The sequence below is a fragment of the Chryseobacterium joostei genome (assembly GCF_003815775.1).
Classification (GTDB): Bacteria; Bacteroidota; Bacteroidia; order Flavobacteriales; family Weeksellaceae; genus Chryseobacterium; species Chryseobacterium joostei.
This window is the reverse complement of sequence record NZ_CP033926.1, coordinates 1,614,798-1,730,140: the sequence shown is the minus strand read 5'-3', so window position 1 is coordinate 1,730,140 and position 115,343 is coordinate 1,614,798. Positions and strand designations below refer to the sequence as shown.

Below are 115,343 nucleotides of genomic sequence, written 5' to 3'. Positions count from 1 at the left end.
CGTAGAGCTTAAACTTCCAGGAGTATCAGGTGGAGCAGGAGGTCCGGAAGTACACCAAGTGCTTTATGGTTCTGCAAACCTTAGTGTACCTATTTACAGCGGCGGAAGAATCAAGTATGGTATTCAGTCCGCAAAATATCTGGTAGAAGCTTCAAAATTAAGTACGGAGAATGACAAGATTGCCATTGCTTACAATGTAGCTCAGGCTTACAATAATTTGTTTAAAGCCAACCAGGCTATTAAGGTTTTTGAAGAAAATCTTATTGCTTCACAAAAGAGAGATGAAACTTTCCTTAAAATGGAGAACAACGGATTAATAGCCAGAAACGACAGGTTAAAGGCAAATCTCCAAACTTCAAACATTGAACTTCAATTATTGGAAGCCAAGAATAATTATAATATTGCCAACATCAATATTGACCTGTTATTAGGACTTCCTGAAACTACAGAAATTGATGTAGACCAAAATTATATTGAAGAAGGTTCTGAGGTAAAACCTGTTGACTTTTATGTGAATGAAGCCAGAGAAAATCGTAAGGATCTACAGGCTTTGGCACAACAAAGAAAGGCAGCAGAATTGGGAACAAAGTCTGCAAAGGCAGAGAATCTTCCATCCCTGGCATTTACAGGAGGATATGTGGCAGCAGATATTCCTAAGTTTCTTACGATTTACAATGCGGTGAATGTAGGAGTTGGGATTTCTTATAATCTGTCTAATATCTGGAAAGAAAATTCATCATTAAAGCAATCTCAAGCCAGAGAAAAGCAATTAGCAGCTACAGATGAATTATTGAATGATAACATTAAACTTGATGTAAACAGAGAATATCAAAATACAGATTATTCTAAAAAGAAAATTGCTGTTTTTGAAAAATCTGCTGAACAGGCTAATGAAAACTTCAGAATCACAAAAAATAAATATGATAACGGTCTTGCCACCATGACAGAATTATTGGATGCAGACGCAGCTCAGATTTCAGCAAATGTAGGAGTTATCAATGCAAAAGCAGATGCAGCATTAGCCTACAGAAAACTATTACAGACTACAGGAACTTTAACAATTAAATAAACTTAAGAACGATACCAACAATGGAAAATAATGATAAACAAGTGGCTGAACCTAAAAAGAAAAAAAGTTTAGTCTTTCCAATAATTTTGGCGGTTGTTTTAATCGGTGGAGGAATCTACGGTTATAGAGCATACACTTACGGACAATATCACGAAGAGACTGATGATGCTCAAATTGCTTCAAATATGTCTCCTGTTATTTCTAAAATTTCAGGATATATAACCGAAGTTAAAGTAAAAGATAATCAATTTGTAAAGAAAGGGGATACCTTGGTTATTTTAGATAGCAGAGATCAGAAAATGGCTCTTGAACAAGCCCAGGCAGCATTGTCTACAGCGAAAAGCAATATCTCAAATGCAGAAGCTTCTACCACTGCAACTTCAAAAAATATCAGTTCTTCTGAGGCAGCAGTAGTAACTGCTAATGCACAGATAGAAGCAGCAAAAGTAAATGTTTGGAAAACCTCTCAGGATTTGAAAAGATATGCCAATCTTGTGAAGGATCACTCCATTACAGAGCAGCAATATGAGCAGGCTTTAGCTGCAAAACAAACAGCAGATAAGCAATTACAGGTTTTAGTTGACCAAAGAAACCAAATTGCTCAGCAAACTAATATCGCATCATCTCAAACAGCTGCCAGCTCTCAACAAATCAGTGTTGCAGGTTCTGTGGCTAAACAAAGAGAAGTAGATGTTGAAAATGCAAAATTAAACTTATCATATACTGTAATATTGGCTTCTGAAGATGGATTTGTTGGCAAAGTTCCTATTCAGGCCGGACAATATTTACAAGCAGGATCACAGTTGTTTTCTTTAGTTAAAAATGATCAGAAATGGGTGGTTGCCAACTTCAAAGAAACTCAGGTTCATAAAATGGTAGAGGGACAAAAAGTGAAAGTTGAAATTGATGCTTTTCCTGATAAAGAATTTGAAGGAGTTGTAAGTTCATTTTCTCCGGCTACAGGTTCTACATTCTCTATTCTTCCTCCGGATAATGCAAGTGGTAACTTTGTGAAAGTAGTGCAAAGACTTCCTGTTAAGATTGATTTTGTAAAATTGGATCCTAGCATTGCCAAAAAACTAAGAACAGGGATGAACGTGAAAGCAGAGGTTTCACTGAAATAGTACTTCATGTATTGAGGTAAAATGATCTTATGAATGATTTGAAATGAATGGTTTTAGCCAACGTTTAAATCATCAATACATTTTACATTGTACGTTTTACAAAATTTTCACATCAATACATTGTACAAAAAATTATGCAAGATTCATTAGTAGAATATGGAGCCCGAAGAGTGATTATTACAATCACAGCGATTCTTTGTGCTTTGCTGGAAATTGTGGATTCCACGATTGTGAACGTTGCCTTGAACGAGATGAAAGGTAACCTGGGCTCTACACTTTCCGAAGTGGGATGGGTAATTACGGCGTATGCCATTGGTAACGTAATTATTGTGCCAATGACAAGCTGGCTTTCCCAACAGTTTGGACGACGAAATTACTTTGCAGCCTCTATTATCATTTTTACCGTATTTTCATTCTTATGTGGTAATGCAGATAATATTTGGGAACTGGTATTTTTCAGATTGTGTCAGGGGATTGGAGGTGGAGCCTTATTGGTAACATCGCAGACCATCATCACGGAATCATACCCGGTTGAAAAAAGAAGTATGGCTCAGGCTATTTATGGTTTGGGAGTAATTATTGGTCCTACATTAGGCCCGCCATTAGGAGGTTATATTGTAGATAATTTTAGCTGGCCTTATATTTTCTATATTAATATCCCTATCGGGATTGCAGCCACTTTAATGACACTACAGTTTATAAAAAGTCCGAAATATGCTGAGAAGCGTAAAGCCTCAGATGTAGACTGGTTAGGAATTGCTTTACTGGCTGTAACGGTTGGTTCATTACAGTTTATTTTGGAAAGAGGACATGAAGAAGACTGGTTTGAAAGTGGAATGATCATCACATTTACGGCGACAGCAGTATTAGGATTTATATTATTCCTTTGGCGAGAGCTTACCTTCAAATATCCGATTGTAGAGCTTAGAGTTTTGAAGAACGGGAACTTACGAATCGGAACGGCGATGTCCTTTGTATTAGGATTTGGTCTGTACGGGTCAACATTCATTGTTCCTTTATATACCCAGAGTATTTTGGGATGGACGGCTTTAGAGTCGGGGGCATTGATGATTCCGGCTGCATTGACGACCGCCTTTATGATGCCTATTATTGGTAGGTTGCTTTCGAAAGGAGTGAAACAGCAGATTCTTGTTTCTTTAGGATTATTTACATTCTTTGTTTATAGCTTCTGGGGGTACAAAATTCTGACTCCAGATACCAGTAAAGAAGCATTCTTCTGGATGTTGATGGTAAGGGGAGCAGGATTAGGGTTGTTATTTATTCCGATCACATCATTATCATTAAGTACGCTAAAAGGTCAGGAAATTGGTCAGGGAGCTGCATTTACAGGGATGATGAGACAGTTGGGGGGATCTTTCGGGATCGCTGCAATTACAACATTTATCGCAAATGCCAGCCAAAAATACAGAGTCAATTTGATTTCTCATTTGGATTCCAATGACTTTGATGTTCAGCAGAGATTAAGTGCGTTAAAGGCAAGTTTCATGGCTAAAGGGATGACTCCCGATGCGGCAATGAATGCTGCTTATAAAATGCTGGATCTTACTGTTACTAAACAGGCAACGGTACTGTCATATATGGATGTCTTCCTTTATTTAGGAATTGCATTCTTAGTTTGTATTCCGTTCATTTTGTTTATAAAAGAAAGGAAAAGTAAAGAAAAAATAGATTTAAGTGAAGCCATGCACTAAATTTTAATATAAAAAGCCTCCGAAAATTTCGGAGGCTTTTTTGCCAAAAATTGATGAAGCTGTTTTTTATTTTAGATTTCATTAGGGCTAAACTATTTTTCAATAGTTAGGTTACCAAAGCTCATTTTCTTTTTTATAAATTAATATCACTTATTGGAGAATTTATTTATTTTTTTTAGCTTTACACTACCAAATGAAAAAAATATGAATAGATTCCCTTACTCTTATTATGCCTTTTCAAAAGGTAAAGATCGGAATGCAATATTCCTGCATTATTTATAAATCAATTCCAGATTATACGATAGCTTTCCATGAGCTATAATATTTGTTTATATGGGAAAGTAAAGATGACTGCTTCTTATTTTCAAGTCTATATGAAGGAGTAGGAAACCATACTTTTTTCTCCATTGACAGGATTTTATTAAAAGATTTTTAATCATTAAACTTCCTTAAAATGATACTGTATTTTATGATTTAAAACATTTTACATCAACTAATAACCAAAACTTTATAAAATTTAAACATGAATCCAATACAACTGCCGGAAACCTTTATGGCACTATCAGATTTCAGGAAACATGATATTTATCTTCCTGAAATGGACCAGGCTCAGATCATATCAGACTTCTTTCCCGGAAACTTTACAGAATTAACCCAGCGTCTTTCGGATATTACCGGAGCTTTTTACGGAGGGCTGCTTAAACAGGCCGGAAAACTGTATGGTGCCGAAGCTATCGAACAGCTTTCCAATACATTTATGTATGATTTAGGATCAAGAATGACTTTGAAAAATCTGCAAACAAAACCCAATTTACAACCAGGAATTCCTGCAGTGGCAAAAATACTTATCGGAGCAGTATTTACATCCAGTCCCGAATATAATTTTGAATTTAAAGAATTAAATGAGCACAGAGTTGAAATGCTGATGAAAGGAGTAGACCGCTACCATAAAATTACCCAAAGTCTTCAAATTGCAGGACTGTTGAAATGGCCGGTCATAAAGCCATTTGTACAAGGAATATGCGATACCATGGGACTGGATGTTTTACTTGAAATAAAAGTCCTGAAACTGGATCCGGATAGTTCATGTATTTATCAGGTGAATGTAACAGAGAAATAAGATGTTTAAAAAATTAAATGATTAAAGATTATGTCATTAAACATCAATAGGAGCGGACTTTAGTCCGCTTTTATAATAAATATATCATTCGTATGGCTTTAGCCAAAAATTAAAAATAGGAAAACCTCATTTCCCAAATCTCTGTTGGTAATCACAAGGACGCAAAAATTCACTTTCTATGATCAAAATATACAATGGTATCGAAGATAAAACCCCTTTCTTGCAACATGCAATAGATAAAAATGTGCGCCCTTGCGTATACCCACAAATTATAGCATTAAATTTAAATCTATCGGATACTTTCTGCCCATTCAATACCACTGATATCAATTAGTTTCAAAGCATGAATCTCTTCCTTTTGAAGAATATCATGAATACTGAAGCTAACATCTGCCTTGGCTCCCAACGGAATTACGAGACTGTGTTTCCCTGGTTTTACCTTGGTTACATAATGATTTTTAATGCTTTCCTTAGACAATTTTGAAAGTTCTTTTTGATCCAGTTCCTTTAAAATATTTCCCTTTTTATCCAAAACTTGGATTCCGATAAGGAAAGAACCGTAGACATCTGCTCCTTCAGTTCTATACACTTCAAATTTTAAATCCGAGTTATTGTGTGAAATGTTGGAGATTTCAAGCTTTGGCTTCACAGACTTATTATGCAGTGTTCCCCAGACGCCACCATGAAAATACTGATTGGTGTAAAGGGTAAGACCAAAGATTATTAAAGAACCAGCCAACACGAGTGTTTTGGGTTTTGAAACAGGAAGATTCCCGGAGCCTAGCCATTGGAACCATTTTCTTTGGGTGAAACCCTTATTTTTCTTCATAAAATAATAGTCAAGAGAATAAGGACCACTACCCGTAAGAAATAAAACAAATCCTCCTGCAACCCCAAGAACACCAATTTGCCATTCATCAAGACAAGTGGTTCCCAACCAACCGGAGCCTAACAAAATCCCCAATGCAAGACTGAAGATCCCAATGCTCATCAATCGTGTAAAAAGACCAAGAATGATTAATAATCCTACAATCGCTTCGATAATGGTGAATATCATCATAGACCGTTGCAAGGCATCTGGATGGGTCACCAGGTATTCTATGACAGGTTTAATTCCTAAGGCATTGGGTAAGAAATGATTGAATTTTTCTCCGATATATCCCTTTTCATCAGGAATAAGCTTGTTTTCAAGGATAAGTCTGCGCCAAAAAGCTGAAAAATAGGTCCATCCGATAACCATGCGGAGGGATAAAGTATATAATCCGGCCAGATCAGAAGACTGGCTGTTTGTAGTATGTTTCATTGAAATTAATATTGTATTGTAAAAAACTTAAATTATTGGATTTAAAAAAGTTTAAATAATACTTAATTTTAGTCTTTTAAATAAAATATATTTCGGGGGGCTGTTGCCTGTAGTATGTCCAGAATACTCGTTGAAAAATATCTTTTCTTCTCCAATATTGCTTTTAGTGGAATCAAAAGCGAAAAAGAATTTTTTGTCAATAATCTTAGCTTCAGTTTTTGAAACAGAAGTTTTAGAAGAAGTGTTGGCTATATCGCAATTTTGGGAAAGTCCTGAGGTCGTTTTTACCTTGTTTAATCCGCTGATGTATTGAATGTCAAAAATATCCAGAACATTTCTCTTAACAGAGCATGGAGATAATGAAAACGCCAGTATAAGCATCGTTATGATGGCTTTGTAGGTCTTCATATGAACTTTGGTATTTGACATTTTTACAAAACTACACTTTATTTTAATTTAAGCTCCATAAATTTTAAAAATTCATCCTGCTGGTCTACAAATAAATAATGGGAACAGTTATCAATAAGCTTGAGGTTATCTTTTCCCACAATATTTTTAAGGTCATTGATCTGTTTATTGGAGAATATGCCGTCATTTTTTCCATATACAGCATACATAGGTATACCTTTTCTTTTGATTGTTTTTAAAATAACAGTATTATCGAGGTTATTCAATCGTTCATTCTGGTAAAACTTAATAGGAGAGTTGGCATTTCTGATATTATTTTTATAGAATTCGCCAGCTTGATATTCTTTTCTTAAATTTTCACTTTCCGGGGTTGGATTGGGCATATCAAAGAAGCCCAATTTGCTGGCCATTTCGTAGCATCTTTTTCGGTAGGCAGCAGAATTTTTATCAAGATTTTCTATTTCAGAAATCTCCTTTAACTGAGTTGGGTCATTTTTGAAATGTTCTTTGGCTTGTTTTAAAATATGATCATAGGTTTCCTGTTGGGTAAATAATGCTCCGGCAAGGGTAAGTGATCTCACTTTTTCAGGAAACTGACTGGTAAATAATGTTCCGATAATTCCTCCGAAGCTATGGGCAAGAATATGTGCTTTTTTGATCTTATAGGTATTGTAAATCTGTTTTAAATCCTCAAAGCTTTCCTTGAAGGTCATTGTTGCATTCTCATCTTTGGATCGTCCTTCTCCAAGTCTGTCGTAGGCAATAACATAAAATCCTTTGTCAGCCATCTTTTGAGCAGTAGTTCCTTCGAATAAAGTAGCATTTCCACTCGGTCCGCCATGTATAAAAATTACAGCAGGATTCTTTTTATTTCCATAAGCCTTGGAGTATAGATTTTGAGCATTTACAGAAGTTAAAAACAAGGAAAATAGAACGGATAAGAGAAATTTCATAGTTGAATTTTTGAAAAACCTAAACTACTAAATATTTTCAGTAATTATAGAAGCATATTCAGTTTCTACAATTATAAAAAAATAAAACACTACTGACTAACAGTTGTCACAATCCTGATTTATCTTTATACCCTGAAATTTTTATATTAAAAAAACAAAATATGGACATTAATAATTTTGATAAAATCATCAAACGTTCCTTGGACATCAGGGAAAAATATCATCAGCTGGAAATAAAAAGCAACGGAACCCAATGGACCTTGGAAGAAGATGCTCTTGCTTATCTTACTGATGCGGGACTGGTTGGAAGAAATGTAATGTCTCATGAGAAAACATGGCTGAAAAAAGATTCAGCAGAAGAATTGGAACATAAATTAGCAGAAAATATCTGGTGGCTGATCACCCTTGCAGACCGTACGGGGATTGATATTAAGGAAGCCATGGAGAAATTCTTAACCAAAACAGAAAATATATTCTAATGAGTTATTGTTTAGCGATAGAGGGAATGCAGCCTGAAAGCAGGAAGGAGCTGCACAAAAATTACCACGACAACTATTACGGGTTTCCTATTCATGATGATAATGAATTATTTGGAAGATTGATTTTAGAAATCAATCAGGCAGGTTTGAGCTGGGAAACAGTTCTGAAAAAAGAAGAAAGCTTCAGAAAGGCATATGACAATTTTGATATTAAAAAAATAGCAGCCTACACTGAAGAAGACCGCGAAAGATTGTTGAATGACAACGGAATTATCCGAAATAAGCTGAAAGTAAATGCTGCCATTGAAAATGCCAAGACCATTATTGAGCTGCAACAAGAATTTGGTTCATTTGAAAAATGGCTGGAACATCACCATCCCAAAACATTGCAGGAATGGATGAAGCTTTTCAAGAAGACATTTAAATTTACAGGAGGAGAAATTGTTAACGAATTTTTAATGAGTACAGGTTACCTGAAAGGAGCACATCATGAAACTTGTCCTATTCACGCAAAAGTTTTAGAACATAAACCTTTGTGGAAATAATTTAAAACAATATAGACATGCCGACAAGAAAATCAGTCGGCATGATTTTTTTATCTTAGGCTTCTTACGGAAACATCAGGCTTTTCACCTTGAGGAACAATAAAAATGGCGTTGTTACTAATAGAATCACCCGGATCAAAATAATAACTTCCGGTTACAGGAATCGTGCTGGTAGTAAATTTTCCGGATTTGTCATAGGCAGAATAGGTAACATTGATGATCTGGGCTTTCATCTTCAGTTCAATTTTTTTGGAAGTCAGCCTTGCTCCGGTTGCATTGATGCAGTCTAATTCTACAAGGTTGATATTGCTTACAATCTGTGGAAATGCAGATAACCTGATATTATATGCTTTGTCTGAAGTATTCTTCACGGTTGCAGACACCTTATAGCGGTCATACTGCTTTCCTCCGGATTCAATACTTTCCTTATTGAGAATGTTGAATGTGACGTTCATGCCATTGACTTCCAGTGTTTGGCCATCAGAAATCTTTTGGGCGCTTATGGATGTTCCCCAAAAAATAGTAGTAACGAGGGTAATTAATAAAGCTAAGTTTTTCATTTTGTTAATTTGTGAGTTTAATGATTATTAAATTTACATAAAATAACAAAATGGAGAACTATTTACTTTCTTCTATAAGTTCTTTATGCTCTTTTCCCCATTTTTCAAATTCAAGGATAATAGGTTTCAGTTTATAGCCAATTTCAGTCAGTTCATATTCTACCCGTGGTGGAACTTCTGCATACACGGTTCTTGTAATGATTTTATCATCCTCTAATCTGCGGAGTTGAAGAGTGAGCATGCGTTCTGTAATGTTTTGAAGACGTTTCTTTAATTCTCCAAATCTCATTTTGCCATTAATCAGATAACAACAGATGGCAAGTGCCCATTGCCCACCAATAATGTTGGATGCATACACCTCCGGACATTCATCTGCAAGGGCTTTCTTATTGGCGAAATTCGTTGAGGTTTCCTTTATTTTAGTCATTACTTACATTTTTTATAGTACCATACAATAGGTTGCTAATGTACAAAATGTAAGTTACGTATCGTAATTTTGCGACAGAAATTTAAACATAATGAAAACATTAGTTATTGTCACACACCCTGATATTGAAAAATCAATCATTAACAAAAGATGGATCGAGGAATTGGCGAAATATCCTGAAAAGTATACAGTTCATCAATTATACGAAGCTTATCCTGACGGGAAAATTAATGTAGCCAGAGAGCAGGAGTTGATGGAATCCTATGATAAAATTGTATTTCAGTTTCCTTTCTACTGGTTCAGCAGTCCGCCAATGTTAAAGCAATGGCTTGATGAGGTTGTTTTGTATGGCTGGGCTTATGGGAGTAACAGCGGATTTAAACTGGAGGGAAAGAAAATGTCATTGGCTGTTACCGCCGGAATTGATAAAGAAGGCTACAGCAAGTCAGGAGAATATAAGTACACGATGAATGAACTTTTCCGTCCCTATGAGCTAACCTTTGATTATATTAAAGCGAAATACGAAGAACCTTTTGTATACTATGGCATAGAGCGTAATTCTTCTGAGGAATGGATTGAAAATAGTGTTCCGATGTATCTTGAGTTTCTGGATCAGTTATAAGAAATAAAAGTTAAGTTGGACCTCTGGGTTCAACTTACTTTTGAATGTATTCAAATGGTTCAACATTCCAATCTTGAACATATTTTTTTATAATATTACTATCAATATTAAAAGGTACATCCTCATATTTCCAGCCCTTTTCAGGGATTTTTAGATCAATAAGATAATTTTCAATAGAATAAATATCGAGTACCTCTGTATTTTCAGGTTTAATAGAATCAAAGATAATAAGAAACTTATCTCCTTTTTTATACGAATTACTTGTGGTTTTAAAGTAGATTTTATAGTTAAAATGATATTTGTAATCTGTTCCAACACCATTATTATTCTTTTGGTGCCAATCTGTAATGGCTTCTCCAATTGTGTATTTAGGATTTTTGAGCATATGATTTATCCCTATATTGGCACTAATTAATGAGAATATAATAAATACTAAAGTGGCCATCAAAAAAATAATATGAAATTTTTCTGAGATAAATTTTTTCATGTTCGATTACTATATTTTTTATTGAATTTTTGCAGATCTACCGCCTGTTCCTGAAAATATTCTTTAAACTTATCAGAAATTTTTTTGTCTTTAAATTTTAAAATGGTATATCCACTATCAAAAGCTATAATTTCTAAAATACTTTCCTGTATTAGAAAATGATTACTTTCCCAAACGAGGGAATCCTCGGCAGATAATTTTGAAATTAATGAAGTATCCGGTTCAATATTACCTGGTACAGCAGCCACTATACCCCAAATGACCTGAGGATTACTTTTATATAACTGCTCAAATTGTTGATGATCTAACAAAAAAAAGTCTTCATCAAAATTAATTGGAATTGGTTGTTCATTAGGAACAAAATCTAGATCGGTCAAGATCCAGCTATAATCAGAGAGATCTTCCCAAATAGGTTTGAGAACTTTTTGAAGATTTGTATGAAATTTTACCTTTTTTGTACTTCTAATAATCCAGTTCATTAATTATGTTTTCAGCTAAAATAATTAAAAATCCCTATCCCACAGTTGGAGTATCTTCTTCTTTCAGGATTTTTTTCTCTTTCATGGTAAGCATCATTCTTTCATATTTGTATTTTTCCCAGTCAAATAGGTTGAGAAAGTCAAGGGCAGCCTGAAAACCCCTGTTGAAAAGATCTTCTTTCTCTTCCTTTTTCATAAAGAAATTCAGCCAACTGCTGGTGCCGCAGTTTACAGATTGTATGCTGTACAAACGGTAGAAAGTGTGCTTGGTAAGGAATGTTTTGTCATTGAATCCTTTTAGTGTACTGATGATATTTCCGGCATAGCTGAAAGGGGTTTTAAGAATTTCCCTACTTGTTTTTCCTTTTTCAGAAAGAATATCAGAATCACTCGTCAGTTGAACCCCGAAAAGAGGCATTCTCGGATAAAAAACTTCATCAGCATGAAACAGATCAATAGGAAAATTGGAGATACTGCCTCCATCAATGAAGACACCAACCGGATTAATATCTTCCTGTTTGGTATTCATCCAATACCTCCATGCATATTTTATGGAGCTTTCCGTTTTATCAATTCTTTTCTGAAAAGGTTCAAAGAAGAAAGGAACAGACATGGATGCCCTTACAAACTCAGCCGGACTGGCATGTTTCAATTCTTCTTCGGACCAGTATAAATTGGCCATTGTTGGAAGTTCAACCTTTATTTTGGCATTAATGTCGGTTGTAATGACAACATATTCTGACTGAAGCAGGTAAAACGGATTGTTTTTATAATAATCATTATTCACAACACTATCATAGAAAATCTTATATCTTGTAAGATCAATATGCTCCTGATTTTTGGTTTTAATCCTTTCAATACTGTTTAAAGCCATTGTATAATACTCCTGATTATTCCCGTAACGATAGTTGAGGTTAAGATCCCGTTCCTTTTGAATGAATTTCTCATTGAGATGGGCTACGGTTTTGATGCCAAAATCATCCAAGGCTCTTTCCATGGTATTCATGAAAATAGTTCCAGGATTCAGCCCACTGTTTTCTTTTCTGAAATTGTTATACAGTTTTTTGATGCAAAAAAATAGAATGACCGCCGGAACAAGAGGTATCAGAAACATGAGCTTGGCATTCAGTATGGTTTCTGAGGATACTGCAAAAGGAATACTCACCAGAATAATGAAGAGAATTGCTGCAATAATGGCATTGATCTTGAAAAAGTCCTTATTGTTCAGCATGGCATGGAGGGTTGTTTTTACATACGTTTTCCCATCCATAAAATCGGCGAAGTTCCAACTAAAAAGGATATCCTTAATGAGCTTGCTCTTGGCTTCTTCCTTGGTTTTACAGGCTGCAATAAGCATCGTATTGATAGCTCCGGCACTGGTTCCTGCTACTTTCAGAAAACGAATTCCGAAAGTTTCGAGGCCATAAAGATAGCCTACCAGCGCACTTCCCCAAACACCACCTCCTTCTTGTACAAATTCTATATACTGATTCCCATGCTGATCCAGAAGATCAGAAAATTCCTTGGCTGAAATATTCTCATGTAAGGCAATAAGTTTATCCTTGGATGCCTGCGAAAGAGAATCATCTCCCAGGATTATATTGAGGTCTTCAGTTTTCATGTACTTTGTTTTTGGTGGTGCTGAAAAAATAAATTTTTCTATTTTTCAACTATGGTGACATTTTATTCCATACTGATTTCAGAATGTTACCACTGTTTACGTCTTACATAAATAAATGTACTTACAACAACTGTTAGCATTACACCTATCGTTATGAAATAACCGTATTTATGATGAAGTTCAGGCATATTATCAAAGTTCATCCCGTAAACTCCGGCAATAAAGGTAATCGGTAAGAAATAAACCGAGTAAATTGCTAAAACTTTCATTACCTGATTGGCTTTCTGGTCAGAAAGAGCCAGGAACATAGAAATAAGGTTGGTAATCTGTATATTCAAATGATCAAAATCGGCTACTACATCCTTGTGCTTATCTTTTAAATCCACAATTTCCGAATCCTGTAAATTCAAAAGCTTGAATTTGTCAATGGCATCAGTGGAAATGACCAGAACACGAGAGTTCAATCCCGATTTTCGCTTCAGCTTATATAATCTTCGGATCTGGCTTGTATGATTGGTATTTTTAAGGAAGATTTCGTTTTCAATGTTATCCATGGTTTCCAATAGGCTTATGGATTCATCGTCAAAGCTCTTCATAATCAATATGGCAATCATTAGAGCTATTTTTTGAGGAGTAGCCTCTTCCTGTATTGTTGAAAGCTTTTTTTTCGTTTCAGAAATGCTTCTGGTTTTCATCCTGTGGATGGTAATAATGGTTTTATCCAGTATGAAAATCGCAATCTTTGTACTGATATCACTTATAGTGTTCAGGTTTTTCCTTTCCAGTTCTGTGCTTTCACGGAGAAGAAAGAACTTTACATTTCCGTCTTCTTCATATTTTGGGAGGTGATTAGGATCTATAGTATCTTCCAGAAGAAGATTGTTGATTTCGTATCGTTCATGAAGAAATTTTAGGTCTTCTGCAGTAGGAGCCTCTACATCTACCCATTCACAGTGGGTGCTTCTGTATATCGTATCAATTGGCATAAAGTAAAAATACTAATATTTTGAAAAAGTATGTGTTAAATAAGTTTTATCTTTGCCAAAATTAAAAAACTATATGATTAAAAGTACAATAAAAGGAGTTGGATTTTATGTTCCAGATAATGTTGTTACAAATGATGATTTAGCAAAATTAATGACCACCAATGATGAATGGATTACGGAGAGGACAGGCATCAAGGAACGAAGACACAGAAAAAACAGAAACGACTCTCAGGAAACAGCAGCTTACCTGGGATTTAAAGCTTCTGAAAAGGCCCTTGAGAAAGCAGGTTTAACAGCTAAAGATATCGACTACATTGTTTTTGCAACACTTTCTCCGGATTATTATTTTCCTGGATGTGGAGTATTGCTTCAGGATATGCTGGGATGTGATACCATTGGAGCCTTAGATGTGAGAAACCAATGTTCAGGATTTGTATATTCTATGAGTGTTGCCAATGCGTTCATTAAGTCAGGGATTTATAAAAATATCCTTGTTGTAGGGGCAGAGGTTCATTCATTCGGATTGGATTTTTCTGATGAGGGAAGAGGTGTTTCCGTTATTTTCGGAGATGGAGCAGGAGCGGTAGTGCTTTCTGCAACAGAAGATGAAAATGCAGGAGATATTTTAGCCGTAAACATGCACTCTGAAGGTAAATATGCTGATGAACTTTGTACTCAGTTCCCAGGTTCTAAGTTTGGCTGGAGCGACAGAATGAGAAAAGAACCGGAAAATGTAACGAATAAAGAAGTATACCCAATCATGAACGGAAACTTCGTATTTAAACATGCGGTAACAAGATTTCCGGAGACAATGATGGAAGCTTTAAATAAAGCAGGAAAAACAGTTGAGGATCTTGACATGTTTATCCCACATCAGGCGAACCTTAGAATTGCTCAGTTTGTACAGCAGAAGTTTGATCTTCCGGATGATAAAATCTTTAATAATATTCAAAAATACGGTAATACAACCGCAGCTTCCATTCCAATTGCACTAAGTGAAGCCATTGAACTAGGCAAAATTAAAAGAGGAGATTTAGTCCTTCTTTCTGCCTTTGGAAGCGGATTTACGTGGGGAAGTGTTCTTTTTGAATACTAATTAGAGCAGAAAAGAGCTATCAACAGGATACAACATAAAAAAACCGCAGAACAATCTGCGGTTTTTTCATTTTATGGATTACCAATTAAAGGCTTTTTAATAGTTTCTCTGTATCAGAAGAATCCTCTCCTGAACTTTTTGCCAGTTCAATGGATTTTTCAGCCCACATTTTTGCATTTTTCTTATCTCCCATTTTATTGTAAAGATTAGCCAAGGTATCTGTATTGGCGAAATTTTGATCTTTCTTTACAGATTCCTGTGCCCAGGCTACCGCTTTTTCTAATGAAGACTTATTAGTGATGTTTTCAAAAAAGTTCCAAGCCAGTGAATTGAGTTCGCCAGAGCTTGCCGCAGAATAATCCTGATAAATTTCCAGAGCTAATTTCTCATAGGTAGGAATATCCTTGTTTTTTAAAGCTCTGCTGGCTTTTGCTCTTTTTAGAGCCTTTTCAGCATCTTCCTTACTCATTAATTTTTGAGTTTCTGTTATGAAGTAGTTGTCATTCCAGGTTTTTGTATCTGCATTGTAGGCTTTTTTAGAAATTGTATTCAGTTTAACACTTTTATCAAACTTTTCATATCTATCTTCTGGGAAGAATTTTACAATGTCGTTCTTTTTTTGTTGAAAGATCTTATACAAAGGGCTTTCTGTGCTTTGTGTTCCTGCAAGAAGTATTTGAACATCATCTTGATCAAGCTCTTTTTTTTGTGCAAAATAACGATCCAGTACTTTGCCCGCAAACTCTGCATCATTGTACATCGTAAGTCCGGCAAGGTTTTTTAAAAATTCAGGATCTTTCTCTCCCTTTTCAAACTGCAGTTTTAGGGAAGTAAGTCTTTTGTTTGGATCTTCAGCATCCTTTGCAAACTGAATGAAGTCCTTTTCTTCCACATACCCCAGGGTTCTGTGTACCGCTTCACCATTACCATCAATGAATAAATAGGTAGGGAAAGCCTTTACATTATATTTCTTTGCAATATCTACTCCTTCACCTTTTTCCATATCAATTTTGGCATTGATGAAGTGAGAATTATAGTAGTCACCTACAGTCTTAAGTGGGAAAATATTTTTCACCATAAGTTTACAAGGTCCGCACCATGAAGCATAGGCATCTATAAAGACTAATTTGTTTTCTTTTTTAGCCTTGGCAAGGATAGAGGCAAAGTTGCCCTCCTCGAATTTGATTCCCTGCGCCCATGCAAGAGCACCTATGAATAGAGAAGAAAGTATCGCTAATTTTTTCATAAAAACTTTTTATTCCCTGCAAATGTAATAAATATGATGACATTTAAGCCGTTCATATTGAAAATAATTATCAGTGAACTTTGTTTTTAATATAGGTATAGACTCATATGAAGGAAAATCATCTATTGTTTTAGACTTATTGTTAAAATTAATGTAAAATGCATTTTTAGTTAAATGATTAAATTTCAGAAGAATATTTCATTCAAAAGCAAAATATTGCTAATTTTGTAAAAAACAAAAAGACACCTCGTGAAAAAATGATGAATTATTATAGAATAATAATTTATTTTTTTATGTCTAATAATCTACTGAGAATTTTGTTTTTGCTGATCACAGCAATCCCCATATTTGCCCAAAAACAGAACAGCTTCGACCAAGCTTGTGAAAGAACTTCTTCCATCACTGCCTATAAGGATTTAAATAAGGCGATCAAGACGGCAGACTCTCTCTATATGTCGGCACAAAAGCCGGAAGAGAAAGTAAAGAGTCTTTTTCTTTCATCGGAGCTTTATCACCATGCAGGGGAAATTAAAAAAGCCATTTGTTATAGTGAAAATGCCCATTCACTGATCAATCAGATGGGTGATGCCGAATTGATGGCCCGTGTAAGCAGATTATTGTCGAGACAATATAGACAGGTAGGGTTATACGAAAGAGCAAAAAAATACATATTTAAAGGACTGGAAGCTTCAAGGCAAATTGCTGATTTTCAGAAGAGTAATGAAGTGGAGGGACTGCTAAATCAGGAGATGGCTTTCTATGAAATGGAGGTTGGAAACTATGTAAATGCTATAGAACATATTGAACTTTCCTTAAAGAATTTTGAGAAAATAAACAGTCAGAATGAAGATCGAACTTTAGCCGTTTCCTATCAGTTATTGGGAGATGTTTATTTTAAGCTTAATGATTATGATGTTTCTGAAAGCTATTACAAAAAGGCTAAGGAATTACTTAAAGAGGGGAGTTGTACCCTAGGATTAATCTATAATGGGTTGGGAGGAATTCGTATGAAACAGAAAAACTGGAAAGATGCAGAGCTTTATCTAAAAAAAGCAGAAAAAATAGCAGATACTTCCAGAAGCCTCAAGCTTAAAAAAGCCGTATATTCTAATATCAATGATTATTATGAAGGAACCGGAGATAATTATAGAGCTTCTTTATATGCCGTGAAATATGTAAGGGCATATGATAGCATTGCTGCCCGCAATCAGGAATTTATAGGAAAAAGTAATGTGTTGGCAGGCAAAACAAACAAGGGAAATAAGCAAATAAGTATTGCGAAGAATGTTGCAATTGTTATCTTGTTTGTTTCTTTGGTAGGCTTAATTATATTTTTCAGAACAAAGCAAAAAAAGCAACGTTCAAAACTTAGGAATATCATAAGAACCCAGGTGAATATGATTAGTGGCAATAGAACCCAGCTTGTAAAACAGCCTGAGCATTCTGAGTTTTCAAATATATCTGTAGAGGAAATTGAGGAAAAAGACAGTGAAGCAGACAGAAAAAGGAATGATTCTCTAATGACTTCCGAAACCGAAGCCAAGCTGCTTGAACTTCTTGAAGGATTTGAAAAAGGAAATCTATATAACAATAAAGGAATGTCCCTTTCTTTTCTGGCAGGGGAACTTAATACCAACACAAAATACCTTTCTTATGTAATCAATCAGCACAAAAGTGCAGATTTCAAAACCTATATCAACCGATTAAGGATTAATTATATTGTAGATAAGCTGATTAATGACGAAAAATACAGGCAATATAAAATCAGTATCCTTGCTGATGAATGTGGATTCTCTTCACACAGTAAGTTTGCTGCTGTATTCAAGGCGGTTACTGATTTTTCTCCATCATCCTATATTAAATATCTTGATGCTGAAAATCAAACAGGTAAAGGTGTTCATTTTCGCGAAAATGATTAAGAAATAATTTTTTTTTTCATTCTATCTTACCGCTTTTCGTGAAAATGGATAACCTATTGTTTTATGTAACCCTCTTGCTATCCTATCTTTGCGACAGTTTTACGGGAATGAATACAATCATCATGCAGCTCATTAATTTTATCTTCGAAGCCATCCTATTTCTTCTGAAATAAAATTTAAGATAAATTCTCAATACGCTACAAGCCAAACCATGAAACTTTAGATATGGAACACGTGGAGATTATCAGTGTTCCTCTTTTTATCTGCTAAAATTTCTTATTCTAACCAGAATTAAGGATCATACAATATAATCGGGGTTGATTGCCCGGTTTTTTTCAGTCAAGTTTTTTTAAGTGCAAATCCACAGATTATCTGTGGATTTGCGATTTATTTACTTTTTGTACTGTCGGTTTTTGTTTTAGAAGCCTCTATTGGTGTTGGCTCAGAATTAGCCACAGCAGAATCTCCCATCTTGTTTATCAAAGAATCCTTATTATGAGCTTCCTTGAATTCCTCTCTTTTTTCTTTGTTTTGAGCACAGCTTCCAAGGAAAAGAAGTCCGAAAAATGCTCCGATCCATATTTTTTTCATAGAATACTTTTTAATGTTTGGTGTTAATCAAATATAGTGATTTTTGTAAAATTTTAAAAGATCTTCCTGTTAAATTTCACTAGGTGTGTACTTTAGCTCATTTTCATAAGAAGCAAATCGTCAATTAGGCTTTAGTTAAAACCTTAAGATCAAAAAAAATCTGTAGCCATTTCATCTACAGATTTTCCATTTTTAAAATAAACGTTTGCAATTCTATTTAACAGAAGTCGCCGTTGTTGAATCCGTTTTCATCTTCATGTTGTCAGGATTCGTCTTTTTTGTAGTCGTGGTATCAGTGGTAGCAGGTAATGCCTTTTGTGCCTTATCCACTGCTATTGAATCACTGTTACTTGTTGACATGGATGACTCCTTGGTTCCACAGCTCACTGCAAATAATCCTACGCCGATAGCTGTTAGCAATAACTTTTTCATACTATTTTATTTTGGGGTGTAATAGTAAAAAATCAATAACTATTCCTAACAGGGGTAGTGAAATGGTAAAATATAGGTAAAGTTTGTTAAAAGATGTTAGGTAATAGGTAATAGGTAATAGGTAATAGGTTTCGGGATGAGGAGGTTTTGAGTATTAGTATGGTAGGAGTAAAGTTCTTTTCTGACTGTGGAGAACTTTAAACCTTAAACCTTAAACTTTGAATTTTGAACCTTGAATTTTTGAACCATTTTTCATAAAAAAGCCCCGAAACCGAAATTCCGAGGCTATATTGAAAAAACAGACAATCATTACTTATTGCCTATATTTATTATTCATGAATTATCCTAAATATGGATATTTGTAGTCTTTTGGAGAAACGAAAGTTTCTTTTACGCTTCTTACAGATGTCCATCTTAGAAGGTTCATCTTAGAACCAGCCTTATCGTTAGTTCCTGAAGCTCTACCACCACCGAAAGGTTGTTGTCCTACTACAGCACCAGTTGGTTTATCATTGATGTAGAAGTTTCCTGAAGCATTTTCTAAAGCTTTGTAAGCTTCATTAATTGCGTAACGGTCTTGAGAGAATACAGAACCAGTCAATGAATAAGGAGAAGAAGAATCAACTACCTTAAGAGTCTCTTTCCAGTCCTTATCTTCATAAACAAATACAGATAAGATAGGGCCGAAGATTTCTTCTACCATACTTTCATATTGAGAGTTTGTAGTTTCAATTACAGTTGGGTGTACAAACCATCCTTTAGAATCATCACATGTTCCACCAATAGCTACAGTAGCTTCAGAAGATGCATTCGCTCTGTCGATATATCCTTTACATTTTTCAAAAGAATTTTTGTCGATTACAGCATTCACGAAGTTAGAAGTATCTTCCGGAGTCCCTACTTTAATAGTGCTCATCTGAGCCTCCATTACTTTTTTCACATCAGCCCAAAGAGACTTAGGAACATAAGCTCTAGAAGCAGCAGAACATTTTTGTCCTTGGTATTCAAAAGCTCCTCTTACCAAAGCAGTAGCTACAGCTTCTACGTTAGCGGATGGGTGAGCAATTACAAAGTCTTTACCACCTGTTTCTCCAACAATTCTTGGGTATGTTCTATAGTTATGGATATTATCACCGATCATTTTCCACATTCCCTGGAATACTTTTGTAGAACCTGTGAAGTGAAGACCTGCGAAATCTCTGTGAGCCAATACCTTTTCAGCGGTTTCTTTTCCATCCGTGAAGATCATGTTGATTACCCCTGCAGGAAGACCCGCTTCAGTTAATACATCCATGATTACTTTTGCAGAATACACCTGCTTGTCAGACGGTTTCCAAACCACTACGTTTCCTAGCATTGCCATACAAGTAGGAAGGTTTCCAGAGATCGCTGTAAAGTTAAAAGGAGTTACTGCAAAGCAGAATCCTTCCAATGGTCTGTATTCTACACGGTTCCAGATTCCGTTGTCAGAAACCGGCTGCTCAGAATACATTTCTGTCATGAACTCTACGTTGAATCTTAAGAAGTCGATAAACTCACAAGCCGCATCAATTTCAGCCTGGTGTACATTTTTAGACTGTCCGATCATCGTTGCTGCATTAATAACATCTCTGTAAGGACCAGCTAATAGATCAGCCGCCTTTAAGAAAATAGCTGCACGTTGTTCCCAACCTAGTGCGTTCCATTCTTCTTTAGCTGCCAATGCCGCGTTGATAGCGTCATCCACATGCTGCATACCACCTTTGTAATAAAATCCGAAGTCATGAGCATGATCCTGTGGAGACTGAAGCTGTACTTTTTCGTCAGTTTTTACTTCCTTTCCGTTGATGATCATTGGAATTTCAACCTTTTCAGCCCACATTTTCTTGTAGGTATTGATAAGGCTTTTAACTTCTGGAGATCCCGGTACATAAGAATTTACCGGCTCATTTACCGCTAATGGTACTTGCGAAATTGCTTTTGACATATTACGTTTTATTATTTTTATTAAAATTAAATAAGTAAGTTGTATACAAATTTACGATAATTATAAGGAAAGAAAAAAATACCGTATGTTTTTATGAAATAAACTTTTTTGTTAACCAATACGTGATAAATATTATGTATTTGAGAATAGAAGATATTAATATCCTATAATTTCAATTAATGTTTTGAAGAGAAGAAAATAGAGGTGGAAATGTTGTAATTATATGAATAGAGACAAAAAAATATTTGTCATAGTTGGTTTTTTACGCTTAGTCGTTGTAAAATAATTAGTTATGAGTAAATGTGAATTTTCATTAAAATTGCGTTTGTTGCGATTTTGAACATTTTAAATAAATTTTTAGATAGCCTGCCTTTTAAGATTAATCTAATTTTACATCATTATTAACAGGTATGAAAAAAAGAGTCATATTTTTCTCTTTTGTATTGTTTTTCTCAGCTTTATGTGTAAGTCTTTTTGCACATAAAGGGAAAACTCAACCATACTCTGATGTCTTATCAAAAATCCATCTTCTTCAGCAAAAATCGGATCAGCAGACCCAGCCTGAAATCTATAGTTTTTCAGATGCACAGGATGTACAAGATTCCAATGATTGGGAGAAAGTAAAATTTGATTATTCAATACTTGCAGAACAATGGCTAAACTATTTTTTTGCAGATTATTCTTATAATATACAGGTGGCAGCTGTTCAAGGCGGTACCTATATTACAGCACCCAGATACATTCTGTATCATGCCCTGCAGATAGCAGGCTGCTAATCCTTTTTATATTTCAATGATGAATTATGGTTTGTATGAATGTACAGATCTATAAAAATCATTTTCCAATTTTAAATTTCTGAACACTTCTTATTTGCCTTTACGACAAGGCAGACCAGATACTGTTTGCCCAATTTTAAATAAAAAATACTATGCACTTAACACCGAGAGAAACGGAGAAGCTTATGCTATTTCTGGCAGGAGAGCTTGCTCTAAAAAGAAAGGCAAGAGGCCTTAAACTAAATTATCCAGAATCAATAGCATTGATCAGTCATTTTTTGCTTGAAGGCGCAAGAGATGGGAAAAGAGTAGCTGAACTGATGCAGGAAGGAGCCAATCTTCTTACTAAAGATGATGTAATGCCGGGCGTGGCAGAAATGATCCACGATGTTCAGATAGAAGCCACTTTTCCTGATGGAACCAAGCTGGTAACCGTACACAACCCAATCCGCTAATCCCTATTTATTATGATACCAGGAGAAATTTTTGTAAAAGAAGGTACAATTATCTGCAACGAAGGCAGAGAAACTGTAAAAATAAAAGTAACAAATACAGGAGACCGTCCTATTCAGGTAGGTTCACACTTCCATTTTTTTGAAGTCAATAAAGCCATGAGCTTTGACCGTGAAAAAGCTTTCGGAAAGAGACTGAATATTGTAGCAAGTACTGCAGTTCGTTTCGAACCGGGAGAAGAAAAGGAAGTAGAGCTGGTAGAAATAGGAGGAACCAAAAAAGCAATGGGCTTCAATAATTTAGTTGATGGACAGGTAGATTCTGAAGATCAGAAAAAAGCAAGCCTTGCAAAAGTTGAAGAGTTAAACTTTAAAAATCATTAAGATGAGCTTAAACGTAGACAGAAAACAATACGCAAATATATTAGGTCCAACAGCAGGAGACAAAATCAGGCTGGGAGATACTGAAATTATCATAGAAATTGAAAAAGATTTCACCCATTACGGAGACGAAGCCGTTTTCGGAGGTGGAAAAACCGTGCGTGACGGGATGGGACAAAATGTAACAGCAAAAAGAGACGAGGGTGTTCTAGACCTTTGTATTACAGGAGCAGTAATCATTGACCACTGGGGAATTGTAAAAGGTGATATCGGAATTAAAGACGGTAAAATCGTAGGAATCGGAAAAGCAGGTAACCCTGATACGATGGACGGTGTATCTCCTAATATGATTATCGGTGCTTCAACGGAAGTTCATGGAGGAAAAGGATATATCGTAACAGCCGGAGGTATTGATACCCACATTCACTATATCTGTCCACAACAGATTGAAACATCTTTGTATAGTGGAATCACCACAATGATCGGAGGAGGAACAGGTCCCAATGATGGAACTAATGCTACAACGGTTACTCCTGGTAAATTCAATATGCAGAAAATGCTTGAGGCAGCAGAAGAATATCCAATGAATCTTGGTTTCTTCGGGAAAGGAAACTGTTCTGCAGAGGGACCCATTGAAGAGCAAGTAGAAGCAGGTGCTTTAGGGGTGAAGATCCACGAAGACTGGGGAGCAACACCTGCAACGATAGATGCTGCCTTAAAAGTAGCAGATAAATATGACGTTCAGGTGGCCATTCACACAGATACTCTAAACGAAGGAGGTTTCCTGGAAGATACAATGAGAGCAATCAACGGAAGAGTAATCCACACATTCCATACAGAAGGTGCTGGTGGAGGACATGCTCCGGATATCATTAAAGCAGCAATGTATCCCAATGTACTACCGGCTTCTACAAACCCAACACGTCCTTACACAATCAATACCATTGATGAGCATTTGGATATGTTGATGGTATGCCACCACCTGAGCAAGAATATACCTGAAGATGTAGCATTCGCAGATTCACGTATTCGCCCTGAAACGATTGCAGCAGAGGATATTCTTCACGATATGGGAGTGTTCAGTATCATGAGTTCCGATTCTCAGGCAATGGGAAGACCGGGTGAAGTCATCACAAGAACCTGGCAGACGGCCAGTAAAATGAAAGAGCAGAGAGGTGATTTAGCAGAAGATAAAGATAGCGGAAACGATAATTATCGTGCAAAAAGATATGTTGCGAAATATACCATCAACCCTGCCATTGCACACGGTATTTCAGAATATGTAGGATCTCTTGAAGAAGGGAAATTAGCAGATTTAGTGATCTGGAAACCTGCATTATTTGGAGTAAAACCTGAAATGATTGTAAAAGGAGGATTTGTAATTGCTGCTAAAATGGGAGACCCGAATGCATCTATCCCAACGCCACAGCCCATTATCTACAGAAATATGTTTGGTGCCCACGGAAAAGCTAAGTTTGGTATTTGTGCCAACTTTGTTTCGCAGGTTTCTATCGATAACGGAACCATTGCTTCTTACAAATTAGAAAAAATGATTCTTCCGGTAAAAAACTGTAGAAATATTTCCAAGGCAGACCTTATCCATAATGACAAGACTCCTTTAATTGAAGTGAATCCTGAAAACTATAAAGTAACGGTAGATGGTGAATATATCACTTGCGAACCGGCAGAGAAACTTCCTTTAACGCAGTTGTATTACTTGTTCTAAAATAAACCTGACTGATCTTATAGGCTTCCAGTGCCTATAAGATTTACTCAAGCAAAATTTAAAATAATGATAAAATAAGTTTAGAATGAAATATTTAAATAAAACAGTTTTTTCTTTTGCATTAGCCGGATTGTCTATGCTTTCAGGAAATGTAAACGCTCAGTTGCTGGGAGGGCACAGACTTAAAAGTGATGAAGACGGACCAAAAGGACAATTTATGGTCTATGGCTCATTGGATTACTCTAAAGTTACCACACCATCAAGTAGCAGCAGTACTGTTTCCAGTGCACCGCTTGGAGTAGGGTACTTCATCAATAATAATGATCTTGTTGGAGTCAATTATGCATATTCTCAGAACTCTGTTAATCATGATGTTGTGTATAAGCAAAATGAAGCAGGAGTTTGGTACAGCCCATCATTGATGCTCGGAAAATACTTCGTGTTGATAGGGCAGGTAGATGCTCATTATGTTTGGGGACAGCAGGTATCCGGAACAGCAGATTCTATGCAGAACTTTACAGGATTCCGTCTTCGTGCTTATCCTTTAATCGGGATATTACTCGGGAGTGGCTGGGCCTTGAAATTCAAATTTGCTGAGCTTTCTATGCTTCAGACCAAAGTAAAAGAGGTGGGCTGGACCAAAAGCTATGTGGCAGGAATCAGTGGTTCAACATTCGGAGTAGGCATTTCTAAAAACTTTGACTTCAGAAAAAAATCGAAAAAAGATGATAATTAATCAAACCATAGGCAACCTAACCGAAAATCCTACAGAAAAAATTATAGATTATCTGGATCTGGAATGGTTTGAAACCACCAAAAGGATCCAACGCAAAAAAACCAGACTGGGAACTGATGTTGCCATTAAGTTTCTTAAAGAGGGACAACGTTTGCGCGAGGGTGATATTCTTTTTGAGGATACAGAAAAAGTAATAGCCATCAATGTTTTGGAGACAGATGCTATTGTAATGAAGCCGGGTTCTTTATTGGAAATGGGAACCGTATGCTATGAAATTGGGAACAAGCATATTCCGCTTTTCATTCAGGATGATAAAGTGCTGCTTCCTTTTGAAATGCCCATCTTCAGATGGCTGGAAGCAAGTGGTTTCAAACCGGAAAAACAAACCGTAAAGCTGTTGAACCTCCTCAAATCCAATGTAGAACCTCATGGACATGGAAGTCTTGGTTCAACAATCTTCACTAAAATCCTAAAAATGGCAGCTCCAAAAGATGAATAATACTATGAATATCAATTTTTTATCAGGCCTGCTTCATCTTGCAGATCCAACACTTCCGATTGGGGGCTACACTCACTCCAACGGACTGGAAACCTATGTACAGGAAAGAATTGTACATAATCTGGAAACAGCAAAGGAATTTGTGCAGAACATGCTTCAGTACAATCTCAAATTCAATGACGGAGCTTTTGTAAAACTGGCCTACAAAGCAGCAGAAAACAATGATCTACAATTATTGTTAAAGCTGGATAATGAATGCAATGCCATAAAATGCCCCAAAGAAATTCGCCAAGCCAGCCAAAAACTAGGTTTAAGGTTGATCAAGATATTCAAGAGAAGAGATAGTTTTCCTTTTATGGAGGCCTTTGAAAAAGCAGTTCAAAACAAGGAAGCCAATTCTCATTACTGCATCGTGTTCGGGGTATATGCTTATTTAATGAAAATTCCTTTATATGAAGCATTACTGGGCTTTTATTATACCTCTGTTGCGGGAATGATTACGAATGCAGTGAAGCTGGTGCCTCTGGGACAGCTTGACGGGCAGGATATTCTCTTTTCCCTATATCCTGTAATGGAAAAAACAGTCTGGGAAACCATGGAACTGGACAGGGATATGGTAGGGCTTTGTAATACAGCTTTTGATATCAGATGTATGCAGCATGAAAGGCTTTATTCAAGACTTTATATGTCGTAGATCGTTGAAAACATGAAAGGATTCTTTATTAAATAAAAACCTTAGCGCTCCGGCGTTAAAAACAAAATAAATTTTAGAAAAAATGGAAAATAGAAAATATATAAAAGTAGGGGTAGCAGGACCTGTAGGATCAGGGAAAACTGCATTACTGGAACGTTTAAGCAGAAAATTATTCGGGAAATATGATCTTGGAGTAATTACCAATGATATTTATACTAAGGAAGATGCCGAATTTATGGCTAAAAATAGTCTTCTTCCACACAACAGAATTATCGGAGTAGAAACAGGAGGCTGCCCACACACTGCCATTCGTGAAGATGCAAGTATGAACCTTGAAGCAGTAGATGAGCTGGCTGAACGTTTTCCGGATATTGAATTGGTTCTTATTGAGAGTGGTGGAGATAACCTTTCCGCAACATTCAGCCCGGACCTTGCAGACGTTACCATCTTTATCATTGACGTTGCAGAAGGAGAAAAAATTCCTAGAAAAGGAGGGCCGGGGATTACAAGATCAGACTTATTGATCATTAACAAGATTGACCTTGCCCCTTATGTAGGAGCGAGTCTGGAAGTAATGGAAAATGATGCCAGAAGAATGAGAAAAGGAAATCCATTTGTATTTACCAATCTTAAAACAGATGAAGGGCTGGATAAAGTAATCGGTTGGATAAAAAAATATGCTCTTTTAGAAGAAATTGAAGAACCGAACCTTGTAAGATAAATGGATAGTCGTTTAAATATTATCGCAGGATTCAAGGGAGGAGAATCATATGTGAAAGATCTTTATGTTTCACTTCCTTTCAGGGTTGTTTCTGTGGGACAACGAAAAAGCGATAAAAAACAGTATCAGATGATCATGAGTTCTTCTCCCGGAATTTTGGATGGAGACCATTATCACCTTGATGTGGCCCTTGAAAAAGGAGCTTCTCTTCAGTTGCAGTCACAATCGTATCAGAGGCTTTTCAATATGAAAGATAAGGCCCTTCAGGAGCTGAATGTTACCATGGAGGATGAAACGTCCTTCGCCTATGTTCCGCATCCCATTGTTCCCCATGAAGATTCCAACTTTAAAAGTAAAGCGAATGTTCAGATCGGGAAAAACAGCCAGATTATCATCAGTGAGATTATTACTTGTGGAAGGAAACACTATGGAGAAGTCTTTAAGTTGAAACGTTTTCAAAACCTTATGGAAATCTACCATCAAAATAAACTGGTAGTGAAAGATAATGTGGTGATTCAGCCTGACATGATTCCCATTAGCAGCATTGGAAATCTGGAACAGTATACCCATCAGGGAACTTTAATATTCTACAGTACAAAGGAGAATGTAGACAAGAATGGGTTGATAGAAACCATTGTGGAGGTAGCAGCAGTACATCTTGAAGAAATGGAGGTAGGGGTTTCTGCCATGGAAGATAATGGTTTTGTAGTAAGAGCTTTGGGGCATGGAGGAGAATTGATGTACAATTTCTTTCTTCATATTCAGGAAATTCTCTGGTCTTTAGAATAAAAAATTAAAATGATTCTTATGTAGGTTGAGAGTATAGTTGAATATTAAAAAAAACTACAGATTGATCAGATTTTCGCATTGAATTCAAGCATAGTCATCTGCGAAATCTCCAAAATCTGCGAGAAAAATGTTCAATAGAAAAAGATTTACCCAAAACTTAACAAAGAATCTGGAACAACAGAATAAATAGAAAATGGATAGTACAGTTTGGGCGCTCCTTTTGAGTGCCATTTCAATAAGCTTTATACATACAGCATCGGGACCAGATCATTACCTGCCGTTCATCGTGATCTCAAAATCCAAGAAATGGAGCGGAATGAAAACAGCTGTTTTAACTGTTGTTTGTGGGTTAGGACACGTATTAAGCTCTTTGATTTTAGGCTTCATCGGTGTTTTTTTAGGATGGCAGCTGAATAAAATATCATGGTTTCAGGATATCAGGGGGAACTTTTCAGGATGGGCACTGCTTATCTTTGGTGGAGTTTATCTGGTGTATGGGCTGGTTCAGGCCATCAGAAATAAACCTCACAAGCACTTTGATGTAATGGGAGATGATGTTTATGTGTATGAGCATAACCACAGTGAAGTGGTAATGTCGCAAAAAAGAATAAAAGTAACTCCGCTTGTCCTTTTTATGATCTTTGTAATGGGACCAAGTGAACCTTTGATTCCTTTATTATTCTATTCCGGAGTAAAGCATTCCATGTCGGAGATTATAGTGCTTGTTACTTCATTTACAGCAACTACGGTACTTACCATGCTTGGGATGGTTCTTTTAGGTCGTTATGGCTACTCAACACTATTCAATACAGAAAAACTTGAAAGATATATGGGAGTAGTAAGCGGAGCTGTGGTAACGGTTTGCGGAGTCGGAATGGTCTTTCTGGGATGGTAAGAAGTTAGAATGTGGTAGAGTTTGAGAGTTGTAGAGTGATAGCAATAACTTTCAACTCCAACCTCCAACCTCAAATCTAAGTTCTACTATCTCATTATATAAAATACATTATACAAAAAAAACTATGGACGAATTTTTTAAAAAAATACCCTTTATAGACAATGTTTTAAAAGGGATTGGGCAAATTATGCTTCAGGAAAACAGATGGACCGGGCTTTTGTTTCTCATAGGAATTTTTATGGGAAGCTGGCAGGGAGGGGTTGCAGTATTACTTTCAACAGCCGCTGGAACTTTTACAGCTATGAAGCTTAAATATGATCAATCCCAAATTAATGCCGGATTATACGGTTTCAGTGCAGCGCTGGTAGGAGTCGCATTATCTTTTGTATTTCAGACAACCTTGTTGATCTGGGTGCTTATTGTGTTGGGGGGAGCTTTGGCCGCTATTATTCAGCATTTCTTTATTCAAAAGAGAATTCCGGTATTTACTTTTCCTTTTATCATTATTACTTGGGTATGTGTTTTTGCACTACACTCTTTCACACAGATTCCTTCTTCTGCGGCCATTTCTGCGGTTACAGAACCTGTTGATTATGATGATTTCCTTACCTGCACCAATGCCTTTGGTGAAGTTATATTTCAGGGTGGTGTACTTTCGGGAGTTATTTTCTTTATTGCTGTTTTTATCAGTTCACCGGCTGCCGCTTTATATGGTTTTTTAGGAGCTATTTTAGGATCTTATGTATCTCATATGCATGGTGAGCCTATTGATAAAATTCACATGGGACTTTTTGGTTTCAATGCTGTGCTTTCTGCCATCGTTTTTTCAGGATTCAAGAAAGCAGATGGGATTTGGGTTTTCATAGCTGTGGTATTAACGGTACTCATTGATGATTATCTGGTAGACAATAATACCTTGGGTGCAGTAGGCGGAGTACTTACTTTCCCGTTCGTAGCAGGAACATGGATTACACTTTTCATTCAAAAGCTTTTTATAAAGGTAAAAGGGTAGCGCTGGATTTGAGTCTTTTGTTAGGCGGAAGCTTTCCTAATATTGTTCAGTAAAACCTCTCTAAGCAGACATTCATAAGTCAAAATATTAAAAATTAGATAAAAGAATTAACAAACTTAATGTACAATGTTTCTAAGGCAAGTTAAAGATCATAAACACATTTTACATTGTACATTTTTCAAAAAAAGATTAAAATGAAGATAACTAAAATAGCAGCAGTATTTCTGGTAATGGCATTAAGTGGTAAAGCAATGGCTCAGGAAGCAGAAAAACAGCTGTTAATAAAAGATGCAGATGACAAATTTCCCATTGCAGATGCCTTGGTAAAATACGACCACGGAAATAGCCACACCCATACGGGAACAGACGGTACCTTTGCCATTCCTGTTAAATCTCTTCCCGATACGCTGGTGATCAGCCGTCAGGGATATGATGAGGTAAAATGGGTAGTTACCAATGATGAAGATAAAAATAAGGTTATTTTTTTACAGCATAAACCGTTTCAGATTTCAGAAGTAGCCATCAATCACAGTTCATTTCTGTCTGCCATCACCAAAGTTGACCTGAACAAATTTCCAGTCAATTCAGCGCAGGATCTGTTGAGAAAAGTACCGGGGCTATTCATTGCACAGCATGCCGGAGGAGGAAAGGCAGAACAGCTTTTTTTAAGAGGATTTGATGCAGATCATGGTACAGATGTAAGTGTGAATGTAGACGGAATGCCTGTAAATATTGTTTCTCATGCCCATGGACAGGGATATTCTGACCTACATTTTGTGATCCCTGAAACAGTAAATAATATCGATTTTGGAAAAGGAGCTTACTATATGGACCGTGGAGATTTTAACACGGCAGGGTATGTTGATTTTCAAACCTATAATGGATTGAAAAATAGTATGATCAAGCTGGAGGGAGGTTCATTTAATTCCAAAAGGGTATTGGGAATGTTCAATATCCTGCATGATGATCTGGGGAGAAAAAATGCCTATATCGCTGCGGAATACAACTATACGGACGGACCTTTTGATGTAAAGCAGAACTTTAACAGAGTTAATATTTTCGGAAAGTATAACCAATGGCTTACTGATAATGATTATTTCAATATTCAGTTTTCAACATTCAATTCTTCATGGAATGCCTCAGGACAAATCCCTGAACGTGCCGTAGACGAGGGAATTATTGGCAGATGGGGGAGCATAGATCCTACTGAAGGCGGGAGGACTTCCAGAACAAATCTTCAGATGAATTTTAAGCATATCATTTCACCTTCTGAGCAGATAGATGCCATGGCTTTTTATTCAAAATATAACTTCAACCTCTATTCCGATTTTACCTTTTACTTAAAAGATAAAGATCATGGAGATGAAATTCAGCAGACAGACGGAAGAAATATTTACGGTGCAGAAGTGAAGTATACCAAAAGTTTCTCGCTTCCCAACAGCTCACTGAACTGGACCTCCGGAATAGGATTAAGAAATGATGATATCAATACATTACAGCTTAACCACGTCTATCACAGAGATCTATTACTCAACAGGATGTCAGATGTAAACGGAACGGAAACCAATCTTCATGCCTACACAGGGCTTGTTTGGAAAACAGGAAAATGGACAATCAATCCTGCATTGAGAGTAGATCACTTTATTTTCAATATGCATAACCTTTTGGATGCAGAACAATTACCATCCGGACAATCTAAGGAAGCAACAAGGCTAAGTCCTAAACTAAACTTCTCCTATGCACAGAACGATAACGTAATGTGGTTCCTGAAAACAGGAATGGGCTTCCACTCCAATGACCTGAGAGTAGTAGTTCCAAATAAAAATGAAAATACCCTTCCTTATTCCATTGGTGCCGATTTTGGGGTAAGATTACACCCTTTCAAATCGCTTATTATTACTCCTGCCGTTTGGTATATGGATCTGCAGCAGGAATTTGTATATGTAGGAGATGATGCCGTGGTAGAGCCATCCGGAAAATCAAGACGTTTTGGTGCCGATTTGGGAATTCGTTTTCAGCCATTGGAAAACTTTTACCTGAATGCCGATATCAATTACTCCCACGGAAGATTCATCGAAGAAGAAAAAGGTCAGGATTACATTCCATTGGCACCGGTAGTTACCAGTACAGGATCTGTAAACTGGGACTTCCTGAACGGTTTCTCATTAGGACTTCAGTACCGTTACCTTGGAGAAAGGCCGGCTGTGGAAGATAACAGCATCAAGACAAAAGCTTACTTCGTAAATGATCTGATGCTTTCCTACAACCGTCAGAAGTGGGGAGCGAATATTCAGGTTAACAACCTTTTCAATGTAAAATGGAATGAAGCCCAGTTTGCAACAGAAACCCAATTGAAGGGGGAAGCAGAGCCTATCACAGATCTTACTTACACACCGGGAAGCCCGTTTGGGGTGAGAGTAGGAGTGTACTATAAGTTTTAAGTATAATGTATAATGTATAATGTATAATGTATAATGTATAATGTATAATGTATAATGTATAATGTATAATGTATAATGCGTGGTGTATCACATTTTATTAAATAGTCTGAAATAGCCAGAGTATAATTAAATAAGAAGAAAAATTCCTTTTATAATAACAATTATTGATAGCACTATTTATACATTATACATTTTTCATCCGACATTGTACAAAACCATTCATATATTCAATTTCAGCATTAAATTTGTAATAATCAATTCATCATGGAAGTATTATCCAATTTTCAATACAAAAAACTGTTTCTTCCGAATATCGCGGAGAAAATATTAGTCAATAATGCGGATATACAGCTTTATCGGATAGAGAATTATCTTAAAGGGATTCTTATGCCGGTCATTCCGTACCGTACAACCTTTAACTTTATTATTTTCGTTACCAAGGGACATATTAAACAGTATCTGGAAAACAAGGAATACCATGCTGAAAAAGGAGGCGTAATCTTCATTAAACAGGGAACAATAACAGCAACTGTGGAATTATCTGATGATATCGAAGGTTTTTTTCTTGCCTACGAAAATAATATTCTGTCTGAACAGGAACTACCAAAGCACAAAAGCAGTATTTTCTTCATGACGCCTTTCCTTAATCTGGATAGCCTTACGTATGGAACCATCACGCAGCTTCTACTCATTATGGAACAGGAATTATGGCTGAGTAATCTTAATGTTAATGATGTTGTAGTCACCATGCTTCACCTTATTCTGATCAAAATGCTGAGTACAGACTCAGATACCCACCACAAGTCTGCGACCCGCCCTATGGAATTGTCACTTCAGTTCCGGGATCTTTTGTTCAAATATCATGTCGGGGAAAAGCGAGTGGCATTCTATGCTGATAAACTATCCGTAACAGAAAGTTATCTGAATAAATGTGTAAAAAGCGTGACGCAGAAATCACCGAAACAATGGATCAATGAGATTGATATCAATTACAGTAAGGCATTGCTCCATTCCAGTAAAGATATTGCAGAGATTGCCTATGAACTGAATTTTCATACTGCGTCCCATTTTACCCAACTTTTCAAAAAAATTGCAGGCATTACCCCAAAAGAATACAGAACCCAGTTTTTGAAGAACAGGGTTTCTAAGTAAATATAATTTTAAACGACTATTTTTTCATTTTCCAGAATTTTAAGAACAAGCTTTTCTTCTTGCGTCAGATCAGCTTTTCCGTCATTTTCTTCAATAATTTCCAATTCGTCAAGATATTTTTTGATCGTATTGTTTTCATAAAGATTGATAACCAGGGGATGTACATAGTATTTCCTGCAAACGGCAGTGGTGTTTCCGAGATGTTCTGCAACAATATCCAATGCCTCCTTTACATTCTTTTTATATTGGGTATCATTTTCTGCATATCCAATCTCCTTAAAGGCAATCAATGCACTTACAGTTCCGGACCACGTCCTGAAATCCTTGGCGGTAAAATCTTCGCCACTTATTTCCTTGATGTAATCATTCACCATCCCGGAATCTACAGAATGTAGGTTTCCCTCCTCATCAAAATATTGAAAAAGCTCCTTTCCGGGGATATCTTTGCATTTTTGTACCAATCTTGCCAATTTTTTGCTCCTGAGATCTATTTGATGCATAACCCCTTTCTTTCCCTTAAATGAAAATGTTATTTTTTGCCCCTTGATTTTTACATGTTTATCCTTGAGTGTAGTAAGGCCAAAGGAACCATATAGCTTTTCATATACATTATTGCCAATACGGATATTGGTTCTTTGCAATAGACTTACAATTAAGGCAAGAATCTTACGTTTTTCAAAGGTTCTCAAGGCGAGGTCTTGTTCTATATGAAGTCGGATATCCGGTAGTGCATACCCAAATTGCAGCATTCTGTAGAATTTTGTATGATTTCTCAAGGCACTCCATAAAGGATGATAGCGATACTGTTTCCTTTGTTTTGCATCAAAGCCTGTTGCCTGAAGATGTCCGTTTTCTAACGCACAAATCCATACGTTTTCCCACGCAGGCGGAATCACCAGCTTATTAATTCTAGTGATTTCATCTTTCTCCTTTATTTTTTTGCCATCCTTGTAATAAGAATACTTTTTACCGTTTTTTTTACGCGTAATTCCGGTATTTTCTGCATCGGTGGTATATACGAGATGTACTGCCTTTGCAGAAGCTTCCGGATCCTTCATGATTTTTACAATCTTTGATGGCTTCAGGTGAGAGATCATCTCCAAATCTGTATTCTCCTCCATAGAAAATGGTTAAGAGTTTTTACCTTTCGAAAAAATCAGTAAAAGAATCACTACTATTACACAGACTAAGAGGATTCCCCACCACATTCCAGCCTTAAAAATTGTTTCAACCGCTGTACAGCCTGTTAGGGTCAACAAACTGAATATCGTTATACTGTAAAAGCTCCACTTTTTCATAGGTCTATATTTTGTTGATGTATTAAACTCTGAGTTGATCAGCTTTCCAGTTTTTAATAGATCTTTTGATCTCGTCCCCGGAAATATTTTCATTCAGTGCTTTGTATAAAAGCTCCTTAAATTCATCATCATACGTAAATCTAAGGGCAGCAATCTGGTCGAATCTCAATTTTTCAACCGTTTCATCAGATCTTTTATTGAAAATCTCAAAATACCGTTGCCTGAACTCAAGAATAACCATACGGTTCTGAAGTCCAAGAGCATAATGCTGCCTTGTCATAAACGCAAGATAAAAAAGCAGAAAGATCACAATAGAAAATAGGCTCCAGATCAGTTTATTATTTGGATCATCCCATATTTTATAGATTCCGAGTACCTCCAATATAATCAATAAAGGAAGATAGATAAAATGATGTGGGGGATAAAACTTCCTGTGATTTTTATAATTCTGCTGTTTCATATCGTAGAATGCAGCAATAATCTTTCCAAAAAGGTATTATTTTGATAATTAAATTGTTTTTTATGTTATGAAATATGTTTGTTGTTTTATTTAATTCGTTGAAAATTTTAAATCATTAAGTGGAAATAAAGAAATATTATAGAATGGAATATACAACTGCCATTTGTTATAAAAGGGCTGTAAATTATATGAAAGCCAGTTTTATTGGTCTCCAATATTTTCAAATTCAATGATAAGACCTGCCAATTAATATCATCAACCAGAATTAATAAAAAAATAACAGATTATTAAAGGAAAATAGGATATTGATTTAACTCTCTGACTTCAAATTTTTCGTAACTTTCGGTGTTTAAAAAAGAAAAGAATGACTTCAAAGGAAAAAGTTGCTGCGCTTCGTGAAGAAATGCAGAAAAATAATGTTGATGCATTTATAGTATATTCTGCAGATCCTCATATGAGTGAGTATCTTCCTGAAGAATGGCAGGAGAGATCTTGGCTTTCAGGATTTTTAGGTTCTGCCGGTTTTGTGGTAATTACCAAAAATAAAGGCGGACTTTGGACCGACGGAAGATACTTTACACAAGCTGCCATTGAATTGGACGGTTCAGGAATCGACCTTTTCAAGGACGGAATGGAAGGAACTCCCAATTATATCGATTGGATCATTTCTGAAATTCCTGCCGGTGGTAAAGTGGCTGTAAATGCCTTAGCTGCTTCTAATGCCAATTGGGAACTGCTTTCTCAAAAATTTAATTCAAAAAATATTACCCTTGCTGATATCCCTCTTTTAAAGGAGGTTTGGAAAGAAAGAGGAACTCCATCCACTAACCCGATCTTTGTACACCCTGTAGAAAGAGCCGGTAAATCTGTGGCTGATAAAATTTCTGCTATCCGTCAGAAGATGGAAGAGCAGGAAGCAACCGTTCATATCATTTCCAGTCTGGATGATGTAGCATGGACCTCTAACCTTAGAGGAAGCGATGTACAAAGCAATCCTGTATTTTTAGGGTACATTGTTATCACTAAAAATGATGCTGTTCTATTCACAGGTTTGGAAAAACTTGAAGTGGCAGCCAGAAAACAAATGGATGATTCTTTCGTGAAAATGATGCCTTACGAAGAATTTTATAACTATCTGAAAGATTTCAAAAATGAAAAAGTATTGGTTTCTCCAAACAGTAACCAGCAGATTTTTGAAACATTAAAGGCAGATAACCAATTTATCAAGGCTCCGGTTCCTGGAAACCTGATGAAGGCCCAGAAAAACGAAGCTGAACTGGAGGGGTTCAGAAAAGTAATGGTAAGAGACGGGGTAGCCATGGTGAAATTCCTTTACTGGTTAACTCACAATGCAGGAAAAGAAGCGATGAATGAATACTCCATCGGCGAAAAGCTGAGAAGCTTCCGTGCTGCAGGAGAGAACTTTGTAGGAGAAAGCTTCGGTTCCATTATAGGATATAAGGATAATGGTGCCATTATGCATTATTCTGCAAAGAAAGAAGGAAGTAAAGAAGTAACCAACGAAGAAACGATCCTTGTAGATTCAGGAGGTCAGTATCTTGAGGGAACTACAGATATTACAAGAACTTTTGCATTAGGAACGCCATCAGAAGAGTTCAAAAGAAACTCTACATTGGTATTGCAGGGCTTGATCCGTTTATCAATGGTAAAGTTCCCGAAAGGAACAAAAGGAGTACACTTAGATGCCATTGCAAGGCTTCCGCTATGGATGGAGGGGAAAGACTTCAACCACGGAACAGGACATGGCGTGGGAAGCTTCATGAACGTACATGAGGGACCACAAAGCATCAGAAAAGATATGAATCCTCAGGACCTTCTTCCTGGGATGGTTTGTTCCAACGAACCTGGATATTATCTAGAAGGACAATACGGAATTCGTCATGAAAATCTTATTGCGGTAAAAGAAGCAGAGAAAACAATTCACGGAACATTCTATGAATTTGAAACATTGACGTTCTGCCCGTTCTTTAAAGATACTATTGTTAAAGAAATCCTTTCAGAAACAGAAATCGAATGGTTGAACAGCTACCACAAAACTTGTGAGGAAAAAATAGGTCCTCATTTGGATGGGGAAGTTAAAGAATGGTTCTTACAGCTGGTAAGCCCGCTTTAATAAACCAGACTTAAACATTAAACTCTGATATTGAGCCTTAAACCTCAATTTTAAACAAAATAATTGTTAGATAAGCTAAAGTCCTGTAAGTGTTTCTTGCAGGGCTTTTTCATTTATACAACCGTATTTTTACGGATAAAAATTTAGGGATTCCCCTGATGCGGGGAAATTAGACTGTATTTATCTTTGTGACAACAAAACATCATTCATATCTTCATACAATAACTTAGTAAATTCAAAACGGTTGATCATCCCACTCTGGGATGATTTTTTTTATTTATTTTCGCCGTACAAGAAACTTGAAACAATGGCACATGATTTTTTTCGAAGCTTTAATCTATTTTCAGAAAGCGAGATTGAGGGCTTTTTACAGCTTTTTGAGCTTAGAAAAGTAAATAAGAATGACTATTTCATCCACGAAGGCGAAAGATGCAGGGAAGTAGCATTTATTAAATCCGGTATCTTCCGTTCTTTTTATCTTTCTGACGACGGTAAGGATATGACCTACTGTTTCAGGTTTCCTAATACACTTATGGCGGCGTATTCATCATTTATTTCCGGATCTCTCAGTAAGGAAAATATGCAGGCCATTAATGATGCAGAACTGTTGGTTCTCAAAAAAGAATCGATGGATGCAATTATACAGGATAATCTTAACTGGACCAAGTTTTTAAAAATTATTGCAGAACAGGAATACCTTGAGCTTGAAAATAGATTTTTTCAGCTTCAGAGAGACAGTGCCTCCCAACGTTACGCGGCTCTTCTGGAAAACTATCCGGACTATATTCAAAAAATTCCGTTACAATATCTGGCATCCTATTTAGGGATTACCCAGAGGCATTTAAGCCGTATCAGAAAGGAAGTTTCTTTTTAGACATTTGTCCTGTTTATTGGCTCCCTGGCTCTATAATTTTGTAAAAAAAAGATATGGAGCACAATATTCTCATCATTGGAGGAAACGGACTGGTAGGCAAGACAATTGCACGTATATTACAATCAAGAAATCCTCATGTGACTATTTTTATCGGAGGAAGAAAAGGAGGGAAGACAGAGCGGGATTTGAAAATTGATGTAACCGATCCTGCTTCTTTTCAGGTTATTTCTGATAAAAAAATAAACCTGATTATTCTTTCAGTAAATGATAAATCTGATCAGGTTCTGCAATATGCGATCAAGAATAATATTGACTACTTAGATATTACAAAACCTACTCCCGATCTGGCAAAAGCCTATGACATCGCAGGAAAATCAGACGTAAACAGCAGAATTGTCTTCAGTTCCGGCTGGATGGGCGGTATTGTTCCAGGGCTGGTCAATACTATTTCACAGGGCGCGGATACCATTCAGGAGGTGAAGCTTTTCGTATACTATTCTGTTAAAGATCTGGCAGGCGAAAGTTCTGCTCATTTTATGGCAGAAAATGTAGCGGTTCCTTTCCATGATTACAAAAACGATAAACCTGTTTCTATCAGACACTTTTTAGATACTGAAACCTTTGATTTTTCCTTTGGGATAGGGAAAAGGAGTGCCTATAATTTTGATGTTCCGGACCTTTATATCCTCAACAAAATAGAAAGAGTACCTAATGTAAGTGTTAAGATGACTTATAATTCTAAGTTTATTACCTGGCTTCTCGGTGGTTTTCAATATCTAAGAATCTTTAATATTTTATCTTTAAAGGAAAGAAAAATGATTTTCGGGTCCAGTGGAAACGGAGATCAGGCCGTCTTTGAAATTATTGTAAAAGACAAAAGCGGGAATAAGAAACTAAGTCTGCAAAGTACAAAGGGACAGGCGGAACTTACTGCATTGTCTGCGGTTCTTCATGCGGAAGAACTAGCACGAAACCCTCATGAAAACAAGGTGTATTTTAGCCATCAATTGCATGAGCCATTGGCATTACTGGCACAGCTTAATGCCTATGAAACGATTAACATCAATTTAGCGCGATGAAAAAAATAGCCATTATCAACGGACATCCCAATAAGGAATCTTTCAATTTTGGAGTAGCTTCGGCTTACAAGGAAGGAGCCGTGAAATCAGGTGCAGAAATAAAGGAAATTATCATTGCTGATCTCAATTTTAATCCTAATCTACAGTTTGGCTATCAAAAAAGAATGGAGCTGGAGCCAGATTTGATAAAAGCATGGGAAATTATTAAGTGGGCAGATCACTTGGTTTGGGTACATCCGGTGTGGTGGGGAGGTTTGCCTGCCCTTATGAAAGGTTTTATAGATCGACTATTTCTTCCGGGATTTGCTTATAAATACAGAGAAAATTCGGTATGGTGGGATAAGCTTTTAAAAGGAAAAACCGCACATATCATCACAACTCTGGATCAGCCGGGTTGGTATTATTGGCTTATGTATGGCAAACCTAGTGTCAATCAGTTGAAAAAATCAACCTTGGAATTCTGTGGGGTAAAACCGGTAAAGGTGACTTATTTGGGAATTATCAGGGATTCTAAAGAAGAGCAACGGGAGAAATGGCTGGAAAGGGTGATAGGATTGGGAAAAGGATTGAAATAAAGATCTTTTCACAGAGGAGATTGGGCTAAAAACAGTCTGCGATTCCTGTAACCTTACCTTGATAAAGTTGCAGGAATCAGACTTGCTTTTTATAACCCTTTCTTTCCTTCTATCCAGTAAGCCTGTGATTTAATGCACTTCGGAGCCACGTCCTTAGCTTTAAGAAATTTTCGGATCAATGACATTCTTTCTCCATTTCCGGTGAGATAGAAAATAACATCATTGTTGTATACCGCCTGTTTTTCTTCCTGTAAAAAATCATTTAGAGCCTCTATAATACCCATTGTGTTGTTTTTAGGAGTATGGTAGCCATATAAACTAAGCGCCTCCAAGGCTGCTGGTTCCTCAAGCTCATGAAGACATATGTACGAACAGGTAGACTTTTCTGCAGCTTCTTTAATGGAAAGAGAACTGCCCAATGAAGTTTCATCACCTATGGAGAAATGAATTTTAGCACTGGCATCAAAAAAACGCTTGCCTCTTGGCATCAACATTTTTATGGGATCTCCAATGGATAGGTGGGTGACAAAATCACTTCCCACCGCTGTGGTATCATGAAGATGAAATATGACATCAAATGTGCCAGTTTCCTTATTAAAGTTGAAAGGGGAATAGTTACGGAAATCTCGATCGTTAATTCTTATTCCTATGGCATAGGCCGGCTCGAAGTGAACATCCTCCAAGTCTGTTGAAAAACGGATCTTACGAAGATTATGGGAAATATTTTCTATATGAACAACGTTGCAGGTTTTAAATTTTGAGGACCAGACATTTTCTATCGTGTCATTGACCCATTTTGGTAAACTTGACATAAATATTTTTATTGCAAAGGACGTTGCAAAATTGAAATATACCGATAGCCGATTCAGGGAATTGATTGGACTATTCGTGGTTTATTGTTTGTTTTGTGTTTTGGCTCTGAACTCTGATGGTGACATGTTTTCCAGTTTTGAAAATAAGCGACTGAAATAAGTATGATCACTGTATCCCAATTCATAGGCTATTTCTTTTACAGTAAGATGGGTAAAAGCTAATAGGCGTTTTGCTTCCATTAAAACTTCCTGATGAATCCAGTGTTGTGCCGGTTTTCCAGTAACTTCACGAATAACCTCTGTAAGATAACCCCTTGAGATATTTAAAGTCTCTGCATATTCTGATGGACTTTTCAGGGTTTTGAATTCTTTCCTTACCAATATCTTAAAGGCCCTTGTGAGTTGTAAGGCTCTGCTTTCACCGGATATTCCTGAATAACTTTCACACGAATAAATAAAGGAAAACATTCCGGTAAGGGCATTAAGCAAAGACTGAATAATTAAAAATCCTTCCTTGGTAGTAAATGCTTCATCGGTATAAGAAGCATACAGCAGATTGGCAATGCTATTCAGTTTTTCAATCCAGTTTGTATCAACTGAGAGTGGCTGAATGATCTCCAGAGATTCTTCAAAGACAGAACGTACCACGTCCGGAATGAGATCTGCTTTAATCGCTATAAACCATCCGTAAACATCTTCCATTAAAAGTCCCTGATGCACTTGTCCGGGTAATACACAGAAAATGGTAGGATCTTGGGCTTCCATAATATTAAAATCCACCATCATTCTTACATGTCCGCTTTCCATGCAGGTAAAAATATAATGATTATCGCGATGTATCCCTTTGTCCAAAAGCTTATCTTCCGAACTGTTGCTGCGTTTTTCCATTCTTTCAATAAGAAAAGAGTGCTGGGAAATATCACTTAAATCGTAGGTTGGAATAGACTGCTTCATCTTTTTGAATTGATGTTGTAAAATTTACAATACTCCATTACTTAGCCTTTGAAAATGCCATTTTCACCGCCAGATAAGTCAGTATACTTGCCATAAACCACTTTTGTACTTTAATCCAAATCGGGTTATGGGAAAAGAATACTGCTACTCGTGCTGCCGTAAGGACAATTACAAAATTAACACTAAAGCTTACGAAAACCTGAACAACACCAAGTTCCAGACTTTGAGTGAATACAGAGCCGTATTCAGGCTTGATAAATTGTGGGAAAAATGATAAATAAAAGACTGCTACTTTTGGATTGAGTACATTCGTTAAGAACCCAACTGTAAAAAGCTTTTTAGGGCTGTCATAGGAACTGCTTTGCTCAACATCAAAAATGTTTTTACTGTTAGGTTTAATAGCCTGATAAGCCAGATATAAAAGGTAAGCCGTTCCTACCGCCTTAAGAACCGTATACGCAAAGGGAACAGCCAATAGAACAGCCGTCAAACCAAATGAGACCATAACGATGTGAAACAAAAAGCCACATACCACTCCCGCCAGCGAAATAAAACCGGACTTCTTTCCCTGAGTAATTGATTTTGAAATCAAATAAATCATATTAGGTCCCGGGCTAATCACTAAGACAAGCGCTGCCAGAATAAAAAAGAAGAGTTCATGAAGGGGTATCATTTCAATTAATTTTTATACAAATGTCTCATTAATTAAGACAAGGAGCAATACTCTTATCAATAATTAATAAAAAATCAATAGAAATAATATCTATTTCTGCTGTGAGAAACATCTGTGATGCCATTATTATAATCAATGATTAAGGGATGACAATTCTTTCTATTATCCTGTGTTTTTAATTTTGAAAAAGCTGTAAATTAGCCGTCAGAAATTGATTAAAAAACACCTCTTTTTTAGAATATATCAAACTATGTCCAAGCTAAAAACCGCAAGAGAACAGAAGAATCTTACTCAGGAAGAATTGTCAGAGAAATCCAAGATTTCTGTAAGGACCATTCAGCGGATAGAGGCAGGAACAGAACCCAAGGGACATACCTTAAGGGCCCTTGCACAGGCATTGGATATAGACGAAAACCTATTACAGGATATTGCAGTAACTCCTGAAATTGTTGAGGTAATAGATGATAAGGTAATAACAGAAGTAAAAGAAGAACAATCTAATATCAATTATTCCCAGATCAAAATAATCAACTTTTCTTCATTGTTATTCATTCTTTTGCCACCATTGAATATTCTCGTTCCGTTTCTTCTGATGTTTACAATGAAGCAGAGAAATACCTTGGCCAGACAAATTATTTCAGTTCAAATGATATGGACGGTTATGGCACCTATTGTATTTATGTTGGGGATTTTTTTAAAGCTTGGAAGACAATTTACATTGGTGCTGATGATCCTTATTGTACTTTCCAATGTATTTATTATCCTTCGTAATGCAGCAGAGATTGATCGAAATAAAAAACTATATTACAGATTGAAATTCAGTATGATATAATTTCTGTCAGGGCATTGTCGGGTTTTTGTCGGGTTCATTTTTAGTCAAAAAACACTTGAAAATATAATCTTTGTCAAAAAAATAACAATGACAAAGCCTGCTCAGTTTATTCTCCTTTTCTTTATTCTGTTTTTTAGCAGTATTCATGCACAAATCGAAAAAACAGATCCTCTTTACAAAACAATTATGTCGAAAGACAGTTTACTTTTTTCAATAGGATTCAATACCTGTAATATAAAACAGACAGAAATTCTGCTAAGCGATGGGCTTGAATTTTATCACGATAAAGATGGCTTTTCCGATAAAAAAAAATTCATGACCGATTTTAAAAATGGATTATGTAAAGATCCGGATACCTATCGATCCAAAAGAGTTCTGGTAGATAAAAGCACTCAAGTTTATCCGTTGTATAAAGATGGAAAAGTCTATGCTGCCATTCAGAATGGGGATCATATCTTTTATGAAAAAGAAAAAAATCAAGCTGAAAAATTAGTCGGAGGAGCGAGTTTTACCAATCTATGGACCTTGGAAAATGGAGACTGGAAGCTGACACGATCGTTGAGTTTTGATCACCATTCTAAGGAAGCTAATGATCTGAAAACAATCTTTGAAAACGATCAGGAAATTGAAAACTGGTTAAAGGAAAATAAAATTCCAACACTTGGATTAGGAATAATTGACGGGGGAGAATTGAAGCAGGTAAAGATTTTTGGAGAAATAAAAAAGAACGTTTCGGCACCTTATAATACCTATTTCAACGTGGCTTCCCTTACCAAACCTGTGACAGCAATGGTTGCATTACGTCTGATAAGTCTTGGAAAATGGAAACTGGATGAACCTCTTGATACCTATTGGACAGATCCTGATATTATAAATGATCCGAGACATAAAAAACTGACGACCCGACTTATCCTGAGTCATCAGACCGGATTTCCCAATTGGAGATGGATGAATGCTGATAAAAAACTGAATTTTCAGTTTGATCCGGGAACAAAATATCAATATTCAGGGGAGGGCTTTGAATACCTTAGAAAAGCTCTGGAAAAGAAGTTCAAAAAAACATTGGAACAACTTGCTCAGGAACTTATTTTTCAACCGATGAGAATGAATGATACCCAATATATCTGGGATCAAAATACGGATGAATCAAGGTTCGCCATTGGATATAATGAAAAGGGAGATCCTTACCCGACAGAAAAGAATAAAGCAGCCAATGCTGCCGATGATCTTCATACAACAATAGAGGATTATGGAAATTTCATGGTTAATGTTATGAAAGGAAAAGATCTGAATCCGGAAGTATTTCAGGAAATGATCAAAAAACAGTCGAAAATAAAGGAAGATGTATACTTCGGATTGGGACTTTCTGTATATGATCTTGGAAATGGCGACTATGCGCTGTCTCATGGGGGAGCTGATAAAGGAACAAGATGTATTGCCTTTGTATTGCCCAAAACAGGAAAAGGAATCCTGATATTTACCAATGTGGATGACGGCTATAAAGTATATGAAAAGCTGGTTCTTCATTACCTGGGAGCGCAGGGAAAGAAAATTGTTGATATAGAAAACAGATAATAATAGGGTCGATAAAAAAAGTCTGCTCGCTAAAAATAGGAGCAGACTTTTTTATATTTTACTTCAAAGCAGACGTTTCTACTTTACTTTTTCCAAAAGATATAGCTTGGCACCGGAAAAAGCCATTTTAGGCATCAGGTTACCCTCCAGGACCATAGTCTTGCTGTTCACATCAATAACTGAAATGTAATTATTGGAGTTGTATTCAATATAATTCTCCTTTTCCTTGGTTAAAGGATTTTTTCCAAACTCCAGAGAATATTTTACCCAGTCTTCTTTCTCAGAACTGCAATGTACCGGCTTGAATTTAGATTTATTAGCCTTAAAAATAATCTGATCAAAACTGTCAACACATTCTGAAGTAAATGAACCGTCAGGATTTTGATCCTTAGAAAAATCCTCAAAAGAACCACGATAAACCCCTACCACTTTCCATGTTCCGTCCAATCGGTCTTCGTCTATTTTTCCTTTGGCCTTGCTTACAGCCCAGCTGATTCCGTTTACCGTTCCTTTTACCGCCTTATAGCCTATATTTACAGCTCCCGAAACTACTTTTGTAGCAGTTCTTACCACACAAGAATTCAAAACAAGAAGAGCAGAAGCCAGAAATATTATTTTTTTCATTTTGTCAAATTTTTTACGAAGATAATATTTTAAGATGAGTCTTATCCATACTAAAGTTTTTACTTTACCCAGCTACGCACTTTCTCAAAGAAGAAATCATACAGTTTCTTTTCGATGTTATTGTGTTCGTAGAGTGAAATGTTTTCAGATCTGGTTATATTTAATTCTTCTCCGGAGGGGTCTCCATTTTTTCAAAGGTATAGGTAAGATGATAATATATTTTGCCCTCCTGATAGGTTTTTCCCAAAGGATTTACTTCTTCACCCATTAATAAGAACTTTTTTTCAGTCTGATTTTTCTGGTATTTTTTTAAAGTAGGTAGAAGATAAGATATCTGCGTGGTTTTACCCTGCTCATTATCATTAATAAATAACCATTCATCAAATTTTTTATTGAAATAACAAGCTAAGTTACCACCCATTTTTTTCGGTCCGGAATACTTAAGTTTAAATCCTTTTTGGGTTAAAAGACTGTCTGCTTTCGCTCCATTGGACATTACATCATACCAAATATTGGAAGATGTTAAGGTTTGTGCCGACGACAGGAAAAACCCTGTGGTAATGGCTATAAGAATTAATATTTTTTGTTTCATTTCTTCAAATAGTTGGAAGCATTGCAAAACTGCATTTTGTGCAAATATCAAAAAGCCGGGAAAGGATAAAAGCATCGAAATTATCGTTTTCTTCATCATATTATTAAGCGTTTGTCACTCATTAAATGTACATAATATTGTTTTGACTCTATTCATGCTATTTTTTGTACTTTTAAAAATAAGATTACTAATAATGAAAACCATACTAGGCTGGATCCTTTTTACATGTACTGTACAAACTGTATTTTCACAGGCTGATAATACTAGAAAGAGAATGGACAGCGTTGCACTTGCCAATCCGTTGTACCATAATTATAGAGTAGATGATCTTCGGACAGGCCTAAAATATCTGATAAAAGAGGAACCTTACAAGTCTGACGCCACCTTCATACAATATACATCTCACCTCAAGGATAAACTGGAAAGAACCAATATTGCCAACTATATTGAGGAACTTCGCTATTTTACAGACCTGAAGATAGATAAAAAATATAAAGATAATTATGATGAGGAAATTGTGAACATCAACCATACTGCATCCCATTCTCTGGCAGATGTATTTCTTGGGAAAAAGGACTATGAACAGGCAGAAAAGTATTTTCTCAAGGCACTTGTGGAACATCAGCTATTCAGTGTGAGCGGAACCACTGTAGAAAAAGATTCTCACAGAATTGAATATGATCTGGTAAAAGTATATCAAAATCTGGGACGGAAAGACGAGGCTTATGGCTATCTTTTGGCCTTGATCAATTCCCAGTGGAATTATGCATTAGGTGAAAAGGGGATCATTGCCATGGCAGAGAATGATAATAAAAAGAAACTGAAGAAAGATATTGATAAAGCATTGAAAACCTTTGTGGTACGTCCTGATTATTTCCTGAAGTTTACTTTCAGAGGAAAGAAAATTCTTTTTTGGAATGCACTACCTTTAAATAAAGAGTATTTTTCGAAAAATATTATGAAAACAGAATTCTATAAATCATTGAATCTCTAGATTTTATTTGGTATTTTAAAATAAAAAAAAATAAACACATGATGAAAAAGTACTGTTTACTTTTCTGGATATTTTATATTCCTGTTCATTTTTCTGCACAGGCAAAAACTATTTATTTTGATTCTAACTGGAAAGAGACCAAAAAATCCACTGCCATATATTACCGTCCGCTTCCTTTTCCAAAATCTGGAAATATAGAATTGCTTAGGGACTATTACATGAAAGGAAATGTACTTCAGATGCAGGGATATTTTGCCGATGGAGATGAAAAAAACAGAATTGGAGAAGTCTTTTGGTTTGATTCCGATGAAGAAGACAGATCCGGACAATCCTATCTCAATAAAACCAAACAGAAAAAACTTACCTACTATTTTGATGATGGTAAAATCTGGAAAACCGTGGAATATGGCGACAGCCTGAAATCCGGAAAAACCATTGAGTATAAACCCGATGGAAGCATTTTGGGAGAAGCCATTTATAAAAATGGATATCTTGAATCAGGAACCGAAGGCCATAGCTATTCCAAAAATGAATATTACAAATACAACAAGAAAGATAAATCTGAGGAACGGGTAAGTCTTCCTGAAAAAGAAGAGAAGATAAGAGAATACAAACGTTTATATTACTGGAAGAAAAGTCTGAAGACGGCTGTAGAATACTCATACCAAAATGACAATCTTATTTTGGAAAAGAATTTTGATGAAGATGGCAATCTTATTCAGCAGTTGGATAGTACCTCTTATTTTTATCCTGAAGAAGAAATGAAAAACGGGAAATATTTCTATTACCGGACACAAAAGAGTGCCATTTCCCAACCACCTCCTTATATGGAATACAAAAGCTTTACGTTTTCCGAGGTAAATATGGAGAATGTACATTTTATGATTCTTTATCGCGGGACGGTTCATTTTCTGGAAAAACATCCAACAGATGATTTATACAGAGAAATAAGCTATCGTTTTTTTCAGGAGAAAGGGACACCATTTATGAGATTGAAGCGAGATTATTCTCACAACAAAGTCTGGGAACCGCTAGATGCATATAAAGATTTGGAAGCTACTTTTATTCCGGTTTCAGAGATCGAGGCCTTATCCAAAGAAAGGATCTTTCAGAGGTTTTCCAAAAGAAAATGGAACAATTTATATCTTAAAAATAAGCCGGTTTCAGAGCAATTGTATTTTTCATCCCCTGATTTTATGGGAAAAATGATAAGGTATTCATCCTCAGAAAAAACAGAAATTAACGACAAGGAATCTGCATTAATCTACATCAGCCTGGTTCCCGGAAAATATATGATTCTTCGGAGAAACGGGGGATATTTCATTCCGAAAAAATCCGGCGATCTGATTGAAATTCCAAACTTTGTTCAGGAATAACGTCCTATTTTAAAACTTAATTATCATGAAATTTTCATTCAAAATATTGCTCACGTTATCATTATTGGTTTCAGTCCCTATACTTTCACAGATTCCGGTGCATAAAGAGACGAAGCCTTTAAAAACCAGAATGTCAAAGCAAAAAATAAATCGGTCAGCCCCTAAAATGTCTTCAAGGGATTCTATTCAGAAAGAGGTTCTTGAAGTAGTAAATGCTTATTATGATTCCGATGATGAGAATATAAGACCGGATAACGATCAGATCCTGATTCTCCGAAAAAAAGTAAATGAATCAAAAGGATTGCGTAAGGCTCTTTATCAATACTATCTGGCGAACAAATATGTTTCCTATATCGGAAGATATACCAACAGAGCAAAGAAAAAAGACATTACGCCTCTTAGTGAGCTTCCCGAAGACTATAAAACATGGGCAGTGAATGACTTTTACAGGGAAGCAGACCAACTGTACAGCCAGTCACTTTCCAACGGACCAATACTGCAGCAGGAAAAAACACAACTCTGTAATCGATTGATAGATCAATTGGAATTCACAAAATATAGGCCCACATTATATGACCTTGTTGCAACAGATTATTTAAAGTTTCTGGAAGGGCTGCCATTTGATTATGATAATTCTGCAAAGAAAAAAATAGCAGAAATTAAGAACAATTTATATCAGTTTCATGCCAATGATGATGATAAAACAGCATTGCTTTATCTTAAAAGTACCGAAATAGAAGGTGATGTGAAGAAGCAGTTACAGCAGTTGGAAGCGTTGGCCGATTCTTATCCTAAGGAACCGTTTTCCGCATATCTTCTGTTTCAGGCAGCCAATCTGGCAAAACAGGAAATTTCTGAAAACAATTTTCTGAATGCTCATCAACTTTGCCAAAAAGCAATTGATCGTATCCCATCCTCAGATTGGAGTAACCATTGTAAAAGACTGATTAATGGTCTTGAAAGTTCAGAAATGGGGATCGAAATACCTAAGAGAAATCTGCCGGGGGAGTACATTTCATTAGAAACCCTTTATAAAAATACAGACGAAGTAAAAATAGAGTTGAATAAAATATCAGGGAAGATAGATTTTGATAAAGAACCTATTTGGAACAAATATTCGGTGAGTGAAAAATATGTTTATTTTATAAATCCTCAGTTTGCAGATCAGAATTTCCGTTCCGAGACATTTCCACTGAAAAAGTTTAACGATTACAAACTGCATAAAACCCTGCTTGCTATTCCGCCTCTGGAAGAAGGAATGTATGATATGACTACGCTGTCGAAAGAGGCGAGAAGAACCGAAAGAATTGTAGTTTCAGATTTATTTTATGTGAAAAGATTTGAAGATGATACAAAAGTAACCTTTCAGGCCATGAATACCAAGACCGGAAAAAGTATTGACAACGCAGAGTATATCATGTATCAGAATACCAATGAATATGAACATAAATTCAATAACAGAAAGGATAATAAGCTGATCAAAACCGGGAAAGGCAGCACAGATCAGCTTGGAATGTTTTCTTTGCCCAAGTCAAAGGAGAGAAAGTATTATGGCAGCATTATCTACTTTCCTCACCTGAAAAAATATTTTATCATTGACAAAAATTATGATGAGATCAAGGATATAAAAGAGAGTGAAGAGCAATTTCGGGAGCCTGTAAATAAAGGCTTTATCATTTTTACAGACCGTGCTATCTATCGTCCTGGCCAAAAGATGTTTTACAAGGGAATTTTGAAGCAGGAATACTATGACAAAACCATGATTCTTCCCAAGCAAAAAGTAATGGTGAGGATTATGAACTCAAACTATGAGGAAGTGTCCAAGGCTGAAGCTGTAACAAACGAATTCGGAAGTATTACAGGAGCATTCACCCTTCCGTCTTCCGGAACTACGGGGAATTATTCTATCATCATGGAAGCTGATCTTGGAGAAATTCCAGGACAAAAGGAGCATTCTTATGCTAATGAGAGCAAGTATTTCAAGGTGGAAGAATACAAAAGACCAAAGTTTCGTGTAGCTATCAATCCGGTAAATGAGGCTTATAAACTTGGAGAGAACGTAAAGGTGAGTGGAAAGGCTGAGGCTTTTTCAGGAGCAGATATTTCCGGAGCCACCGTAAAATATGAAGTTAAGAGACAAAGAGTTTATTTCTGGAGAAGCTATTTTGACAGTTATTACTATCCAAATTACAAGGAAAAAGAAACTGATATTGCCCATGGCGAGACCACCACAGATGGTAATGGGAATTTCAATATTTCATTTAATGCAGAAGCAGAGGAAAAGTCTGATAAAAACAAAACTAACTACCGTTATTCCGTTTCATTTTATGTAACCGATGTTAACGGTGAATCCCAAAGCAGCCAAGCCGTCATTAATATCGGTGATGTAAAGGCTAAAATCAATATTGAAAGCTCAGAACAGATGCTTCAGAATGAATGGGAATCCCTGAAAATATCGGTGAATAATCTCAATGATCAGAAAATAACAGCTAAAGTAAATCTTACCATTAGTAAACTGGACGAAGAAAACAAGATTCTTCTTCCCAAGTTCATTAGAAAAAACTCAGATAATGGATATAGAGCTGAAGATATTCCTGCAAAGCCTTTATCTTACTCGTACTATAATAAGGAACTTTTTGACATTTACTTTCCCTACATCAGCTATAATCAAAACGCTAAACCTCAAAAAGGTAAAACTGTTTTTTCAAAACAATTCAATACTTCAGAAACTGAAAATATTACACTGAATAAAAATCCTGAGCCGGGAAAATATCTTGTGGAAGCAGAATCTATAGTAGATCATGATACCATCAAGACCTTTAAAGTGATTGAAGTCCTTGATAACGTAAATTTTAGAAATGGAAAGCCTGCTTATTTCGGAGTTCGTACAGATAAAGAATCTTACAAAGTCGGCGAAAAAGCTACGGTAACTTTCTATTCTGATTTTGAAGAAGGTTCTGTGAATTATAGGTTTACCCGAAATAACAAAAAAGAAGACTATCAACAGATTAGCATGAAAAATGGAAGTGCCGATATTTCCTTTATTGTTACTGATACTGATCTGAAAAGAATGCTTTATCTGGATTACGATTTTGTTCATGATAACGATTATGCGAAAGGAACCATCAAGTTTGATATTAAGGAAAAGGTTAACAGGAATCTGGAGATTACCACTCAGGTGTTCCGGGATAAAATTCAACCAGGCGTTCCTGAAAAGTGGATTCTCACCATCAAAGGAAAAGATAAAGAGAAAATCAATGCTGAGGTTTTAGCTTCCATGTACGATGCATCGCTGGATCAGTTTGCAAAAAATGAGTATAGTTTCAGTCACTATGTGCCTTATTCCAATAATTACTACACAGATTATGATTATTATAGCTGGGGAAGAGATAATTTCTTTAATGAACTGGTTTCTTTTGAGTCAACGGGTTTTAGCACTGGCCGTAGCCGATATTCTATAAAATCAGAGCAATATCCTATACCGCAGCTCCCTTATTTCCAGTATACCGCTATAATGATTTTTGACAGGACCTATTCTAAGGTTTCAGCCATGGAAGTGATGAGCAGGGTAGCCGATGAGCCAACGTTACAGACCTATAAAAGAAAGAAACTTAATCCAATGTATGTTGTTGACGGAAAATTGATGGATAAAAATCTTCCTGAAGACGAAATAGCAGACATCAAAAAACTTAGCCCTACTGAAGCGGTAGCTTTATACGGAGATACCGCTTCAAGAGAAGTTTTTATAGTAACATCGAAAAAAGCAATGAAAGAGGAATTGCTTAACAATGTAAAGGCAAGGACCAATCTGGATGAAACTGCATTTTTCTTACCCAATCTTTACACAGATTCAGAAGGAAATGTAAAGCTGGAATTTACCTCTCCCGAAGCACTTACCCAGTGGAAACTTATCTTATTTGCCCATACCAAGGATCTGAAAACAGGTTCAGCAGAATTTTTGACCAAAACCCAAAAGGAACTGATGGTAACCCCGAACCCGCCAAGATTCCTGAGACAAGGGGACGAGGTTCAGATTTCAGCAAAAATTGATAACCTGTCAGATAAGGATTTGAAAGGAGATCTCATACTTTACCTTTTCGATCCGGAAACCTCAAAACCTTTAGATTCAGCATTTTTAAATACTAATTCTCTGAAAAAAATAAGTGTGGCTTCCAAAAGATCAACACAGGTAAGCTGGGATATTAAAATTCCATATGCCGTAGATTATGTTGGCTATAAAATCTTAGCAAAAACAAATAATTATTCTGATGGAGAAGAGAATGTTCTTCCTATCCTTTCCGACAGAATGCTGGTAACGGAAACCATTCCGATTTCCATCAAGGAAGGCCAGAACAAAAGCTATACAATGAATGGCTTACTGAATAATACATCTTCTTCAGTTGCCAATTTCAACCTGAGTGTAGAGCTTACCTCCAATCCATTATGGTTTGCAGTGATGTCTATTCCTTATCTGAGAACGTTTCCATACGAATGTTCAGAACAGCTTTTCAGCAGATTATACGGAAATATGCTTTCAACCTATATCATGAATTCTTCTCCAAAAATCAAGAAAATATTTGATGAATGGAATGCCAAGGAAACACCATCCAATCCTTTAGAAGCCAATGAAAACCTGAAAACAATCCTTATCGGGGAAACCCCTTGGCTGAGCAGAATTAAGGATCAAAAGGAACAGATGGAGCAGCTTGCTCTCTTCTTTAATCTGAACAAAATGCAGCGTGATCTTAAAAAGGCACAACGTGATCTTGTTGACCGACAAAATCCTGACGGAAGTTTTTCATGGTTTCCGGGAGGAGGAAAGGATAAAACCATCTCCGGACATATACTTGCCGGATTCGGAAAGCTTAATAAAATGCTGAAAGGCCAATCCGGAGAATATTTTACCAATGAAATCAACCGTGTTATCAAAAACAGCATAGATTATCTGGATAAGGAATATGATGCCCAGTTAATTAAAGGACAAAAAGCAAACGAAGAGCTTGATTTAAACGACTATACCTCTTATTTCTATTACAGAAGTTATTGGACCCAAAAGGAAATTCCGTCTGAATTGAAAAAAGTACTCAATACTTTGGCGAATACTTATGTGAAAGATTTTGAGGAATATAGTCTTTATCATCAGGCCATGATTACTACACTATTACAACGGTATGGCTATCGCGATTTAGCCAAAAAATGTGTGGCTGATCTGAAGAAGAAAGCAAAAACCTCCGAGGAAAACGGAATGTATTGGGAGGATAATAACTCCGGTTGGTACTGGTATCAGGCACCTATAGAAACACAGGCAATGCTGATAGAAGCCTTTTCGGAAATAACGCCTGAAGACTTGAATAGTGTTGAGGAAATGAAGGTGTGGCTTTTAAAAAACAAGCAAACAGAGGGCTGGGGGACAACAAAGTCCACTACAGAAGCTGTTTATGCTTTACTAAACTACGGAAAATCGTGGCAGGATGCAGAAAAAGGCATTACCATGAAGTTGGGAAGTGAGACCATTTTACCGACCAATGATCTTTCAAACACTTCAGAGGCTGGATTCTTCAAAAAATCCTATTACTGGAAAGATATTACCCCTGCAAAAGCAAAGCTGGAGATTCAAAAAAGCAGTCCGGGAGTGGCATGGGGCGGAATGTACCGTTTGTATTATGAAAATATGGATAAGGTAATGGCGCACAATTCTTCCAATGTTTCCATTGAAAAGAAGCTTTTCCTGAAAACATTCAATGGCAATGAAAGTACACTTAAAGAAATAAGTGCAGAAAATCCTATTAGGCTGGGTGATCTGGTGATGGTAAGGCTGGTTATTCGTACCGATCGTGATATGGAATACATTCACCTGAAAGACATGAGGGCAAGTGGTTTTGAACCTGTTAATGTTCTTTCTACCTATAAATGGCAAAATGGAGCAGGATATTACGAAAGTACCAAAGATACTGCTACTCATTTCTTTTTCAATTCATTGCCAAAAGGAACCTATGTTTTTGAATATGAATTGAAAGCGAACAACATTGGTGATTTTTCAAACGGAATCACGTCTTTCCAAAATATGTATGCTCCGGCAATGGGTGCACATTCTGCAGGAATAAGGGTGAAGATTGTGAAGTAAGGTGTTATTGTGTAAAAAGGCAAGAAAGCTTTCTATGACATCACTTTCATAAGCATTGAAATAAAGACTATATTTGGAGAAACTAGTAAAATAAATTCTAAAAAAACATGTTCAGATCTTTTTTAATTTTAAGTTTTTCATGCCTCAGTCTATTTTGCTTTAGTCAAAAAGTTAAGAATCTGAAAAAGGATATTCAACAAGAAGTAAATCAATTAGATCAAATAATAAAATCTGCTCATGAAAAGGGTGTGTTTAATGGGAATGTTTTGGTCTCCAAAAATAATAAGATCATTTATAAGGCTTCATTTGGATTTACCGATGCTGCAAAGACCAATACATTAACAGATGAATATAGATTTCATTTAGGTTCAATTACTAAGGAGTTTAGTGCTGTAGCCTTGCTTCAATTAGAAGAACAGGGAAAACTAAAGCTATCGGATCATGTTTCTAAGTTTATTCCTGAACTTCCTGATTGGGCCAATGAAGTCACCATTAAAGATCTATTGCAATATACAAGTGGAATCCCCAATGTAAACTGGAAGACTGTTAAAAATGATAAAGACATTTTCAACGGTCTAATGTTGGCTAATCAGTTATCTTTTACTCCGGGCACTGAGTATGATTATAACATTAACAATCTTTTTTTGAGACAGTTTATTATTGAGCATGTAACAGGTATGCCTTATAAAACCTATATCAAAAAGTTTATATTTCAGCCTTTGAAAATGAATGCTTCCATCATGACGCCCATTGCAAATGAAAAAAAAATAGCAAAAGGATTTAATAATCAATTAGTTACGGACAAAGAAGAATTACCTATTACCGGCGGTACTTATACTACCACTATGGATTTATTGAAATGGGCAGATGGTCTGCATTTCCAAAAAGTGGTCAACCAAAATTCAATATATGAATTGGGTCAAAGCTTTAGTATTCCGGATAGTCAATCAGCGTTGGGTAATGCAAAATTTGAGGATAAAAAATTGAAAGAACATTTCCACGATGGAAGAGCAGGCAGCTTTGAAGCCACTCTGTTTTCGGATGTTGAAAATAAGATAACAATCATTTTATTAAGCAATAGTTACAGTGGAAAACTTCCTGAGATCTCAGAGGCAATATATGCTGTTTTAAAAAATAAAAGCCCTGATTATTCACAAAAATAAAGCTAAGACTACAGCTCATAAAAGCTCCTCTTTGTTGCCAGAGAGGAGCTTTTTGTAGAAAATATATACACTTTTAATAAATAGCAAATTTTAAGGGATTGTAAGTACTGCAGAATATTCTTTCGGCATCCACATGCAACATAGGATGAGAACGCCAACCAATAGCAGTGCTAATATCACTGTAGCGATCTTAAAACCATCCGGCCTGAATTCTTTCTTTCCGTTATTTCTGCTAGAGCTGTAGAATTCTGCAACATCCTTTCCGTAAGGTCGTGTTTCCATAGAACTTCCCTGAGGCCTAATACTGGAGGATATAGTAGAGAGAGATTCTATATTTTTATTCTGATTGATGATATGGGCAAATGATCTTTTATTTTCCTGGTGTCGTTTCTTTGCAGTTTCTACCTTTCCATCTGAGGTAAGGCTTTTGATGACTTCATCAATCTTTCCGGAATACTGGTCGTATTCCTTTCTAATAACCTCAATTCCGCTTTTGGATTCCTTTATTTTAGCACCATTTTCCTGATGTCGTCTTTCATTCTGTGCAATCTGCCTGTTGAGATCTTCAAGCAGTTTCGTTCTTTCATCCTTTAAGCTTTCCTTTTCTCTTTCAAGATCTGCAATGGCGTTTTTAATTTCTCGGATTCTCTCTTCATGAAGATTCTCCAATTCCTTTTTAAAACCGTTTGCATCTACAATCCTGAAAATTCCCTTTTGCCTTACAAACTCTCCAATCTCATGGCTTTGGGTAAAGTAAATGGTATCGTATACATTCAGAAGTTCAATGGCCTGACTAAAGAAATTTTGCAATTGTGCCGGGTTGGTTTCACAATAAACAACGAGGTAGCTGTTGCTGCCTTGGGTAAAGCTAAGGTCATCAATTTCACGGACATTGAACCCTATCTTATCAAAATCCTTAGGTTTATGGATGGAAAACTGATCGGAATGATTGACCGTAATAATGCTGTCTGAAAGATTATTTTTTTCAAGATGATCCTGAAACTCATTCAACGTATTGATGATAAGACTTTCTGAGGCCACCTTTCCAACAAAGAGCAAACCGGAGCCTATAAATGTGCCTCCTCTGTCCGAGTTCTGCTCCTTGGCAAACGTATAAACCGAATAGGAGATAAGGTTGCTTCCCCCGGCATAATCCTTCCGTATGGAATAAATACTGGTTTGAGGAAATAGTTTAATGGCATCCGTCTTCAAGTCAAACGTTCGGATTTCCTTGGCTATGGCCTTATTTCCACCTAAAAAAAAGGATTGCCGGAAGCCATTCGGGTTTCCAAATGTACCAAAGGCAGAGAAAAAATAAGTACTGTTCATTAATCTGTAAAACTAAATTTTAAACGTTCCCAAAATGTTCCTTCATAATCCAGATCATACCCCACAATGCTTCTGTACAGCCATTTTGATAGCACTTCCGCCGTGGAAAGATTCAACAGGCTGATTCTTTCGCTTCCTGTTGCATTTTGAACACTTCCTACGGTATAATACGTTTTGCTTAGGCCATACGTATCAATACGTTGAGACGTCATTGGTAAATGGTCAGAAATGAAATTGTCAAGGGCTTCAGCGCTTTCCACATCCATTCTTCCCGATTTGTCCCACTTGGAAATCACAAGGATGGCATTCACGGATTTTAAATTTTTACCCTTTCTTTCCAGTTCATCCAGAAATTCATTGATTAAGGAGTCGTCCTTATAGGCAGATTCAAAGCTGGTAACAATAATAAATGTAAGGGGGATATTAGCATTAAGAAAGGTCTCAATACTGCTATGATAGCTTCCACCTCTTCTGATGTCTTTATGATTTTCTCCTGATGTTTCCAGAAAGGTAAGATCTATCGGAACCACTCTTTTTGATCTGTTATTAGGCTCAAAAACAAGATCCAGACGGGTAACCTGATCCCTTGTGGTTCTGTTGGGAAGAACTCCCTGCCGGATGTTTTCAAAAAAATCAGAGAGAAGTACATTGGCTTCCTTAGAGTTGGGAGTTCCAAGCTTTGGTCTCAACACTCCGGCATATGATCTGAGATAGTAAAGCATGGAGGAAAGAATAACAGATTTTCCTGATTCTGCGGTTCCAAAGAAGAACACAAAGTTACTTTCCTTATTTTTAAGATCATTGGAGATGGTCTTGGCAATAGGAACAAAATCTTCCGGGGGATCATTTTGAAATTCAAAGGAAAGAGGCTTTAAGGATTCTTCAGTTTCAAAAGACAGAGGTTTTAAATTTTCATTGGTTTCCATGGCTTAGTTATTAGGGATGATGGTTTTACCGCTTCTTTTATTGTTAAATACACTTCTGCCATTACTTCCATTGTAATTTCCGGAATCTGTGACCAATAAAATAATGATAACGATCACAAAATCAAGCAAAATACAACCTGCCAATACCACAAACTGATACATTCCGAAGTTTTTAATGGCATGTTCAAATGCAAAACCAATTTTTCCAACCTGCTGGGTCTTTGAAATCATGGGTTCAAAGTGAATTTTGTCATTTCCAAGAATAGTTTGTGCTCTGCTGCCCAGTTTATTATAATCAGAAAGAGACTCATCAATTAAGCCCTGAGATAAGCCATCTTTTTCCTTTTTTGATAAAAGCAGTAAATCCTGAATATTCTTGTTCCATTTAAATGCTGTGGTATTAATATCCGTTTTCAATGCTCTTTCTTCAGGAGACAGATCAGAGATGATATTATCAATTTGTCTTCCCATTCTTTCTGAAAGATCCTCATAATCATCACCCACCGGAGTCAGTAAGTCAACCTTTTGACCTGTCAGTTTCTCTATATCCTTGATCAATAGTTGGGCACGGGTTCCAATTCCTTTATTCCCGGGATCCTTGATCTGTTCCATTAGCTGTTTTTTCTTGATCTCAATATTCTGGGTCGTTGCTTTATTGTATTTGTAGCTTAATTTTGATTCCACATCGTTTTCAAGAGCAGTGAAATTTTTATTGATGTCACGAAGTTCATCCGTATAGATATCGGTTTTCATAAACCTTGTATATAATGCGTTGAAGTTGGCAATAAAACAGAAAGAGGCGATAAACACGTAGATCCCAACAAGGCTCCCGGTAGGTTTTCCCTCCAGTTTGGAATTTCTCAGCATCCAGCACAGAAAGAGGAGCAATAATGATAAGACCAAGGCTATAACAAAGGATGCAGGACCAAAGATCTGCTGTAACCCAAGCCAGGTCTGGTAAAAGCTTACGCTGATCAGTAATAATGCAAGAATTCCCAAAAAGAGATCTGCAGGAGTCGTTTTTTTATTCATAATGTAGTCGTTGTTTGTTGAACTAAAGCTTATAAAAACACCTTGTTTTATAATGCTCGAAACTACAAACAACGGATAGAAGAAAATTACGGGAAACCATAATCCGCTGTGCATTTAATCAGCAAATTTCATGATTAATAAATCAGCGATATCTCCTTGATGTGCGTTAGCAAAAAATAATAATGATAATGTTTCCTTAGATTTTTACTCTCTCGCAGATTGTACGGATTGAGCAGATAATTATTATGAAACTGGTGTTATCTGCTGGATTTACGCGAGTAAATAAGAAAGCATAGCAGGATTATTCAATAAAAATAAAATGGACACTTAAAAAAGTGTCCATCAATATTTGTGTTAATGTAAGAAAATGTTTTTCTTACAACTAGTTTTCTTCTAATTTTCTTTTATTAATCAGTGGATTGGCATACATGGTAAGGAAATACTCTTTAGAAATAGCATCAGAAGAAGAGATACGCATCTCAAGTCTTCGGATAAATAATTGTTTTTCCTGTTCTGTATAGTGAGAAGCATAGGTATCCGTATTATGAATCAGATCATAAGCTATATATTTTGTAGGCCAAAGCTTATAGTTCTGTATAATTGAATCATCAATAACCTGTGCAATAGCCTGCAACTGCTTGTTTTTATTGTCAATATTAGCTGCGATATCATCTAATTCCTTATCAATCACATCACCGGCATGAATATGAATTCGCTTCTTTTGTCCTAATATTCCGCTAAGCATGGTCATGAAATCCTCATTTTTACCTTTAATGTATTCCTCCTCCCTATGTTGTGCTAAAAGTTGAGGCATTTTCAGGGAATCTGTAGGATCATATTCATAGGAAATGGATATCGGAACAATCTTCAATGTCTTAAAATAATCGGTCAATGATTGATTCCCGGATGCCATGGCCAGCATCTTTAAAACCCCTTGTTGGGTAGCATCATTCCCGTTTTTAGTACGGCCCTCACGCTGGGCGATCCATACAGAACGGTTTTCATGGTGTAATTGCTGATCAATGTACTCTGACATGGTTTGTGAACTTTTAAGCCGCTCACGAAGAGATAATCCTCTTTGAACTAAAAAATTACGGTTCAGCTTTGCCAGTACATTTAGAAAATTTCTTTTCACAAGGTTGTCACCAATAGCTGAAGCTGTCATAATATGGCCGCTTTCCAGCAGAACCAGATTAAGCAATGATGTATCCAGTACAATATCTCTGTGATTTGAGATAAAGAGGTAAGGAGTGTTCTTGTCAAGTTGATCAAAACCTGAAGTCGTTAAGCCCTCAGAGCTCTTGGCAAGGATCTGACGGATAGTGTGCGCCACAAAATGATGCTGAAAATCACTGATAGAATGAACCTCTTTGAACTGTTCCAGCCAAACCTGTTCGTCTACCCCTGGAAAAGTAAAGTTCATCAGCGCTTTCATCATGGGATCGCGGGCTATACTTCCTAGTGCTTCATTTACTTCATGATCATGGAAATACCGGATTTCATCAAACTTTGACATGCAATTATTTAAAAATTAAAACTTTTTGCAAAAGAACGAAAATTTATCTGGGGATGGGGTATAAAGGATGTTAAAGTATTATGAATGGCGTAGAACTTAGAGAAATCACCTGCTGAATTTGATGAAACACTATTTAAATAACCACAAAAGTCACAAAAGAATTAAACACTTAAGTTATTTTAAGTGACAGGCATTATGTATAATAAGTACACTTTAGCTTTTGAAAATTAAAGATTTTCTTCTTATATGAACTTTCCTGTATAGTATGATTTTAAACTAAATTAAGTGGACTAAAGTGTTTTAAATAAAAGCTTTTGTGGATTCTGTAAGGGAGTTAGCTTATCATTCTTTTGGAATCAACTTCAGCTATAAATTTGGAAAGATGGATTTTAAAAAGGAAAAAGATATTAGTAATGAGTATTTGAATGGACCGGGAACAGGAGGCTAAACTGAGGTTACATGTCTATTTGAAAATATAAAACAGCACTTCTTTGAAATTAAAAAAGTGCTGTTTATAAGTTATTCATTATTATTCAGATAATTAAAATTTTTCTGTATTTAATGAATTTGAAGGTATGGATCTAAACATCCACCTCCTCAACCTCCACACCGGCAAATACACAAACACCACAGACAAAATCCCAGCCAGCACACCCACTACCACAGCCATTGCCGTAGCATCCAGCTTATAATCCTTTGAGAAATTATACTGTCCTAAAAAAAGCATAGACAGCACCAGAGAACAGGTAATGATACCATGCAGAATGCTCAGCTTGGTCATTAGTTTTTTAATATTTAACTGTTCATCTACGGTAAACTCAATGGCGCCCTGACCTGCGGCATCGGTTACTCTTTTGATGATGTCAATGGTAAGGACAACGGGTAGAAATAAGGCCATAGGTAAGGTAAGGCGGGCTAAATTCTGTTCCCCTGAAAAGAAATGCGTATATCCCAACTCCTTGAAGCTTGCATACGCGATAATGGAATTGAAAAATACATTCGGGAGGACATAGTAGATTGTCCGCTTGATGAGAAAGCGTTTGAGGGTGGTTTTCTTGAGCTTTTTAGGTGGCTTCGGCTTAAATTTCAATTTCATACGGAGGTGGTCATAAGCGCAATGGCTTTCTCTTTTATGATAGTGGCTTCCGCTTTGGGCAGAAAGTCTTCGTTAGACAAAAATATAAAATCCATTTGTTGGTTGTACGTACTCGTCGTCAAAGTGTTTGAGTTCAGCCATGGGAATGCTACCGTTGGGCTGAAGATGGTTTCAACGGTGAAGTTGTTGTAATGATTCGGGATATTGATTTTACCCATATTGGAGAGGGTTACATCATGTCCGCCATTACTGGATTTCAGCATAGAGATCATACGGTCAACAATCGGGTGCATCTGTTCACCCATCCATAGAAGTTCTCGGGCTTCCATTTTCTTTATTTTCTGAATAAGATCGTTTTTAATCTGTCGGGCATTGTTGATCAGATCATAACTTCCTTTTTTTAAGGAAAGATCAACGGTTGGGGCAAAGGCAAATAAATGATCCTGCTTAATTTCTGGGATGAAATGACGAACATCTACGGGACTGATAACTTTACCCTTAGCGTCAGCACCTTTTACTTCCTGAAATGCCTGCATAAATGCGGCACAAAGTAAGGCATGTACAGAAACTCCATTGGCCTTACATTTTTCAGTGATTTTTGAGGTGGTTTCCGAATCCAGTTTTCGGTGAAGAACATAATCTTGTCCAAGGTTTCTTTTTTTACTTTTTCTTTGCAGAAGAAAGAAGAATCTTGCAAAAAGGAGATATAGATTGGCTTTGTATTTCTTACTTTTTACATTGAAACTGGGGGGTAGAAAATCATTGACTGAAGAGAACGGCTGATAAGGCTGGAGTTCAAAAAAGGGATCATCCAAAAGCTGGAGAAGCTCCTGCATAAGGGTGACGCCTGTTGTTCCGTCAGAGATACAGTGAGGGATTGCCCAAAAAATTTCAGAAACATTTTGTCCTTTCACCCAAACCACTCGGGCAAGGGGTTTCTTTTCATCTTCAAACAAAACTTTCCATTCTTTTTGAGACTCCAGAAGCCAGTCCTGATCTGTTTTTCTTTCTACAATACGAAGTGGGATAGGTGCAATATCCTTTTCTTCGATAAAAAAGGGATATTTTTCAGTCTTGGTATCTATAACCGCTCTCAGTAATGGGTGCTTTTGCTGGATTTTTTCCAGAGCAGTCTTAAAGTTCTCCTCCGGAATTTCTCCTTTTATTTTAGCGGCAAATACACAATTTACGGGAGTTTCAGGATCTACATACATGATCCTTTCCACCATCATTAGTTTTCTTTTGATCATGATACGGGTATATATTCCAGTTGTACTTTAATGATCTGCATCACCTCGTCACGGATGGCCATGGCTTCGGTATAAGGTAAATATCCTTCACTTCCTACAAAGGAAAAATCCATTTTTCCACGGTAGGTAGAAACCACCAGAGTGGTTGTATTGCCCAATGGTCCAATGACAGACGGGCTGAAAATGGTATCCACGGTAAACTCTTTATATTCATGAGGAATCTGAATGCGTCCTAGATTGGAAAACATGCAGTCGTTGGAAGATTTTCCGTTCTTTAAGAGCTTGGTGAAATTAGTCAAAGCATCATGTCCGGATTCCATTACCATCATGGTAATATAAGGATTGAGCTTGGAGGTTTTACGTTCTACAGAGGTTTGCATGGAGCGCAGATTTTCCAGAAAGCTCATCTTTTCGTTGGAAGAAACCACGATCATTAATCCAAAGGCGAAGATATGATCATTCTTGATCTGGCTTGCAAAACGTCTGATATCTACCGGACAGGAAATTTTATTAAATGCTGCTGAACCTTTTACCTTTTTAAATGCCTGAAGTAAAGCTGCACTTAGGAAAGTGTTAACAGTAACTTCATTGGATTTGCAATAGGAAATCAATTGCTGGCTTACTTTTTCATCTACTTTCCAATGGATCAGATAATCGTCTTGTCTATCAACAGTTTTCTTACCTGTAGGAATATATTTGATGGCTGTAGCTGCCAATCGGCCAATAAATCTGGCTTTTAGTTTTTGTCTGCGACTGTTTAAAATATGAGCCGGAACTACATCCTGAATTCCCATGATAGGCTGTTCTGAACCAATATCTGCGGACGGATTATCCAGGACTTTTAAAAACTCATGGAGGAAAGCCATTGCAGAACCACCATCACATAAGCAGTGGTGGAACGCAAAAAGCATATCGGAAACTTCTTCCCCCTTGATCCATACAAACCGGATAAGGGGAAGTTTTTGATAATCAAATAGGGTATGCCATTCTCTTTTGGATTCTTCTTTCCAATGGTCTTCTCCTTTTCGAACCACGATGCGAATCGGGATAGAAAGGGGTTTCTCCGGAACATCAAACCAAGGGATGTTTTTCTCATCATGGTTGATAAGAGCTCTTAGCCAAGGGTGCTTGTTCTGAATTTGTACCAAAGCCTGCTGGATATCCTTTAATGCAAAGGTACCTCTCAGCCTGAAAGGAATAACCGCGTTAAAAGGTTCTGTTCCGTCACCTAATAACATACGTTCACCAAATAGCAATCTTCTTTTTATAGGTTTATTCATGGGCTACACTGAAGCTAATGTTGAATGTTCGTGTACAAAATTTTCTAACAGTTCTACTGCTTTGTCATTTCCTCCGGCAAGCGTGAATGTATTACGGACTTCCTGAGCGGCCATTCTGTATTTTGGATTTTCCAATAATTCAAAAACGGTTTCACGAAGCGCGTCCACTCGTAGCCTTTTGTATCGGATACTGATTCCGCAGCCTGCCTGCTCAATTAATTTTGCAATATGAAAATGATCATAGGCAATAGGCGTAATTAACATCGGCAACCCATTACGGAATGTATCATTAACAGTATTGAATCCACCGTGGCAGATCACCATATCCATTTGCTGCATCACCGCAGATTGAGGGACAAAGCTGTTTACAATAAAATTATCCGGCCATTCTTCAAAGATTTCAGGTGGAGTAGCGGCGATCACAGTAACCGGCTGGTCTTTAAATGCAGCAATGATCTTTTCAAAGAACGCTTTTCTGATGTCTACCAATAATGTTCCCAGGGATACAAAGATCTTTGGAGTGGTAGAAGCGTTCAATTTATCCCAATCAAACGGAGCATCGTTTGGACGCCCTTTCACTGGGCCTACAAACTTCATATGAGAAGGAACGGTTTCAAATCCGGCAAAGGCTTGTGAGGTAAAAACCATATTGAGTTTATGAGAATGGATGTAAATACCTTCCTCATGAATTCCTACTTCTTTTTGTAAGTCTTTGATTAGATTTTGCTGCCATTCCCAGATTTTAGGAGCACTTTTTTCTGTATCTCCCATTACGTCTGGTGGAACGGGAGTTGTGGTTACACAAGGAATATTGTGTTTGTGAGCAAATAAGGCACCCCCAAAGGTGATACAGTCGTTCACGATTACATCAGGCATCCAGCTTTCTGTCAGTCTGGTTAATCCTGGCATCATCATTTTGGCAAAAGGAACATAGGTTTCTTCCAGTGCCAGTTTCATGACTTCAGGTCCGGAGCATGCTGGTCCGTCATCCTGTCTCTTTAAAATACGAGCGATTTCTTCCTGATACGGAATAAGGTCTTCTTCAGGATAATAGTAAGAACCTCCCTCAGGAATATGTTTGTTGTCTAAAGGTGTAATCCCAAACCATTTTACTTCGTGGCCACGGGCAATTAGGCTGGCTCCCACACTTAATGTAGGGCTTACATGTCCGAAGAATGGAGGAACAACGAATAAAAATTTAGATGGTTTTTCTGGTTTTGAAGCCTTTGTGATGGCTTCTTCCAATAAATTAGCTGCTGTAGATGCTCCTCCTGCTTCCATAAAAGATTGTCCTACTTTTTGAGCAGCTTCACGGTAACTCGGATTATTCAAAATCTGTTGTACAGCTTCTCTTAAATGATTGGCTTTAAATCTGTTGAAATTCAGTCGTTCACCCGCTTCTGTACGCACTACACGTCCTGCAACATGCGACTGGTCATACGCAATAGGAATAACCACTAAAGGAATACCATTGGATAAAGTTTCAGAAACGGTATTGTGACCACCGTGGCAAACCACCCCGTCAAGATGAGGTAACAGATCCAATTGAGGAACTTGTTGGTATACCATAAAGTTATCCGGCCACTGATCAAAAAGTTGGGGATCTGAAACCACGACAACCGTTAAATCTTCATCCTTAAAGGCATCCACTACCTTTTGGAAGAATGCTTTTTTATGATCATGATCGAAAGTGGTTCCGATGCTTACTAAAATCTTTTTGTTGGTAGCACTTTTTAGTCTGTCCCAATCAAATTCACAAGAGATACGACGCTCTGTAAGAACGGGACCTGTAAATTGGTACTGAGAGGGAAGATCCTCCATTTCACCAAAGAAATACGTAGAGGTTAAAACAAGGGTTAAAAGGTCAGAAGTAGCAAGGGAACGCTTTTCATTCACTCCCAGTTCTTCCTGTAATGCAACGATTTGATTTACTTCCCATTCGTGTACCTTAGGCAGCTCATTCATGATTTTAATGGCAGCTGGAGCGGTAACGGAAGTGGCATAAGGGATTCCCAATGCTTTTGCGGCAACCGGGGCTGCAAATAACTGGTGATCGCCAATGATCAAATCGGGTTGGTATGTTTTTAATAAAGCAACAATTCCTTTATAGCAATGTCTGTTCAACGGGATAAGAACCTCTTCGTAAAGGAACTTAACGCTGTCGATTCCATAGACTACTTTTTTGGATATAATATCAAGATATTGTTCGCTTTCTTTCTTTTCTTCGTCGGTCTGATCGTATTGGATCAGTAATAATTTTCCTCCCGCAGGTAATTTAGCCTCCAAAGTCGGGTCAAGGCTGATCCAGGCTACTTCATGTCCTCTTTCCAACAGAGTAGCACCGATGCTTAGGGTAGGATTGACATGTCCTGTCAATGGTGGAACTATAAATGCAAATTTAGCCATGGTTCTTCGTTAAGATATTAGATAAAAACTGAGCGATGGTTTCCGCTATCAGGTTAGGTTCCTGAATCGGAATATTGTGATCGCCGGGAATTAATTCAAGTTCGGACGAGCCGATTTGGGACTGCAGCCATTCACCTGTAGGTCTGCAGTTGGACTCAGCACCGTAAAGCAATAATGTGGAAGCTGTTAATCCATTAAAATCAGCTTCACCAAGGAAATGTTTTTCCTTAATCATATCTGCCTTGATGCTGGTTTGATTAAATAGAAACTCATACATACGATGGTTCTTTTCCATTTGTCTTTTGCCCATCTGAACTTTGGTAGTATCTGTAAAATTAGCCACATAATGCTCAAGGAATTCCTTACTGTATTCATCAATGATGTTACGGGCTTTTTCGTCCTGAGGATCCGGAGCTTCCATTACCACCAGTTGATTGACACGGTCGGGATATTGTAATGCTGTTTTTAACGCAATTAAACCTCCAAAACTATAGCCAACAAGATGTACCTTTTTCAGTTGCAGATGATCCATTAAATCAATCAGATCGGATGACATGTTTTCAAGGTCGTACCCATCCAAAAAACGTTCACTCATACCGTGACTTTTCAGATCGTACATCACCACATGGAAATGTTTTGCCAGAATAGGGGCAATATTAAAATAATAAATGGACAGGTTACTGAACATACCGTGGATTAAGACCACGGTTTGTTCGGCTCCTTTGTTGAGTTCCTGTATATGAACTTGTCTGTTATTGACAGTGATTATTGGCATTCGTAGATATAATTGATGATCATACTAAGGTCAAGATTAATAAGCTGGTCAAGATCCATAGAAGATAACCAACCTGTAAAGTCGATCTGATCGCCAAAATGCGCCTTGATCTTTTCAGAGAAAGAGACAATCTCGATGCTGTCCATTTCAAGATCCTTGGTGAATGAACTTTCAGGAGTAATATCCATTTCTTCTACAAATTCAGCACCTATCACTTCAGTAATAAAACCTTTTAATAAAGTAAAAAGTTCTTCGTGGTTCATTTTTAATGTTGCGTTTACAGTGTCCATCCGATAATATAATTTTTATGTTTAATAGTTTTGATTTCAATATTGTTGATCCACAAGTGATCGTCTTTTATCAATTCGACTTCAAAGGCTTTAGGATTTCCTTTGAGTCCTGTTCCGAGAAACTTTCCGTAGGCTTCCTTGGCTACCCAGAAACGGGTGGTCCATTCCGCCTGATCTCTGTCTTTTAATAATGCTAATTCGTTGTCGGTAAATACCATGTCATAGAATCCTTCGCTACGTTCTTCCATAAGTTCCATATCAATTCCTACAGGTTTTCCATATCTCGCGATTCCCACGGCTTCTTTTCCTTTGTGAGCGAGTGAAATATGGATGTCTTCTGTAAAATCACTGATGAGATAAGGTTTCCCCACTTCATCGGAGCGGATTTCAAAAGTAATCGGGAAGCAGGCATGATTTTTTTCCTGACGAAGAAGATTTCTAACGGCATCTTTCACGGCAACACGGCTTACCATCCAGTTTTTCTTTTTGTTGGGTAACAATTGCTGATGATGCTGTTTTTCCGTCTGGTTAAAATATCTTTTCAGGATAAAATCCCATGAAGCGACTCTGGTATAGGCCTGATGGAAGAAGAATACTTCCGGAGCAATCTCCTCAGAAAGACGGTTGTGCAATGGTGACATGGAAACATTCCATAGAGCAGCATCAATCTCCAGTCTTCTGTTCTGCCAGCCTGTGATGGCGCACCAAACTTTTCCGTCTCTTTTAAGGATGATATCTGCAATGGCAAATTCATCATTAAGCTCTGTAAGCATACAGGTACATTCAAAAATACCTTCCTGATCATGCATGTCTCCGAAGAATTCAATGTCTCTGATCTTTACAGGGAATGCAATACGGTCTTTCACTAAGGTAAGCTGTAACCAAAGCCCAAATAATTGTCCTGCATTGTCCAATAAAGACCCTTTTCCACCATTTCCTTTAATTTTTCCTATGATTCCTTTATTTCCAACTGCTGAAACTTCAGTGATTCCCTGATATTGATCTCCATGGAACATGTGTGCGTCATAGATTTCTTCAGGTGTTCTTTCAATAGGTAAAAGATCACCAATAGAAAGATTGAAAGAGGGTGTAGAAACAGAGGAGGACTTTAATACAACTTCTGCATTCACAAAGTTCTCAATATCCAGATAAGCGTGGTTTTGGGAACGCCATTCTCCTTTTACCGTTTTTTCAAAAGGCTTGGCTACGTTCATCCATTGGAATACGCTTACGTTCATGATTTTATGAACCAAAGTTCCCGGGATTTCTGCTTCTGCAATTTCTGCAAGCTGCTCAAAAATCATCGTCATCGGAATAACCGGTTCCATATCTGCTACATGTGTCCATCCTTTAGGCTGTCTCAATAAGCTGTGATCAATAAGATAAGGGTGGCTTTCTAAGGTCACATACATATCTTTCGAGAAAGTTGTACTTCTCGGTGCTTTGGGAACAATCGGTGCTACAGGAGCGGGACGTTGGATGGTGATTTCCGGACGGTTTTGGAATAAAGTCAAGACTTCTTCCTGCATACGGATCATGTCTGCAACATTGTCCTGAAATGCCTGTACAAGCGGATGTCCGCTTTTTGTGGCAATAGCTGAAGCGGTTGCGGTATATTGTTTTGGCGTATCAAAAGACTGAGCCAAAGCTTTAACTTCTTTAAAATTACGGATAATAGGAGAGCCTAATTCCAGTTTAATGCCTTTTCCTGATGGTCTTTTCGAATGATTCTGAATCTCCAGAAAATCAAGAGCAATTGTTTTTCCCTCTACAAATAATGAAGCGACTACACGTTGTAATTGTGCCAGTGCTGAACGGGTTGGAACGCTGGAAGCAATGGTACTGAAAGCTTTTCCTTTCAATGTGTCGTCTATGAAACCAATCAATCCACCTGTGCCCACCTGAATGAAGACTCTGGCGCCTTCTTCGTATAATTTATCTGTCAGTTCACGGAAACGAACAGGCTGTACCAAATGCTCAGCACTCAGCTTTCTGATCGCTGCCTGATCTGCCGGATATGGTTCCAGTGTTGTTGCAGACCATAGTGGGATCTTTGTTTTCTGAAACTGTGCTTTTTCCATTCCTGCAAGGATCACATCCAGTTTATCGGCGATAAATGGAGAGTGGAATCCGGATTGGAAAGGCAATACCTGATGGAAAATTTGTTTTGATTTTAATAAGGGAACCAATTCATCCAAAGCAGCATTACTGCCACAAAGAATCACCTGATTAGGGCAATTGTCATTGGATACATAGAGATTTGAAATTTCAGTAATAAAAGGTTGTACTACATCAATTCCGGCTCCGATAGCAATAAATTTAGAGTCTTTTAATTCAAATGTTTCAGGATTCAGCACATCAATTAATGCCTTTACAGAATTGGCTTCTGCCAACTCGGATGAATATCCTGCCAGCCATTCTCCTAAACTGTGTCCTGCGTTCATATCAGGGATGATTCCTAGCTTTTTCAAAGAATTATCCAGAATACTGCAGTTGTTGAAAATGTTTAAAGCATCGGTTAAGAGTCCCTCACCTTCAGTTTCTATAGGCGCTGTTAATCCGAAATAACGGCTAACGCTGTCTACTTCGCCTTTTGCCAGACCGTCTAAGCCCGGAAATACAAATGCAACTTTACCGCCATCTTTTAATAATGGGGCAGAGGTGTACCAAATATCCTGTTTGTTTTTCCAAGTGATGTTCTTGGAGACAATTTTAAGTGCTTTTTCTATTCTTGCAGGCGTTGGATCAAATATCGCAACTCTGAAATCTCCTTCACCAATGGCCGTTTCATTATTTTGTAGTGCAGACAATAATTCTTCATGGGTAGGTCTTGCTAATATCAATACATGATCTTTTTTCGGCATATCATAGCCTTCCAAAACAACATGTGCGTTGATTCCTCCAAATCCGAAAGCATTCACTGCTGCTACTTTTGGGAGTCCTGTCTTTGACCAGTTTTTGGCTTCCTGTACAGGTTTGAATCTTGTGTTCTGCATGTCTGCAGTTGGGTTTTCACAATATAAGGTTGGCGGTAAAGTATCGTGGTGTAATGCCAGACATGTTTTTATCAATCCTGCAATTCCCGCAGCCGGCATTGCATGTCCGATATTAGATTTTACCGACCCAATTCCTGCAACCGGAGCAGTTTCTTCTTTTCCAAAGAACTGTGCTAAGGTTTGAAGTTCTGTTTTATCGCCAAGCGGAGTTCCGGTACCATGAGCTTCAAGGTAACCGACTTTATTTTTATCTAAATCAGCATTAATCCAGGCTTGTTCCAAAGCTTTTAACTGACCTTTTACCGATGGGCTCATCACACTGGTTCCGTTCCCATCACTGCTTACTCCCACGCCTTTAATAACAGCGTAAATCTTGTCCTGATCACGAACGGCGTCTTCCAGTCGTTTTAAAACGACGAAACCACACCCTTCACCAATCAATAATCCATCAGCATCCATACTGAATGGTTTAATCTGTTCTTGACGGGACATGGCTCCCAACTGGGCAAAAATACTCCAGAAAGCAGCATTTTGTCCTGTATGTACACCGCCGGCAATCATAATGTCGGAACGGCCTCGTTGAAGTTCCTGTACGGCATGATCAACGGCAATTAAGGCACTGGCACAAGCTGCATCCACGGTAAATGCAACACCTCCCAGATCAAAGCGGTTGGCTACCAATGAGGCTACCAGATTGGGAATGAGTCCCATGGCAGTATCGGCAGCAAAACGTCCTTTGCGTTCCTGAAATGCATGCTTTACTTTTTCAATATCAGCAGAAGATACCTGAGGCAGTAATTCCTGTAATAATGAGGAAATCTGTTCTCCGGTTCTTACAATTTCGATGGCACGGGTAGCTCCAGGGCCGGTATAGTTTCCTTTACCGATAATAATTCCTGCTTTTTCAAGGGAAGTATTCTTTTGAAATACTCCAGCATCTTCCAATGCCTTTTGAACTAAATCAAGTGTTAGTAAATGGTCTGGCTCTGTTCCTTCTACAGCAAGTGGTAAGATTCCAAATGCTGTGGGATCAAATTCATAGTCAGGGATAAACCCGCCGCGTTTACAATAGAAACGATCGACAGGATTGGTGGCATCACTAAAGTGTACCGGATCTATCCTATCTGCCGGAGCCGATTGGGTAGAGTCTACTTTATTGACAATATTCTGCCAAAAAGTATTGGCATCTTGTGCCCCCGGAAAGACACAAGATAGGCCAATTACAGCAACATCCGTTTTTTTCATACTTATTTTGTACAGAGGTTTACCAATTGTTTCCTGACATGATCAGCACCTGGCTTTCAGTTCCGTATTTGATCTCGTTAAGGAAGATTTCCTTTCCTTCATCCAATGGAATTAGGGAGATACCTCTACGTTCGTATTCTGTTTCAAGGGTGGATGAAACCATTCCGGCGCCCTTCCAAGGTCCCCAGTTGATGGAAATCACTTTTCCTTTTAATTTTTTGTTTAAAGCATTGGCATAATCATCCAATACACTGTTGGCAGCTGCATAATCTGTCTGACCTTTGTTACCGTATACAGATGCTATACTTGAGAACAGTACTACAAACTGACAATCTGTACGAAGTTGCTCTGCCAATACACGTAGCGGCTTCACTTTGGTATCAAATACACGTCCGAAAGAAGAAGTTGTCTTTTGTTTGAACAATTTATCTTCTAAAAGACCTGCTCCATGAATAACGCCATCCAAACGGTTGTATTTTTCATAGATACTGCTGATCAGATTGCTCAAGCCTTCTTCATCACAAAGATCCAATGATTGGTAGACGATTGTGTTTCCAAGCGCTTCCATATCACGAATAGTACGTAGGATTTGATTGTTTTTGAATACTTTTGTTGTTTCTTTTTCTATTTCAGCAGGTGAAGTGAATCTTCCGGATTTGATCAGGAATGCTCTGATTTCCTCTTTGGTCTTCATTCTTTCGAATTCTTTCAAAGCAGATGCTTCATTTCTTGGATCTGCGGATCTTCCTACCAGAATATAAGTACATGGGTAAGCCTGAGACATGTGTTTTGCCAATTCTGCAGTAATTCCCTGTGCACCTCCAAGTACCAAGACCACAGATTTATGATCTAACTGAATATGTGCTTCGTTTAAGCTTGTTGACAAAGGCGACGGGATAATGTCTACTCTGTGTCTTTTTTCGTTTTTATAAATTACTTCAGCAGGTTTATCATTGGTCAGGATCTCCTTTAAGGTGATTTCTGCGATCTGATCCATTTCCTGAGGTGTACTCAGACTGATTAATCTGCAAGTTGTTTGGTCAAATTCTCTTGCCAAGCTTTTGAAAAGTCCCGGATAACCCTGATGATGACGCAATGATTTTGCATCTGTTATTTCCTGAAGATTAGCAGTGATGTCAGAAATCAGATAAACCCACTTTACTTTATCAAAATCTAGTTTTTTAATCAAATCAACATGATCGATAATGCTTGGTCTATCAGCTGATGAGAATAGGTCTAACATAATCAGTCCGTCAAAATTTGAAAGATCTTTTTCTGTATCTACTAATTCTACAATAGCCCCATGTTTTTCCAGTTCGTTTTTGATTGCTGAGGTTTGCTTGCTGTCATCCTGAGTGATCGCAAAATGTTTTCCCTGTAGGACTTCAGTATTTTGTACTAAGGAAGCGTCTGTAGGAGTAATATCAAAACGAAGACGAGATAATACGTTATTGGTAGGTTCGGGAGTGTTGATTTCCTTTACTTCATCTTTATCTTCGTTGTTTTCACCACTCATTTCGCTAATCCAGCTTGCTAGCCCGCGAAGTGTTTTGATGGCTGCCAGTTTTTCCATGACATCATCAGCCTGTTCAAGGTTTTCCCCAAAACCGATCTTGTTTTTAAGATCTGCAATGATCTCCATACGCTTGATGGAATCGATGCTAAGGTCTGCTTCCAAATCTAAGTCTAACCCTAACATTTCTTTTGGATATCCTGTTTTTTCACTTACGATATTCAGAATAGCATTTTGAAGATCTTCTAGTGATAAAGCTAATGAAGATTGTGGTTTTGAAGCTTTAGTTTCGGTTGTTGTGGTGTTTTTTTCAGGGGTAGTTGTAGTGTCTGCTCCTGAGAATTCAGTAAGCCATGAAACCAATCCACTTAGGGTTTTGATTCCTGCCAATTGTTCCATAACGGTGTCTTCGTTGGCATTACCGTTTGATAATGTTCCCAATTCATTACGAAGAGTTCCTATAATTTCTACTCTTTTGATAGAGTCGATACTAAGGTCAGCTTCAAGATCCATTTCCATGCCCAGCATTTCCTGTGGATATCCTGTTTTATCGCTTACTACTTGTAATAATAATGATTTAATATCTCTTGTAGGAGCAGGTTTTACAGCAACCGCTGAAGCAGCAACTGCCACTGTTCTTTCTTGATAAACAGGTTGTACGGGAATAGTACGTTCAGGGGTAGAAGCAGGCATTGGGGTGTTATAAACAGGCATTGGGTTTACCTGAGGATTCTGTCCCATAAAGGAAAGCATCACATCACGTTGTGCCTGTATCATTAATTTCATGCTGTTCAAATATTCCTGCAGCATACGTTCCGCTGTCGATAAGCTGTCCGGTGCAGGGGGCTGGGTATTATTAGTAAAATTGTTCATGGAAATAGGAGTTAAAATGGGTAGTGCACCATTAGCAGGCAGTGTACCTGTTGTCGGATGTGCAGCTTGTCCGTTAACACGCCAAATGGCAGGACTTTTCTTGTAAAGTTCAGGCTGATTGATATCAATAAGCTGAACACTACGTCCATCGAAAAGCTTTTCAATGTTGAAGGTGCGTCCTGTTCCTAAATATTGAGCCAGCATGCAAAGCAAGTGGGTAAATTTATTACGGCTGTTGTCTTCTACATATAAGGTCAACTGATCTTTTTCAATACATGATTTTGCCAGTCCGGTAAGAACTTTTCCAGGACCTACCTCAATGAAGATTCTTGCTCCGTCGTTATACATCGCCTGCATCTGCTCCACAAATCTTACAGGCTGTACCAAATGGTCAGTCAGTCTTTCTTTGATTTCTGATGGGCTAGACGGATATACCTCTGCTGTAGTATTAGACCATACAGGGATTTGCATCTCCTGGAAAGGAATATCTTTTAATACATCAGCATATAAACCTTTAGATTTTGCCAATAGCGGGCTGTGGAATGCACACGCTACTTCCAGTTTCTTAGCAGAAATGCCCTCTTGTTTAAGAACTTCCAAGAGTTTATTAATGGCCTCCGTACTTCCTGCAATAACACATTGAGTTGGAGCATTGAAGTTAACCGGATAACATCCTTCTACCTTAGCAATGATCGGCTGTAAGCGTTCGTGGGTAGCACTTGCTGCCAGCATTGAACCTGGATCTCCGCCTTCTACTGAATCTAAAATAGACTGTGCTCTCTGAATACTTAGGTCAACCAATTGATCCTCTCCAAATACACCTGCAAAACATAAAGCCGGTAATTCACCATAACTATGGCCCGCCAGCATGTCCGGAATAATTCCTAGTGTTTCTAAGAATTTGGCTAATGCAAGATCAACAATTCCTAGAAGGGGTTGTGCTAAACGGGTATCTTTAATGGTTTCCTTTTGTTGTTTTAAATCAGCTTCATTAAATGTTTTTGATGGAAAAACTACTTTTTCGAGTTCCGGATAGTCATCAATAAGCTTACGCATGGCAGGGAAAACAACGAATAAGTCACGGGCCATATTGATTCTTTGGCTCCCTTGTCCCGGGAATGTGAATGCTACTTTTCCTTCTTTTTTACTAACGGTGAAAGTATCTTTTGTTTCTATTCCCAGCAATACTAATTCAAGCTTCATCATCAGATCTTCAGCGGTATCAGCAACAATACTGAACTGAATTGGTTTTTCTGAGCTTATACTTAAACTGTAAGCAATATCTTTTAATGGAATACCATCATTGATTTCTAATAAAGCTTTGATTTGGCTTGATTGTCCTTTGGCTTCTTCATAAGTATCCCCACGGAATACAAATAGTTCTGAAGGCCATGACTGCATTGCAATAGAATCATCTTGTTTTGGATGATTGGAAATGACTGTATGGAAGTTTGTTCCTCCAAATCCAAAAGCACTGATTCCTGCATAACGGTTCTTTTCAGTCCATAAGCCGGTTTCTGCATGGAAAGAGAAAGGGCTTGTTTGTGCGTTATAGTAAGCATTAGGTTTTTGAAGGTGAAGGGTTGGTGGTTTTATACCATGGTAAACTGCCAGGGAAGCTTTGATTAAACCTGCTAATCCTGCAGCACATTTAGTATGTCCAATCTGTGTCTTCACAGAACCTAAATGAGTCTGTCCAGGTAAAGCACCTGAACGGCTGAATAGATTGGTTAAAGCACTTAATTCTGTTTTGTCTCCAACTACGGTTCCTGTACCATGAGCTTCTACCAATCCTACAGATGCAGCACTGATTCCGGCTTGAGTATAAGCACGTTCTAAGGCTCTTACCTGACCAATTTTTCTAGGTGCGGTTAATCCAAGAGCTTTGCCATCACTGGATCCGCCTACCCCTTTGATTACCGAGTAAATACGGTCTCCATCGTTGATAGCGTCTTCATATCTTTTTAAAACAAGGATGGCAATACCTTCTCCAAGAGCAATCCCATCTGCATCACTATCAAACGTTGCACATCTTCCTTTTCTGGAAAGGGCGTGGGTACTTGAAAACATAAGGTAATCATTGATCCCATTATGTAAATCTGCCCCTCCGGCAAGAACCATATCTGATTTGCCCAGTACAAGTTCCTGACAAGCTAAGTCAATCGCTGCCAAAGAAGAAGCACAAGCAGCATCTACAGTAAAGTTTCTTCCGCCAAGATCAAGACGGTTCGTAATCCTACCTGCGATTACATTGGCCAAAATACCTGGAAAGGAATCTTCTGTGGTATGTGGGAAAGCCTCCTTTACTTCTTCATGAAGTTCGCCAAAAACTTGCTTATAATATCCTCTGAAACTATAGCTGTTAGCAAGATCATTGCCTCCTTCAGCACCAATAATTACAGAAATGTTGTCTCTGTTGATATGCTTTTCACCATATCCAGCATCTTCCATTGCACGTTTTGCAACCAATAATGTCAGCAGTTGTGTTGGTTCAATGGCTGCAAGAGATTGTGGCGGAATTCCGAATGCTAATGGGTCAAAATCAATTTTCGGAATAAATCCGCCCCATTTGGAATGCGAAACATCTGGTCCGTCTGAGTCCGGGTGGTAATAAAGGTCTTTGCTCCATCTTTCATCCGGAACTTCTGTAACACTGTCTTTTCCCAGAATAATATTTCTCCAGAACTCTTCAAGGTTTTTGGCTCCTGGGAAAATACATTCCATACCGACAATAGCAATGTCCAATGGTTTTTCGCTTGATACTGGTTCTTCTGATAATGCTGCGTTTTGGATGTACTCGTAATTATTTACGCTGACATTCTGGTGAAGTTCTTCAAGAGAAAGTACTTTATTATGCATCGTTGCAATCTGCCCGATCATATACATACCAAGGTCAAGCTGATCATCTTTTGGAATATTAACCAATTGATCTCCTTGACGTTCTATACCTTTAGCTGCAATTCTTAAACGTCCTACATTCAGTTTTTCCAATTGCTCCCATACTTCTTTTTTATCTGCTCCGGCTGCTAAAAGCTTGGCTTTCTCAGTATTGAAGTGGTGCGCAAAAGCTGTATTTAAACAACGGGTTTCATGACCCGGTGCTGTTTCTAATAAAACTGTTTCTTTAGCCTGCATAGCCTGTAACTGGAATTCTTCCTGAATAGCTCCGGTTTGTACAGCTTCCTGCGTATAGAGATAAGCAGTTCCCATTAATACCCCAACTTTTACGCCTCTGGCAGCCAATGGAGCGGCCATAATAGAAACAAAGGCTGTTGAAAAGTCATTATGTATTCCACCAGCGAAAAATACGCTAATATTTTCCGGATGGTCTTCTTTTAATATACGTTCAATTTGTTTTTCCCAAAGAACCATGCTTGATAGTGGGCCCACATGGCCACCGCATTCACGGCCTTCGAAAATAAAATTTTTAGCTCCTTCTTTAAGGAAAATATCAAGTAGGGCAGGAGATGGAACGTGCAGAAATGTCTTTATTCCTGCTTTTTCAAATACTTTAGCTTGTGCCGGTCTTCCTCCGGCTATCAAAACCACAGGTGGCTGTGCTTCAAGAATATATGATGTCTGTTCCTCTCTTAATTCCTGAGGTGCAAACCCTAAAATACCTACACCCCATGTTTTGTTTCCTGCAAGCTCTTTAGTCTCCATCACTAAGGATTTTGCCGCGTTACCTTTAAGCAGTGATAATGCTACAAAAGGTAAAGCTCCGGCTTCTGCTACTGCATTGGCGAATGAAGGAACGTCACTTACACGCGTCATTGGACCTTGTGCAATTGGATATCTAAGGCCAAGTTCTTGTGCCAGAGGATTATTCTGGTCAATTACCTGAAGAGCTTTTGCCTGCTTTAAGTGACCATACATGGCTTCCTTAAGGCCAAAAATCATTTTTTTTAGTGTTTTGAACTCTTCATAAAGATCTACTGCCAACGAAATATCTTGTCCCATAGGGATATAACTCTTACTAATATCAAGGTCTGTAAAATATTGCTTAAGTTCTTCAGCATTGATATTTTCAGGCAGTGCAGGTGAGTTAGGCCTCACAAGTACACGATGATTAGCAATGATTTTGGTTTCTGTCCCATTCAGCTTTGAACATAGATCCTTGATGTCCTGAGGAACAGAACTTTCAGGGAATAAAGCAAGCTGGCTGTCCAGTACAATACCTGTTGCTCCCAAAGCCTTTACAGCTGCAGCGGTGTGAAGTCCTATCCCTCCTTGTACCCATACAGGAATGCTTTGAATTTCTTTGATAATACGCTGAAACAATACAAATGTAGATTCATAGCCAATTTGGCCTCCTGCTTCATTTCCTTTGATGATAATTCCATTTGCTCCGGATTGTTCAGCTTGCTTAGCTTCTTCCAGACTACTTACCTGATAAATTAAGGTCAGTTTTGAATTCTGATTAATCGACATTCCTGAGGGAAGGATTGCAAAGGTCACTTTCTCAGGAATTTGAAGCGACGTAAGTTTTTCGTTAGAAATGTAGATACCACAAGACGGTATATCTAATTGCTCAAGTCTACTTAAGGCTTCTTTGGCGGGCGCCAATTCGTGTCCCAAACTTAGAACGGGAAAGATACCCGCCAGATGCAGTTTAGGCATAAGGTTGACATCCGGCCTTTCAAAAGGCGTTAGTCCAATAATGGTTAAGTTTTTCATGGCGTGATATGTTAGTAAGAAACTTCATAAAAATTCATAACTCTTTGAAATAAAGAGGAATGTTCTCTTATGAAATCATAAAATTGGTTTTATTGTATTTTCAATTATAAAGATTTTTTGTTGATTATTTATCAACAAAGATGAATTGCCTCTATAATTATTAAAGATAAAGTGGTAATCCGGCTTTTCACAGGGCATTAGCCTAATATTTGTTAAGTTTTTCATTGCATTTAGTGTTAAAATATTAATATGCGATTTTTTAATAAAACATTAATACAATATCTATAAATAGTTATTATTTGTTATGAATGAATAAAAATAATAAAATTATACTATATCTTTAATCATAAATGAAATTTAATAATGATTTTTTAACAAAAAAATACTGATTATTCAAATGCTATTAAAGTATGCAATTTATTTTCTTATTCGTTGTAAATATGCCGGCACAATCTGTGTAACTATAATTATAACCAATTATAGTTAAAGAAATGTTAAGCAAATATAGGAATAAAAAATAAAATATTTCAAAAAGTAGAGATTTGTTTTTTTTATATTACGAAAAGATAACATGAATAATTACCCTGTAAAATCCATAAAAAATGAATGGCTTAAAAACAAAAAATTGATTATCAAATTTGTATTAAATTGATTTATATGGCATTATTAACCATTGTGGGAATTATTTCACTTTCTTGTTGTAGACTTATCTTGGTGTGTAAGTAAATTAAAAAGGGGGTAACTTTATGAAAGGGTATCGAATTTATAACGGAAATATGAAATATAAACATAAAAAAAGCAGCGAAAAGCTGCTTTAATTTATAAAAAACGTTAAAAAATAATCGTAATATGGGGTTGATACAGATAAGTTGGTTTATCCAAATGAGCTAACCTTTCTGTATTGAATTTACTTTGATCTATATTGAAGAGAAAGTCTCTGATAAAATTAAAAAATACTCAGATTATACTGTTTCACAAGATCTAAAATCATGTGATATCCCGCTAGTGAATTTCCATGTTGATCTAAGGCCGGGCTGAATACCCCAATACCCATTTTCCCGGGAACACTTACTGTAATTCCTCCGCCAACTCCAGATTTGCTTGGTAGACCTACTGTTCTTGAATATTCTCCACTGAATTCATACATCCCTGCAGTCAGCATTTGTGATTCTATCAGTTTGGCAATTTCTGCATTTTTATAGGTGGAGTTTCCATCATAACGTACACATTGATTGGCAAAGAAATAGCCAATTTTAGCCAGATCCTCTGCTGTTAGTTCAATGGAACATTGCTTAAAATAATTATCCAGCTGGTCTTCATTTCCAGAGATGAGTCCATTATTTTTCATCAGATAGAACATTCCGCGGTTACGATGTCCTGTTGATTTTTCGGACTCATAAACGGATTTACTGTAATCAATGGTCGAGTTCTTGGTAATATATCGAACCATATCCAGAATTTTAAGGAAAGGTTTTTCTCCGTCTCCGGATATCAGGGAAGTCGTAAGGATAGCTCCCGCGTTCATCATCGGGTTAAGTGGCTTTCCCGTTGTTTCAAGGTTTGAAAAGTGATTAAAAGGTCTGTCAGATCCAAAATAGCCCATTTTGTCGAAAACATTGGCTTCACCTTTTTCATTTACGGCAACCATTAATGCAATGATCTTGGAGATACTCTGCATGGTGAATTTCTTTTGAACATCACCAGAATTAAAGACCTTACCGTTTTTATCTACTACGGAAAAAGCAATGGCTTTAGCATCCATCTTTCCCAACTCAGGAATATAGTCGGCAACTTTACCTTGTGCATAATATGTTCTGTTTTTTTCCAGAATACTGCTTAAGGTTTTTTCTGAAATTGTTGAAATATCTGCCGTTTTCTGTGCATACATTACTGTGTTTAGAGATAAAACCCCTGCAATAAGGATTCCTTTTGCAGAAAATAAAAAGCTATTTTTTTTCATGTAGAATATTTTCGAATAAAAGTTTAATGATAAGCCTCGAAAAACAAAGATAAGATATTTCATTTTTTGTTGGTCATTCTTCTTACCTTGAAGTTTATTTCACTAATTCAAAATCCTTGTAGAACAATATACCGTGTTGGTCTAGCATATGGGTTTTGTCATTTTCTATTTTACCATCTACGGTATTGATATAATAAAGAGTGTGTTTTTTATTGATAATGGCATTTTTGTCTTCTTGAGCAAGTTTTTTAACGATCTTTATTGTGCAGTTCTTTTCAAAATTACTCATCAGTAAAATCTGCTCAGAAAGATTTCCTACATGAAAGATCCTTGGTGTATCTTGGGAAAGTATTTCTATTTTTTTGATCAAGTTCTTGCAATATTCTAATTCCTGATCTTCATAACCCTCATTTACGAATATAATTCCTTTAATATCAACTTTTTTTGTATTGATATGAATTAAAAAGGGAGAGATAAGTAATCCGTATAATACAATCTTTATGAGCTTCTGATCGAGTATTTTTTGTAAAAGAATAAGTACAAAAGGTATTGAGGGGGTTAAATATCCTGCTTCTAATGGGTATTTTATAAAGAAAATCAGATTGGATAGTATTATTATGATACAGAATAGCATAAAGTGATCCTTGTGCAGGTCTGTCTTTTGAAAGCCACCCTTTAAAAGCTGTATGATCAAGGCCAAGAAGATTGCCGATATTCCCAAAGCTCCATATACATGCAGTGTTCCTAAACTTAGTAAAGTAGGGTAGGAAACTTCCGAAGCTCCGGAACTTTGCAAAAAATGAATTCCATATTTCAGAATAACAGGTAAAAAGAAAATGAATGTGAAAAGTAGAGTAAGCATTGAAAACCGAATGACTTTCTTAATGTCTTTTCCTGTAAAATAGTACGTGAGAAAGAAAAAAGCAGGTAGAAAAATGATGTTGTTAAATCTAGTACTTACAATCAAACCGAAAAATATTGAGGCCACCCAGAGTTTTTTGTTCAGAATAGAGTAAACAGAGGCGAGTAAAAAAAACAATGACCAATTGTATTCCATTGCCACCGTGCTATTAATATAGATAATTGGTGTAAAGGAGAGTACAAGAGATATGAGAAAGGAAAGCTTTATTTTAAAGAATTCCAGGATTCTGAAAAAACAGAGGCAGCAGCCAACGGTAAAGAAGACAGAAAGTAAATTGATGCACCAATAAGGACAGTTATATATTAATGAAAAGATAAACTCTGAAAACGGATATCCGGGAAATCGTGAAACATTGTAAATATGTTCTTCGCTCCATATTTTTCCGGTATAGACTTCTCTCCAGGCATCTAAGTCAGAACCTAGGCTATTGAAAATAAAAGGCAATCGCGAAAGTACTACCACTAAAGTTATTATAATTTCCTTAAAATATTTAGGCATTGTACCCGTGCTTGGTTTTTTACGCAAAATAAGTTCTTTTTATTATATAAAGTAAATAATTCTGAATTTATCTCCAGATACTGAAAGCAGTTTTACATTTTAACCTGAGAGAAAAGCATATCGTTGCACAAAAATTATTATCACAATTTTAAATTTTCTTATTTCTTTTCAGGATATAATGAGTTTTTTATTTTTAATATCCCTATGTTTTTCATTGTATTATGGAATTAAACATAAACCTAAAATCTATTTTCGTGTCTTTAGTACAATTCTTATCTTATTTTACTCACGGTATTTTGATAAATATGGGATTTATATTTAATTTTTCATGATTAATCTCTTTTAATTAAATTTTATTTTTGTTTTGTAATGTGCTGTTTTCCATTATTTTAACTGTTTTGTTTTATATGGATTTATAAATTCATACATACTCTTGTTTGATAAAAGTACTTACTCATCTATATTTGAAACAACAATTTTGTTAGCGGAAACCGAAAAGCTTATAGAGTAGGAATTTTTTAAAAACAATTACAATGAAAAAATTAACACTAGACGACTTTAAGAAAAGAGCAGAGTCTATGGATGGAAAAAAAGTTTTATCAACTATTAAAGGAGGGCTTGCAGGACCAGATGACTGCCATGGTTGTCCGACATTGGAAGATAAAATTCGTGCAGTAATTAATGATGAATTAAAAGGACAAAACTAAATAACAAGGACTGTGAAAACAGTCCTTTGTTTTACATAAACAGTAAAATAATAAATAAAGATGATAGCATTAATAGAAAGATTAGCATCAGAAGGAAATCAAAAAATGCTTGAAGCAATAAAGTTTTTGCTTTATAATGACAATGGAGACATTTTTGAAATTATTGATTTTGAGAATGATTCAATCTATAAAGAGCCATTTTTATTTACTTATTTTAATGTTGAAGAATTTACCAATCTGGATTCAGTACTGTTTCCTTATTGTGATACGCAGGATTTGAAACTAAAAACGGATGCTTATGGTAGGTTTTATATTCCACAAAAAGGATGGTTTACCACCAACTGCATTTCTGAAGAGATAACAATCCGTAAACCTCATTACGAAGTTTTCCTAAACGGTGACAAAATTGAAAGTGTTTATGAGGGTGTTGAATATCTGGATGGTACTAAAATTGAGCTTCTGAAATATCCATTACCTTTTCTGGAACCTCTTTTCACGGATGCAGATTCTCAGGTAGTGTCTGTTGAAATTAGTACGGTAACACAGCAGCAGAGAAGAAACCTTGCGAAAGCCTATCAATTTATTAAAAAATATAATCCAGAATGCTTTGAACTGCTTGAAAGATTTGCTTTTAAGTGTGTGGTTTTCAATACTGATTTTATGAATAAGAATTCCTTTTCTCATAAGTACGCTCACGGGCTTACTTTCTATAACTCTTATCAGGAAGATTATGATGAAATATTCTTTATTGATGATATTTCCCATCAGTCTGCCCACGTTATTTTAACCAATATACTTTTTGAGAATGATAATTTCTTTAAAATTGATAAGGAAACATCACTACAGGAATTATTAATAGGTAAGAATATTGATGTTGTAGAAACCAGAACGCTGGAGGTAGTAGTACATGCATTGTTTACTTATTATTTTATATTTGATAATCTAGATAAGCTGTATTCAAATGTAAAGTTAAATCCCAGACAGGAGCATGAGGTGCTAGGCAGGATTTCCATATACATTCTTAAGTGTCAGAATGACTTATTGTTACTGGAACATTTATTTGGGAAAGATGAAAATATATTTTATGAATACGGAATGCTTATTTTTACAGAGATGAAAAATAAATTGCTGGAAATGAAGAATAAGTATAAAGAATTTTATCAATCCTATGATTTCAAGGATCATCCCTATAACTTTACGTATAAGAAATTTGCTGAAAAAAACCCGATATGAGAATCCTCTTTTTGCTTTCTTTCTTTCCGATAATTATGTTTTCACAAAGTAGTACCATGACAAAGGATTTGAATGATGCACAAAAGAAAGTCTTCCTGAATCTGATCAGGGAAGATTCCAGGGTTTCTATTTTTTCTGTTCAGCACCAGCAATATCTGGATTCTATTCTTGTTATTTTGCCTAAGGAAGCTTTTTTCTGGCAGCAAAAAGCAATGCCTTTATTCAAGCAAAAAAAGTATGAACTGGGGATGATGTATCTTAACAAAGCTGTGGAGTTGGATAAAACCAATCATTACAAAGAGTATCGTGCATTTATAAAGTGTTTGTTTCAGAAAGATTATACGAGTGCCTTAAATGAATTTAAGGAATTGTCTAAGGAAAATGAGAATGGTGTTGTGATGGATCATCCCTATGGATTTTGGATGGGACTCTGCTACCTGCAACTGAATCAGTTTGATTTGTCCAGGCAGTTTATGGAAAAAGCGGTCTCTTTTGGAAGAAAGTATAATGTGGTAAATCCGTATGAAATGTTTTATTCAGGAGTCATAGAATATGAGACAGGAAACTATTCAAAGGCAATAGAATACTTTGATATTTCATTGAAGCACTATAAGGGTTTTGCTGATGCAAAATATTATAAAGCTTTATCTTTATCCAAACAAAACAAAGGAGAAGAAGCCAAGGCTTTATTTTTGGAATCAAAGGAAGGTTTTGAAAAAGGAATCTCATTCAATGAAGGCAATTCTTTGTATGAAACCTTTCCATATCAGGTTTCAAGGTTTACTTATGCTTATTCAGAGAAATTTTTCAAGTAAATTATTAGTAATAATAGATTTCCAGGATTATATTCTTAATTTTAAAATAGAACACCTTTTTTTGAATTTTAACTTCCCTTACGATCTAATCTTATTCTTAAACAGGTTTTTCAATTCTCTTTTTTACCATGCCGGGTAGATTATCATTGCAATAGTTCTATTTCATAATTGAAGTGAATTTTTTCACTTTTTTTATTAAAATTTTATAACATTTTTCTTTTAATGGTTTCAATTTAACATTTTTATGCGTCTTTTTGGTTAAATTTTTCCTACAAAATACACCTAAAAACAAAAAAAATACATTGATTTTATTCGGAAATGAAAAATAAATTGATCATTACAGATAACTATAAAGTGCGTGAAATAACATATAAACATGAATATTGGTATATTGTTGATGTTTAGTGTGTAAAACCTATATCTTTTTCACTATTAAATGATTTTTGTGTTATTTTTTTTATTAATTTCCAAACGAAAATTAATACATTTTTAATAACCATGAAAAACACCATTTATTTTGGTAGGCAGCACATCTTTAGATGGCTACTACTGTGTTGGCTTTTAGTACCGTGGGGACTACAGGCACAAACGTTAACCCACCTTACATGGGATTCCCAAGTTGGATGCCAAGAATTCCGAGGAGAAAAAGGAGAAGACGATAATGCAATTGGTTCTCCAAGCATTAAACCCGGCGATTGTGTCCGTGTTTGTGAAGGAAGTACTGTAAAATATACAGTGAACGGAACCAATATTTCCAATGTGCAATGGACTGCTTCCGGAGGAACGGTGGCAGGTACATCCGGAGCAGGAAATATCGAGGGCTATATTACCTGGGGAAGTGTAGGAGGAGGTTCTGTACAGGCAGTCATTACATTTGGCAACGGAACTACTGAAACTCAGACAGTGTGTATCGAAAAAATGAATTCACCAATTGCTGAGTTCAGATTAATGAATCTGGAAAAGACTGCATGTAAAAATACCTTAATCTATTTTGATAATCTTTCCCAACAGAATGGAGGGGCGGATATTATCAATTATTTCTGGGATTTTGGGGATAATACAACTTCTACAGCCTTTGAACCGTCTCACTCCTATAACACAGCTGGAGTAAAGCACATAAAACTGACGGTAACCAATAAGTGTGGCTGCTCTAACACTTTCGAAAGAGATGTCGAGATCCTGGAAGCTCCACCTGTTCAGATCAACTGTGCTTCCGTAGTATGTGAGGGTAGCGTTGAAAAATATAGCGTACAGGATGGATGTGAGAAAGGAGAATGGGACGTAAGTGGAGGAACACTTATAAACCAGCATGGTAATGAAATTGAAGTAAGATGGGATCAGGTAGATCCTAAGGAAGGCTTTGGATATGTAATGTACAAATCTGCTTGCTCTTGTCCGGAGTGGACTACCATTAAAATTCCAGTAATTTTAAAGAAGGTAGAAATTCAGGGAGAGCCTGTAGTGTGTGCTGATACTCAGTACAAGTATGCAATCCCTCAATGGCCAACTACTAAGGTTGATTGGAATGTAACAGGGCCTGGAAATGCTCAATTGACATACAACCAACAAAGAAATGAGGTTCTTTTCAAAGCATCACAGCCGGGTGTTTATACACTTAGTGCTAAATATTCTAATACTTTATTACTATGTGGTGGTGAAGGAATGAAAACGATCACCGTAGAAGAACCTGTAGTGATAAGTGGAGGAACAGATGAAATCTGTAGAGGAACAATGCAGACATTTACAGTGACACCTAATGTACCTGTTGTTTGGACAGTAACTTTAAATGGGGTGGCATTGTCTGTACCACAACCTGGCGGAACAGCACCTTTTACCTATGACTTCCCAAATGTAGGCTCGTATGTAGTTACTGCAGTTAGACAAGGAGGAGGTTGTGTAAGTAAGCCAAGACTGATTAAGGCGACATCAATTCCAAAACCACCTACAGGACCTATCGTTGGAGATGATCTTGTATGTTCCGGAAGACCATATGTTTATACGCTAGGGTTTGTGCCGGCAGGACTGATTCCTGTATGGGAAGTTACCAATGGTACTATTCAGGGAAGTAATACCGGATACTCTGTAACGGTTATATTTAATGCCGGAGCTTCATCTTATACGGTATCTGTTCGTTATAAAACAGAAAGCCCAGCGGGTTGTCTTTCTAATCCAATATCAAAGAAAGTAAAATTAATAGATCTTGATTCTATTACTATTAACCCGAATCCAGGACCTTTCTGCCCGAGTAGTACACAAAATTTCAGTGCAAACCTGAACGGTATTGTTCCTGATTTCATGGAATGGAGCTTTGGGCATCCTAACTTCGGAAGTTTTGCAGCAGGACAAGGTAGCAGTAATCTTACTGTAAACCTGAACGAAATTTCTGGCGGAGTAAATACGACTTCTCTGAATTTGAAAATAGTAAAATGTGGAGTTACAAAAATACTAAGCATTCCGATCACAAAACTAACCCTTCCTGTGGTAAGCTTTACGAATGTTGGGAAAATTTGTTTAGGTTCTGATCTTACTTTCACGGTTAATCAGGGAACAATTACTTCAGCAACTGGTGTAACTTTCACTTTTGCTAATGGAACTACACATCCAGCAAATTTCAATGCATCTGGAGTTTATACTTTCCCAAATAATGGGTATATTCAGAATAATTCAGGAAGCAATGTTTCTCAAACGGTTACCGTAACCTATACAGGAACTAACGGATGTGTTTATAAACCTACCGGAATAGCGATCTTTGAAATACTTCCGGAAACAATTATCACCATTTCACCGGTGTATAATATTGCCGTTTGTGATCCAACTTTCTTTTCTTATCAATTAACGGCCAACAGTTCTACGGGACTTACTAATATTGTTGAATGGCAGTGGCAGCATGACGGTGTAAATATACCGTTAGCTAACACCAATTCATACACGATCTCTGGTGGTCCTATATTCGGAACATACAGGGTAAGAGCTAAGGACATTAATGGTTGTATTGTTTATTCACAAAATGTGAATGTAATACAGTCTTGTGGAACAGGAACGGGTTGTACAGCTCCCCCTAAAATTAAGTTTATTCCGAAATGGTCAGGATGTAATACAATTACTGTAAGCGGATTTAGTACTAATATTCCGCCGGATGAAATTCAATGGGTTTCAGACAGTGTGCTTACTTTGATTTCCGGGCAAGGAACAACCACACCTGTATTTCAGACTAATCTTGCGGGAGCGCACATTGTTTCTGTACGTCTTAGATATGGTTCTTGCTGGTACAGTGCAAGTTTAGAAATTCAAAAGAACTACGAGCCTAAATTTAATATTAGTCAGACTTGTAACGGAAATGGATATAATCTTACTCTGTACAATACATCTACAATATTTAACATAGATCCGAATAGTATTTCGTACTCATTCAGTTTAGCAGGGCAACCAATTCAGTATGGGCAGACAGCTACCTATACTAATCTGGCGCCAGGTACTTATACCTTTACCATGACAATGTCTGTACCGGGGCAGCCACAATTGCCAGCGTGTACAACAACTCAGACTATTACACTGAAGCCAACTCCGAACGTAAACTTTTTAGTTCCGGCGTGGGCATGTGCAGGAGAGGTAAATACATTTACTGCTCCATCATATGATCCGGCGAATACTTATACATGGTATTTTGATAATACTGCGTATGTAGCTTCAGGGGCAACTAGTAATATTACATTTAATTCTGCCGGTCCAAAAACCATAAGACTGGAAATTAAAACGCCTCAAGGCTGTATTTATAGTTCTCCAAACAGATCAATTACTATAGTTAAAGCAAACTTCGGAGGTTCTATTACCCCAAGTAATTTTGTTGGTTGTGTAGGAAGTGCTCCGACAATTGTTCACAATCCATTATTTGGCTTTCCAAATAGTTATATCTGGATGAATGGTTCTCAGCCTGTGCCGGGAGCACCAAATTCAATGTCTTTCACTCCAACTCAGTCAGGGAGCTACTGGCCGGTATTGGTATCATCAGAAGGTTGTAAAGACTATAGTATGAGTGATATTCCGGCAATAGTAACGTTGAAAAGTGCTCCATATGTTAACATATCTGGGAAATCAGCGATCTGTGCAGGAAGTTCAGTAACGCTGAATGGTATTGTAGCAGATAATACATTGCAATATCAATGGAGTACAGGTTCTACAATATTAGTACCTTGGACTTCAAACCCTTATCCTATTACCTATACTACACCAGGATTGTCAGCAGGTACTTATACCTATACCCTGGAAGTACGTCCAGCAGGATCAACGGGTTGTACATCATCTAAAAGCTTTACTGTAACAGTTAGCAATCCACCGGCATGGCCTACTGTAACATATACTAAGCAAAACTGTCAGCCATATGAAATCAAGTTAACAGCATCAGGACCATCTGTAGGAGACTACAACTGGAGTAATGGAATGACAGGACAGTCTATAACTGTAAATGAGGGAGGAGTATATGAAGTAATCTATACAGCGCCAAGTGGTTGTAAGGTATCTGGTCAGGTAATTGTACCATTAAGTATTGAAAGCTTAATGTGGATATTCCCTACGGGTTGTTATGATGAGTGTAGAAGTAAAGATCGTTATATCCTAGGTCCAAAAGGTGTTTTTGATTCTCATCAATGGCAACTTTTCGGAAATCCTATCCAGAGTGGAACTAATGATGTTATTCATCCGTTGTATTTTGATGCATCAGGAACTTATAATCTGCAAATAGGACATATCGGATGTTTGTTTACTTCAGGACCAATGAACTATTTCCCAGGTAAAGAATGTGGAATAGAAATAGATTGCAGACTGAGCGCTGAAATTGTATCATTCAAATGGGATGAAGATCATTATAATGTTCACGGAAGCATATTCAATGGAGGTAGCCAGCCGGTTACTCTTACGGTTTCCAGTCTTAATGGATATGGAATGTATCTGCCATCTATGATTACAATTCCGGCAGGAGGTACTTATGACTTGAATGCTAACCCATTGGCTTTCTATCCAAATGCTAACTTCCCTGGAGGAAGTGATGATATTCTGTTCATGGGTCAAGAAGATTGTAAATTTGTTGCTCAGGTTCCTGTTATAGGTAAATCTGCACCAACAAGAACTGAAAGAGTAGTAGGTGTTACTTCGGCTTCATCTTTAAAAATGATGCCAAATCCTGCAAAGGAAAAAGTGAAAATCTCGTATAATACTGGCAATGAAAAAATGCTGGCAAAACAGATTACAGTTTTTGACGCTATGGGCAATGTCAAATTCCGTAAGGAACTGAAAGCATCCTCCGGTGAGGTAGATGTAGACGTTTCTAGCTGGTTGCAGAGTACTTATATTGTTATTGTACAAACGGGAGATACCTCATTACAAGGCAAATTAATTAAAAATTAATACCTTATTAAACAGGCAGTGTTCTCTTCGGAGAGCACTGCTTTTTATTATATGTAATAACTAAATGAAATTATATGATACAATCTAAAAGTAAACTATGGATCTTATTTTTAATGCTTCCTGTATTATCTTTTAGCCAGAATTACCAATGGCAATGGGCAAAACAAGCGGGAGGGCAAACCGGTTCAAATTCTGCATTTTTTGATTATCTGTATGATGAATCCATACGGGATATAGCTGTAGATAACAATAATAACACCTATTATTTAGCAAGTACATGGGCACAAGGACAAAATTTAAATGGTGTACCCGTTACCAGCTATGGACTCCGTGATCTTCTTCTTTTTTCTACTGATTGTCAGGGGAATATAAGGTGGTCAAGAACCATAGGCGGTAGCGGATACAATGAATTTGCCTGGAACATAGAAGTGGATAATAATGGTGGATTATATATTATGGGTTATTTTATAAATCAATCGAATGTGGGTGATCCAAATGCTGTTCCTATACATTTCGATGATACTCATACCATGCCTCTTATTACTGCCACTGATCAAAATACCGTGGAAGCTGGAAATAAAACTAGTCATCTGCTGAAGTTTAATACATCTGATGGCAAGCTGGCATGGAGCAAGCCTTTACAGGGAGATGTTACCATAGCTTTGCGCCAGACTGTTACACAGATGATGTATATGGATTCTTCCAAAAATATTCATGCTATTCTGGGCTTTAAAGCGGGGACTCATCTAAACGGATTAATTACTGTACCAGCCTCCTATACTTCATCCTATCAATATTATCTGGTTAAATTCAATTATGATAATGGAAATATGACACCGGCAACCCCATTATTGTTGCCCATAACAGGAGATTTAAGTGTAGGTATTGCAGATGGAAAAGTAAATCTGATGTATGATGAAGGGCTGAACCGTTATTATTTGGCGGGAAAACGAATGTATGGAGACTATACCAATGTCATGGCAAATCTCTCGTATAACAATATTCCGTTTACAAAAGATGCTTACTTATTGGCCTTTAACGGAGCTACAGGAACGGAGCTATGGAGAAAGGAGTTTGATACAGGAATTACCATTTTAGACGATGAAATTCATTCCATTATAAAAGATACAAGCTCCTCAGATATCTATATTTCGGGACGTTATTTTGCGGGTACCACTGCAGCCACTTTCGGAGAGTATACACTGCCCCTACCCAACTACCAGGAACAGGTGCCTTTCATTATGAGGCTTACTGCGGATGGTGTTGTAAAATGGGCTAAAATCCCGGATGGGATAACAAGCTTTACTGGTTAGCGTTTTATGAAAGGAATGATTGCCCTTAACGGAAATGAAGTGGCATTTGCTAAGGGTAGCTGGAATGATGTTTGGGGCACTTATTCTATGACGCGTCCTAATACAGACCTTTCAGATCCTTTATTGGTTCGTCTTAACAAAGATACCGGAGCATTTATAGGAGCGGAGGAGATTCGCAGTAACTTTGGGGTCCAGGATGAATTTACAGCCATTGCAGTAGATAAGGATGGTAATTATTTATTAGGGGGCTTTTTCCATAATGAGCTGTTTACAGAGGCTAATGATGGTATAAACACTATGGCAGTTAATGTAACAGGAGGTAAATCCCAGTCTTTTTTTGCAAAATATGCCAAGTCTGCTTGCAGTCTTTCAGTAGTAGAGACTTCATCTTCTCAGGCAGGAATAGAGGTTTATCCAAATCCTGTGCAGGATGTTCTTTATATTAAAAGCAAGGAGCCTTTGGTTTCCTATGAAATTTATGGCGCTACAGGGCAATCTGTAAAGCAGGGAACCTTAAGTATGGCTCAGGAACAATTAGTATTATCCTCTCTTTCAACAGGAGTTTACTATATCAAACTTAAAACAAAGTCTGCAACAATAACAGAGAAAATAATGAAAAAGTAATCTCTCTTAGTTCAAAATACACGATTAAAAAAACAGCAGTCTTCAAGAAAACTGCTGTTTTTTATAGATATAAAATAATACATTAATACATTAATACATTAATACATTAATACATTAATACATTAATACATTAATACATTAATACATTTCCTCACTGTAGATTTTCTTTCCAAGATAAAAAAGTTCATGCTTTTTGAGGTTAATGTTATCTTCAAAAATGTCGTGAACAAAATTAACCAATTCATTCACTTTTTCTCTTTGGGTAATTCTGATACGGGATTCAAAATTAGTGGTAAAACCACTTTTGGTGTAGTTTAGTGATCCGAGGTAAGCAATTTTTCGGTCTATCACATAAATTTTTGAATGAACGAATTTGTTATCGTATCGGCTATTTCGTACATACTTGAAATTCAAAGTTTCAGAATAATGATAGGTGTAGATCTCTGTTTTTTCAACGGCTGCTTTCATTTCCCAGCATTTATAAAATCCATAAAAAGACCCAAGAGAAACAAGTATAGCCAGAAAATTATTAGAATCTTTCAGGTCATCTACCACATGCATCCCGAAATAAATGAGTGAAAAAATCCCCAGACAAAATAATGCAATAGAGGAGAAGAAAAGCATGTTTTTCTGACTCTCTCTTTTCTCTTTTTTCTTTATATCAGTTACTTTATGCTGATGAATCAGCTTTCGGAGAATATCCTTGTATTGTTCTGGTCGCAGATCACTAAACGCCAATCTTACATTTACATTTCTGTTTTTTAAGGAGATGAGGTCATCCAGTTTTGTTTCATCTATATAGGGGGAAATAATTAAAACTTCCTCCTTTGCATTCAATATATCATTGTTTAATTGAGTTCCTGCATTTTGCCCCACAAAAACTTCAATCGCTTCACTGGGCTCAGTATCAATTCTAAAATAAAATCTTTTGTTTTCTTTAAACACGTTTGTATTCCTTAAGTTTTATCCTGATTACAGGGGGCAAATATACATTTTTCTTAAAACAACTTACCGGATCTTGTTTTTTTAAGATTGTTTTTCTGTTACCAAACTTACAAGTATTTTCAATGTATATTTTATGGGTTTCCGTAAAGCGAACTTGTTTTTAAGAGAACTGTTAATACTTATTGTTTCGAGGACTGCTCAAACCCGAGGCCTTATAAAAGATACAAATACAGCAATAAAAAAGGATAATAATATCTATACGGATTTGGCTAACTCATGTTATGAATGAAAAACAAATTTAATCTTAGCCTTATCTTCTTGCCTATTTCTTATTTTTGCAGAGAATAAGTTTCTAAACTGTTATTCTAAATATGGACAATACATTTGCTGACAATAATCAAATTGAAATGGTTTCCAGTTTCTCAGAACTGGTAAATACTGATTTTCATGGGAATAACAATGCGCTTTGTTGGTATAGAAGTTTACATGGAGATTTTGAAGAAATTGTGTCTAAACTTCAATTAAAAGAAAATGTTACAGAAATTTCCATTGAAGACCTTTTAGAACTAGAGCTAACGGAAAGTGGAAGTGCTGCACGGGAAGTTATTTTAAATGATTTGCAGGCATTAACCGATTTTGGAGCATTACCCTCTCTTAATTTGCTTAAAAGCTATGAAAGAGATGAAGAGTTTGATTTCATTTCAACAGATGTGTATTCCTATCATGTGGATCGTTCACCGGTAAGTACTGATACTTTTTTATGTACTTACTATGGTGCAGCAAGTGATATCTTGCCTAATGATCAAGCAATGCAAAAGATTTTGATTCCGGAAATTCGGGAAAAACTGAAAGAGTTACACAACGGTACAGAAGAGGAATTTGAAGCGTTTTTGAAAGAATATTATTTTGATCTTCATTACTCTCCTAAACCAAATGCAAAGCCTGTTAATTTGGGTTTAGGACATCTTTGGAGATTAACTGTAGATCATCCGGATCAGGAGGTTTTGCCTTGTATACATCGCGCACCCGTTGAAAATGACGGCGAATACCGATTACTGTTGATTTGTTAGAATGCTTAATGAATATTCTTTAATGTCCATAACTGACTACTCTTGAAATTTTCCAGCCCTCATCGGTAAGTTTCCATATGTGAACGAATTTGAAAGTCCCACAATGGGTTAAAATTCCGTTTTCTAAACGACAAAACTGATGCAATCCTGATTGGATAGCCCCATAATCTTTAATAGGATATACTTCCACGCTGCCTGGTACAAGCGCTCTTCTGGTGTACGAATAATTTTTAGCCACTCTCCGAAAATTATCAACAGTCTCTTCATATCCTGCCAAACCGCCAACATCATGAAAGAATTCAAGGTCTTTGGTAAAAAAGGTTTTAAGTTGATCAATGTCTCCTTTATTAGCCGCGTTGAAAAGTATGCTGTCTTTCTCCATAATTGTATGATACAGTTCTTTAGAGACGGGAGTGTAAGATTTTGTTTGGGAAAAAACTGTAGACCACAATAAACAGCATAGTATTATGGATAAAAACCTTGTTAATGTAATTTTTTTCATGGTTTCAATAGTAGGGATGAGATCAGTTTATTGAGTAAATCTAAGTATTAAATTTCTACTGATCTAAAGTTTTCCGACAAATTAATATGCCTAATGAAAATTCAGAAATTAATCATAACTCAAAGTAAAATAGAGTGGTAGGTTGATGATGGAACTTAATGAATATTTTACGAAAGTGACTTGGGTGATCTTTTTCCCTGCACGACACAAGTACACCTTGTTTTGCATAATAAAAAACTCTGAAAATGTCAATCTAATTTTTATATTTGCATCTGTCGGATTTTAAATCTAAAGAGATTGTAAAGATTATAATAAAAGGTCTGAAAAAAAACTAATAATAAACAAAGAATAGTAAGAAATGGATAAAATTAATTTATTAATTATTGTGAATATAATCTCTTTATTCATTTCACTGTTTCTTGCATTTTTCCTGATTACCCTTAAGACAAAGTACAAAACAAGTAATTGTTTGTTTGCTGTTTTTTTACTGTTAAATGCAATAGATATTAGTGAGCCTTTGTTTAACATGATGACTGATGGCCCATCAAACCTGGGCATGTTTAGGAGCTCTTTCGCTTTTCTGCAAATTCCTGTCTTTTATCTCTACATAATATCAGTCTGCTACTCTGATTTTAAGTTAAAGCCGAAATATCTCCTTCATCTGCTTCCTTTTTTAATTGCTAATTTAGTTTTGTTGCCCCGTTTTTATACTGTAGATGCAGTATCGAAAATGAGTTTTATTCAGAATCGTCAAAATATGATAGAGTTCCAGTTCATTCATATTTTAATACATCTTCAGATCGTTATATACATCATTGCTGTTTTTAGAGTGCTAAGAAAATCAAAGAAACTCTATCTTGAAAATTATGCAGGGAAAAGTATCAGCTCCTATAATTGGCTATTCCAGTTTACCATTGTATTGACCATTTTATATACGGTAGCTCTTTTAAAAAATATCTTTAAATTTTCTGATTATCCACAGATTTCTGAATGGATCAAAATTGGACTTTGGGTATCTTCTCTCTTTATTTTCTGTTGGTATCTATTCAAGGCATTAAATAATCCGGGTCTTTTTAGAAATATTGATTCCAAATTAAAGCTTGTTTCTGAACTTGTTTCCGAAGAAAAAAAGAATGAACAATCACCAGAACATGAAAGAGAATATAATGAAGAACTCTTGAATTTGAAAAAATATATGGTTGAGAGAAAACCTTATCTTAACTCTTCACTGACCATTCAGGATGTTTCTAATGAGACCGGAATTCCTGTTCGGGACCTGTCTCTTTTAATCAATCATCAATTAGGACAGCATTTTTATGATTTTGTTAATACCTATCGGATCGAGAGTGCTATGAATATTTTAAAAGACAATACAAAAAGTAAGGTAACCATCCTTGAAATTCTGTACGAAGTTGGCTTTAATTCAAAATCTTCTTTTAATACTGCTTTTAAAAAACATACCGGCAATACGCCGACTTTTTATCGTAAAAGCGTGTAGTTCAATAATTTGTGATTACTCGTACCTTTTTTTGAAAGATTCGCACCTATTTTTTTGAACAAATGTGATCGATTAATTTTATTCGGTCGCATAGCTTTAATGTCTTCCACATTTTTGTATCGAAATAAATTTTTAACCAAAATTCGATACAATGAAAAGCACCTTTTACTTACTAATCCTTATGGTACTGGTTTCAAGTTGTCAGACAAGTAAAAAAGTTTTCGCAGAAAAAAGAGATTATAGCTTTCTTACAGATAGTTTAAAAGTTGAAGAACAATTAGAAAAGTATAAGCTTCCGGGATTTAGCCTTGTTGTTTTTGAAAATTACAAGATTATTTACTCCAGCCAGGTAGGAGTGAAATCAATGAATTCTAAAGAAAAATTAGATGTAAATACTGCTTTTTCTACCGCATCAATTACAAAGCCCATAACCGCACTTCTTTGTCATATACTTGAAGAAAAAGGCTTGATTAATCTGGACGAGCCAATTGATAAATATTTAAAAAGATGGCATTTACCCAAAAGTAAATTTACAGAAAGCAATAGTCCAACCTGGAAACAGTTTTTTAATCATACTTCGGGTACCAACCAAGGTGGATTTTCAGACTATTATGAGGGAGATGTAATTCCGACGATAAAACAAAGTCTTTTAGGGCAGATACCAAGATACGATAAGGAAATTGAGTTCCTGTTTACGCCGGGAACCAACTTTGAATACAGCGGTGGTGGATATGTAATTGTTCAAATGGCATTAGAAGATACTTTGAATAAATCTATTGCAGAACTGGCACAAGAACATCTTTTTTTGCCTCTTGGCTTGACGAATACCACCATGATACAGCCTAATGAAAAAGGATTTCCAACAAATGTTGCTTCTGTTCACGATAAAGATGGAAAAGTGATAAAAACAGGCTTGCCTATTACACCACAGATTGGAGCATCAGGAGTATGGTCTACCCCTACAGATTTAGCCAAGCTTTCTATTGAGATACAAAATGCTTTACGCAATAAAAATAACAAAGTAATCTCTCATCAGGTCGCCAAAAAAGTAACGGAAGTCACAGCTTTGAAAAATGCCGTTGGAGGTTGGGGATATGGATGGCAAAAGTCTGTCGCCTACAACAACTATGATTGGTTTACGTGCAATGGTTCTAATACTGGAGTGGGGGGAAGTATTTTTGCTACTATGGAAGATGGAAATGGCTTTGTAATTCTTGCGAATGGTGAAAAGCCTAATCGTATTCCTGTGATGAACGAAGCGCGCATAAAGCTTTTGACATTAATGAACTGGAATAAAAAAATATCCAATGAAGATATTCAGGAGCTTCCTTTGAGTTTAAAAAAGCAACTTATCGGAACATATAACGATTTTCTTTATGGGCAGGGAGCTGAAACGAAAATAATAGAAAAGAATAACCGTCTCTATGTTGAATCTCTATTCTTGGGATATTTTAAAGGAAAAAATGAGAACGAATTACAGTATCTGAAAAATGGGACTTTTAAAATTGTAGATTATCCGAACGTATTAAAATTTGATTTCAGTAATGGAAAAGTAAATTCTGTCATCTTAACAAGAGATTCTATGAAGACGGAGGTTCAAATTACTAAAAAATAAATATAAATGTCTCATGAAAAAACTACTGACTTCCAGATCAGGAGGTGAAGGCTGAAGATGCTTTAAGAGTCGCCCATAGTAAACTATTGAAAAATATACTGGTAACAGGCACAAGAACAGAATTAAGTCCATCTGAAATAGCATAGCTTATCCATAAGTTAAAACCATAAATTAATAATAGCTCAATCTCAGGCATATAAGCATTGTAACATCCAACAATGTTGTCTGATTGTACATAGGAGCCACAATCAAATATCGAAAAATGATAAAACAAATTCTCTTATTATCTTTTGTTTCAATGTTTACAATAAATTTTGTATCAGCAAAAGCAAAAATTCCGTTTGGTAAAATTGACAAAATAGAAATTATAGCAGATTTACCCGACACGGAGAAGTATGCTGTGAGTAAAGACTCAAAAGAATACCTGGATTTAGCAAGAATGCACCAGGAATATAATATTGCCTGGATAATTCCAGCTTGGATAACGCAGGAACCCAAATTGGTTTTGGCAAAAAAAGACAGTGATGAATATTTCGAATTAACTAATGAACAGCTTGATCAGATAGTGAGCGAAAATAAATTAAATAAAGAAAATCTTTTGAAGCTTGGGCTTTACACACAATATGGAGGGAAACTCATCATACTATTGATTATCGGACTCATCGTTTATGGAATTTTTTCTAAAGACAAGCCTAAAAAAATAAATCCAACAAACATTTAAACAAAAAAACTTAAACCAATAAAGAATGAACACACTATTTTTAATTCCAGTTGTATTAATAATTGCAGGTATTGCTTTCATGATCATCATGAATAAAAAACACAAAACCGCAAAATCAGAAATTAACTTAGATTCTGAAAGAAATAAATACAACCAATACAAACAAGAGCTTTTAGCACAGGATTTTTCAAAATTAACACAATGGATGAGAGGTAAACCCATTGATGCTTTTACTTCTGCATCTGTTCCTCAGTCAACAACCAATAAAGTACAGGAGCTTGTAACTGACGGAATAAAAAATATCGCTTTATCTACAATTGGTATAAAGCTTAAACGAATTGAAACAGATTGTTTTTGGGCCTTAAGTGGAAATGATTTGCATTTTTTTAGTACCGATACAGTGGGTGAATTAGATGAACATATTGTATTTGATAATTTTAGAATTGAAACTGCCAGGCTTCAATATGGAGGCATTCTGAAATCGCAATTAGGTGTTTATGCAAAGTCATCAGAAGAATATTTGCCAAAAACACATATCATCACTTTTGATATTGATGGAAGTTCTTTATCTCTTGAAATTCATGACAGACTTAATTATACGGTAAATCCGGAGGATATGCTCAATCTAAAAAAACAATTAGAAACAAGAGCAAAATATCAGGTAGTTGGCGAAAAGTTTGTGAAAATTTTACAGGACAAATTCTCTAATCTAAAAATGACTTAATATAGCATGGGATTTTTTTCAAAATTGTTAAATTCATTTAAAAGCATACGATTAAATGATAAGAACATTGTAAATGGCTATTTGCTGGATCATTTGCTCATAGGTTCAATGTATGCCGAACAACAGTCGGCATACCTGAATTCTTATGAAACAGGTTTAGGCAAATCCGATGTTACAAAGTTAGTTGACACCTATTGGGGAATATCAGACCAAAATCAAGCCATAGAAACTCTCCAAAGTTTGCATACCAGAAATCAAGACGAAAATCTTGATACTGTATATCGAGCATTTGAAAATTCAGAAAATTATTTTGATATTTTAAGGTCAAATATATCAAACGAAGAAAAAGTTTTTGACTATTATTTAGGCCTATTCAGAAAGCTGAAAAATGTTGTTCCTGAATTAATTGACCAAAATATTATTACAGACTTTGCTCAGTTAAAAAAAGCAAAAGATAGCGGCTGGAATTATGGGAGAGGTGTATTTCTGGCACGCTGTTGCTACGAATTAAATTATCTTTCTGAAAAGGAGCTGACAGAGTATTTAGCAAAATCCCACAAAGAATTAAAAAAATATTGTACCACCTGGAAAGAATATACAACGAGTTATATTTTTGGACGGGCAACGTGGGGTGGAGGTAGTAATAATGGAATGGTACAGATTGCAAATGACCTATTGAATAAAAAACAGAGCCCACTCAAAAATAAGATATACATTTGATTAGAAAAAAATGTTCAAAACTAACAAGCATGATAAACTCAAAAATATTATTTTTTTTAGGAATTAGCTTACTCCCTCTCAATGGTTTTTCACAAACCAAACCAATCGAGGAGAAAGGTAGTTTAACCAAGAGTATAATGAGTCTCTCTAAAAAAGTGTCAAGTTATATGCAAGCCCAGGCAGATATCAATGGGTTTAGCGGGACTGTATTGATTGTAAAAAAGGATTCTTTACTTCTACGAGAAGCCTACGGATATGCGAACTATGAATGGGGAATAAAAACAACCGTCAATACAAAATTCAGCTTGGCTTCAGTAAGCAAACAGTTTACAGCAGCAGCCATTCTGCAATTGGCGGAGCGAAAACTTTTATCATTTGACGATACGCTAAACAAATATTTTCATGGTTTTCCAAAAGGTGATCAAATTACAATTCATATGATGCTTTCCCACATGTCGGGGCTTCCAATGGATTTTGATGAGCTTTACCTTAATCAAGTTTCTTTAAATCAGGATCTAGTATTGAATTATATTGCTCAGAAAGAACTTTTATTTCCACCCGGAAAGCAGACTTCATATAGTAATATTGGTTATTATCTGTTGGCACGTATTATAGAGAAAGTAAGTGGAAAAAGCTATTCGATGTATTTAAAAGATAATATTTTTGATCCTTTGAAAATGAAAGAAACCGGCGTTATGACTAATGATGAAGTGATACCCAATATGGCTGACCGATATATCAAAAAAGGAAAAAGTTATATTAAAAATCCATATATCAATTGGATGTTCAATATTGGACATGATGGAATCTATTCAACAGCGGATGATCTGTTAAAGTGGGATAGGGCCTTATATGGAACAACGATTTTAAGTGAAAAAATGAAGCAATTGATGTTTACTTCATACAATGAGCAAAACTTTGGATATGGATTTATGATTAATCCATTTTATAATCAGGGACACAAATTGATTGCTCATGATGGAGGTTTTTTCGGAGCAATGACTTCTCTCAACCGTTATACGGATGATGATTTGCTTGTTGTTGTTCTTTCTAATAATCAGTCTCCATCTTACTTACTTGCATATGGATTGGCTGCAATATGCTTTGGTAAAGATGTTGAACTTCCATATCTTCATCAGAAATCTGATAAAAACAATAGATCTCTTTATAAGCTCTTTACAGGAAACTATGAAGACATTAAAATCATTGAAAAAAATGGGAAACTCTATTATAAGGACCTTGATATTGAGCTGATTCCGGAATCGGACAATAAATTCTTCAGATCAGATGATGATAACCGAACCGTTGAATTTATTAAAGATACCCATGGAAAATACTCTAGCATAAAATTGACTAAGGTTGGGGTAGTGGAGATACGGAAAAAGCTATTTTAAATAACTATTAGTTACAGTGCAGGATAGAAATATCCTGCTTTCTGCAACCATCTCTCTTATAATTTGTTTTTTTTTAATTGGTAAAATTGCTGATTTCATTCAATCTCCTGAAATACTTTCCGCAGTGTTCTTAAGTTAACATTCAGGATTTTAGCGTAGTATTTCAAACTGTGTTTGCAGGTAAGATTACTATTAACTAATGATTTAAACCTATAAACCAATATTCTGTTATTATGTAGCTTCCTGTGGTTTGTAAATTTCTTCGGCAATCAGTAAAATATTAAATAGGTAATTATTTAAAATTGAAGATTGTATTTCCGAGTAGGGACTTTCTAATTTTTATGGTTCAAGTCCAGGGCCACCACATGACTTATACGGAACGCATGTTAATTTGTCATTTACGAAACATAATCGGGTACAATCTGCACCTCCGACAATTGTTTTTAATTCTGCTTTTTGAAGCTTTTTTAAATTTTTCATAATAATGATATTTTATGTTGGAGAACAAATCTCAAAAATATATATTACATAATTGTTAAAATTAACAAACTTTAACTAGCAAAGATTATTTTTTTTCATTATTGTCCGATAAAACCGAGCCATAATAACACATTGAAAGTAGAAAAGGATAATGGTATTATAAGCTTTCCCGAAAATGAACGACATCTAGATTCCTAAAGTTATTTCTATATTATTTGTGATGATTATCCAAAACTTACAGATAAGCTGAACAGTGATGATTTTGTGAATATTGATTAAGGAAATTCCTACTTATTGGCTACCGAGTAGTAATATTTCTTCTACAATAAGAAAGCTATTTCTTTAATTTTTCGTCACCATATCGAAATATCTATTTATTGTGTACATTGCAAAAAAATAACCTATAATACAATGAATTTAAGAGAAGCCAGAGTAGAAGATATTCCACAGATACAAGTTGTAAGAAATGCCGTTAAGGAAAACCCACTTTCAGATCCCAATCTGGTTACTGACCAGGATTGCGATGATTTTATGACAAAAAGAGGCAAAGGCTGGGTGTATGAAGTTGAAGGCCAAATAGTCGGATTTTCAATTGTTGATTTGGTTGACAATAATATATGGGCTTTGTTTGTGCACCCTGACCATGACAAGAAAGGAATAGGGAAGCAGCTTCACGATATTATGCTCAACTGGTACTTTACACAAAAAGAAGACACTGTATGGTTGGGGACTGCACCTGGTACAAGGGCAGAGTTATTCTATAGAAAAGCAGGATGGACGGAGATAGGTACGCATGGCAAAGGTGAGATCAAGTTTGAGATGCCCTACGAAAAATGGCAGGCTCTTGTTTCAGTTTAAATACAGTTTGTAACCGATATAGAGTTGTCTCATTAAAAAGCAAGCAGTTATTTAGTTTTATGATTATGTTAACAGCCTGCATGAAAAAAAATGCTTTATTTAGCAACTTGAAATAATTTTTTTCATCATTTGTGTTTTTATCTCCGGTTTATCCGGAGATTTTGTTTTTTCATAAATAGAGAACATATAGAAGTGATATATTATTCCAGTTCCTGTTTACAGTCAAATATTATTGTCTGAGCAATCAAATAAGTAGATGATAATATTCAAGGTAGCTAGGAATGTGGATGTAACTCTTTCACTTTCTTATTTAATTAACCATTCTGCAAGATTCCTTTTTCTTTCATGCATGAGGATGAGGTTTTCGTCGAGAAAGGAGGGTGTAAATAATTAAAAATGAAATAGATACAGTAGAATAGTATGATCTATATGCTTATGGATAAGAAGTTTTTAGTCGGTAACTTTTAAAGATTGGATAAGTCCATCGGCGATTTCAAAATTAAAATTCAGAACAATCGGGCTACCGGGAAATGTTCCTGAAATTTCCGTGGATAGAACACTTGTACTATCTTTCTCGGTTAATGCAAGAGGTTTCATTACAGTCCCATATTTTTCGTTTCCTTCGGCGATCCATTGTCGGATTTCCGTTCTCCCTTTGTGTATTTTGCCTTCATCGAACACTATGGCATTTTCTGAAAAGCATTCCGCATAAGCAACATTATCATGTTTGTCTTGTGCTTTAATTAAATCTGTAATTACTTTTGGTAAATTCATTTTTTTTATTTTTTATATTAGTAAGTTCTATTGAGAAATACCTTTTACAAGGATTCCATTATGGATAGCGCCCTTTTGCCATCAGTACACTATCTATCTGTTCTCTTTCAATAATTTCAAGCTTTCCATATGAACTAGAATCTCTATCGTGTGTCTTTACAGTGTTTCATTTATAAGTGACCAGTATGTTTCCGGGGTGGGCTGATCAAGCCTCTTAGTTTCTGGTAAAGATTATATTTGCGGAAATACTATAAACGTTTAAATTGTTGGTATTGTACCTCCGTCTATTATGTATTCTGTTCCGGTTAGATAATCAGCTCTTGGAGATACAAGAAAACCAACCAATTCAGCAACTTCTTCTGGAAATGCCGGTCTTCCATAAGGTATTCCACCCAGTGCATCCATGACACTTTGCGTTGCCTGTCCAAACGCACCGGTGCAAGCAGGTTTGTCTGTATTCCCAATTCCCAGTCTTCATCTGTGAGAACAGAAAAACCGCCTCCCTTTGTTTCTGAACTTCCCAGGTTGTTGACAAGGATATCCAATTTTTTATAAGTTGACAGTACTTCGTCAACTACTTTATTGGTTCCTGCAACTTTGCTCAGATCTGCCTGAATGAAATGGAGTTTTTCGTTTTCTTCTTCGGGCTCGTTTCGTGCGGTGATTATAACTGTTGCACCAGCATTTAACAATCGGTCCGCAATAGCTTTTCCCACTCCTTTTGTGCCTCCCGTAACTAACGCTATCTTGCCTGATAACTCCTTATTGAAATTATATCGTTCCATATGTAGAATTGTTTATAGGGCAAAATTGGTCTATAAAAACAGTTTACACAAGTACGGCATTACTAATCATATAGGGATAAATTATTCCCCTATTGCCTAAATAAGAACATACATTTATTTTTGCAGTATGTATGAAAGAAAAATTATACCTAACCTGAACTGCGGACTGGATCTGATAGGTGAGGTGTTGTATGGTAAATGGAAGATCCGTTTGCTTTGGTTTATTAATGAGGGGTATAAGAGACCAAGTGAATTGCAGCGTAAAATACCGGATGCTTCACGCAGGGTTTTGAATGTCCAGTTGAAGGAATTAGAAGAACATGAACTTGTTTCAAAGATTATTTATCCAGTTGTTCCACCAAAGGTAGAATATTCCCTTACAGAATTTGGTGAGAGTTTGATTCCTGTTATTGGAGCATTAGGTCAGTGGGGAGATCAGAATCAGGAACGGTTGAAAAATTTAATTATTAAAAGATTCCAAGGATCAGCCGGTACAAAAGATGATTTTCCCGTCCTTTAAATATATAAATATTTCTCGTGTATGTAAAGAAAGAAGAACCTCAAGGTCAGGATATCTAACTTTTTGACCAACCAAAAGATGGGACGAGTAATCTTTTGAGCGAGATACCATCAGAATATTTGTTAAGATCTTTCGATTCCTATTTTAACAGTAGCAATAACTTATCATATTGATTCTAAAAGGGAGGACGTTGGGAGAATATACTTTGCTACCATTACCAGCATCAAACTTTCCATTTTTTAAGTTTTCATCCAATAATTTAATAGAGGTTAACAGAAAGATTGCCTGTTATTAATCAAATTGATATACGTGCTCAAAAACGTTATAATATGAAAATATTCTATAGGGATAACCAAATTTACAAAAGAAGAAGCTTGCCGATTGTAGTTTTGTGCAGATGAATTGAATAATGCTCAATTTTAGAAAGCTTAAGAATTCTACGAAGATTACTTGCTCGGAGTAATACTATTTATTTAGAACATGCTAAAAATAGTTCTATTAATAAGTGTTTTAAAAAAAATAAAAATTATAAAATTCAATTAAAGATAAAAAATATTTAAAAAAATAAAAAATAATTTAAAAACTCTTTTTATATTATGTGAATATTTTTACTATGGAAAGGGTGAAATTACTTTATCTATTTATTTGCATCCCATTTGTTTTACTTTCACAGACAAAACAAGTTGATATTGAGCATGTAAATGATTTGTTCAGGAAATCCGATGCCTATATGTTTAAAGATGATTTGAAATCTTTAGAATATGCAAAAGAGGCAAGTTTATTGGCGGAAAAACTAAATGATCCAAAACTTACTGCAAAATCATATTTAATTTTGGCGAGGGGACTCAACTATATGAGAATTTATGACAAAAGCCTGCTATACTTAGATAAAGGACTTAAATTTTCTATAGTTAAGGATGATGTGATTTTATATCAACATTTCAAAGAGTTTAAGGCTGATAACTTTGGTAAGCTTGGATTATTTGATCAGGAACTGAATGAGTATTTTGATATTTTAAAGACTATTCCAAAACAAGATACTAGAGACTTTAAGCAATTAGATTCAAGAATTAATGCTCGGATTGCTTATAATTATTATAATCAAAAAAAGTATAAGGTAGCATTAATTTATATTAATAAGGCTCTTAAAGTACAAGAAGATCTTTCAAAAGTGGAAAAGACATCTGAACTTTATAATATCTATCAGGTTAAAGGGGAGATATGCCTGCAAAGTAAAAAGAAAGACTCAGCTTATTATTATTTTCAAAAAGCTTACAAAATTATACGAAAAGGAATTGAATACGAATATATGAGCCTCAAAAGTTTTGGAGATTACTATAAAACAATTGGGGATACTAATAAAGCCATCGATTATTATATAAAGGCTTTAGAAGATATTAAAGCTTTTGAGGTTAGGGATTTTGATTACACTTCAGAAATAAGCAAAAATCTTTCAGAACTGTATGCTATTAAAGGAAATGAGAAAGGACAAAAGCTTTATATGGAAGAATATAAGAAAGCGATAGAGGAGGGGCAAAATTTAAAAAGGAAAGATTTACAAGCAGCAGTCAATTTAATTCTATCTAACCAGAAAGAAGAATTAGCAAAAGAGAATAAAAAAAATTACTATTGGATTTTATTGATGGCAGGCATTATTATTTTATTTATTGCAGTCTTAATGTTGGAAAGAAGAATAAAGAGTAGAAAATTACAGCATGTAGAAAAAAAAGCTTTGCAAAAAGAACAGATGTTTATTCGAGAAAAAGAAGAACTTACTGTACGGTATGAAGAAGATACAAAGAAAATGGAGAAAATGGTTAATGAATCCTTTGAGGAGGTATTTACTTTAGCAAAAAATAATAGTCCGGGTTTTTTTATCCGTTTTCAAGAAGTTTATCCTGAAGTAGTAAGCGAGTTACTTGCTAAAGATTGTAAACTAAGGGTTTCTGAATTAAGATTGTGTGCTTACTTTTTTTTAGGATTTACAACAAAAGATATTGCCTTATATACTTTCAGATCAATAAATACTGTAAGAAATAGGCGACAGAATTTACGGATTAAGTTGAACATTCCTGCTGAAGAAGACCTGGATCTTTGGTTTAAAAATTTATCTAAAAAATAATAGTATTACAACCAGTTATATTCAACTTAGGTTGGCTGTCTTATTTTGTTTTTAATTGTTGGTCTTCAAAGAGTTGAAGTAATCTGGTGTATCGGAGATATATCTGTTGTGCTTCAGCATATAGGTTCTTTATATCAATAAGTTATTTAAAAATGTGAATAATTCGATTTCCAATTTTTTTTGAACATTACAAAAATTACTTTATTCAAGTGCTGGCTGCTCTTATTATAAATAAATATAGTCAGTATCATTAATATTCTATTTTAGAAATTGATTATTAGAAACATTTCTAAAATTCGATAAACTTTTCCATTAATTTTCAATAGTACACATTAAATAACCAGAAATATTTGGTTTGAAATTTTATTATATTACAATATTAAACTTTTTGTCGAAGTTAATCACTTTAATAAGACGTATGCTGTAAATCTATTAGTGTGGTCCCAAAATATTAATTTACAACATAACGACTTCTTTATTTCACCAAAAGATCAAAAACAACGTACATTTAACTCTAAAGATGGTTTCCTATATACTACTATTGAACAAATGGAAGACATCAAAAAGAATTATTATGAATCTAAGCCTGACTATGACTGGATCGGATATGATAATTTTATGAATAGATTCAAGACATTTGTTCCCGAAAATGATGATAAAATACAATAAATTATGTTATTTTAAATTTTGAAAACAAAAACTTGCAACTATTTTTTATAAGTTGTTTACGTGTTCTATTTACCGATACAGAATTTAGAAAAAATATTCCCCAATACTTCATCATTTGTAACTTCACCGGAAATCTCGCCAAGGTGTTCTAATGCATTTCTCAGTTCGTAAGCCAGAAGCTCTGTGGAAATTTGGAAAGAAATAGCTTCCTTTACCTTGTTTACGGCGTCCAGTGACTTCTGTAAAGCTTCAAAATGACGTTGGTTGGTAATCACGACATTGTTTTCCTCGGATTTTAAATGCTCAACATATGATGAAAGTTCATTTTTCAAATCCTGGATGTTTTGGTTCTCAACCGCTGAAATCTTAATGAAATCAAACTCTTGAGAAATGGTATTTCTGAAGATATCTTCTACCGCTTCGTATTTGGTAGGAGTGACTTCATCAATTTTTGTTGCACAGATAATCAACTTCAGATCTTCTCTCAAAAGAGACTGAATCATTTCAATGTCTTCTGAAAAGTCTTCAGTTGCGGCGTCTGCCAGATAAACAAGAATATTGGCGTTTTCCACCTTTTCTTTAGCTTTTTTTACTCCGATAGCTTCTATTTCATCCACTGTTTCGCGAAGTCCTGCGGTGTCAATCAGGCGGAAAGCGTGGCCTTTGATATGAAGAATCTCCTCAATCGTATCTCTCGTTGTTCCTGCAATATTGCTTACAATCGCTCTTTCTTCTTTCAGGAGAGAATTCAGAAGAGTAGATTTTCCGGCATTAGGCTTTCCAATGATGGCTACAGCAGTTCCGTTTTTAATAGCATTTCCGTACTGGAAGCTTTCGATAAGGGAATTTAATTTTAGTTCTATTTTGTCTAGTAATCCACTCAAAGCAGTTCTGTCTGCAAACTCTACATCTTCTTCCGCAAAGTCTAATTCTAATTCAATTAAAGAAACAAAATTGAGCAGATCGGTTCTTAATAGCGATATTTCATTGGTAATTCCACCTTTTAGCTGATTGATTGCTACCTTTCTGGATGCTTCATTCTCAGAGGCAATAACATCGGCAATAGCTTCTGCCTGGGAAAGGTCAATTCTGCCATTAATAAAGGCGCGAAGAGTGAATTCTCCTGCCTTAGCCATTCTTGCTCCGTTTTTAATAAGTGTTTCAAGAATACGTTTTCCAATGTGTGGTGAACCATGAAAAGCAATCTCCACAGAATTTTCTGTAGTGAAGCTTTTTGGAGCCAAAAAAATAGAAAGCATGATTTCGTCAATAGCTTCCTCTCCATCCATAAAATATCCATAGTGAATGGTATGGGATTTCTGTTTTTCCAGTTTTTTTCCGGGAAAACTCTTTTGAACTATGGGTAATGCATTGTCTCCTGATACCCTGATAATGCCTAAAGCACCTATTCCATTAGCCGTAGCCAGCGCACAAATGGTCTCGTTATTCATGCTGCAAATTTACGCTTTTTAATGTTAATTTTTAGTGCAAGCAGTGATGTAGATTATCTATTGTTTTGATTTTTAAAATTGTAAAAAGTATATATAGTTTAAAATTATCGGTGTTGTATGGGTAATGTGTTGAATGTTATTCTTGATAAGTGTGAATAAAATACTTGTAATTTTGTTTTTTAATAAAATTCATAAATATTAAATTATTTTTTTATTGTAAATAAATTAATAATAATCATGATAATGTTAAAATTTTAAATAATATGAGAATATATATTAAATAATTGTTGATTTTGTATGAGTATGGTGGTGTTTTTTGATTTTTAATATTTGTTTGAAATTTGATATTATAAAAAAATATTATTTAATAAATATTAATTTATATGCAATGTTGTATTGATATTTAGCGGTTAGATGAAGTTTGGTATGTTAATTGTTTACTAGGCTTGCGGTGATGTGGAAATGTTATATAATTAACATTAAATTATTAATAATCTGTTAATTTAACTTAAATACATATGAAAAAATTAAATTTATTCGTCATTAACAAGAAAATCATTTTCTTGTTAATGACGGTTTTTTACGGCGTGGTAAATGCCCAATGCATACCTTATACCGGACAGATTATGACAAGCGGAAACACATACTGTATTAATGGAAACTATACAATTGCAAGCGGAGTTAACATTCCTAATGGAGCTACTCTTATTGTTCAGTCCGGTCAGTTTCAGGTCTCAGGTGTTCAGGTTATGGGAATCCTGGAAATTAATGACGGAGCAAGTGTTAGGTCTAATGGTTCCATTACAATTGGGACATTTGGTACTCAGGTAAGTTCAAAGGTCAAGTTGGGGACAAAATCATTTCTTTCACTTACAGGATCCGTTATTCAGGGAGATCCGAGTTTTGGAGGACTTTATCCCGGTACCTCTATGATTGAAATGGGAAGCTGGAGTGCTGTGGAGATATGTGGAACCTTTACTCAGCAGTCAAAGACGTATCCATCTGTCAAATATGTAGGTGCTCCTAATGCTAAGGCTTATTGTATTGCAAAGGCAGAGGTAAGTGGAGGAGGAGATACTGCGGTAATCAGTGATGATAATCAGATCGTAACAATTGCTATGTCATCTGTTGTTGGGCTTGGCGCCGGAGGGTCAAGTTTCTGTGGTCCTAATGCTACATCAGCCACCTGTCCTTCTTTGTGGCCAAGTGGTTTGTCAAATGATAAAGACGAGTGTGGCAACGCTCCCGCAATTATTAACGAACTAGACTCATTCTGTACAAAATTAGGTGCTGCCGGAACGCCTGATGGTTTTACCAAATTCGGAATTACAGTACAGCAGAAAGCAAATGCGTGGCCTGAAAATGTTCCTAATGGTTTTCTTGCCATGGAAGCAAAAAATAAAGGTTTTGTAATTACAAGAGTACAGCATGTGAGCCAGACACCACAAATTGGGGATGCTATTGCTGATCCGAAAGAAGGAATGTTGTTGTATGATATTCAGGATAAATGTGTGAAGCTTTATAACGGTAGCCAATGGAAGTGTGTAGAAAGAAGCTGTAATGATTAATCTAAACCAGTAAGATAATATGAAAAATATAAAAAATATAAGCATAGCTGCTGCTCTTGTTGTTTTTAATGTATCAATTGCTCAGGTAGCAATAGGAAAACAAGTAGTAGACGGAGCCAGTACAGTTCTGGATTTTAATAATGCATCCGGAAACACAAAGGGATTAATTCTTCCTGCTACTTCTGGATTGCCTACCGGAACCCTTGTTAATGGGACGTTTGTGTTTGATGTGACAGACAATAAGATTAAGGTATACGAAAATGATGTTTGGAAGCCTTTGTCTGACGCTGGAAACTCATCAGCTGTTGTTGCTAATAATTCTGTAGAAGAGGGAAAAGGTGTTATTATTGGAGCTTCATCCAGCACTGCAGATGGGGTTTTGGTATTGGAATCTACTGATAAAGCAATGGTTCTTCCTCAAATTGCAACTCCTCATGTTAATGTAAAGAGTCCATACCCGGGGATGATGTGCTATGACACGACCAGTAAAACATTGGCCATATTTGATGGAGTAGTTTGGAATTACTGGAAATAGTCCAATATAAAATATTCCGGGAATCCTGGTTTATATAAATGTATAATGGGTATTAAAGCAGTAGTATAGATTTATACCACTGCTTTTTTATGAATGAAAGTGATGTGGATTTGAGGTGTTAAATATTCATTTTGGTAAAAAAATAAGAGATTGCAACTTTGAAAGCACGATCTCTTATAATTAAACAAATAATGTAGATGTAATGTCCTTGGCTTAAGTGGCCTGCAGATATTGGTTCATCATAAAGTCTTGTGTTGATATAGGCCTCTTTTTTTCAGTTTGTGTTGTTGGTAATATTTGTTTAATGTTTAAAAAAATCTCCAATCTCCTGATTTCATTATTCATGTTTTATAAGGTTTAAATTCAAATGGTGTAAAGGAGGATGTTCTTAGAAATAATTCCTAAATTTTAAAATATGAGTTTGACTCTATAATATTATTTTGGTTTTGTATTTCTAGTGCTGCAAACCTATTTAATAATGATGAATATTTCCAAAAAATAACCTACTACACGGCTACAACACGCCTGTAGTTTTTATTTTAATTATTTGATTATTAGCTTCTTGTTTTTATTTGATGTAATGCAGTGGTGAGTTGTGAAAAAGGTGAAATAATAGATGTTGCCTCTGCTTTAATACAGTTGTAATATTGAAGCTGAAAACTGAAAACTGCTGATATTAAGGCTTATACAATCTGGGCGCTTTCCTTGATGCTGCTCATTACAAAAATACTTTTTGTCTGGCCAATGCCTTCTATTTCCGATAGTTTATTGATGAAGAACTCATGGAATTCATCCATGTTGGGAGCCAGGATTTTTAGCATAAAATCAAAATCTCCGCTGATGTTATAGAACTCAACAACTTCTTTCAGTTTGCCTACTTCTTCGATAAACTTTCCAGCAGTTTTTTTATTGTGAACGTTCAATGCGATCATGCAGATAACCATCATTCCCTTGTTTACCTTTTTGCGGTCTACTACAGCGGTGTATTCCTTAATGATTCCCTGTTTTTCCATACGCTTAATACGCTCGTGGGTAGGAGTCGGGCTGAGGTTGATTCTTGCTGAAATGTCACGAACGCTCATCTTGGCATCTTTCTGAAGAATTCGAAGAATAGAGAGATCTTTCTCGTCCGGAATATAATTTTCTGTTGCCATTTGTTCTGTTTTGTATGTTTTATTTTATTATTTCAGATATTTTGTTCTATTGTATTCTTGTTATTTTTAACATTGTTCCAAATTTAACATAAAATTTTTACATATGTTCTGTTAATTTTAATTTTGCAGGAAATTTGAATATATGGATACAAGGAAGAATATAATATTAATTTTAGCATCAGTAGGAACTTTTGTGGAAGCTTTGGATATTGCCATTATTAATTTAACAATTCCTTCTATTCAGGAACAGTTCAATATTGATGCAGGTACGGTACAATGGTTACAGACCCTGTATGTACTCTTTTTTGGAGGCTTTCTAATTATTGGTGGAAAGCTTTCCGATCAAATAGGAAGAAAGAAAATGTTTTTATTGGGTGCATTCATCTTTATGCTGACCTCGTTAGGGGCGGGGTTGTCCTCAAGCTTTGAAATGCTGGCCTTATTTAGAGCCTTGCAAGGATTAGGCGCAGCATTGGTAATGCCATCGGCATTGTCTATTGTTACCAATACATTCAGGGAAGAGCAGGAAAGAAACCGTGCGATAGGAGTTTTCAGTTCCTTTGCGGCCATTGGGTCGGGAAGTGGTCTTTCTGTAGGTGGAATTATCAGTACTTATCTAAGCTGGCACTGGGTTTTTCTTATTAATGTACCAATTCTTTTAATTACATTGATCTTATCCTACTATTACTTGCCAACGGATGAGAAAAATGAGACCGCTAAGAAAACAGATATTATCTCTGGGATATTAATGGTGGTTGGATTATTGAGCCTTACCTATGGAACCCATGAATTGGTTCATATCAAAGAACAACCTTTCCTTGTAATCGGTTCATTGGTGGCTGCGGTATTGCTTTTAGTAATGGTGTTTTATAGATTAAAATCCGTTGCAGAACCATTATTTGACCTGAAATTATTTAAGCACGGTTCATTGGTGGTTTCTAACGCAGTATTTTTTACGCTGGGAGCGTTTTTCATTGGGTTTCTATTCCTGATTTCATTAATGCTTCAGAAAGATATGGGATATAGTGCTGCTTCCGCGGGATTGATGCTTGTCCCATTTAGTATTATATCTGCCCTAACGGCTAAGTTTATTTTGCCTCATGTCTCAAAACGACTGAACTCAACCCAAATGGGAATTTTTGGATGGTCTTTTATGTTGATGGGTGGATTACTTTTACTAATATCGGTCTATACAGGACATCCATTGACTGTAGTTTTACTGGGATCTGCATGTATATCAGGAGTTGGAATGACATTCTGCTTTACAGCCCTTTCAGTAATGGGAATTCAGGATGTTGAACCTTCCAGCTACGGATTGGCATCAAGTTTGAGTTCTACAAGTTACTTCCTGGGTGCAGGGATCGGTTTGTCTTTCATGACGTTAATGAGCCAGATCTTTCTTTCGGAATTTTCAGTTGGAAGTCTAAACCTTATTATTTTGATAGGTTACGCTCTTGTAGCGCTCGGAATGTTATTCTATTTTATAGTAAAAAGCTTAAAAGTGAAGCAGACAGAAATTGCCGTTTCATAATAGGCGGCCTTAAAATTACACAAACTATATGATAAGGAATCGGTGCTTAGGTGTCGGTTCCTTTTTTTTGATAGAATAAATTATGAAATTATGAAACTGCAAAGAAATAAGATATTCATTTACCACTTAGCTTTTTCTTCCTAGTCTTTTTGCCTTTTTACTATTTTTACATCATGAAAATACAAATCATTAGCGATCTTCATCAGGAATTTGGGCAGACAGAATTATGTTTTGATCATGCAGATGTAGTTGTTTTGGCTGGTGATATTAATTTGGGAACCAAGGGAATTGAGTGGATTAAAGATAAAATAGCCAATAAGACTGTAATCTATGTTCTTGGAAATCACGAATATTATAAAGGCTCATATCCTAAAACGCTGAACAAAATTAAAGATGCTTCTCAGAATTCAAATATTTTTGTACTCGAAAATTCTTCTGTAGACATTGATGGTATTCGTTTTCATGGTGCTACCTTATGGACTGATTTTTCCATCTTTGGGAATCCTGTAAAATATGGAATGCTTTGTCAGCCCAAAATGAATGACTATAAAAAGATCAGAAGAGATCCATCTTATTCAAAAATGAGAACTATGGATACTTTTAAGATCCATCAGTTTTTAAAAGTATGGTTAGAAGAAAGTCTTAAAAATTCAAAGGAATTTAAAAATATAGTAGTTACTCATCATGCACCAAGTATTCAATCGGTGCCGGAACATTACAAGAATGATCCGTTAACCTCTGCTTATGCTTCCAATCTTGAAGAGATGATTACTGAACATCAACCTTTATACTGGATTCATGGACACATTCATACACCATGCAGATACAGTATTGAAAAAACAGACGTTATCTGCAATCCTCATGGCTATATTGATGAAAAATACAATGGCTATGATAAAGAGTTACTGATTAATGTGTAAATAAGTGAAGATATAAAATTATGAAGCTACAAGGAAAATATCTACCTTCAGTTTTTCACACTTAGTTTTCTTCGCTTTTATCCCTTTTTTACTACCTTCGCATACCTTAACCCATTTTCAATGGCGAAAAAATCCCCAAAAGAACCCGGTTTTGTTTCACAGTTGGCTTTTGATGAAGTATTGGAACAGGTAGAATTTGATCTTAGGATCAAAGAATTTGTCGTGATGGAAATTGATAAAGCCAATTACATCATTAAGCCCAATATGCCTTACCGATCAGATTATTTCTGTATTTTTCTTGTACAGCAAGGGAGTGTGGGTTTTAGGCTTGATGATAAAAGCTATGAAGTTTCTAAAGGAGATCTTGTTTTTTGTCCGATGGCTGAAACTTTTTGGGTTGATAATATTGCTGATGATTATGATGCAAAATATATCTTCTTTTCGGTAGATTTTATTTCCCAGGCTGGTTTTAATTATAAATCCAATAATGTCCTGAAAAGTCTCTCATCTGATCCTACTCATATTATCAGGAACGAGCCTGAATTGTATAGAA

At 36.2% G+C, this 115,343-nt stretch carries 96 protein-coding genes and 1 pseudogene (2 of these 97 cut by a window edge); 55 read left to right on the top strand and 42 right to left on the bottom strand.

The window, feature by feature from the left end; genetic code table 11:
* The 4 genes from EG359_RS07845 to EG359_RS07830 form a co-directional block, all read left to right on the top strand.
* A protein-coding gene (locus EG359_RS07845; RefSeq protein ID WP_076352317.1) for a TolC family protein crosses the window boundary here: on the top strand, nt 1-1,069 show its 3' portion. The gene continues 248 nt to the left of window position 1, outside the view; only the last 1,069 of its 1,317 coding nucleotides appear in the window; the start codon falls outside the window, past its left edge; it ends in the stop codon at nt 1,067-1,069.
* A 20-nt stretch (nt 1,070-1,089) separates the two neighbouring features.
* Nucleotides 1,090-2,193 (top strand): HlyD family secretion protein, encoded by a 1,104-nt coding sequence (locus tag EG359_RS07840; RefSeq protein WP_076352316.1) that lies wholly within the window; start codon nt 1,090-1,092, stop codon nt 2,191-2,193.
* Between the two features lie 134 nt (nt 2,194-2,327).
* On the top strand, nt 2,328-3,905 hold the full coding sequence (locus tag EG359_RS07835) for a DHA2 family efflux MFS transporter permease subunit (RefSeq protein ID WP_076352315.1): 1,578 nt from the start codon (nt 2,328-2,330) through the stop codon (nt 3,903-3,905).
* A 523-nt stretch (nt 3,906-4,428) separates the two neighbouring features.
* Nucleotides 4,429-5,025 carry a hypothetical protein gene (locus EG359_RS07830; RefSeq protein WP_076352314.1) on the top strand — a complete coding sequence of 199 codons (597 nt, stop codon included), beginning with the start codon at nt 4,429-4,431 and terminating at the stop codon, nt 5,023-5,025.
* A 289-nt stretch (nt 5,026-5,314) separates the two neighbouring features.
* Here the strand turns inward: EG359_RS07830 and EG359_RS07825 are convergent, their stop codons facing one another.
* Genes EG359_RS07825 through EG359_RS07815 form a run of 3 tightly spaced genes read right to left on the bottom strand, consistent with a single transcriptional unit; the run spans nt 5,315 to nt 7,689 of the window.
* A complete protein-coding gene (locus EG359_RS07825; protein WP_076352313.1) occupies nt 5,315-6,328 on the bottom strand; it encodes a TQO small subunit DoxD in 1,014 nt (337 codons plus the stop codon).
* Between the two features lie 51 nt (nt 6,329-6,379).
* On the bottom strand, nt 6,380-6,757 hold the full coding sequence (locus EG359_RS07820; protein WP_076352312.1) for a hypothetical protein: 378 nt from the start codon (nt 6,755-6,757) through the stop codon (nt 6,380-6,382).
* Nucleotides 6,758-6,774: 17 nt separating this feature from the next.
* Nucleotides 6,775-7,689, bottom strand: coding sequence for an alpha/beta hydrolase (locus tag EG359_RS07815; protein WP_076352311.1), 915 nt, complete (start codon nt 7,687-7,689; stop codon nt 6,775-6,777).
* Between the two features lie 161 nt (nt 7,690-7,850).
* Here EG359_RS07815 and EG359_RS07810 point away from each other — a divergent pair, with 161 nt between their 5' ends.
* Nucleotides 7,851-8,168 carry a nucleoside triphosphate pyrophosphohydrolase family protein gene (locus EG359_RS07810; protein WP_076352310.1) on the top strand — a complete coding sequence of 106 codons (318 nt, stop codon included), beginning with the start codon at nt 7,851-7,853 and terminating at the stop codon, nt 8,166-8,168.
* Nucleotides 8,168-8,713: a DNA-3-methyladenine glycosylase I gene (locus EG359_RS07805; RefSeq protein WP_076352309.1), complete on the top strand. Its 546-nt coding sequence runs from the start codon at nt 8,168-8,170 to the stop codon at nt 8,711-8,713. Before EG359_RS07810 ends, EG359_RS07805 begins: the two co-directional genes overlap by 1 nt.
* Before the next feature lie 50 nt (nt 8,714-8,763).
* Here EG359_RS07805 and EG359_RS07800 read toward each other — a convergent pair whose 3' ends face one another.
* Nucleotides 8,764-9,273, bottom strand: a complete 510-nt coding sequence (locus EG359_RS07800; protein WP_076352308.1) for a hypothetical protein — start codon at nt 9,271-9,273, stop codon at nt 8,764-8,766.
* A gap of 58 nt (nt 9,274-9,331) precedes the next feature.
* The gene (locus EG359_RS07795) at nt 9,332-9,700 is read right to left on the bottom strand and encodes a winged helix-turn-helix transcriptional regulator (protein ID WP_076352307.1); all 369 of its coding nucleotides are present in this window, start codon (nt 9,698-9,700) and stop codon (nt 9,332-9,334) included.
* A gap of 91 nt (nt 9,701-9,791) precedes the next feature.
* On the opposite strand from EG359_RS07795, the gene EG359_RS07790 reads away from it, so the two are divergent.
* A complete protein-coding gene (locus EG359_RS07790; protein ID WP_076352306.1) occupies nt 9,792-10,322 on the top strand; it encodes an NAD(P)H-dependent oxidoreductase in 531 nt (176 codons plus the stop codon).
* A gap of 34 nt (nt 10,323-10,356) precedes the next feature.
* On the opposite strand, the gene EG359_RS07785 is transcribed toward EG359_RS07790, so the two are convergent.
* From EG359_RS07785 to EG359_RS07770, 4 genes are all read right to left on the bottom strand, one after another.
* Entirely contained in the window at nt 10,357-10,809 is a 453-nt protein-coding gene (locus tag EG359_RS07785; RefSeq protein ID WP_076352305.1) for a hypothetical protein, read from the bottom strand.
* On the bottom strand, nt 10,806-11,288 hold the full coding sequence (locus EG359_RS07780; RefSeq protein ID WP_076352304.1) for a hypothetical protein: 483 nt from the start codon (nt 11,286-11,288) through the stop codon (nt 10,806-10,808). The genes EG359_RS07785 and EG359_RS07780 overlap by 4 nt, the downstream gene beginning before the upstream one ends.
* A gap of 34 nt (nt 11,289-11,322) precedes the next feature.
* The gene (locus EG359_RS07775) at nt 11,323-12,909 is read right to left on the bottom strand and encodes a patatin-like phospholipase family protein (protein ID WP_076352303.1); all 1,587 of its coding nucleotides are present in this window, start codon (nt 12,907-12,909) and stop codon (nt 11,323-11,325) included.
* A gap of 86 nt (nt 12,910-12,995) precedes the next feature.
* Nucleotides 12,996-13,895 carry a magnesium transporter CorA family protein gene (locus EG359_RS07770; protein WP_076352302.1) on the bottom strand — a complete coding sequence of 300 codons (900 nt, stop codon included), beginning with the start codon at nt 13,893-13,895 and terminating at the stop codon, nt 12,996-12,998.
* A 73-nt stretch (nt 13,896-13,968) separates the two neighbouring features.
* Here EG359_RS07770 and EG359_RS07765 point away from each other — a divergent pair, with 73 nt between their 5' ends.
* Nucleotides 13,969-14,991: a 3-oxoacyl-ACP synthase III family protein gene (locus tag EG359_RS07765; RefSeq protein WP_076352301.1), complete on the top strand. Its 1,023-nt coding sequence runs from the start codon at nt 13,969-13,971 to the stop codon at nt 14,989-14,991.
* Nucleotides 14,992-15,076: 85 nt separating this feature from the next.
* Here the strand turns inward: EG359_RS07765 and EG359_RS07760 are convergent, their stop codons facing one another.
* Nucleotides 15,077-16,237 carry a thioredoxin family protein gene (locus tag EG359_RS07760; protein WP_076352300.1) on the bottom strand — a complete coding sequence of 387 codons (1,161 nt, stop codon included), beginning with the start codon at nt 16,235-16,237 and terminating at the stop codon, nt 15,077-15,079.
* Nucleotides 16,238-16,530: 293 nt separating this feature from the next.
* Here EG359_RS07760 and EG359_RS07755 point away from each other — a divergent pair, with 293 nt between their 5' ends.
* A complete protein-coding gene (locus EG359_RS07755; protein ID WP_164463052.1) occupies nt 16,531-18,156 on the top strand; it encodes an AraC family transcriptional regulator in 1,626 nt (541 codons plus the stop codon).
* A 387-nt stretch (nt 18,157-18,543) separates the two neighbouring features.
* Here the strand turns inward: EG359_RS07755 and EG359_RS07750 are convergent, their stop codons facing one another.
* From EG359_RS07750 to pruA, 3 genes are all read right to left on the bottom strand, one after another.
* Nucleotides 18,544-18,747: a hypothetical protein gene (locus tag EG359_RS07750; protein ID WP_076352298.1), complete on the bottom strand. Its 204-nt coding sequence runs from the start codon at nt 18,745-18,747 to the stop codon at nt 18,544-18,546.
* A 213-nt stretch (nt 18,748-18,960) separates the two neighbouring features.
* Complete coding sequence (locus EG359_RS07745; protein WP_076352297.1) at nt 18,961-19,179, bottom strand: cytochrome C551; 219 nt, start codon at nt 19,177-19,179, stop codon at nt 18,961-18,963.
* Between the two features lie 340 nt (nt 19,180-19,519).
* The gene (pruA, locus tag EG359_RS07740) at nt 19,520-21,145 is read right to left on the bottom strand and encodes an L-glutamate gamma-semialdehyde dehydrogenase (protein ID WP_076352296.1); all 1,626 of its coding nucleotides are present in this window, start codon (nt 21,143-21,145) and stop codon (nt 19,520-19,522) included.
* A 410-nt stretch (nt 21,146-21,555) separates the two neighbouring features.
* On the opposite strand from pruA, the gene EG359_RS07735 reads away from it, so the two are divergent.
* From EG359_RS07735 to EG359_RS07675, 13 genes are all read left to right on the top strand, one after another.
* Nucleotides 21,556-21,921, top strand: coding sequence for a hypothetical protein (locus EG359_RS07735; RefSeq protein ID WP_076352295.1), 366 nt, complete (start codon nt 21,556-21,558; stop codon nt 21,919-21,921).
* Nucleotides 21,922-22,073: 152 nt separating this feature from the next.
* The gene (gene ureA, locus EG359_RS07730) at nt 22,074-22,376 is read left to right on the top strand and encodes an urease subunit gamma (RefSeq protein ID WP_076352294.1); all 303 of its coding nucleotides are present in this window, start codon (nt 22,074-22,076) and stop codon (nt 22,374-22,376) included.
* A gap of 12 nt (nt 22,377-22,388) precedes the next feature.
* The gene (gene ureB / locus EG359_RS07725; RefSeq protein ID WP_068944101.1) at nt 22,389-22,757 is read left to right on the top strand and encodes an urease subunit beta; all 369 of its coding nucleotides are present in this window, start codon (nt 22,389-22,391) and stop codon (nt 22,755-22,757) included.
* A 1-nt stretch (nt 22,758) separates the two neighbouring features.
* Nucleotides 22,759-24,480: an urease subunit alpha gene (ureC, locus tag EG359_RS07720; protein ID WP_076352293.1), complete on the top strand. Its 1,722-nt coding sequence runs from the start codon at nt 22,759-22,761 to the stop codon at nt 24,478-24,480.
* Nucleotides 24,481-24,565: 85 nt separating this feature from the next.
* Nucleotides 24,566-25,216, top strand: coding sequence for a hypothetical protein (locus tag EG359_RS07715; protein WP_076352292.1), 651 nt, complete (start codon nt 24,566-24,568; stop codon nt 25,214-25,216).
* Complete coding sequence (gene ureE, locus EG359_RS07710) at nt 25,206-25,715, top strand: urease accessory protein UreE (protein ID WP_076352291.1); 510 nt, start codon at nt 25,206-25,208, stop codon at nt 25,713-25,715. The genes EG359_RS07715 and ureE overlap by 11 nt, the downstream gene beginning before the upstream one ends.
* 4 nt (nt 25,716-25,719) lie before the next feature.
* A complete protein-coding gene (locus EG359_RS07705) occupies nt 25,720-26,409 on the top strand; it encodes an urease accessory protein UreF (RefSeq protein WP_076352745.1) in 690 nt (229 codons plus the stop codon).
* Between the two features lie 82 nt (nt 26,410-26,491).
* Complete coding sequence (ureG, locus tag EG359_RS07700) at nt 26,492-27,130, top strand: urease accessory protein UreG (protein ID WP_076352290.1); 639 nt, start codon at nt 26,492-26,494, stop codon at nt 27,128-27,130.
* The gene (locus EG359_RS07695; protein WP_076352289.1) at nt 27,131-27,919 is read left to right on the top strand and encodes an urease accessory protein UreD; all 789 of its coding nucleotides are present in this window, start codon (nt 27,131-27,133) and stop codon (nt 27,917-27,919) included.
* 193 nt (nt 27,920-28,112) lie between these two features.
* Nucleotides 28,113-28,814 (top strand): hypothetical protein, encoded by a 702-nt coding sequence (locus tag EG359_RS07690; protein WP_076352288.1) that lies wholly within the window; start codon nt 28,113-28,115, stop codon nt 28,812-28,814.
* A gap of 124 nt (nt 28,815-28,938) precedes the next feature.
* Entirely contained in the window at nt 28,939-29,826 is an 888-nt protein-coding gene (locus EG359_RS07685) for an urea transporter (RefSeq protein WP_076352287.1), read from the top strand.
* Nucleotides 29,827-30,020: 194 nt separating this feature from the next.
* Nucleotides 30,021-32,267: a TonB-dependent receptor gene (locus tag EG359_RS07680; RefSeq protein ID WP_076352286.1), complete on the top strand. Its 2,247-nt coding sequence runs from the start codon at nt 30,021-30,023 to the stop codon at nt 32,265-32,267.
* 264 nt (nt 32,268-32,531) lie between these two features.
* A complete protein-coding gene (locus EG359_RS07675; protein ID WP_076352285.1) occupies nt 32,532-33,419 on the top strand; it encodes a helix-turn-helix domain-containing protein in 888 nt (295 codons plus the stop codon).
* Nucleotides 33,420-33,427: 8 nt separating this feature from the next.
* On the opposite strand, the gene EG359_RS07670 is transcribed toward EG359_RS07675, so the two are convergent.
* Together EG359_RS07670 and EG359_RS07660 are read right to left on the bottom strand one after the other, a co-directional pair.
* A complete protein-coding gene (locus tag EG359_RS07670) occupies nt 33,428-34,540 on the bottom strand; it encodes a DNA topoisomerase IB (protein ID WP_076352284.1) in 1,113 nt (370 codons plus the stop codon).
* A gap of 199 nt (nt 34,541-34,739) precedes the next feature.
* Complete coding sequence (locus EG359_RS07660; RefSeq protein WP_076352282.1) at nt 34,740-35,177, bottom strand: DUF6526 family protein; 438 nt, start codon at nt 35,175-35,177, stop codon at nt 34,740-34,742.
* Nucleotides 35,178-35,541: 364 nt separating this feature from the next.
* Between EG359_RS07660 and EG359_RS07655 the strand changes: the two genes are divergently transcribed.
* From EG359_RS07655 to EG359_RS07640, 4 genes are all read left to right on the top strand, one after another.
* Nucleotides 35,542-37,311, top strand: a complete 1,770-nt coding sequence (locus tag EG359_RS07655; protein WP_076352281.1) for an aminopeptidase P family protein — start codon at nt 35,542-35,544, stop codon at nt 37,309-37,311.
* Between the two features lie 307 nt (nt 37,312-37,618).
* Nucleotides 37,619-38,185: a Crp/Fnr family transcriptional regulator gene (locus EG359_RS07650; RefSeq protein ID WP_076352280.1), complete on the top strand. Its 567-nt coding sequence runs from the start codon at nt 37,619-37,621 to the stop codon at nt 38,183-38,185.
* A gap of 53 nt (nt 38,186-38,238) precedes the next feature.
* On the top strand, nt 38,239-39,264 hold the full coding sequence (locus EG359_RS07645) for a saccharopine dehydrogenase family protein (protein ID WP_076352279.1): 1,026 nt from the start codon (nt 38,239-38,241) through the stop codon (nt 39,262-39,264).
* Complete coding sequence (locus tag EG359_RS07640; protein ID WP_076352278.1) at nt 39,261-39,839, top strand: NAD(P)H-dependent oxidoreductase; 579 nt, start codon at nt 39,261-39,263, stop codon at nt 39,837-39,839. Before EG359_RS07645 ends, EG359_RS07640 begins: the two co-directional genes overlap by 4 nt.
* An 89-nt stretch (nt 39,840-39,928) precedes the next feature.
* Here the strand turns inward: EG359_RS07640 and EG359_RS07635 are convergent, their stop codons facing one another.
* From EG359_RS07635 to EG359_RS07625, 3 genes are all read right to left on the bottom strand, one after another.
* Nucleotides 39,929-40,651, bottom strand: a complete 723-nt coding sequence (locus EG359_RS07635) for an FAD-binding oxidoreductase (protein WP_076352277.1) — start codon at nt 40,649-40,651, stop codon at nt 39,929-39,931.
* An 81-nt stretch (nt 40,652-40,732) separates the two neighbouring features.
* Complete coding sequence (locus EG359_RS07630; RefSeq protein WP_076352276.1) at nt 40,733-41,605, bottom strand: AraC family transcriptional regulator; 873 nt, start codon at nt 41,603-41,605, stop codon at nt 40,733-40,735.
* Nucleotides 41,606-41,642: 37 nt separating this feature from the next.
* Nucleotides 41,643-42,278, bottom strand: a complete 636-nt coding sequence (locus EG359_RS07625; RefSeq protein WP_076352275.1) for a LysE family translocator — start codon at nt 42,276-42,278, stop codon at nt 41,643-41,645.
* A 250-nt stretch (nt 42,279-42,528) separates the two neighbouring features.
* Between EG359_RS07625 and EG359_RS07620 the strand changes: the two genes are divergently transcribed.
* On the top strand, nt 42,529-43,110 hold the full coding sequence (locus tag EG359_RS07620; RefSeq protein ID WP_076352274.1) for a helix-turn-helix domain-containing protein: 582 nt from the start codon (nt 42,529-42,531) through the stop codon (nt 43,108-43,110).
* 87 nt (nt 43,111-43,197) lie between these two features.
* Complete coding sequence (locus EG359_RS07615) at nt 43,198-44,685, top strand: serine hydrolase (RefSeq protein ID WP_076352273.1); 1,488 nt, start codon at nt 43,198-43,200, stop codon at nt 44,683-44,685.
* Between the two features lie 78 nt (nt 44,686-44,763).
* Here the strand turns inward: EG359_RS07615 and EG359_RS07610 are convergent, their stop codons facing one another.
* A complete protein-coding gene (locus tag EG359_RS07610) occupies nt 44,764-45,309 on the bottom strand; it encodes a membrane lipoprotein lipid attachment site-containing protein (RefSeq protein WP_076352272.1) in 546 nt (181 codons plus the stop codon).
* Nucleotides 45,310-45,469: 160 nt separating this feature from the next.
* Nucleotides 45,470-45,901 carry a hypothetical protein gene (locus EG359_RS07605; protein ID WP_076352271.1) on the bottom strand — a complete coding sequence of 144 codons (432 nt, stop codon included), beginning with the start codon at nt 45,899-45,901 and terminating at the stop codon, nt 45,470-45,472.
* Nucleotides 45,902-46,094: 193 nt separating this feature from the next.
* On the opposite strand from EG359_RS07605, the gene EG359_RS07600 reads away from it, so the two are divergent.
* The 4 genes from EG359_RS07600 (at nt 46,095) to EG359_RS07585 (ending at nt 55,558) form a co-directional block, all read left to right on the top strand.
* The gene (locus EG359_RS07600; protein ID WP_123867303.1) at nt 46,095-46,895 is read left to right on the top strand and encodes a tetratricopeptide repeat protein; all 801 of its coding nucleotides are present in this window, start codon (nt 46,095-46,097) and stop codon (nt 46,893-46,895) included.
* A 38-nt stretch (nt 46,896-46,933) separates the two neighbouring features.
* A complete protein-coding gene (locus EG359_RS07595; protein WP_076352269.1) occupies nt 46,934-48,271 on the top strand; it encodes a toxin-antitoxin system YwqK family antitoxin in 1,338 nt (445 codons plus the stop codon).
* A gap of 25 nt (nt 48,272-48,296) precedes the next feature.
* A complete protein-coding gene (locus EG359_RS07590; RefSeq protein WP_076352268.1) occupies nt 48,297-54,395 on the top strand; it encodes an alpha-2-macroglobulin family protein in 6,099 nt (2,032 codons plus the stop codon).
* A gap of 107 nt (nt 54,396-54,502) precedes the next feature.
* Entirely contained in the window at nt 54,503-55,558 is a 1,056-nt protein-coding gene (locus EG359_RS07585) for a serine hydrolase domain-containing protein (protein ID WP_084180317.1), read from the top strand.
* Between the two features lie 90 nt (nt 55,559-55,648).
* Here EG359_RS07585 and EG359_RS07580 read toward each other — a convergent pair whose 3' ends face one another.
* The 4 genes from EG359_RS07580 to EG359_RS07565 all read right to left on the bottom strand — a co-directional run bounded on the left by EG359_RS07580 (nt 55,649) and on the right by EG359_RS07565 (nt 60,361).
* Nucleotides 55,649-56,887, bottom strand: coding sequence for a coiled-coil domain-containing protein (locus EG359_RS07580; protein WP_076352267.1), 1,239 nt, complete (start codon nt 56,885-56,887; stop codon nt 55,649-55,651).
* The gene (locus EG359_RS07575) at nt 56,887-57,813 is read right to left on the bottom strand and encodes a hypothetical protein (RefSeq protein ID WP_076352266.1); all 927 of its coding nucleotides are present in this window, start codon (nt 57,811-57,813) and stop codon (nt 56,887-56,889) included. The genes EG359_RS07580 and EG359_RS07575 overlap by 1 nt, the downstream gene beginning before the upstream one ends.
* A 3-nt stretch (nt 57,814-57,816) precedes the next feature.
* Nucleotides 57,817-58,845, bottom strand: a complete 1,029-nt coding sequence (locus tag EG359_RS07570) for a hypothetical protein (RefSeq protein WP_076352265.1) — start codon at nt 58,843-58,845, stop codon at nt 57,817-57,819.
* Nucleotides 58,846-59,227: 382 nt separating this feature from the next.
* On the bottom strand, nt 59,228-60,361 hold the full coding sequence (locus EG359_RS07565; RefSeq protein WP_076352264.1) for a 1-acyl-sn-glycerol-3-phosphate acyltransferase: 1,134 nt from the start codon (nt 60,359-60,361) through the stop codon (nt 59,228-59,230).
* A gap of 316 nt (nt 60,362-60,677) precedes the next feature.
* On the opposite strand from EG359_RS07565, the gene EG359_RS22800 reads away from it, so the two are divergent.
* Nucleotides 60,678-60,809 (top strand): hypothetical protein, encoded by a 132-nt coding sequence (locus tag EG359_RS22800; RefSeq protein WP_262488024.1) that lies wholly within the window; start codon nt 60,678-60,680, stop codon nt 60,807-60,809.
* Between the two features lie 93 nt (nt 60,810-60,902).
* On the opposite strand, the gene EG359_RS07560 is transcribed toward EG359_RS22800, so the two are convergent.
* The 10 genes from EG359_RS07560 to EG359_RS07515 all read right to left on the bottom strand — a co-directional run bounded on the left by EG359_RS07560 (nt 60,903) and on the right by EG359_RS07515 (nt 82,169).
* The gene (locus tag EG359_RS07560) at nt 60,903-61,316 is read right to left on the bottom strand and encodes a hypothetical protein (protein ID WP_228450481.1); all 414 of its coding nucleotides are present in this window, start codon (nt 61,314-61,316) and stop codon (nt 60,903-60,905) included.
* A 137-nt stretch (nt 61,317-61,453) separates the two neighbouring features.
* Nucleotides 61,454-62,707: a condensation domain-containing protein gene (locus tag EG359_RS07555; RefSeq protein WP_076352262.1), complete on the bottom strand. Its 1,254-nt coding sequence runs from the start codon at nt 62,705-62,707 to the stop codon at nt 61,454-61,456.
* The gene (locus tag EG359_RS07550) at nt 62,704-63,987 is read right to left on the bottom strand and encodes a condensation domain-containing protein (protein ID WP_076352261.1); all 1,284 of its coding nucleotides are present in this window, start codon (nt 63,985-63,987) and stop codon (nt 62,704-62,706) included. The genes EG359_RS07555 and EG359_RS07550 overlap by 4 nt, the downstream gene beginning before the upstream one ends.
* Before the next feature lie 3 nt (nt 63,988-63,990).
* Nucleotides 63,991-66,393 (bottom strand): glycosyltransferase, encoded by a 2,403-nt coding sequence (locus EG359_RS07545; RefSeq protein WP_076352260.1) that lies wholly within the window; start codon nt 66,391-66,393, stop codon nt 63,991-63,993.
* Nucleotides 66,386-67,168 (bottom strand): alpha/beta fold hydrolase, encoded by a 783-nt coding sequence (locus EG359_RS07540; protein ID WP_076352259.1) that lies wholly within the window; start codon nt 67,166-67,168, stop codon nt 66,386-66,388. Before EG359_RS07540 ends, EG359_RS07545 begins: the two co-directional genes overlap by 8 nt.
* Nucleotides 67,159-67,458, bottom strand: a complete 300-nt coding sequence (locus EG359_RS07535) for an acyl carrier protein (RefSeq protein WP_002977699.1) — start codon at nt 67,456-67,458, stop codon at nt 67,159-67,161. Before EG359_RS07535 ends, EG359_RS07540 begins: the two co-directional genes overlap by 10 nt.
* Nucleotides 67,446-71,699, bottom strand: a complete 4,254-nt coding sequence (locus EG359_RS07530; protein WP_076352258.1) for a type I polyketide synthase — start codon at nt 71,697-71,699, stop codon at nt 67,446-67,448. Before EG359_RS07530 ends, EG359_RS07535 begins: the two co-directional genes overlap by 13 nt.
* Nucleotides 71,700-71,718: 19 nt before the next feature.
* Nucleotides 71,719-78,762, bottom strand: a complete 7,044-nt coding sequence (locus EG359_RS07525; protein ID WP_076352257.1) for a type I polyketide synthase — start codon at nt 78,760-78,762, stop codon at nt 71,719-71,721.
* A 946-nt stretch (nt 78,763-79,708) separates the two neighbouring features.
* Entirely contained in the window at nt 79,709-80,722 is a 1,014-nt protein-coding gene (gene glsA, locus EG359_RS07520) for a glutaminase A (RefSeq protein WP_076352256.1), read from the bottom strand.
* A gap of 94 nt (nt 80,723-80,816) precedes the next feature.
* On the bottom strand, nt 80,817-82,169 hold the full coding sequence (locus EG359_RS07515) for a hypothetical protein (RefSeq protein ID WP_164463051.1): 1,353 nt from the start codon (nt 82,167-82,169) through the stop codon (nt 80,817-80,819).
* 506 nt (nt 82,170-82,675) lie between these two features.
* Here EG359_RS07515 and EG359_RS22410 point away from each other — a divergent pair.
* From EG359_RS22410 to EG359_RS07490, 6 genes are all read left to right on the top strand, one after another.
* Nucleotides 82,676-82,849 (top strand): hypothetical protein, encoded by a 174-nt coding sequence (locus EG359_RS22410; RefSeq protein WP_162926079.1) that lies wholly within the window; start codon nt 82,676-82,678, stop codon nt 82,847-82,849.
* 60 nt (nt 82,850-82,909) lie between these two features.
* Complete coding sequence (locus EG359_RS07510; RefSeq protein ID WP_076352254.1) at nt 82,910-84,082, top strand: hypothetical protein; 1,173 nt, start codon at nt 82,910-82,912, stop codon at nt 84,080-84,082.
* A complete protein-coding gene (locus tag EG359_RS07505; protein WP_076352253.1) occupies nt 84,079-84,897 on the top strand; it encodes a tetratricopeptide repeat protein in 819 nt (272 codons plus the stop codon). The genes EG359_RS07510 and EG359_RS07505 overlap by 4 nt, the downstream gene beginning before the upstream one ends.
* Nucleotides 84,898-85,395: 498 nt before the next feature.
* Entirely contained in the window at nt 85,396-90,297 is a 4,902-nt protein-coding gene (locus EG359_RS07500) for a PKD domain-containing protein (RefSeq protein WP_076352252.1), read from the top strand.
* Nucleotides 90,298-90,371: 74 nt separating this feature from the next.
* Nucleotides 90,372-91,610 (top strand): hypothetical protein, encoded by a 1,239-nt coding sequence (locus EG359_RS07495; RefSeq protein WP_123867302.1) that lies wholly within the window; start codon nt 90,372-90,374, stop codon nt 91,608-91,610.
* A 6-nt stretch (nt 91,611-91,616) separates the two neighbouring features.
* Nucleotides 91,617-92,234, top strand: a complete 618-nt coding sequence (locus EG359_RS07490; protein WP_076352250.1) for a T9SS type A sorting domain-containing protein — start codon at nt 91,617-91,619, stop codon at nt 92,232-92,234.
* Nucleotides 92,235-92,372: 138 nt separating this feature from the next.
* On the opposite strand, the gene EG359_RS07485 is transcribed toward EG359_RS07490, so the two are convergent.
* On the bottom strand, nt 92,373-93,179 hold the full coding sequence (locus tag EG359_RS07485) for a phospholipase D-like domain-containing protein (RefSeq protein WP_084180316.1): 807 nt from the start codon (nt 93,177-93,179) through the stop codon (nt 92,373-92,375).
* Between the two features lie 371 nt (nt 93,180-93,550).
* Between EG359_RS07485 and EG359_RS07480 the strand changes: the two genes are divergently transcribed.
* Nucleotides 93,551-94,249, top strand: coding sequence for a DUF1826 domain-containing protein (locus EG359_RS07480; protein ID WP_076352249.1), 699 nt, complete (start codon nt 93,551-93,553; stop codon nt 94,247-94,249).
* A gap of 19 nt (nt 94,250-94,268) precedes the next feature.
* On the opposite strand, the gene EG359_RS07475 is transcribed toward EG359_RS07480, so the two are convergent.
* Nucleotides 94,269-94,751, bottom strand: coding sequence for a nuclear transport factor 2 family protein (locus tag EG359_RS07475; RefSeq protein ID WP_076352248.1), 483 nt, complete (start codon nt 94,749-94,751; stop codon nt 94,269-94,271).
* Nucleotides 94,752-95,508: 757 nt separating this feature from the next.
* On the opposite strand from EG359_RS07475, the gene EG359_RS07470 reads away from it, so the two are divergent.
* The 6 genes from EG359_RS07470 (at nt 95,509) to EG359_RS07445 (ending at nt 101,423) form a co-directional block, all read left to right on the top strand.
* A complete protein-coding gene (locus tag EG359_RS07470) occupies nt 95,509-96,249 on the top strand; it encodes a helix-turn-helix domain-containing protein (RefSeq protein ID WP_228434933.1) in 741 nt (246 codons plus the stop codon).
* Between the two features lie 151 nt (nt 96,250-96,400).
* Nucleotides 96,401-97,864: a serine hydrolase domain-containing protein gene (locus tag EG359_RS07465; protein ID WP_076352246.1), complete on the top strand. Its 1,464-nt coding sequence runs from the start codon at nt 96,401-96,403 to the stop codon at nt 97,862-97,864.
* 262 nt (nt 97,865-98,126) lie between these two features.
* A complete protein-coding gene (locus EG359_RS07460) occupies nt 98,127-98,585 on the top strand; it encodes a hypothetical protein (protein ID WP_076352245.1) in 459 nt (152 codons plus the stop codon).
* A 25-nt stretch (nt 98,586-98,610) separates the two neighbouring features.
* Nucleotides 98,611-99,309 (top strand): 6TM ABC transporter family protein, encoded by a 699-nt coding sequence (locus tag EG359_RS07455; protein WP_076352244.1) that lies wholly within the window; start codon nt 98,611-98,613, stop codon nt 99,307-99,309.
* Nucleotides 99,310-99,315: 6 nt separating this feature from the next.
* Nucleotides 99,316-100,029 carry a DUF1266 domain-containing protein gene (locus EG359_RS07450; RefSeq protein WP_076352243.1) on the top strand — a complete coding sequence of 238 codons (714 nt, stop codon included), beginning with the start codon at nt 99,316-99,318 and terminating at the stop codon, nt 100,027-100,029.
* 29 nt (nt 100,030-100,058) lie between these two features.
* Nucleotides 100,059-101,423: a serine hydrolase domain-containing protein gene (locus tag EG359_RS07445; RefSeq protein WP_228434931.1), complete on the top strand. Its 1,365-nt coding sequence runs from the start codon at nt 100,059-100,061 to the stop codon at nt 101,421-101,423.
* Nucleotides 101,424-101,762: 339 nt separating this feature from the next.
* Here the strand turns inward: EG359_RS07445 and EG359_RS22985 are convergent, their stop codons facing one another.
* Nucleotides 101,763-101,903 (bottom strand): bacteriocin-like protein, encoded by a 141-nt coding sequence (locus EG359_RS22985; protein WP_449384911.1) that lies wholly within the window; start codon nt 101,901-101,903, stop codon nt 101,763-101,765.
* Nucleotides 101,904-102,314: 411 nt separating this feature from the next.
* On the opposite strand from EG359_RS22985, the gene EG359_RS07440 reads away from it, so the two are divergent.
* A complete protein-coding gene (locus EG359_RS07440; RefSeq protein WP_076352242.1) occupies nt 102,315-102,761 on the top strand; it encodes a GNAT family N-acetyltransferase in 447 nt (148 codons plus the stop codon).
* A 450-nt stretch (nt 102,762-103,211) separates the two neighbouring features.
* Here the strand turns inward: EG359_RS07440 and EG359_RS07435 are convergent, their stop codons facing one another.
* The 3 genes and pseudogenes from EG359_RS07435 to EG359_RS07430 form a co-directional block, all read right to left on the bottom strand.
* Nucleotides 103,212-103,535 (bottom strand): nuclear transport factor 2 family protein, encoded by a 324-nt coding sequence (locus EG359_RS07435; RefSeq protein WP_076352241.1) that lies wholly within the window; start codon nt 103,533-103,535, stop codon nt 103,212-103,214.
* Between the two features lie 258 nt (nt 103,536-103,793).
* Nucleotides 103,794-103,940: an SDR family oxidoreductase gene (locus tag EG359_RS22725; protein ID WP_228434929.1), complete on the bottom strand. Its 147-nt coding sequence runs from the start codon at nt 103,938-103,940 to the stop codon at nt 103,794-103,796.
* 80 nt (nt 103,941-104,020) lie between these two features.
* Nucleotides 104,021-104,320, bottom strand: a pseudogene (locus EG359_RS07430) (SDR family NAD(P)-dependent oxidoreductase); the annotation flags it as partial.
* A gap of 127 nt (nt 104,321-104,447) precedes the next feature.
* Here EG359_RS07430 and EG359_RS07425 point away from each other — a divergent pair.
* The 3 genes from EG359_RS07425 (at nt 104,448) to EG359_RS22405 (ending at nt 107,631) form a co-directional block, all read left to right on the top strand.
* Nucleotides 104,448-104,840, top strand: a complete 393-nt coding sequence (locus tag EG359_RS07425; protein ID WP_076352240.1) for a winged helix-turn-helix transcriptional regulator — start codon at nt 104,448-104,450, stop codon at nt 104,838-104,840.
* 613 nt (nt 104,841-105,453) lie between these two features.
* On the top strand, nt 105,454-106,962 hold the full coding sequence (locus tag EG359_RS07420; protein WP_076352239.1) for a helix-turn-helix domain-containing protein: 1,509 nt from the start codon (nt 105,454-105,456) through the stop codon (nt 106,960-106,962).
* Between the two features lie 435 nt (nt 106,963-107,397).
* A complete protein-coding gene (locus EG359_RS22405; protein WP_076352238.1) occupies nt 107,398-107,631 on the top strand; it encodes a hypothetical protein in 234 nt (77 codons plus the stop codon).
* A 65-nt stretch (nt 107,632-107,696) separates the two neighbouring features.
* Here EG359_RS22405 and mnmE read toward each other — a convergent pair whose 3' ends face one another.
* The gene (gene mnmE / locus EG359_RS07415) at nt 107,697-109,082 is read right to left on the bottom strand and encodes a tRNA uridine-5-carboxymethylaminomethyl(34) synthesis GTPase MnmE (protein WP_076352237.1); all 1,386 of its coding nucleotides are present in this window, start codon (nt 109,080-109,082) and stop codon (nt 107,697-107,699) included.
* A 518-nt stretch (nt 109,083-109,600) separates the two neighbouring features.
* Between mnmE and EG359_RS07410 the strand changes: the two genes are divergently transcribed.
* Together EG359_RS07410 and EG359_RS07405 are read left to right on the top strand one after the other, a co-directional pair.
* A complete protein-coding gene (locus tag EG359_RS07410) occupies nt 109,601-110,650 on the top strand; it encodes a hypothetical protein (protein WP_123867301.1) in 1,050 nt (349 codons plus the stop codon).
* Nucleotides 110,651-110,669: 19 nt separating this feature from the next.
* Complete coding sequence (locus EG359_RS07405; protein WP_076352235.1) at nt 110,670-111,185, top strand: hypothetical protein; 516 nt, start codon at nt 110,670-110,672, stop codon at nt 111,183-111,185.
* 683 nt (nt 111,186-111,868) lie between these two features.
* Here EG359_RS07405 and EG359_RS07400 read toward each other — a convergent pair.
* Nucleotides 111,869-112,339, bottom strand: coding sequence for an Lrp/AsnC family transcriptional regulator (locus EG359_RS07400; RefSeq protein ID WP_076352234.1), 471 nt, complete (start codon nt 112,337-112,339; stop codon nt 111,869-111,871).
* 142 nt (nt 112,340-112,481) lie between these two features.
* Here EG359_RS07400 and EG359_RS07395 point away from each other — a divergent pair, with 142 nt between their 5' ends.
* The 3 genes from EG359_RS07395 to EG359_RS07385 form a co-directional block, all read left to right on the top strand.
* Nucleotides 112,482-113,870 carry an MFS transporter gene (locus tag EG359_RS07395; protein WP_076352233.1) on the top strand — a complete coding sequence of 463 codons (1,389 nt, stop codon included), beginning with the start codon at nt 112,482-112,484 and terminating at the stop codon, nt 113,868-113,870.
* 173 nt (nt 113,871-114,043) lie between these two features.
* Nucleotides 114,044-114,790, top strand: a complete 747-nt coding sequence (locus EG359_RS07390; protein ID WP_076352232.1) for a metallophosphoesterase — start codon at nt 114,044-114,046, stop codon at nt 114,788-114,790.
* 120 nt (nt 114,791-114,910) lie between these two features.
* On the top strand, nt 114,911-115,343 hold the 5' end (the start) of the coding sequence (locus EG359_RS07385) for a helix-turn-helix domain-containing protein (protein ID WP_076352231.1). It continues 482 nt past the right edge of the window; the window shows 433 of its 915 coding nt (coding positions 1-433); its start codon is at nt 114,911-114,913; its stop codon lies off the right edge, out of view.

What these genes read in the sequence shown, in the direction of transcription:
- EG359_RS07840 (WP_076352316.1), top strand. Translation starts at nt 1,090, where the DNA reads ATGGAAAATAATGATAAACAAGTGGCTGAACCTAAAAAGAAAAAAAGT.
- EG359_RS07835 (WP_076352315.1), top strand. Translation starts at nt 2,328, where the DNA reads ATGCAAGATTCATTAGTAGAATATGGAGCCCGAAGAGTGATTATTACA.
- EG359_RS07830 (WP_076352314.1), top strand. Translation starts at nt 4,429, where the DNA reads ATGAATCCAATACAACTGCCGGAAACCTTTATGGCACTATCAGATTTC.
- EG359_RS07825 (WP_076352313.1), bottom strand. Translation starts at nt 6,328, where the DNA reads ATGAAACATACTACAAACAGCCAGTCTTCTGATCTGGCCGGATTATAT.
- EG359_RS07820 (WP_076352312.1), bottom strand. Translation starts at nt 6,757, where the DNA reads ATGTCAAATACCAAAGTTCATATGAAGACCTACAAAGCCATCATAACG.
- EG359_RS07815 (WP_076352311.1), bottom strand. Translation starts at nt 7,689, where the DNA reads ATGAAATTTCTCTTATCCGTTCTATTTTCCTTGTTTTTAACTTCTGTA.
- EG359_RS07810 (WP_076352310.1), top strand. Translation starts at nt 7,851, where the DNA reads ATGGACATTAATAATTTTGATAAAATCATCAAACGTTCCTTGGACATC.
- EG359_RS07805 (WP_076352309.1), top strand. Translation starts at nt 8,168, where the DNA reads ATGAGTTATTGTTTAGCGATAGAGGGAATGCAGCCTGAAAGCAGGAAG.
- EG359_RS07800 (WP_076352308.1), bottom strand. Translation starts at nt 9,273, where the DNA reads ATGAAAAACTTAGCTTTATTAATTACCCTCGTTACTACTATTTTTTGG.
- EG359_RS07795 (WP_076352307.1), bottom strand. Translation starts at nt 9,700, where the DNA reads ATGACTAAAATAAAGGAAACCTCAACGAATTTCGCCAATAAGAAAGCC.
- EG359_RS07790 (WP_076352306.1), top strand. Translation starts at nt 9,792, where the DNA reads ATGAAAACATTAGTTATTGTCACACACCCTGATATTGAAAAATCAATC.
- EG359_RS07785 (WP_076352305.1), bottom strand. Translation starts at nt 10,809, where the DNA reads ATGAAAAAATTTATCTCAGAAAAATTTCATATTATTTTTTTGATGGCC.
- EG359_RS07780 (WP_076352304.1), bottom strand. Translation starts at nt 11,288, where the DNA reads ATGAACTGGATTATTAGAAGTACAAAAAAGGTAAAATTTCATACAAAT.
- EG359_RS07775 (WP_076352303.1), bottom strand. Translation starts at nt 12,909, where the DNA reads ATGAAAACTGAAGACCTCAATATAATCCTGGGAGATGATTCTCTTTCG.
- EG359_RS07770 (WP_076352302.1), bottom strand. Translation starts at nt 13,895, where the DNA reads ATGCCAATTGATACGATATACAGAAGCACCCACTGTGAATGGGTAGAT.
- EG359_RS07765 (WP_076352301.1), top strand. Translation starts at nt 13,969, where the DNA reads ATGATTAAAAGTACAATAAAAGGAGTTGGATTTTATGTTCCAGATAAT.
- EG359_RS07760 (WP_076352300.1), bottom strand. Translation starts at nt 16,237, where the DNA reads ATGAAAAAATTAGCGATACTTTCTTCTCTATTCATAGGTGCTCTTGCA.
- EG359_RS07755 (WP_164463052.1), top strand. Translation starts at nt 16,531, where the DNA reads ATGTCTAATAATCTACTGAGAATTTTGTTTTTGCTGATCACAGCAATC.
- EG359_RS07750 (WP_076352298.1), bottom strand. Translation starts at nt 18,747, where the DNA reads ATGAAAAAAATATGGATCGGAGCATTTTTCGGACTTCTTTTCCTTGGA.
- EG359_RS07745 (WP_076352297.1), bottom strand. Translation starts at nt 19,179, where the DNA reads ATGAAAAAGTTATTGCTAACAGCTATCGGCGTAGGATTATTTGCAGTG.
- pruA (WP_076352296.1), bottom strand. Translation starts at nt 21,145, where the DNA reads ATGTCAAAAGCAATTTCGCAAGTACCATTAGCGGTAAATGAGCCGGTA.
- EG359_RS07735 (WP_076352295.1), top strand. Translation starts at nt 21,556, where the DNA reads ATGAAAAAAAGAGTCATATTTTTCTCTTTTGTATTGTTTTTCTCAGCT.
- ureA (WP_076352294.1), top strand. Translation starts at nt 22,074, where the DNA reads ATGCACTTAACACCGAGAGAAACGGAGAAGCTTATGCTATTTCTGGCA.
- ureB (WP_068944101.1), top strand. Translation starts at nt 22,389, where the DNA reads ATGATACCAGGAGAAATTTTTGTAAAAGAAGGTACAATTATCTGCAAC.
- ureC (WP_076352293.1), top strand. Translation starts at nt 22,759, where the DNA reads ATGAGCTTAAACGTAGACAGAAAACAATACGCAAATATATTAGGTCCA.
- EG359_RS07715 (WP_076352292.1), top strand. Translation starts at nt 24,566, where the DNA reads ATGAAATATTTAAATAAAACAGTTTTTTCTTTTGCATTAGCCGGATTG.
- ureE (WP_076352291.1), top strand. Translation starts at nt 25,206, where the DNA reads ATGATAATTAATCAAACCATAGGCAACCTAACCGAAAATCCTACAGAA.
- EG359_RS07705 (WP_076352745.1), top strand. Translation starts at nt 25,720, where the DNA reads ATGAATATCAATTTTTTATCAGGCCTGCTTCATCTTGCAGATCCAACA.
- ureG (WP_076352290.1), top strand. Translation starts at nt 26,492, where the DNA reads ATGGAAAATAGAAAATATATAAAAGTAGGGGTAGCAGGACCTGTAGGA.
- EG359_RS07695 (WP_076352289.1), top strand. Translation starts at nt 27,131, where the DNA reads ATGGATAGTCGTTTAAATATTATCGCAGGATTCAAGGGAGGAGAATCA.
- EG359_RS07690 (WP_076352288.1), top strand. Translation starts at nt 28,113, where the DNA reads ATGGATAGTACAGTTTGGGCGCTCCTTTTGAGTGCCATTTCAATAAGC.
- EG359_RS07685 (WP_076352287.1), top strand. Translation starts at nt 28,939, where the DNA reads ATGGACGAATTTTTTAAAAAAATACCCTTTATAGACAATGTTTTAAAA.
- EG359_RS07680 (WP_076352286.1), top strand. Translation starts at nt 30,021, where the DNA reads ATGAAGATAACTAAAATAGCAGCAGTATTTCTGGTAATGGCATTAAGT.
- EG359_RS07675 (WP_076352285.1), top strand. Translation starts at nt 32,532, where the DNA reads ATGGAAGTATTATCCAATTTTCAATACAAAAAACTGTTTCTTCCGAAT.
- EG359_RS07670 (WP_076352284.1), bottom strand. Translation starts at nt 34,540, where the DNA reads ATGGAGGAGAATACAGATTTGGAGATGATCTCTCACCTGAAGCCATCA.
- EG359_RS07660 (WP_076352282.1), bottom strand. Translation starts at nt 35,177, where the DNA reads ATGAAACAGCAGAATTATAAAAATCACAGGAAGTTTTATCCCCCACAT.
- EG359_RS07655 (WP_076352281.1), top strand. Translation starts at nt 35,542, where the DNA reads ATGACTTCAAAGGAAAAAGTTGCTGCGCTTCGTGAAGAAATGCAGAAA.
- EG359_RS07650 (WP_076352280.1), top strand. Translation starts at nt 37,619, where the DNA reads ATGGCACATGATTTTTTTCGAAGCTTTAATCTATTTTCAGAAAGCGAG.
- EG359_RS07645 (WP_076352279.1), top strand. Translation starts at nt 38,239, where the DNA reads ATGGAGCACAATATTCTCATCATTGGAGGAAACGGACTGGTAGGCAAG.
- EG359_RS07640 (WP_076352278.1), top strand. Translation starts at nt 39,261, where the DNA reads ATGAAAAAAATAGCCATTATCAACGGACATCCCAATAAGGAATCTTTC.
- EG359_RS07635 (WP_076352277.1), bottom strand. Translation starts at nt 40,651, where the DNA reads ATGTCAAGTTTACCAAAATGGGTCAATGACACGATAGAAAATGTCTGG.
- EG359_RS07630 (WP_076352276.1), bottom strand. Translation starts at nt 41,605, where the DNA reads ATGAAGCAGTCTATTCCAACCTACGATTTAAGTGATATTTCCCAGCAC.
- EG359_RS07625 (WP_076352275.1), bottom strand. Translation starts at nt 42,278, where the DNA reads ATGATACCCCTTCATGAACTCTTCTTTTTTATTCTGGCAGCGCTTGTC.
- EG359_RS07620 (WP_076352274.1), top strand. Translation starts at nt 42,529, where the DNA reads ATGTCCAAGCTAAAAACCGCAAGAGAACAGAAGAATCTTACTCAGGAA.
- EG359_RS07615 (WP_076352273.1), top strand. Translation starts at nt 43,198, where the DNA reads ATGACAAAGCCTGCTCAGTTTATTCTCCTTTTCTTTATTCTGTTTTTT.
- EG359_RS07610 (WP_076352272.1), bottom strand. Translation starts at nt 45,309, where the DNA reads ATGAAAAAAATAATATTTCTGGCTTCTGCTCTTCTTGTTTTGAATTCT.
- EG359_RS07605 (WP_076352271.1), bottom strand. Translation starts at nt 45,901, where the DNA reads ATGAAACAAAAAATATTAATTCTTATAGCCATTACCACAGGGTTTTTC.
- EG359_RS07600 (WP_123867303.1), top strand. Translation starts at nt 46,095, where the DNA reads ATGAAAACCATACTAGGCTGGATCCTTTTTACATGTACTGTACAAACT.
- EG359_RS07595 (WP_076352269.1), top strand. Translation starts at nt 46,934, where the DNA reads ATGATGAAAAAGTACTGTTTACTTTTCTGGATATTTTATATTCCTGTT.
- EG359_RS07590 (WP_076352268.1), top strand. Translation starts at nt 48,297, where the DNA reads ATGAAATTTTCATTCAAAATATTGCTCACGTTATCATTATTGGTTTCA.
- EG359_RS07585 (WP_084180317.1), top strand. Translation starts at nt 54,503, where the DNA reads ATGTTCAGATCTTTTTTAATTTTAAGTTTTTCATGCCTCAGTCTATTT.
- EG359_RS07580 (WP_076352267.1), bottom strand. Translation starts at nt 56,887, where the DNA reads ATGAACAGTACTTATTTTTTCTCTGCCTTTGGTACATTTGGAAACCCG.
- EG359_RS07575 (WP_076352266.1), bottom strand. Translation starts at nt 57,813, where the DNA reads ATGGAAACCAATGAAAATTTAAAACCTCTGTCTTTTGAAACTGAAGAA.
- EG359_RS07570 (WP_076352265.1), bottom strand. Translation starts at nt 58,845, where the DNA reads ATGAATAAAAAAACGACTCCTGCAGATCTCTTTTTGGGAATTCTTGCA.
- EG359_RS07565 (WP_076352264.1), bottom strand. Translation starts at nt 60,361, where the DNA reads ATGTCAAAGTTTGATGAAATCCGGTATTTCCATGATCATGAAGTAAAT.
- EG359_RS07555 (WP_076352262.1), bottom strand. Translation starts at nt 62,707, where the DNA reads ATGATCAAAAGAAAACTAATGATGGTGGAAAGGATCATGTATGTAGAT.
- EG359_RS07550 (WP_076352261.1), bottom strand. Translation starts at nt 63,987, where the DNA reads ATGAATAAACCTATAAAAAGAAGATTGCTATTTGGTGAACGTATGTTA.
- EG359_RS07545 (WP_076352260.1), bottom strand. Translation starts at nt 66,393, where the DNA reads ATGGCTAAATTTGCATTTATAGTTCCACCATTGACAGGACATGTCAAT.
- EG359_RS07540 (WP_076352259.1), bottom strand. Translation starts at nt 67,168, where the DNA reads ATGCCAATAATCACTGTCAATAACAGACAAGTTCATATACAGGAACTC.
- EG359_RS07535 (WP_002977699.1), bottom strand. Translation starts at nt 67,458, where the DNA reads ATGGACACTGTAAACGCAACATTAAAAATGAACCACGAAGAACTTTTT.
- EG359_RS07530 (WP_076352258.1), bottom strand. Translation starts at nt 71,699, where the DNA reads ATGAAAAAAACGGATGTTGCTGTAATTGGCCTATCTTGTGTCTTTCCG.
- EG359_RS07525 (WP_076352257.1), bottom strand. Translation starts at nt 78,762, where the DNA reads ATGAAAAACTTAACCATTATTGGACTAACGCCTTTTGAAAGGCCGGAT.
- glsA (WP_076352256.1), bottom strand. Translation starts at nt 80,722, where the DNA reads ATGAAAAAAAATAGCTTTTTATTTTCTGCAAAAGGAATCCTTATTGCA.
- EG359_RS22410 (WP_162926079.1), top strand. Translation starts at nt 82,676, where the DNA reads ATGAAAAAATTAACACTAGACGACTTTAAGAAAAGAGCAGAGTCTATG.
- EG359_RS07510 (WP_076352254.1), top strand. Translation starts at nt 82,910, where the DNA reads ATGATAGCATTAATAGAAAGATTAGCATCAGAAGGAAATCAAAAAATG.
- EG359_RS07505 (WP_076352253.1), top strand. Translation starts at nt 84,079, where the DNA reads ATGAGAATCCTCTTTTTGCTTTCTTTCTTTCCGATAATTATGTTTTCA.
- EG359_RS07500 (WP_076352252.1), top strand. Translation starts at nt 85,396, where the DNA reads ATGAAAAACACCATTTATTTTGGTAGGCAGCACATCTTTAGATGGCTA.
- EG359_RS07495 (WP_123867302.1), top strand. Translation starts at nt 90,372, where the DNA reads ATGATACAATCTAAAAGTAAACTATGGATCTTATTTTTAATGCTTCCT.
- EG359_RS07490 (WP_076352250.1), top strand. Translation starts at nt 91,617, where the DNA reads ATGAAAGGAATGATTGCCCTTAACGGAAATGAAGTGGCATTTGCTAAG.
- EG359_RS07480 (WP_076352249.1), top strand. Translation starts at nt 93,551, where the DNA reads ATGGACAATACATTTGCTGACAATAATCAAATTGAAATGGTTTCCAGT.
- EG359_RS07475 (WP_076352248.1), bottom strand. Translation starts at nt 94,751, where the DNA reads ATGAAAAAAATTACATTAACAAGGTTTTTATCCATAATACTATGCTGT.
- EG359_RS07470 (WP_228434933.1), top strand. Translation starts at nt 95,509, where the DNA reads ATGATAGAGTTCCAGTTCATTCATATTTTAATACATCTTCAGATCGTT.
- EG359_RS07465 (WP_076352246.1), top strand. Translation starts at nt 96,401, where the DNA reads ATGAAAAGCACCTTTTACTTACTAATCCTTATGGTACTGGTTTCAAGT.
- EG359_RS07460 (WP_076352245.1), top strand. Translation starts at nt 98,127, where the DNA reads ATGATAAAACAAATTCTCTTATTATCTTTTGTTTCAATGTTTACAATA.
- EG359_RS07455 (WP_076352244.1), top strand. Translation starts at nt 98,611, where the DNA reads ATGAACACACTATTTTTAATTCCAGTTGTATTAATAATTGCAGGTATT.
- EG359_RS07450 (WP_076352243.1), top strand. Translation starts at nt 99,316, where the DNA reads ATGGGATTTTTTTCAAAATTGTTAAATTCATTTAAAAGCATACGATTA.
- EG359_RS07445 (WP_228434931.1), top strand. Translation starts at nt 100,059, where the DNA reads ATGATAAACTCAAAAATATTATTTTTTTTAGGAATTAGCTTACTCCCT.
- EG359_RS22985 (WP_449384911.1), bottom strand. Translation starts at nt 101,903, where the DNA reads ATGAAAAATTTAAAAAAGCTTCAAAAAGCAGAATTAAAAACAATTGTC.
- EG359_RS07440 (WP_076352242.1), top strand. Translation starts at nt 102,315, where the DNA reads ATGAATTTAAGAGAAGCCAGAGTAGAAGATATTCCACAGATACAAGTT.
- EG359_RS07435 (WP_076352241.1), bottom strand. Translation starts at nt 103,535, where the DNA reads ATGAATTTACCAAAAGTAATTACAGATTTAATTAAAGCACAAGACAAA.
- EG359_RS22725 (WP_228434929.1), bottom strand. Translation starts at nt 103,940, where the DNA reads ATGGATGCACTGGGTGGAATACCTTATGGAAGACCGGCATTTCCAGAA.
- EG359_RS07425 (WP_076352240.1), top strand. Translation starts at nt 104,448, where the DNA reads ATGTATGAAAGAAAAATTATACCTAACCTGAACTGCGGACTGGATCTG.
- EG359_RS07420 (WP_076352239.1), top strand. Translation starts at nt 105,454, where the DNA reads ATGGAAAGGGTGAAATTACTTTATCTATTTATTTGCATCCCATTTGTT.
- mnmE (WP_076352237.1), bottom strand. Translation starts at nt 109,082, where the DNA reads ATGAATAACGAGACCATTTGTGCGCTGGCTACGGCTAATGGAATAGGT.
- EG359_RS07410 (WP_123867301.1), top strand. Translation starts at nt 109,601, where the DNA reads ATGAAAAAATTAAATTTATTCGTCATTAACAAGAAAATCATTTTCTTG.
- EG359_RS07405 (WP_076352235.1), top strand. Translation starts at nt 110,670, where the DNA reads ATGAAAAATATAAAAAATATAAGCATAGCTGCTGCTCTTGTTGTTTTT.
- EG359_RS07400 (WP_076352234.1), bottom strand. Translation starts at nt 112,339, where the DNA reads ATGGCAACAGAAAATTATATTCCGGACGAGAAAGATCTCTCTATTCTT.
- EG359_RS07395 (WP_076352233.1), top strand. Translation starts at nt 112,482, where the DNA reads ATGGATACAAGGAAGAATATAATATTAATTTTAGCATCAGTAGGAACT.
- EG359_RS07390 (WP_076352232.1), top strand. Translation starts at nt 114,044, where the DNA reads ATGAAAATACAAATCATTAGCGATCTTCATCAGGAATTTGGGCAGACA.